The following is a 115,343-nucleotide window of genomic DNA, read 5'->3' as shown; positions in this document are numbered from 1 at the left end:
AAATTAATGGCGTGATTCGTACCCTGGGTAACTCGATGAGCCCGTTTAATGCCTGGGTCTTCCTTAAAGGTCTGGAAACCCTGAACCTGCGGATGAAAGCCCACTGTGCCAGTGCGCAGAAGCTGGCAGAATGGCTGGATGCCCATCCAAAAGTGGAAACCGTGTATTACGCCGGTTTGCCGCAGCATCCGGGGCATGAGTTAGCGAAAAAACAACAAAGCGGTTTTGGTGGTGTTGTATCGTTCGTGGTGAAAGGTGAGCGTGAAGGCGCATGGACCGTCATTGATAACACGCGTTTCTTATCCATTACCAGTAACCTGGGCGATGTAAAATCTACGATTACCCATCCTGCCACCACCTCACATGGCCGTATGTCTGCCGAAGCCAAACAGCAAGCCGGTATTTCAGAAGGTTTAATTCGTGTTTCTGTGGGTCTGGAAGATATTGATGATATTATTCGCGACCTTAGCCGTGGTTTAGACCTGATTTAATTTATAAATTCTGACATCTTTTTGCTGAATTTTCGTGTAGAGTGCTTAGCCAAAGATGTCAGTTTTGTTCGGAGATTTTTATGAACATTAATATGTTAATGCAGCAAGCGCAGCGCATGCAGAAAGAAGTAGAAAACAATATCAAGAAAGCCAAAGAAGAACTGGCACAAACTGAAGTGCATGCCGAAGCGGGCGGTGGTCTGGTCAAAGTAACCATGACCTGCCGTAACGTGGTAAAGCGTATTGAAATCAATCCTGAACTGTTACAAGACGATCCAGACATGATTGAAGACCTGATTGCTGCGGCCATGAATGATGCAGCGCGTCAGGCAGAAACCATTTCTGAAGAACGTATGAAAGCAGCGAATTCTGGTATGGGCTTACCACCAGGTTTGGCAGGCATGTTCTAAGGTAGCGCATCTGTGTTCAGCGATCGTTTTGATCAACTGGTACAAGCCTTGCGTATTTTGCCAAGTGTTGGGCCAAAATCGGCCCAGCGCATGGCCTTGCACCTGATCATGAAAAACCGTGAAGGCGCGCTGGGTCTGGCTTATGCCTTAAATGAGGCGACCACGCATATTCACGAATGTTCCATCTGCCATTCTTTAACCGAAGATGAAGTGTGCAATATCTGCGCATCTTCGGAACGTGATGAAGAATTACTCTGCGTGGTGGAATCACCAGCCGATGTCATGGCAATTGAACAAAGTGGCAGCTTCCGCGGTAAATATCATGTCTTGGGCGGGCATTTATCGCCGCTTGACGGGATTGGCCCGGAAGAAATCGGGATTCCAGCTTTAATTCACCGTTTAAGCTCGGGTCAGGTCAAAGAAGTGATTCTGGCGACCAATGCCACGGTAGAAGGTCAGGCGACGGCGCATTATCTGGTCGAAGCGACCAAGCATTTACCGGTGCAGATGACCCGGATTGCCCAGGGCGTGCCGCAAGGTGGTGAACTGGAATATATCGACAGTCACACTTTAAGTCAGGCTGTCCATAACCGTATGCGCATGAAATAAGTACTCCGGTGCTTATTTCATCAGATTTCAACTTTTTAAATTGGGTCTTAATCAAATATTGAAACTTTAACTAAGATATAAAAAATATAAACTTTTGTTTATCTTGAGCTTAAACTTTAAAAAAAATCAGCAAAATATACCGTAAGTTTTATTTTTTTATAGCTAAATTATATTTATTGGTTAAAATACCCCTTGAGAAACTTTAACGACTCTCTCTGCTATGTTCCAATTTATTCAACAGCAACAAGACTTTGAAAATGTTTTAACATTAATGAGTCAAAACTCTACCTATGGACTGGATACCGAATTCATCAAGGTTGATACCTTATGGCCCAAATTGGGGGTGTTCCAGATTAATGTCGCAGGAAAAGTTTATTTGTTGGATGGAACAACGCTGAATCTTTCGGCGTTCTGGGAAAAAATCTTCCAGGCGCAGCAGAATATTTTCCATGCTTGCGGCGAAGATATCGACCTGATCTATCATTATGCCCAGCAAAAATCACTGAAAAATGTATTTGATACCCAGGTTGGCATGTCCTTTTTGGGCTATGGTCTGCAGGTCAGCTATCAGAATGCTCTAAAGCAGGTGCTAGAGGTCGATATTGACAAAGACCAGACCCGTTCGGACTGGCTGGCGCGACCATTATCACCGGAACAGTTGCAATATGCAGCCAATGATGTGCTGTATTTAATGCAACTGGCAGAAAAAGTACAGCAGGACTTGCAGCAAAAATCGTTACTGAATCTGGTGGTAGAAGACTGCCGTCATTTAACCCAGGAAATTGGGGAAGATACACCGCTAGAGCGTCTGTATCAGGATGTCGGTAATTACCGCCATTCACGCCGTCAGCTTATGCAGTTACAGCAACTGGTGGTCTGGCGTGAACAGATGGTTAAGGCTTTAAACCAGCCACGCAGCTTTATTCTGAAAAATACCACCTTGCTGGATCTGGTTGAGAAAAATCCGAAAAACAATTTCCAGCTGTCACACGTGAAGGAAATCCGTCCAAATATTTTACGTGAACATGGCAAAACCATTTTAGACCTGTTGAAATTCCTGCCCGATCCAGAGCACTGGCCGCTGCGCATGGCGCGTCCAATTCGCCATTCTTCCAAAGAGGTGGGACAGCACATTGAGCAGGTGATTCAGCGCGGCGTCAATGAAACCGGTATCCCCAAAGAAGTACTGATGCGGAAAAAATGGCTGAATGCCCTGTATCAGCATGTGGTATTTAAAAATGATGAGCAGGATTTACCAAGCTATTTATTGGGCTGGCGTTATGATCTGCTGACCAAGCCGCTGATTAAAGTGCTGCATCAAGATCAGCAGTATTTATCCAATCATATGAAAGTGATGGATTAAAAAAACAGCAAACTGCTGCCAGAATTATGATTTGTACACAATCACGACTGATGCGTTAATAATCACTAATGTATCCGTCTTTTTTTTGATGTATGCTTTGGCCTGAGTTAAACGAGTATTGTGCTGAATATGTTCTGTTCAATTTATAAATCGAGCAAAAAAGATGAAATGTATCTTTATGTCGCTCGTATTGAAAGCCAAGATGATCAAGCAGAAGCGGCAGATCCGCTTGAAGTGGTACCGGAAGTACTGCGTACTGCATTTGGTCGTGCAACGTTTGTTATGGATTTAGAATTGCATGAAAACCGTAAACTGGCGCGGGCCAATATTCTGCATGTCATGGATTCGATTCAAACCAAAGGCTTCTTTATTCAAATGCCGCCAGAAGGTTTAATCAATCCGAATGCGGTTGAGCCAGAAGGCTTACGCGGTGCCTAAGTTAAATTCAGGAGTTGAGTGATGGAAAATTTAATGACTTTTTTAGAATCAATTCCTGAAAATACCATTGCCGTTACGGTCTATCTATTGGGTAGCCTGATTATTTTATGGTGCTGGTATGAAATTGCCAAACGTCTGCCTCATCCACTTGGCGGCGTAAGCTGGATTGTGGTCTTTGCTATCTTGCTGACGCCTACCATTTCCGAAGGGCATAATGCAGGTATTGCACCGGCCACCTTTGGTTTGCTGTTTGGTGTATTAACCAAGGAAATGCCGCTGGTCTGGTCCAATTTATCTGCCATTCTGGTGGTGATTGGTTTAGGACTGGTGGTTGGTTATTTCTGGTCTAAATATAGCCAGCGTAAGGCAGGTCTTGCTGCCAAGAACAACAGCACAGCGCTTTAATTACAAAAATAAGTTTAAATTGAAATAAGGTTATCTCATGTCTGTAGATACACAACACTTCACTGGTACTGATCAATACATCGCCACTGACAGCTTAAAGCTGGCGGTGCAGGCGGCACGTCGTTTACAAAAGCCCCTGTTAATTAAAGGTGAACCGGGTACCGGTAAAACCTTACTGGCCGAGCAGGTCGCGCAAAGCCTGGGACTGAAACTGATTACCTGGCATATCAAATCGACCACCAAAGCCCAGCAAGGCCTGTATGAATATGATGCCGTGTCGCGTTTACGTGATAGCCAGCTGGGGGATGACCGGGTTTATGATATTAAAAACTATATTAAGCCGGGCAAACTGTGGGAAGCGTTTAGCAGTGAAGAGCGCTGTGTACTGCTGATTGACGAGATTGACAAGGCCGATATCGAGTTTCCAAACGACTTGCTGCATGAGCTGGATAAAATGTCCTTTTTCGTTTATGAAACTGGCGAAACCATTAGCGCAACGCAGCGTCCGATTGTGATCATCACTTCCAATAATGAAAAAGAACTGCCCGATGCTTTCTTGCGTCGCTGTTTCTTCCATTATATTGATTTCCCTGATGAAGCCACCATGCGCGACATCATCAATGTGCATTTCCCGAATATCTCCACGACTTTGGTGTCAGAAGCCTTACAGGTATTCTTTAAACTACGCCAGATTCCGGGCCTGAAAAAACCACCTTCAACCTCTGAATTGATTGACTGGCTGAGCCTGTTAATGGCGGATGACATGCCGGACGATATTCTGCGTAATGCTGACAAAACCAAAGCCATTCCACCATTGTATGGTGCGCTGATTAAAAACGAGCAGGATGTTCAGTTACTGGAACGCTTAGCCTTTATGGCCCGTCGTTAAGGGAGTAATCGCCACATGTTTGTGCGATTGTTTTATACCTTAAGAAAATACGGCATCCCGGTCACCACCCGCGAACTGATTGACCTGAACCGTGCAGTGGCAGAAGGTCTGGTCTTTGCCAATCAGGATGAGTTTTATCATCTGGCCAAAACCATTATGGTCAAGGATGAGCGCTTTTTTGACAAGTTCGACCGGGCCATGAAAGATTACTTTGATGGTATCTCGACCTTTGATCTGGATGAATTGCTGAATCAGGTCCATAAGCTGCCGAAAGACTGGTTTGATCTGGAGCTGCTGGAAAAGCATTTAACCCCGGAGCAGCGCGAAGAACTGAAAAAAGCCGGTTCATTGGAAGAGCTGATGAAAATGCTGGAAGAGCGTTTACGCGAACAGCATAAAAAGCATCAGGGCGGTAACCGCATGATTGGGACCGGTGGAACCTCGCCGTTTGGTGCCTATGGTGATCATCCTGAAGGGGTGCGTATAGGCGGGCCGGGCCGTAAACGTTCAGCGGTTAAAGTCTGGGAACAGCGTCAATACCGTAATCTGGATGATGACCAGCTGCTCGGTTCACGGCAAATGCAAATGGCGCTGCGCCGTCTGCGCAAGTTTGCCCGTCAGGGCGCGGCTGAAGAATTAGATGTCGATGGCACCATTCGTGAAACCGCCAAACAGGGTATTCTGGATGTGCAACTGGTACCCGAACGGCGTAACCGGGTTAAAGTGTTAATGCTGTTTGATGTCGGCGGCTCCATGGATGCGCACATCGCCCAGTGTGAAAAGCTGTTTAGTGCGGCCAAAACCGAATTTAAAACGTTGGAATATTTTTATTTTCATAACTGCCTGTACGACTATGTCTGGAAAGACAATGTGCGCCGTTCACACACCCGTATGAACACCTGGGATTTATTCAACACCTACGGACGCGACTATCGTGTCATTGTGGTCGGGGATGCCAGTATGGCACCTTATGAGCTGAATGCCGTTGGGGGTTCAGTGGAATATATGAATGATGAGGCCGGGCAAGTGTGGTTACGCCGTTTACGCCAGCATTTTGATAAAACCGCCTGGCTGAACCCGGAACAAGAGCAATATTGGCACTACACCCAGACCATCGGTTTAATTCAGCAAATTTTTGAAAATCATATGTATCCCATGACGTTAAAGGGGATTGAAGATTTAACCCGTTATTTGGCGCGTTAAGCTTCATAAAATAGAAGGAATACTGCATGAACTCTCAGATGAATGGCGTTGCCTTACCCAATGAAGATGGCTTTTTTGGTGAATATGGCGGGCAGTTTATTCCACCGCATCTGAAAGCGGCGATGGATGATATTAAAGTGGCCTACGAAGAAATTCGTCAGACTCCGGAATTTCAGCAGGAACTGGCTGAGCTATTCGCACATTATGTAGGTCGTCCAAGTCCGCTATTTCATGCCAAGCGTTTATCTGAGCAGTTGGGCGGGGCACAAATCTATTTAAAACGTGAAGATTTAAACCACACTGGTGCACATAAAATTAACCATTGTTTAGGTGAAGCCTTGCTGGCCAAATATATGGGCAAAACCAAAGTCATTGCCGAAACTGGCGCTGGTCAGCATGGCGTGGCATTGGCAACCGCCTGTGCCCTGGTCGGTATTCCATGCGAAATTCACATGGGTCAGGTCGATATTGAGAAAGAACATCCCAATGTCGTAAAAATGAAAATTCTGGGCGCCAAGCTGATTTCCGTGACCCGCGGCACTGCAACCTTAAAAGATGCGGTAGACAGCGCCTTCGAAGAATACTTAAAAGATCCGAAAAACTATATTTATGCGATTGGTTCGGTGGTGGGACCGCATCCATTCCCGATGATGGTACGTGATTTCCAGGCCATTATTGGTGATGAAATTAAAGTTCAGGCGCAGGAACGTTTTGGTGCACAGCCGGATTATATTGTGGCTTGTGTCGGTGGTGGTTCTAATGCTGTGGGCGCTTTTACCGCGTTTCTGAATGATCCGGAAGTAAAACTGGTTGGTGTTGAGCCAGCCGGTCATGGCCTGAATACCGATATGCACTCTGCAACCCTCACTTTAGGCAAACCGGGTCAGTTACACGGTATGGCCTGTTATGTGCTGGAAGATGAGCAGGGTGAGCCACTCCCGGTACACTCGATTGCATCTGGGCTGGATTATCCGGGTGTAGGGCCACAGCACAGCTTCCTGAAAGATGCTGGTCGTGTCGAATATACCACTGCTACTGATCAGGAATGTCTGGATGCCTTTATTCAGCTGTCTCGGGTTGAAGGGATTGTGCCGGCACTGGAAAGCTCGCATGCGGTCGCATGGGCAATGCGTGAAGCACCAAAAATGTCCAAAGACACCAATATTGTGGTGAACCTGTCTGGTCGCGGTGACAAAGATGCGGACTATGTGGCACACAAGCTGGGCTTGAATTAATCCTGTTTAGTCTCTTTTAAACGAGCAGTTTTAAAAAAGATCGTTTTTTAAAAGGCTAGCCATAAAAAAACTCTCTTGAAGGAGAGTTTTTTATATTGTCTGTTTAGCTGGCAATATATTGTTGTAGCTGGTCGATCAGTTTACGTTGATCATCCATTACTGCTTTTACCAAGTCGCCAATCGACACTAGTCCAACCAGTTTGCCATCTTCTACTACCGGTAAATGACGTAAATGACGATCGGTCATCAGGCTCAAACAGTCTTCTACACTGGTGCTTTGGGTCACGGTCAGTACCTTTGCGGTCATAATCTCATTGACGGTGGTGTCATAAGAAGAGCGTTCCATCAACGCAATTTTACGGGTGTAGTCACGCTCGGATAAAATCCCGACCACTTGGCCTTCATGGGTCACTACAAGCGCCCCGATGCCTTTATCGGCCATAATTGAAATTGCTTCGAGTACAGTTGCTTCTGGACTAACGGTGTATATTTCCTGGCTATGCTTATCTTTTAATACGTGTGTTACATTGGTCATTCTGTCTGGTCCTTGCCATTTTTGTTCTTGGTATGGGTTCTAACTTAACCTCAATTTTGAAAAATGCCAATAGTTTTATCATTAGAGGCCATAATCAGCAGTCATATTGTTTTCATTGAGGTTTAATGGTGCATGAATCTCTACGTTAAGCGGTCTTTAACTGGGCGTCATTAAAGAAAAAGTGTTTCATTTGCTGTGTGGTCAGCTTGAATTGCTGGCTGGAACAATGACACAGCGCCGGTGTAACTTTTAAACGGGTTAAGGTCGGTAGCAGGGAATTCTGAAAATCCTGCGGGCTAATCTGGCGCGGAGTGTAGTTTGGCCAGTGTTTCTTGGCATATTTATAGGCTTGGACACCGTTTAACCAAAAGGGAAAAATAAAATCATCCTGATCGGAGGTCATGGCCCAACCCTGATGATATAGCCCCCAAAGTACCCCGCAATACATCATTGATTTTAGAATACTGATTTTCATGTGAATATCTTGGGCAGCGGGTTTTAAAGACTTAATCTGGTTCATGTCATATAAACACTAATGTGGTGCCTGTATTGTAGGAAATTCAGATGAATAAAGCGTTTAAGCTTTGCGTTAAATCGTAAACAAATATAAAAAACAAATTTCAGGCATTAAAAAACGCCACCTAGGTGACGTCTATTTATGCTTGCATGGTGGCCATATTCTGCCAGTACTGTGCTTTGAGTGAATCGCGTTCTACGCGGAAGCCTTGATAGTACAGTTCAGCTAAGAACATAGCGGCTTTGCCATGACCCGCGCGGGCAACCTGTTCAAGTTCAGCCACAGCATCTTGGAAGTTCATCTGTGATTGAATGGTGTTAACCGCATTTGCATATGCAATTTCAAGATCATGGTGAGAGATACTCTGAATCATATAAAACTCCTTTATTTTAATTATGATCGCAATAAAGACTGTATAGCCAGTCTAAATAATAGTTTATCGAGGTTGTGTTAAACTAATATTACACATTCGTGGAAATGTCAACTAAGAGATGGGGCAGATCCGTGATATTTCAAGTTTACATGATTAAACATTGAACACTCTATAATTTTATTATGATATGCATATAAGAAAGGTAACATAAAAAGGAGAGCCACATGACAAATACAATAGACGGTTTTAACTTTGATCTGCCTTTACGTGCGGAGCAGATTATCGAGCTGGCCCATCATCACCGTAAAAAACTCGATGAGGCGGTGTTCCATCAGGAAATTCATTTAGGTGAGTATTGTCTGGCGCAGCGTAAACGTGTGCATGACTTTACCAGTACACTCGATCCACAGCAGCGTGAAGAATTCTACCGTATTTATAATGGTGAGCTAATCAGCATTGCCGATGATGATGAACTGCATCCGGCTGATGCCGAAAAAGGGGTCAGTATCTTTGCCATCTTCATTGTGCTGGCCATTGTCGCGGGTATTATCCTGTATACCGTATTCCGCGCGTTGATGACTTAAACAGCAATGGCTCACTTTTACTCACCAGTTCGGGTAAAATTGAGCCATCTATCTTGTGCAAATACCGCTAGCATCCTACACTACGGCTATTCGAGGTAGGCTATGCATGACGCAATACAAAAAATTTCTCAATTATTCATTCAATTAAAATCACGACTCACGTTAGAGCAAATTTATAATGGGGTAGTGGTCAGCATTATTGTCATTATTCTCCTGTTATCTTCCATTGCACTTTATCGCCCGGTCGGGTCCGTACAATTTCAGAATATTGAGTATCTGTCACAGCAGTCGATGTATCCTGAAACTCAGGAGATGGCTGTGCGCTTAATGCAGCAGCCACAGGTGCGTTATGGGCAATATCTTAAATTGATGCAGGCCCATCAGATGGAACTGGGTCAGGCAAAACAACTTCCTCCTCTGGATGTGGAGGCATATTAATCGCCGGAATATCTTCAACCTGAGGAAGCGATTGACTGCCGGTGGTCTGTAAATTGTGTTGTAAAACTTGTTCTAAAGCCGCCTTATCTAAACTTTCACTGACCACAATCACAGTCAGATGTTCCGGATGCAGATGCCGGCGTACCACAGCTTGCACATCTTCGGCGCTAATTTTACTGAGCTGCACTGAATATTCACTCAGGCTCTGTGCCGATTGTCCATAAAATCCCAAACTGCCGAGCTGGGCATTAATACTGGCATTGCTGCTGTAATGGTTGGGATAGGCTCTTAACAAGCCGTTTTTGGTTTCTTCCAGCTGTTTCGGATCAATCGGTTCACGAACAAAATCGACCAGTGCCTTATGCGCGACACGAATACTGTCCATCAGCTGATCTTGCCGGGTTGAGTAGCTGATGCGAAATACACCCGGTGCCTGACTAAAGCTCATGCTGCTAGATGCGCCATAGGTATAGCCACGTTTTACCCGCAGTTCTTTCATCAAAACAGAATGAAAACCACTACCGCCGAGCATACGATTGGCCACTTCTAGAGCCAGCCGGTCTGGATCATGACGCGTGGTACCAATATGACCGAGCACAATATGCGCCTGACTGGACTGATAGGGCATGTGTACAATCTGAAAGCCATTTGCTGTGATAGGTGTGGGGAGTGGTGCAGCCGCCTGACCTTGCGCTAAGTTGCCGGCAATGCGTTCTGCCAGATTTAAAGCTGCTTTGGCCTGCATTTTTCCGGTAATAGCAATATTCATATTCTGCGCCACCAGAAACTGCTCACGGAACTGTTGCAGATGTTTGGGCTGAATCCGCTGAATACTGCCATTGGTGCCGTTAATTGGCTGGGCATAAGGATGTTGCCCATATAAGCTGCGATACAGCTGAATCTCCATCATCCGGCTGGGATTTTCTTTCAGCTGTTTTTGCCCCAGCTGGTTATTGCTGACCACCATGCCAATACTCTGTTTTTCAAAGGTGGCATGTTTGAGCAGTTCCATCATCATGGCTAAAGCCGGTTCCAGTTTTTCCGGGTCAGACAGCACCCGTAATTTGACAATAAACATATCTCGATAGGCTCGCGCACTAAACTGCGCACCGACCTGTTCAAACACGGCAGCCACTTGTTGTGCGTTATATTTGGGCGTGCCTTCATCTAAGAGCTGGGCGGCCATATTGGCCACGCCGTATAAGCCGCTTTCAATTTCCCGATCACGCGCGGCACCGGCATTAAAGGTCAGCTGTATATCCAGAATTGGCAAATCCTGTGTTTCCACAAATAGGGTTCTGACCTGATAACGGTTATTCAGGTCATGCACATAAGGCGCGCGATAATCCAATTTCTGCTGATTAATATTTCTGAGACTTTGCAGCAGCGGCAGAGATTGTAAGGTATTTGGATTTTCATCCACTTCGGTGGTGGTATTGACATTGGCCTGCGCAGAACTGATCGCAAATAAGCTGGCCACCAGAACGCAGGAACGGAAATAGGGCATGTCGGTATCCTTTAGGGTGACTTGCTGTGTGGACGCAAATATAAGGTGGTCAAATTGTCACGCACAAAATAGACATTGGCGACGCGTTGAATGTCTTGCGGGCGTACGGTTTCAAAATGCTGAGGTAATTCATCCATCAGGCGATAACTCAATCCATTCACCTCCAGATTACCCATCATCTTGGCCTGTCCAGCCAGATCATCCTGACTATAAAGCAAATTCGACACAAACTTGGCTGTCACGCGTTTTACTTCCGGTTCATGCACCAGCTCGGTTTTCAGGCGTTCAATTTCAGCCTGAATCGCCTGTTCGGCTTGGGCCAGATCCACGCCATCCACCGGTAAAGCTGAAATGGTAAACAGGCTGTCGCCACGATTATATGGATCATAGCTGACGCTTAAGGCGCTTAAGAGTTTTTGCTCACGAATCAGACGCTGTTGCAGGCGCGAAGAAATACCGCTGTCTAATAAATGCTGAATGATGGTCAGTGCATAGGCATCTTGCGGATTGGTCGCAGTCGTTAGTGAACGGACATTCCAGGCCATATACAAATTCGGCACCTGAACCGGAAAATTCAGTTCCATGTGCCGATAGCCCAGATGTTCAAATTCGCGGACATCATTGCGGGCCGGCAGGCTGCGCGCTGGAATATCGGCAAAGTATTTTTGCGCCTGCAGCAAGGCCGCTTCAGCATTAACATCGCCGACAATAATTAAAATGGCATTATTCGGGCTATACCACTGCTTGTACCACTGACGTAAATCCTCCAGCTGGATATTTTGCAGATCTTTCATATGCCCAATAATTGGCTGGCGATAATGACTGGTCGGGTAGGCAATCCATTTAAACCGTTCAAAAGCCAAAGCACGCGGATTGTCATCGGTACGCTGGCGCCGTTCTTCCATCACCACTTTGATTTCGGTGGCAAAATCCTGCTGGCGCAGCAATAAATTACGCATCCGGTCGGCTTCAAGCTCCAGCGCCATCGGAAAATAGGTTTTTGGATACAGCTGATAATAATTGGTGTAATTGGTAAAGGTCGAGGCATTGACCCGGCCGCCGTAAATCCGGCTGAGGCGGGTAAATTCATCATTCGGTACTTTATGCGTACCCTTGAACATCATATGTTCCAGTGCATGAGAAATACCGAGTAGATTTCCAGACTCATCACTGCTACCAACTTTGTACCAGATTTGAGTCATCACCATTGGCGAACGATGATCTTCACGAATAATCACTTTTAAACCGTTTTTTAACGTGGTTTCAACGGTACTGCGTGCCAGCTCGCTTTGAGTATTGGCCGCCAAAGCATTCGATGAGAAACCGATCAGAAGTAGGGTAAGGGCGAAACGTTGTTGTTTTAAATGATGAACCACAGCAGGCAAAATTTTATTGTTCAGTATCACAAAGATGATCCGCAATGCATCTGTATTTGCTTTCATTCTTCAGAAACGGGGCAGTGAAAGCAAGGGAATCCTGTAACTTTTTGCAGCCTGCGACACATGATTGGCAATGACAAGTCAAAGCGGGCAGTTTATGTTAGAATCCAACTTTTTAACGCACTGCTTTTCAAGGATTCGGCATGCAACAGCAATCTAATGGGCAAAATAAATTTTTGATTGATGCTGATATCGGGGATGACGATGTCACTTTACCAAGTTTACCTGCGGTAAATGTACCTATCGTTGAAACACCTAAAGTAGAACAAGCACCTGTTTCTGCGCCTGTAGCCACAGAAGCAGCTGAAGAGAAATCAAAAGGCGGTTTCTTTAGCCGTATGAAAGAAGGGTTAACAAAAACCCGTAAAAACTTTGCCGATGGGATGGTCAACATCTTAATTGGTGGCAAAGAAATTGATGATGAACTTTTAGAAGAAGTTGAAGAGCAATTGCTGGTGGCCGATATTGGTGTCGATGCCACCAAAACCATTATTGCCAACCTGACTGAACGTACCGCGCGTGGTGATCTGATTTATTCACACTCGTTGTATAAAGCCTTGCAGGAAGAGCTGGTGGCTTTACTGGCGCCGCGTGTTAAACCGTTGCATATTGATTCGAATAAAAATCCGTATGTCATTCTGGTGGTGGGCGTGAATGGTGTGGGTAAAACCACCACCATTGGTAAGCTGGCCAAACGTTTACAAGGTGAAGGCAAGAAAGTCATGCTGGCCGCTGGTGATACCTTCCGTGCAGCAGCGACTGAACAGTTACAAATCTGGGGCGAGCGTAATGATGTTGCTGTGGTCGCGCAAGGTCATGGTGCAGACAGTGCCTCGGTCATTTTTGATGCCTTTGAAAGTGCGCGTGCCAAAGGTATGGATGTCTTGATTGCCGATACTGCAGGGCGTTTGCATAACAAAGGTCATTTGATGCAGGAACTGACCAAAGTCAAACGCGTGATGCAAAAAATTGATACCACTGCACCGCATGAAGTGATGCTGGTGGTAGATGCCGGTACCGGTCAGAATGCGATTAACCAGGTTGAAATGTTTGATGAAGCGGTCGGCTTGACCGGTCTAACTATTACCAAACTGGATGGTACCGCCAAAGGTGGTGTGCTGTTTAATATTGCCAGCCGTACCCATGTGCCTATCCGCTTTATTGGGGTGGGTGAAAAAATTGATGACCTGCGTCCATTTTCAGCCAAGTCCTTTGTGGCAGCGCTGTTTGAAACAGACAAATAAGCAGCTCAAAAACTCCGCGATTTGCGGAGTTTTTTTATATATCCTTTAAACTGGAAGAAAACCTAATAATTGATCTAAACCTAGAGCAGGAATGATGCTCCATCCGCTTTGACGTGCTTTAAAATTTAACTTGTTTTCATAAAATCTGCGATAAGCGCGGTTATTGTTCCATAAATGCAACACATTGTTATAAAACTGGGGCTATTTTCCAGCCCAGGCAGCCGTTAAGATAAATCCATCTGTTATAAACACAAGACCATACCAAGGAAAAAGATATGTCATTTAAAGATCATTTACTTAAACGCCGTACCATTTACTCAATTGGTAAAAATGTGGCGCTAGACGAAGCGAAAATTGAAGAAATTATTAAAGAAGCCGTTCGTTTAAGCCCATCTTCGTTTAACTCGCAAACTTCACGTGTGGTGATTCTGTTTGGTGAGTCACATGCCAAATTCTGGGAAATTGTACGTGAAACCTTGCGTAAAATGGTGCCGGCTGAAAACTTTGCATCAACTGACAGCAAAATCAGCAGCTTTGCCGCAGGTTTTGGTACTGCGTTATTCTATGAAGACCAAGATGTCGTGAAAGCACTGCAAGAACAATTTGCACTATATGCAGATAACTTCCCGGTATGGTCAGAGCATTCAACAGGGATTGCCCAGTTTGCAACCTGGATTGCGCTGGCAGAAAACAACATTGGTGCATCGCTACAGCATTACAACCCGATTATTGATGAAGAAGTTGCGGCGACCTTTGATGTACCAGCCAACTGGAAATTAAGAGCGCAACTGGTGTTCGGTTCAATTGAAGCACCAGCGGGTGATAAAGAGTTTATGAATGATGCAGATCGTTTTAAAACTTTTCACTAAGTTGCATAGCTAAACCAAAGAAAGGGCGCATTCAGCGCTCTTTTTTATGGCAAAACGACACTAAAAAGAGAGAAATTGGGCTTTCCCCTTTTTTGTCATAAAACTGTCATTTCAGCGCTGCATAGTGCAACTAAAATTGAACAATTGACTAGAGTGAACAGCATGGCTTTACGTTTATCCTTCGCAGCACTGGCTTTAAGTTTAAGTAGTACAGCTTTTTCCGCAGTGACCATTACGGCACCGGAAGAAATTAAGGTTGAAGGTTTAAATGGTCAGGAAGTGAAAAGCCGTCTGTTTAGCAGTAATCATAACTATAGCGTGCAGCCTGGCGAGAATGTGCTGAGCGTACGTTATGTACAGTTTTTTGAAGAGCATCCGGGCATTGGTTCACACGATATTGTACGTTCGGGCATCGTGCATATTAAAACTCCGGTTTTACAAGATAAAGCCACATACCGTTTAGGGCTGGTGAATCCACCAAAAACGCATGATGATGCCAAGGAGTTTGCCAAGCAGCCGGTATTCGGTTTATTTGATGCGAAAAATCAGCTGCTGGTGCAGCAGGCTGGAGCCAAAAATTTAAACCGTGGCATTTTACAAAACTTATTTAGTACTTCTTCAACAGAATCTGCGCAGGCCGCACCTGTATCGGTGACACAACCAGCAGCAGTGTATAGTCCGCAAGCAGTCGTGACAACCAAACCCGTTGCAACTGTTAGCAATGTTGCCGGTGCAGATCAGCAACTGATTCAGCTGTGGCAACAAGCGTCTAAAACAGAACGACAAAAATTTATGTCGTGGCTGGCAGAACAGGCCAATTAAAAACCGCAATAAAATGAAAAGATTATAATACCAGCTTCGGCTGGTTTTTTATTTATAGATTTAAAGTCTAAGTGGACTACTTTATTTTTATAATTACTTAGCTAAACTTAGTAATGCAGATGAAATATGCAGCAATCTGGTTTAAAAATAACCAGACAGGTACTTTTTTCTTAAAACTTTATAAAATGTGCTTGCAAAGCTTTTAAATTTCTCTAGAATGCACCCCATACCGACGAGATAAACGAAAACGAACGAAGCACGAAGTGCTGAGTTGTTAAGTTTATTAAGTCCAGCTTCTGGCACTGACGAGGTGTTGGAAAGATCATTAAGAGATTATGAAGAACAACTTGTGTGGATTTTTACTGGTTGATTAATCGAATATATTTTCATTAATTGATTGGTTTAAATTACTCGAAGTTTATTTGAGCGAAATTTAAGTCAGAAATTGATGAGCCAAGTTTAAGAACTTTACTTATAAAGTTCGAAATGATTTTAACTGAAGAGTTTGATCATGGCTCAGATTGAACGCTGGCGGCAGGCTTAACACATGCAAGTCGAGCGGGGATAGGGTGCTTGCACCTTAGCTTAGCGGCGGACGGGTGAGTAATGCTTAGGAATCTGCCTATTAGTGGGGGACAACATTCCGAAAGGGATGCTAATACCGCATACGCCCTACGGGGGAAAGCAGGGGATCTTCGGACCTTGCGCTAATAGATGAGCCTAAGTCGGATTAGCTAGTTGGTGGGGTAAAGGCCTACCAAGGCGACGATCTGTAGCGGGTCTGAGAGGATGATCCGCCACACTGGGACTGAGACACGGCCCAGACTCCTACGGGAGGCAGCAGTGGGGAATATTGGACAATGGGGGGAACCCTGATCCAGCCATGCCGCGTGTGTGAAGAAGGCCTTTTGGTTGTAAAGCACTTTAAGCGAGGAGGAGGCGCTCTAGGCTAATACCCTAGATGCGTGGACGTTACTCGCAGAATAAGCACCGGCTAACTCTGTGCCAGCAGCCGCGGTAATACAGAGGGTGCGAGCGTTAATCGGATTTACTGGGCGTAAAGCGCGCGTAGGTGGCTAATTAAGTCAAATGTGAAATCCCCGAGCTTAACTTGGGAATTGCATTCGATACTGGTTAGCTAGAGTATGGGAGAGGATGGTAGAATTCCAGGTGTAGCGGTGAAATGCGTAGAGATCTGGAGGAATACCGATGGCGAAGGCAGCCATCTGGCCTAATACTGACACTGAGGTGCGAAAGCATGGGGAGCAAACAGGATTAGATACCCTGGTAGTCCATGCCGTAAACGATGTCTACTAGCCGTTGGGGCCTTTGAGGCTTTAGTGGCGCAGCTAACGCGATAAGTAGACCGCCTGGGGAGTACGGTCGCAAGACTAAAACTCAAATGAATTGACGGGGGCCCGCACAAGCGGTGGAGCATGTGGTTTAATTCGATGCAACGCGAAGAACCTTACCTGGCCTTGACATACAGAGAACTTTCCAGAGATGGATTGGTGCCTTCGGGAACTCTGATACAGGTGCTGCATGGCTGTCGTCAGCTCGTGTCGTGAGATGTTGGGTTAAGTCCCGCAACGAGCGCAACCCTTTTCCTTACTTGCCAGCATTTCGGATGGGAACTTTAAGGATACTGCCAGTGACAAACTGGAGGAAGGCGGGGACGACGTCAAGTCATCATGGCCCTTACGGCCAGGGCTACACACGTGCTACAATGGTCGGTACAAAGGGTTGCTACACAGCGATGTGATGCTAATCTCAAAAAGCCGATCGTAGTCCGGATTGGAGTCTGCAACTCGACTCCATGAAGTCGGAATCGCTAGTAATCGCGGATCAGAATGCCGCGGTGAATACGTTCCCGGGCCTTGTACACACCGCCCGTCACACCATGGGAGTTTGTTGCACCAGAAGTAGGTAGTCTAACCTTAGGGAGGACGCTTACCACGGTGTGGCCGATGACTGGGGTGAAGTCGTAACAAGGTAGCCGTAGGGGAACCTGCGGCTGGATCACCTCCTTAACGAAAGATTGACGATTAGTAAGAATCCACAACAAGTTGTTCTTCATGACGATGTATCTGAGGGTCTGTAGCTCAGTTGGTTAGAGCACACGCTTGATAAGCGTGGGGTCACAAGTTCAAGTCTTGTCAGACCCACCACTAACGACAAGCAAGCAATTGCAGAGCGAATAGAAATCAGAACATTGACTTAAATGATAAGCTGGGGACTTAGCTTAGTTGGTAGAGCGCCTGCTTTGCACGCAGGAGGTCAGGAGTTCGACTCTCCTAGTCTCCACCAAATTTCAAGATCAGAAAAACAACGTTTTTCCTTGGAATTTAAGCAAAAAGCTATGCTTTGCGCAGGCTTTAATCGAACGAAGTCTTAGATTATAGAAATTAATAAGAAGTTAGCGTAATATGCGCGTCTTGTTAACTTCTGTGATTTATCACAGTTGACTGCAGTCCGACGAGGATGCAGTGAATCATTAACAGATTGGCAAAATTGAGTCTGAAATAAATTGTTCACTCAATCAATATACGTTAACGCGTTGTTATGACGGGTTGATGAACGTAGATTGAATTGAGAACTAGCAAATTAACTGAATCAAGCGTTTTGGTATATGAATTTAGATTGAAGCTGTACGGTGCTTAAGTGCACGTGACTTCGAACTGTAGATTAAATAGATAATTGATTATTTATTTAATTGTCTTAATCCTACTTGTAGGGATTAACGACTGTTTGGGGTTGTATAGTCAAGTAATTAAGTGCATGTGGTGGATGCCTTGGCAGTCAGAGGCGAAGAAAGACGTGATAGCCTGCGAAAAGCTCCGGGGAGGCGGCAAATATCCTTTGATCCGGAGATTTCTGAATGGGGAAACCCACTTACCATAAGGTAGGTATCAATACATGAATACATAGTGTATTGAGGCGAACGAGGGGAAGTGAAACATCTCAGTACCCTTAGGAAAAGAAATCAATTGAGATTCCCTCAGTAGCGGCGAGCGAAAGGGGAACAGCCCATTAAGTTATGTGTGTTTTAGTGGAATGCTCTGGGAAGTGCAACCATAGTGGGTGATAGTCCTGTACACGAAAGGGCACACATAATGATGACGAGTAGGGCGAGGCACGTGAAACCTTGTCTGAATATGGGGGGACCATCCTCCAAGGCTAAATACTCCTGACTGACCGATAGTGAACCAGTACCGTGAGGGAAAGGCGAAAAGAACCCCTGTGAGGGGAGTGAAATAGATCCTGAAACCGCATGCATACAAGCAGTGGGAGCCGACTTGTTCGGTGACTGCGTACCTTTTGTATAATGGGTCAGCGACTTACATTCAGTAGCAAGGTTAACCGCATAGGGGAGCCGTAGGGAAACCGAGTCTTAATAGGGCGTATAGTTGCTGGGTGTAGACCCGAAACCAGGCGATCTATCCATGAGCAGGTTGAAGGTTGGGTAACACTAACTGGAGGACCGAACCCACTGTCGTTGAAAAGCCAGGGGATGACTTGTGGATAGGGGTGAAAGGCTAATCAAGCCTGGTGATAGCTGGTTCTCCCCGAAAGCTATTTAGGTAGCGCCTCGGACGAATACCATTGGGGGTAGAGCACTGTTTCGGCTAGGGGGTCATCCCGACTTACCAAACCGATGCAAACTCCGAATACCGATGAGTACTATCCGGGAGACAGACTGCGGGTGCTAACGTCCGTAGTCAAGAGGAAAACAATCCAGACCGCCAGCTAAGGCCCCAAAATCATAGTTAAGTGGGAAACGATGTGGGAAGGCATAGACAGCTAGGAGGTTGGCTTAGAAGCAGCCACCCTTTAAAGAAAGCGTAATAGCTCACTAGTCGAGTCGGCCTGCGCGGAAGATGTAACGGGGCTAAAACTATGTGCCGAAGCTGCGGATGTATACATTGTATACGTGGTAGGGGAGCGTTCTGTAAGCCGATGAAGGTGGATTGAGAAGTCTGCTGGAGGTATCAGAAGTGCGAATGCTGACGTGAGTAACGACAAAACGGGTGAAAAACCCGTTCGCTGAAAGACCAAGGGTTCCAGTCCAACGTTAATCGGGGCTGGGTGAGTCGACCCCTAAGGCGAGGCCGAGAGGCGTAGTCGATGGGAAATTGGTTAATATTCCAATACTTCAGTGTAATGCGATGAGAGGACGGAGAAGGTTAAGTCAGCCTGGCGTTGGTTGTCCAGGTGGAAGGCTGTAGGCATGCATCTTAGGCAAATCCGGGGTGCTCTATGCTGAGAGCTGATAGCAAGCTAGTTTACTAGCGAAGTGGCTGATACCATGCTTCCAGGAAAAGTCTCTAAGCTTCAGTTACACTGGAATCGTACCCGAAACCGACACAGGTGGTCAGGTCGAGTAGACCAAAGCGCTTGAGAGAACTCTGCTGAAGGAACTAGGCAAAATGGTACCGTAACTTCGGGAGAAGGTACGCTGTTGACGGTGATGGGACTTGCTCCCTGAGCGGTTGACAGCCGCAGAAACCAGGCCGCTGCAACTGTTTATTAAAAACATAGCACTCTGCAAACACGAAAGTGGACGTATAGGGTGTGATGCCTGCCCGGTGCTGGAAGGTTAATTGATGGGGTTAGCGTAAGCGAAGCTCTTGATCGAAGCCCCAGTAAACGGCGGCCGTAACTATAACGGTCCTAAGGTAGCGAAATTCCTTGTCGGGTAAGTTCCGACCTGCACGAATGGCATAATGATGGCGGCGCTGTCTCCAGCAGAGGCTCAGTGAAATCGAAATCGCTGTGAAGATGCAGTGTACCCGCGGCTAGACGGAAAGACCCCGTGAACCTTTACTGCAGCTTGACATTGAACTTTGACCTTACTTGTGTAGGATAGGTGGGAGGCTTTGAAGTTGGAACGCCAGTTCCAATGGAGCCGTCCTTGAAATACCACCCTGGTAATGTTGAGGTTCTAACTCTGTCCCGTGATCCGGGACGAGGACCATGTCTGGTGGGTAGTTTGACTGGGGCGGTCTCCTCCTAAAGAGTAACGGAGGAGTACGAAGGTGCGCTCAGCGTGGTCGGAAATCACGCGTAGAGTATAAAGGCAAAAGCGCGCTTAACTGCGAGACCCACAAGTCGAGCAGGTACGAAAGTAGGTCTTAGTGATCCGGTGGTTCTGTATGGAAGGGCCATCGCTCAACGGATAAAAGGTACTCTGGGGATAACAGGCTGATACCGCCCAAGAGTTCATATCGACGGCGGTGTTTGGCACCTCGATGTCGGCTCATCTCATCCTGGGGCTGAAGCAGGTCCCAAGGGTATGGCTGTTCGCCATTTAAAGAGGTACGCGAGCTGGGTTTAGAACGTCGTGAGACAGTTCGGTCCCTATCTACCGTGGGCGCTGGAAATTTGAGAGGATCTGCTCCTAGTACGAGAGGACCAGAGTGGACGAACCTCTGGTGTACCGGTTGTGACGCCAGTCGCATCGCCGGGTAGCTATGTTCGGAAGGGATAACCGCTGAAAGCATCTAAGCGGGAAGCCTACCTCAAGATAAGATTTCCCCAGGAATTTATTCCTCTAAAGAGCCGTTCGAGACTAGGACGTTGATAGGTTGGGTGTGGAAGCATAGCGATATGTGAAGCTGACCAATACTAATTGCTCGTGAGGCTTGACTATACAACACCCAAACAGTTGTTGCATCAAGCTGAATTCTAAACTAATCCTTGATTTAGTTAATGCGACACAATAAAATTCAGACCCAATAGCCAATCCGTTAATAACTTATTTGGAACAAAGTAAGGCATTACATGCAAAAGCATCAAGCTTAAGCAAAGTAACTAAGACCCGAACAAGTCCATAACAGTTGTGCTGGCGACAATAGCAAGAGTGAACCACCTGATCCCTTCCCGAACTCAGAAGTGAAACCTCTTAGCGCTGATGGTAGTGTGGGGTTACCCATGTGAGAGTAAGTCATCGCCAGCTCATTAATTCAAAATCCCCCGAGCAAAAGCTAGGGGGATTTTTTTATGGGTAAAATTTATCTGGGCTTCCTCATCTTGTTTAAGGTCGCTTTTGATTTTTTGCTGTTCCTTCCTGCTTCTATTTAAATAAATGCCTCATCAGCCAGCGCATAGAACCCAATTTTTATCTAAAAATTAAAGCTAACAATTTAAATCCATATACCTCCCTAGATTCAGCTAAAATCTTAAGATCAATATGATCAAATTACGATTCTAAGAGCACTTTATGAAACTGAATTCATTCTCTCCGATCCCTGAAGATGATGATGAGCTACATCTTCCTGAAATTGTATATTGGGCGTCACTCGGTGAGCTAGAGCAGGTACAGCAAGCCTTACAGCAAGGTGCAGATGCCAATGGTAGTGATGAGGAAGGCTATAGTGCCTTGCAGGCTGCGGCAGAAAATGATCATCTGGACGTGGTGAAACTGCTGATGAGCAAAGGGGCGGATATGGAGCATCGTAGTCCACATACGGCACTGGAACTTGCTGAAATGGCAGGTAATGAGGAAGTGGTGGCCTATTTAAAGCAGCTCAAAGGGCTTGCTTAATTTCCCGATTCTGATAAAAGAAACCTCATCCGAAGATGAGGTTTCTTTTATGGAGGCGATTAAAAATCTTTAGGTTTCAGCTTCCAATTCTTGCACAATCGCCTGGTTAAATGCAGGAATATCATCCGGATTACGTGAGCTAATCAGTACCCATCCACCGGTATTGCAGCGATGGACTTCTTCATCGACCCATTTCGCGCCGGCATTTTCCAGATCCAGCTTGATGGTTTTATAAGACGTCAGGTTTTTATCGCGAATCCGTTCGGCATTAATTAAAACCCACGGACCATGACAGATTGCGGCAATCAGTTTACCTTGATCGGTAAAGTGCTGGATGATTTTATGCGCTTCGGGATTAATTCGAAGCGTATCGGCATTGACCGTTCCACCGGGAATGACCAGTGCATCATAATCTTCCGGATTGACCTTATCTAGCGTTGTTTCCGGTTCGGTGCTTAAGCCCGGTTCTTTATCGGCCTTGACCGTTTGAACTTCTTTTTGTTCTTCTGCTGCATGTATGGCTTCAATGCCTTTAGATTTCAAATATTCAAAGGGTTTGATCAGCTCATCTTGCTCCACACCCTGATTGGACGTAACGAATAATACTTTCTTTGGCATTTTCCCATCCTCGTTTCGTGAATTCTTTTGCTACGTTAACAACTGAGGCTCAAGGCACTGTACTGGTTTTGACGGGAATATGTAATTGCTTGGCAATGATGTAAAAAGCCCCATCAGGAGCTTTTAAAAAATCACAGGATAAAAAGGTTTATAGTGCGCCTTTTAAATCATTTTGATGCTGTTTAACCTGTTTGGCATAACGTTTGCCTTGGCGTTTCATCTTCCAGCTGGAATGATAACCGGTAGGGCCAACATTATAATAGGCTAGGGCTTTGGGCCAGCTGCCGGCTTTCGTGTTATAGCGATTTAAAATGTAAGAGCCGCATTGAATATTGGAAGATTCATCAAACAAATTACTGCCACAGCTTTGCTGCCAGTAACGCGGAATGACTTGGGTTAAGCCCACCGCACCAGCCGGTGATACCACATGACTGCGATAGCTGGATTCCTGGCGAATCAGCGCGGCCAGTAACAGTGGATCAATTTCATAACGTTCTGCATGTTGCACAATCATCGGCGCAACACGGTTAGCGGTGTCAGGTGCAACCGAATAGGCTTTTTGGATCCCGACTGAAAGTTTAGCGGAACGTTTGGCAACGGAGCCGCCCCCTAAAGGTGAGCAGGCAATCAGGCTAAGAGCACTGAGGCCAATAAAAGAGGTTTTCAATAATAATGGGATGGTCAGTTTCATTTTAAAATCAGAAAAAAGCAGTGATGCTGCACCAGATTAGCCTGTGCTCGCGAATATGTTTTAAGGATGTTAGTGAGCTGGGCGATATCCGTCAAGCCAACGGCGGCCTGGAACCGCCGCTGTTTTGTTAAGTTTTCGCTCCAATACTACGTGTTTGAAATATCTTTAGAGTGCATTGGAAGATCATGTTTCTATTTATTGTGCTGTTCATGTTGATGTCACTATGCAACTTTTAGGGTATAAAGCGGCTTTCATTGCATAATCTCTTATATACTTAGATGGTTGAAAATAAAAATATTTATTGGGTAGTTGCATGTTAGAAGTGATTGCACAGTTGTGTGGCGGGATCGGTTTGTTCCTGATTGGAATGACCTTAATGACAGACAGTCTGAAAGAGATGGCTGGGGAGTCATTGCGTTTATGGCTGTCTAAATTTACAGGTTCACCGATTAAAGCCATTTTTTCTGGCATCGGCCTGACTTTGGCTGTGCAATCCTCAACGGCAACCACATTGGCCACCATTGGCTTTGTGAGTGCTGGTATTCTGACTTTTAGTCAGGCCATTGGTGTGATTATTGGCGCCAATGTTGGCACCACCAGCACCGGTTGGATGGTGGCTTTTTTGGGGGTTAAATTTTCCATTGCCCATATTGCCTTGCCACTCATTGGGTTGGGGGCGATCTTTAAATTATTCAGCCGTGGGCGACTGTCTTTATTCGGTTTAACTATTGCCGGTTTTGGCCTGATTTTCTTTGGGATTGACTTGCTGCAGGTGGCAATGTCCGGTTTTGCCGAGCGGGTTGATTTATCGGTTTTTTCCAATAACTCTTTCACCACACAGTTGATTTTAGTGCTGGTTGGGCTGGTGATGACCGTGCTGCTGCAATCTTCCAGTGCAGCCATTACTGCGACCTTGGCCGCTTTAGCCAGTGGTGCGATTGATTTGTCCCAAGCCTTAGGTCTGGTGATTGGACAAAATATTGGTACGGTGGCGACCGCGATTCTGGCAGCCCTGGGCTCGACTGCCAATGCCAAACGCACCGCAGCCGTGCATGTGGTGTTTAACGTGATTTCGGCCGTGTTGGCTTTTATCTTGTTGAAACCGGCTTTTTTGTGGCTGGCGGAACATTCACAGGTCGGCACTTGGGATGATGTGATTATTGTCGCTGCGTTTCATACCGCCTTTAGTGTGCTGGGAACCTTATTTTTATTGCCCTTTTTAAAACAGTTTGAACAGTTGATTGTCGGTTTAATTCCAGACCGCACCCCTTCAATTTTATGTTATCTGGATCAGGCCAGTTTTTCGGTGCCGGCTTTAGCGATTAATGCCGCTTCTAAAGTGATTTATTGGTCGATTGGGCATATCCTGATTTTGCTGAAACGCGCGATTCAGGAAGGTCGTTTGCCCTCCAATAGCGAATTACAGCAACTGGATGAAATCTTAAAACGGGTGCAGCAGTATCTGGAAGATTTATCGGTTAGTGAAAATGAGCTGGATCAGCAGCGTTTAATGGCGATGCTGCGCCTGATGGTGTATTTACGTGTGCTGCGCAGCGATCTGGAAGCGGTGGAACATGCCGAGCATATCCGCACCCAGCCGACTATTTATCAGATGGGGCTGGATTATATTCATGTGCTGGACAATCACTTTCAGTATGTCGATGAGTTTAACCGTCTGACCGAAGTGGCATCTTTAAATCGTGAGCTGTTAAACCTGAAACAATGGGTGGAAGAGCAGCGTGCCGAAGCGCGTGAAAAAGTGATTGAATATGCCACGGTGCAGCATCTGAGTGCGGCACGCAGTCTGGAATTGCTGGCCGCACAGCGCTGGCTGGACCGTTTGATTGCGCATACCCAGCGTTTGGCCAATGTCTTGCAGGAAACCGAGAGCATGCTGGATGATGTGGAAAAGCTGAAATATCATACTGCCACTCAATAGCCTAAGCTATACAGTGATTAACTTCTGCAGCAGAAGCTTTTATACTGCGAGGATGTTTATCACTGGGCAACTAAAATGACACCGGCCTGTAAAATTTTAAAATCCAATAAAATTGACTATAGTATTCATGAATATGAGCATGATCCGAACGCCAAAAGTTTTGGGCTGGAAGCAGCGGAAAAGCTGGGTTTAGCCCTGGCCGAAGTATTTAAAACCTTATTGGTAACTGATGATAAACAGTATTATGTGGCGATTTTGCCGGTGCATGTGCAGCTAAATTTAAAGAAAGTTGCTACTGCGGTGGGCTGTAAAAAACTGCATATGGCAGAGCCTAAAGATGCCGAACGTTTAACCGGTTATCTGGTTGGCGGAATTAGCCCGATTGGGCAGAAGAAACGTTTAAAAACCGTGATTGATCAGAGTGCGCAAAGTCTGGCAAAAATCTATGTCAGCGGTGGCAAACGTGGACTGGACATTGGTTTAAAGCCGGATGATCTGGCCCGGGTGTTAAATGCCCAGTTTGCCGATGTGGTGGATGAGCCTTAATCTGCACTGATTTTATTTTAGCAGCGGATTCAGTTATAAAAACCGGACCACGCCATGAATCAGGGCAGGTCCAAAAATCACCATAAATATGCCAGCCAGTACCATACTTAAGCAGGCGGCCACACCTTCTTCACGATGGCGCATAAAGGCTTTAGAAGTACCAAAACCATGCGCGGCATTACCTAAGGCTGCACCCTGAGCAAAATGTGAATTCAGTTTGAGTGCGAGTAAGACGGCATCTGCTATAAAACCGCCGGCAAAGCCGGTCATCATGGTGAACAGGATTACCAGTTCAACCGAGCCGCCCACCTGTGTGCTTAATTCCATAGCAAAGGGTGTAGAGATAGAGCGCGCCATCAGGCTATACGTGGTTTCCTGATTTAGCTGAAACAGCTGCGCCAGATAAAAAGCACTGATAACGCCGACACACATACCGATCACAATACCCATGCTGATGGCCAGCAGATGGCGCTGAATCAGCGCACGATATTCATAAATCGGAATGGCAAAAGCCACCGTGGCTGGCCCGAGCATCCAGACAATCCAGTGGTTGTACTGCATATAGCTGTTATAGGAAATCCCGAAATAGAGCAGCACGCAGATTAATCCAGCCGGAACTAGAATGGAGGGTAAAAACAGCAGCACCGGATAACGACGATACAGCTGTTTGGCTGCGATATAGCCCAGCAGGGTGAAGATGAAGCACAGGCTTGCGATCAGGTTCATCTTAATCTCCTGACACATATGCGGTGTTGTTGGTATTTTTCCTGAGCCGCTGTTCCAGTTTAAAACCCCAGCACACACTATAGGCTGTGGCGACCATTACCGCACAGGTGCCGAGCGTAATCGAGAGTAGCAGTTGCCAGCCTTGGCTCAGCAGTAAGTCGAGATCATTGATAATACCGACCACACAGGGAATAAACAGCAGCATCAGCTCGGCCAGCATAAAATCGGCGCCTTGCTTGATCCATTGCAGTTGAAATATGCCACTTAACAGCGCCAGCAGTAACAGGATCAGGCCAATCACACCCGCTGAAACCGGCAGCTGGAATATCTGTTGGATCAGCGCACCGAGCCACCAGATCAGGATCAGCAGCGCAATTTGTATGCTGAGGACGGCAACACGGGAAAGAGACCACATCGCTGAATTGCCCTAAAGGTTAAACACGACTGTATTTTAGATTTGACCTGTCTGGATGATTATGAATAATAAAAAAATAATTATGCCTATTGGGAATGATGGTGGATTTAAAAAGTCTGAAAATACTGGTCAAACTGGTGCAATTGCAAAGTTTTACCCGCACAGCAGATGCTTTGTGTCTGACCCAGCCTACAATTAGCAAGGCCATTCGGGGGCTGGAAGATGAGTTGGGCACTGCGCTGTTTCATAAAGGTGAAGCTGGGCGTAAACGTGAAGTGCAATTGACTTACCTGGGCGAGCAGATTTATCAGCATGCGCTACAAATGCTGCAACTGGAGCAGGCGATTTATGATTCGGTGGCGGAAGTTCGTGCACTGGAACGCGGTAAATTGACGCTGGGTTTGCCGCCCTTGGGTTCGGTGCTATTAAGCCGGTTAATTGCCAAGTTTCATCAGCAGTACCCGGCTATTGAACTGAGCTTTTTAGAGGTAGGTGCCAGCGGGATTGAAGCCGCTATTCTGGATAAACAGATTGATGTCGGGATTGTACTCGGTCATTTAAAACCGGCATTGGGCGGAATTCCAATTATGGATTCGCCACTGTGTTTGTTATCTGCCCGAAATTCTGCATGGCAGGGACGCGAAACGGTGTCGTTGCTGGAACTGAAAGATGAGTCTTTTTTACTGTTTGCCGACAGCTTTACTTTAAACCAGATGATTCTACAGGCCGCACAGCAGCTGGGTTTTGAACCGAAAATTGTCTGTAAAAGCAGCCAGTGGGATTTTATTGCCAAAATGGTGGATTCCGGCATGGGGATTGCGCTGTTGCCTCAGGTTTATTGTGAGCAGTTGCCTGCCGAGCGTTATCAGATCAGCCGTTTGTGCCAGCCTGAGCTGAACTGGACCTTGCGAATGGCCTGGAATACGACAGTCGCCATGAGTCCAGCCACCCGGGCCTGGTTAAGAATTATTGAAACGCATCCTGATGAGATTCATTTCTAAAGTAAGAATTAAAGGATTATCGTGTGAAATCAGATTCATCTACAGCGCTAAACCTCTGAACAGATGAATCTTCCTCCAATTACAGGCAATTCGCCGGTTTGGGAATACCGGCCAGACGGCTTAAATGCCGCGCCACCAGTCCGGTGTTAAAACGCTCTTGCAAGAGGGCATTATTAATCTCAGGGCTGACCGTTTTCATCAGAAACTTGATTAACGGGCGAGTCGCCGGAGAATGACCAAACTGCTGATAAAACTGGCGCACAGCCTGCAAAATTTCAAAATGCCAATCTTCCAGTTCCAGCTCCAGGCTTTTGGCCAGCTCTTGCGCTACAGTTTCATTCCAGATGGTGTAATCGACCAAATGACCATCTTGGTCCAGTTCAAGATTCATAACACACTCAAAGCTTGTTTATTTTAAAGAGATACAACGGCTATAAGCCAGACACAGCTCGGCAAAGGTAGCATAGTTTAAACTGTGCAGATGGGCAGGCAATGGCTGGACCAGCAGCTCTAGATCATGCTCCAGTGCAAACAGGGTGCCGCATTGCTGACAAAATGGGTGATCAATGGCCAATACTGCATCACCCATCAGCACCACTGCATCGCCTTCACTATACAGACGTGAAACTTTGTCCAGCATGGCCGGGGTAGTATGGAAGCCGGATTGCAGCAGATATAAAGTATTTTGTGACATAACAGATTCCTTCCGGCTTACCAGTACAGCACGTGGTCAAAACGCTGGATAAAGTCCGCATTCAGTTCAATAAACTCGATTTCCTGCTGCGACTGGCTGACATAAGCTGAATGTTGATGCTGGTGTTCTACCAGAATCGGGCTTAAATCATAAAACTCAAAACTTTCGACCATATTCGAGGCCAGCTTGAAGGCGTGTTTGAGCTGGTCAAAAGCCAAATCGCTTTTGAGCAGACTTAGGGCAGCATTCTGTAATAACACTTTGACTTCACAGCCAAAAGTGGCCAGTACCATAGTCGCAGACAGGCTTTCATGTACCTGCTGGCTGCTTAAATTGGCCTGGCTTAAAATGACGAGTACAGTTTTCACACAATTTACCTTTTAAATGCAACAAATTCTCAAATAGAACCACTTAGAATTGAAGAAGGCGATCTGCAGATTGCACTGCATCGGCAAGTTCGCCCAGACCAACCAATTCAAAGCCCGCGGCTAAATTGTGTTGATGAAGTTGATGACGTTTGGCATTGTCCTGATCGGTAATCCCGCGTAACAGTGCCGCACTGACACAAACCGGCAAACGAATCGACAGTTTTTGCCATTCCGATTTTAACTGTCGCTGATCATCGGGTAGCCATTGTAAATCGTTAGCGACCATAACAGCGTCCTGATAGAAGAACACCCGGAAATCTTCATTCTTGCTCTGCAAGGCTTGAGCCAGACCCAACGCATGCCAGGCATGAATTGAGGTTGGCGCGGAGGTAATTAGTAATAAGGTACTCATCAAAATTCACTAATGAAATGTTCCCGCAACACAGGGGGCATTCAGACTTCATAAGAAAAAGGTAGTATACAATGATTTTAGTGACTGGTGGTTTAGGCTTTATAGGCTCGCATATTGCATTAAGTCTGATGGCTCAAGGGCAAGAAGTCATTATTGTCGACAATTTATCCAATGCCAATTTACAAACCTTAGAACGACTTGAATATATTTCGGGCATGTATGTGCCTTTTGCCAAAATTGATATTCGTAACACCCCGGCCCTAAATAAAGTCTTTGAACAGTATTCGGTTGATGCAGTGGTGCATACGGCCAGCTTTAAATCGCTGGAAGAATCGGTCCTGAAACCGCTTGAATATTATAATGATAATGTCAGCTGTATTATGAGTCTGCTGCGTGCCATGCAGCGTACCGGGGTACGTGTGCTGGTGCATTTATCCAGCTTAACCGTGTATGGCCAATCTAGCCTGCAACTGAAAGAAGATCTGCCATTTCAGTATGCCTATCCGAATCCGTATATCAAATCTCAGCAGATGGCTGAGGAAATTATTCAGGATACCTTTAAAACTGACAATGAATGGAAAATTGCCTTATTGCGTTTGGGTAATATTGCCGGTGCCTTTGAACATGGGGTACTGGGTGAAATGGTACCGCCACTGCCAAAAAATATTGTACCCCTGGCGATGCAGGTCGGGGCGCGGCAACGCGAATTTATCGAGCTGCGTAAACAGGCCCAAACTGAAGACAAGACTGTTGAACGTAGTTTCCTGCATGTACTGGATTGTTGTGAAGCGGTGTCTTTAACCCTGCAATGGCTATTCCAGCAACAGCATGTTTGTGAAGCCTTTAATATTGCCGGCGAGGCGATTTCCATCCAGCAGCTGTTAAATGAAATTTCGAGCGTCACCGGTACCGAAATTAAAACGGTCGATGCTGATGTATATCCCTATGCTGAACTGGATCAGGTCGCGGCCGATATTAGTAAAGCCAAAGAGGTACTAGGCTGGCAACCGAAACGCTCGATTCAGCAGATGCTAGAAGATGAATGGCGCTTTTATCAGCATACCTTACGCGGGCAATGATATATCTAAATATGATAATAATTATCATTTATAATTTTATCCGCCTGACCTAAGATGACTATATTCGCCATAGCCGCTGCCTCAGGGCAGCGTTATAACAGCATTGAGAACAGCAAGAATAGATAGAGGTTGAGTATGCAAACACGTATCGAACACGACACCATGGGCGAAGTTGAAGTCCCGAGTGAGGCCATGTGGGGTGCACAGACTCAGCGCAGCTTACAGAATTTTAAAATCGGGCAGGAACGTTTACCTCGTCCCATGATTCGCGCCATGGGCTTAGTGAAAAAAGCCGCGGCCATGACCAATGCAGAACTGAACCAGATTCCTCAAGAACTGTCGCACTATATTGTTGATGCAGCTGAAGAAGTGATTGAAGGCAAATGGGATAGCCAGTTTCCGCTGGTGGTATGGCAGACTGGTTCGGGCACGCAAAGCAATATGAACTGTAATGAAGTGATTGCCAATATTGCTAACCAGAAACTCGGCAATCCGCTGGGCGCGCAAAAGCCGGTTCATCCGAATGACCATGTGAACCGCGCACAATCAACCAACGATTCTTTTCCAACCGCGATTCATGTCGCTGCCAGTTTACAGATTAATGAACTGCTGATTCCGGCACTGACCCGTTTAAGAGATACCTTGCAGGCCAAAAGCGATGCCTTTGCCGATATTGTGAAAATTGGCCGTACCCATTTACAGGACGCAACGCCTTTAACCCTAGGGCAGGAATTTAGCGGCTATGTCTCGCAGCTCGATCATGGTTTGAAACGTTTGCATCAGGCCCTGGACGGTTTATATGAACTGCCGTTGGGCGGTACCGCTGTCGGTACCGGTTTAAATGCCCATCCGGACTATGCGGAAAAAGCCGCACAGCAACTGGCCAGCCTGACCGGTTTGGCTTTCGTTACTGCGCCGAACAAGTTTGAAGCTCTGGCTGGACGTGATGCTGCAGTATTTGCTTCCGGTGCCTTAAAAACTCTGGCCGTGAGCTTAAATAAAATTGCCAATGACATACGCTGGCTGGCCAGTGGGCCGCGCTGTGGTTTTGGTGAAATCCGCATTCCGGAAAATGAACCGGGTTCAAGCATTATGCCGGGCAAGGTCAATCCGACCCAGAGTGAAGCCATGACCATGGTGGTGGCGCAAGTGCTGGGTAATGATACGACAATTAATGTGGCTGGGGCTTCAGGGAATTTCGAGCTAAACGTATTTATGCCAGTGATTGCCTATAACCTGTTACAGTCGATTCAGTTATTGGGAGATGCCTGCAACAGCTTTAACGATCACTGCGCTGTCGGAATTGAGCCGAACCGTGACAAGATTGATCATTTCCTGCATAACTCGTTGATGTTGGTGACGGCACTGAATCCGGTAATTGGTTATGAAAATGCCGCCAAAGTCGCGAAAACGGCCTATAAAGAAGGGAAAACCTTAAAACAGGTGGCGGTGGAGCTGAATCTGGTCACTGCTGAACAGTTTGATGACGTGGTACGACCAGAAAATATGGTTTCACCGAATGCGAAATAAGTGTTGCATCTACCGGGATGGAATATGAGCAGCCATCCCGGTGGGCTAAAAAATCTTGCTTCATTACAACTATTTCTCCATCAGAACCTGTGCATGAAAGTGCAAAGTACCTATAAAAGAAAACCCAACATATGGATTGCTATATGCTGGGTTAGTTTGCGCTACTTAGTTATTACAGGCCATCTTCTCGTTTTTAATGACCTTGACTGCATCATAAGCCCTGAATGTGACAATAAAAAGAAGTGGTAAAATTCTGGAAAAGAAATGTGAAGTATCTAGCAAAACTTGGCTCTAAATACCACATAGATATTTAAAATTTATGAAATTATTATGATTTAATTTAGGAAAATGAATATAATGCAGGCCGCTGGGAAGCGTATCTCATTTCTTTATTGACTCTTTTGAAACTCTTTTTGCTTATGAATTTTAGATTGTTGGGGGCTGCGGCTCTATTGGCGGGTTTAACCAAAACTGTAGTGGCAATGCCGTTTGATCCTTTAATCGGGACATGGAAAGTGATTGATGATCGAACCGGGTATTATGTGTCGGAAATCGTGATTCGTAAAAACTCCAAAACACAGCAGTATAGCGCCGTGGTGAGCAAAAATTATCCGACAGCGGGAGCGGTGAATCCGGACGTTTGTGGCAAATGTGAAGGGGCTTTAAAGAACCAGCCGATTTTTGGCATGGAAGTGCTGAAAGGCATGACCGGCAACTATAAGCAGTTTAAGAAAGGTCAATGGCTGAATACCCAGGATGGCCGTACCTATACCATTGAAGCGCAATTGAATGATGGCAAAGACCAGATGAAAGTATTTGGTAAAGCGCAACAGAGCAATACAACCAGTGCCATGACCTGGAAAAAGCTCTAATGAGCTTTGGCTGTTGAGCTGATTCTAAAAACCATTTAACTTCGTGTTAGATGGTTTTTTCTTTTTTTAAGAATCTAAGAATTCAAAATATTTCAATTCCCCCATCTTTCTTCCTCTCAATTGAGTTGCTGCATTTTCTCGATCTGCCAGAAAAACCAGAATAATTTTTTAAATAGACATAAAGTTATGTTATAACATAACACTTTTTAAAAAGGGGCTCGCATGAAATACAGCACACTCATGACTTTAATTTTATTGGCGATGCAACAGGCACAGGCTGAAGAGCCGATTACAATTCTGGAACCACTTATTTTTCAGGGGGATGATACTGACAAGAATCTGAATATTGCACTTAAAGAACGCATTGAAACAGCCAATACCTTGGGCGATGCTGTTAAACATATGTCTGGCGTGCAAAGTAGCGCATTCGGTCCCAATTCGGGGGCACCAGTGATACGCAGTTTGAGCGGTCATCGGGTCGGGATTCTGGAGAATGGTCAGGCGATCAATGGAATGAATGCTATCAGCGGTGATATTAATATTCCATTTGATCCACTATTTACTAAAAGCGTGACCGTACATAAAGGGACCAATACTGTGCGTTATGGCGGACAGGCGATTGGTGGTTATGTGGATATAGATTCGGGCATCATCTCAAAAACGCTGGAAGAGAAAAGTGCCAATGTCGATGTAGTATATAAAAAGGGCTTTAACGATTTTAGCGGGCATGGTATTCGCATTAATGTCAATAATCAGGAAAACCTGAGCACCAATATCCAGTTTTCTACCCAACAGATTTCATCTTATAAAATTCCCGGAAAGAGCAAAGCAGCTGTCTGTGATACAGCGATTTTCTCTGAGCGAGGCGGGATTGATTCTGCCTTGGCAAGCGCCTGCCAGCGCGATGCCAGAATTGAACAGGTCTTTAATAAGGCACATCATCAATATTTAAATAAGCATGTTTTAGAAGATATCGCCCAGAATCCTCAGCATTTTTATGATTATTATGATGGCTTGGAGTCGGCCAAATATACTGATCAAGCGGTTTTAACCCGCTATGTGAATGGCGCCTACCGGGAATTTATCAATGATCCCAACCCGGATTATGTGCCCAATACGCCAAAATATGTGGAAAGCCGAACCAATCAGGATGTTACGCCCAATTATCAGAAAAAACTGGGCAATAGCTATGCCAGAAATGAAAATATGGCAATCGGGAGTACCTACTTTTTAGACAATGGCTATATCGGAATTAGTGCCGATTATAAAACCAGTGATTATGGTGTGCCGGGTTTCTCAATGGAAAATAAATCTTTCCAGAGCGCTTATGAAGATGGCTTGCCGGTTACGGTGCAGATTAAACAGAACCGTTTTGCGGTTGATGCGTTACTCAGAGACTCACTGCCTGTACTTGATCATCTCCAAATTCAGGCATCAAAATTATCCAATCGCTCGGGTGAATATATTGGTGCAAGCAAAGCCAATGAATATCAGTTTGATAGCCATGCTGCCGAACTGGTACTAAAGCAGATGCCTTATAAAAATTTGAGCGGTGAAATTGGCACTGCTTTGAATGTACGTGATGTTAAGGGTTCAGGAACACAGCGCTATCTCCCTAATGTCAAAACCACAACCCAGGCAGTATTTATCCAGGAAAAATTGGATTGGGAGCGGTTTTCAGTGGATGCCGGTTATCGTCATGAGAACGTTCAGCATGAGATTCAGGATCAGAGTTTTAAACTGGCGCGTAATGCGGCCAATAGCACCCTAAAAAAATAAATCTTTTGCTCTAAATAGTTTTTATGTCGGTTCGAATTTTAAAGCGACTGATTATCTGGACTTTAGGCTGCAATATTCCAAGTCAGAATGGGCTCCTGAAATTAATGAGCTGTATGCCAGCAATCCGCATTATTCGGTTATGACGCAGGAGGAAGGCAATCAGGCATTGAACAAAGAAAAAATGCAGGGGCTGGAATTAATCACGCATGTGAACTGGGATGCTGCGAATATCGCTGTAGCTTTATATCAAATGGATTTTGAAGATTATTTTTATTTGTCGCATTCCGGTTCATCCATGAGAAACCGTTTACCGCTGAAGTACTGGAAGCAAACCGATACTAAAGTGAATGGTTTTGAGGTGGATATGAACTACACTTTTGATTTAGACCATTTTGGTGAAGTACAGGTCGGTGGTTTTGCTGATCTGGTTAAAAATAAGGCCACTAATCCGGAAAGTTTGCGTTTAAGTAATGATGGCGTGTATTTGCCGAATATGCCGACCAAGCGTTATGGTGCCCACATTGAATGGACACGCGCCGATTGGTCAGCGCGTCTGGCAAGCATTTATTATGATCAACCGCGATATTTAGGAAAAAATGTGTCAGAGGAAGTGCCACTGCCGGCATACAACCTGATGGATCTGGATATTCGTAAAAAAGTGACTTTAAAAAATGCCAGTTTTGATGTGTTTATGAATGGATCAAACCTGCTGGATGAAGAGGCACGTCCACATAATTCGCCCCTGAAATATATTGCACCGTTACCGGGCCGCGCTTTTCAGCTGGGTGTGACCATGCATCTTTAAGGGTGGGATAATCTGAATATTTTCTTCGGATCCATCGGTAGGTGGGCTGCTTGATGTATTGAGATGGATGCATCAGATATTCAGGTTGAGCATTCGCTGTTCGACATCGGTAGGCTCATCTGGAAACAGGTGAGCCTTTTTATGGCTGGTATAAAACCGGCTCCAATAGTGAATCTAGGCAAAAAGGGCAGTCATTTACTTACGTTAATTAAGGGATTCTAGATATTCTGCTGATCACCGAATAAGAAGTCCTCTTAACTTTGAAATTCAACTTAAAATTATAATAATTTTCTATTAATAATTCATTCAAAGTAGACTGGGTTGGCTAATTTTTGGCATAAAATATGTAATATTATGCAAATATATAAATTATAAATTTATATATAATTTCCAGCAGAATCTATCGCTGTAGTTTCTTTCTTTTTTTACTGCCTCCTCCTCTAGGGAGGCATTTTTTTTGAGGAGAAAATTATGCTCCATCTTCTATTCACTTTATTTGGCCTGCATGAGGTGACTGAAATCGACTACCTGCTCGATGAAGAAGAGAATGAAACGTGTAGCAATGGTTTAGATCAAGAGTATTAACAGCGCTCATCCCTATTGCTTCTTTCTCTTGGTCAAGACCTAAAAAGCTCACCCACTGGTTAATGCCAGTCAGTTAAGAGATTGACTGGCTTTTTCTTGGGTATTTTTGAGGTTTTCCTTTTACAACTCTTGGGTAACTCCTCATCCTTCTCTCAGGTATAACATACCGATTAGATTTCTCCATTAAACTTTCCAGATGTTTGGGTAGATTACCTGCAGAAGCCAAAGAGTCGAATCTGAGTAAATTAAGAAGGGCAATAGATGCAATATGAAAACTGATCCTCAACGGGCTTACTTTGGCACGTTGAGCCATATATTTCATTTGTCTTCTTAGAACATTATAAGCAATCAAGACACCCCATAATTCTTGATAAATTAAGTCTGGCTGTTTGCTCCTTAAGTGCTTACCTTCCTGTAAATTGCTTTTAATTTCTCGGTAACACATTTCAATTTCCCAACGTTGAACATATAACTTTGCTAAAGTTCGAGCTGGATATGTCTTTGAATCTAATAATGAAGTGATATAACGGCGGATTTTTCCTGCCTGCTCAACTTCAATTAAACGTGCTTCCCAGTAATCTCCTAATGCTGGATTAAGTTTTTTGGCTCTTGCTGATATTGGCATCCTGATATGAAAATCATGTGGGGAATTCCGTTTAATTATGTCATAACGTAAATTATCTTTAGCTCGCATAAGCCAATGGCTTGATTCTCCACGTGTTTGCCAGCCTATTAAAAAATCAGCAGAGAAATAAGCTCGATCAAACAAAGTAATACTTTGTGCTGGAGGAGATAATTGATTTGCTAATGTGAGTTCACCTTGATCCATACTGCCTATTTGGGCATCTATGATTTCATGAGTATTGGTATTCACTAGACTCGTGGCTCTAACTTGTGGGTAAGGTGCTACAGCAGTTTTACCTTTAGATGAGCCAAAATGATTAAAATTCTCCTTGGTCAGTGGCATAGACCAAACCACCCCGTCAACAGCACATACACTAAGACCTTGAAAGGTTGAATATTGTTGTTGTGATTCATCAAACCATGCTTGGCTGATTAAGGAGAATAAGGCAGCTAAGGGTTCTCGACCTAAACGTTGTCGAGCTTGGACAGCTGCACTAGGAACACAATAATCCTGTTGTACCAAACACGAGTTTTAATTGTTCTACCACATAGCTGATGGGTTGATTGCGAAACAAGGCAAGCCCAAGAACAAGCCAAACCACGTGCTCAGCAGGTAATTTTCTCCTTCTGATCGATGCCTTACCTGTTTGATGCAGAGATGTTTCAATCCAATTTAAGTCAATAAGTTCACAAAAATGGCTAAGTGATGGGAGAGCATGTTCAAGAGTGGATTCTAAATGTTCAGATAAAGACATAAAAAAATGAGCGTATTTACATACACTCATTTTTACTACATTTTTCTAATATTTGCTTAACTGACTGGCATTAACCCACTGGTGGGCTTTTTTATGGCTTTATACATTGCTCCGGAAATTACAATCTGTACAAAAAAATGATCAAAATTGAATGTGAAAGCTACAAATTTGAATGATAGTTTAAATCCAGATCTTCCAATAGGTGAGGTGAGCAATGAAACTATTAGCTTTGATTGGCGTAGGACTTGCAGCAAGTTATTGTTATATCAATATGAAGAACAAAAACTTAAGTCTGTCTAATCTGGATTTCGATGAAAGCATCCACAAAGTCGTTATTCAGGACTTCTGGGTTTAGTGGGTAATTTTTTATTTAGATTATCGAAATGAGATAATTTAAATGAATGTTAATTTTTATGAATGTCATATTATGACAACTTGTAAAATTTCTATTTATATAAAATTTGTATCAGGGCTAACTTTTGATTTTCTCCCAACGCCGTCCTCCAGAACAGGAGGCAGATTATTAAGAGCAGAATATTATGATCCAGTTCCTTCTTTGTCTGTTTAGCTTTCATGGCGCAACTGAAGTCGAATACACGGGTGATGATGAAGAAATTCGGCGCTGTCAGGATTGTCTAAAAGAGCGTGAATAGGCGCTATACCCGCATCCATAGAGCATAGAAAAATTGCCGGCTTGGCTTAGAACGGATCTTTTTTGACTTTTTTAATTTCAAGGGCAATCAAGATTGATGCAAAAATGAGCAGTCCGCCAATGATCAATAATAATGAATCATCTGCCTTGAATCCAACCCAGAAACTCAGGCCACTGCTGACTACACAGCTTAACAGTAGAACAATTAAAATTCCGTATTTCACGATACATCTCACATTAATTTTTTTAATCCCGTGATGATATACCTGTACTATGAACCGCTTGTGAAAGGAAAAAATATAGGTATAACTAGAGGGTCACGCTATACGCAGTGTTGTGATCGCTGGGAGATGAGAAGGTTTTTTTGATGCTTACTCGATGCTTAAGTCAACACACGCCAGGCGTTCACGATGCAGAGGATGATTAATGAAAGGCAAAGGTAGAATACAAACTCGCTGCTCATCGAGCTGGCCTGATCAAGCCTGTAGTAATAGAGAATAAAAACTAAAAATAGGATCGCAATAAGAAAAAGCATCGTTATTTTTTAAGTCTGAGATATCTCAGCATAATAGATGAGAGTGCATTGAAGGCAAACAGTGTGTCATTTTAATATGGAGTGTTCGTGCTTATTGAACTACTAACTACTAACTAGATGTTGATTAATATAAGATTCAAACTCAAGAACCCAATAAAGAAAAGAACCATCTACTAGCCCCGAATCAAAGTTTTTAAAAAGTTAAAAGCCTTCGAACCGTTTAAAGTCATCTTTCCAGATTGAAGAATTTTAGAGCTAAAGCCGTCCTCATGTAGACGCATGGCTTAAATAACATTGAATAAGATGTCATAATTGCTAAAATGCGATTCGTTTTTTATTACAGTTTTACAAGCTAAGAAATAAAGCTTTGTAAAACAGCAATCTATCTAGGAAAATTTTCAATGCTTGATATCTATTTAACGGATGTTCAGAAAAAGGTGCAATTTACCGATTATCCGGGTGAGCATCCTGTTAAATTTATTTTAAATTTTAAGAAAATTTTCCCAAGTGTGATGGAGTTGCTGCTGCCGGTGCTGCCTGAAAATGAAAACCTGGAAGACATGACCTGGGAATCAACCACGGCAGATCTGGAATTGTTTAAATTGCTGCTCAGTGGTTGGGGCCTGATTGAGCTGCGTTTAAATGCTATTGCGAAATATAAAGATCGCGCTTTTGCAGACCGTTTGGTGAAGCAAGCACAGCAAAAACGTCAGGACTATAAAAAATCACAAAGCCAATTGGCGACGGTAGAGCTGGACTATCTGTTTATGCATGAAGTTCATGCGCAAATTGATGCAGAACTGGTCGAGCTGGGTGAAAAATTCTATTTACCGACCCTACGTGAATTGTGGCAGGGTAAAGTGGCGGCCAATGTCTTGAATGCACAATTCTAAACGGCATCTGCATTCTAGAAGTATATAAAAAATCCCCATGTAATAAACTACATGGGGATTTTCTTTAGAAGGTAGATATTTAAAACCTGCTTTCCATCATCCGGTTTTAAAACCAGTCACTGTGCATCGACAGGCAGGTATCATCAAATTCACTCAGTAATTTGGCCTGATGTTCAATTTCCGGTAATTCCCAGCGAATGAAATAGCGCGCCGCTTGCAACTTGCCTGCTAAAAATTGCTGATCTTCTGCCAACTCAGACTGGCCAAACTGCTGTTGCGCCTTGTTGGCCATATCCAGCCATAACCAGGAAATAATCACTTTAGCCATCATATCTAAATACAGGGCAGAATTGGCCAAAGCCTCATTGGTTTGACCTTGCATAAGCGCCTGTCCCAGTTTTTGTGTGGTGCTTTGTACCGTAGCCAGATGTTTGCAGAATTTGCTAGACAGATCCAGAATGGCCGGATGCTGAATCTGTTCCAGCGTGGTGTTGATGCGTTGCATCAGCAGATTTAAGCCTTTGCCATTGTGCTGCCATAATTTACGCCCGAGTAAATCCAGTGACTGAATACCAAAAGTGCCTTCATGAATCGGATTTAAGCGATTATCCCGATAATACTGTTCTACCGGATAATCACGGGTATAGCCGGCACCGCCAAGTACCTGAATTGCCAGATCATTGGCTTTCGGACCATAGGCAGACGGGAAGGATTTGACCACAGGCGTGATCAGGTCGAGCAGAATGGCGCTATCTTCCGAGCCACCGGCCTGATGTTCATCAATCAGTCGCGCGGCAAACAGGCACAATGCCAAAGCTCCTTCTACATAGGCCTTTTGCGCTAACAACATCCGTTTCACATCGCTATGTTCAATAATATTGACCGGTTTGCTGTCGCTATTTTTTTCACTGGCCAGTCGGCCTTGCGGACGGTTTCTGGCATATTCCAGCGATTCCAAATAACCGCGATAACCGATCATCGCGGCACCCAGCCCAACACCGACACGCGCCTCGTTCATCATTTTGAACATATATTTCAGGCCCTGACCAGCTTCACCAATCAAATAGCCTAAGCATTGGTTATTTTCACCAAAATTCAGCACAGTCGATGTTGTCCCGCGATAGCCCATTTTATGTAACAGGCCAGCCAGTTTGACATCATTGCGTTCACCCAGCGTGCCATCTTCATTGGTCAGGAATTTCGGCACAATAAACAGGGAAATGCCTTTGACACCTTGTGGCGCATCCTGAATCCGCGCCAGCACCAGATGCACAATATTTTCAGTAATGTCCTGATCACCCCCAGAAATAAACATTTTCTGGCCTTTAATTTTGTAGCTGCCATCAGCTTGTGGAATGGCTTTGGTGGTCAGATCACCCAGAGAGGAACCGACATTCGGCTCGGTCATGGCCATGGTGCCGGAAAAGCGGCCATTGAACATCGACGGGACAAAGGTCTGTTTCTGCTGCTCGGTACCGAAGGCCTGAATCAGATTCGCTGCGGCGGCGGTTAAAAACGAATAAGCCACGGTGGCAGGATTGGCCGACATAAAATAGGCATTGGCAGCCATATTAATCAGTGTGGGAAGCTGCATACCGCCCTGATCATAATCATGCTGGGCACATAACAGACCGGCCTGGGCAAACTGTTGCCAGGCCTGTTTCACTTCGGCAATGGTATGTACCTGTGTACCATCAAAATGCGGTTCTTGCGCATCACCTTTGGCATTGTGTGGAGCAAAATAGTCTGCTGCAATGCCGCACGCCGTATCTAAAATGCTGTCGAAGGTGGCTTTGTCATGTTCCTGATAACGTTCCAGCTGGGTCAGCTGTTCGGCTGAAAATACCTGATAGAGTAAAAAATCCAGATCTTTTTGATTAATGAGTGCGGTCATGGGATGCCGTTACCTGTTTTTATTGATTGTTCTTAGCTTAACAAGACTTGTATTGGCAGATAAATTGTCAATAATGACACTCAAGGAGCTAAAAACGACATTTGGGAAGAAAGCATGAAGCGGGTTTTTATTCTGGCCTATGATGGTGCACTGGCTTCGGCCATAACCGGTGTGGCCGATTTATTCAGTCTGGCCGGCATTAGCTGGAACCGGATTCAGAAACAGGACATCCAGCGTTTGTTTCAGGTGCAGATTGCCTCGCCACAGGGAAAAACGGTGCAATGCAGTAATGGTTTACGCATTGAGGCGCATCTGGCCTATAGTGAAATCCAGCAGGCCGATTTGCTGGTGATTCCGACTTTGGCCGGTTCCATCGAGCAGATTCTGGAAAAAAATCAGTCTCTCATGAATGTTCTGCAACAGGCCGATCAAGCCCAATGCCTGATTGCCGGAAACTGTACCGGGAATTTTTTTCTGGCAGAAGCCGGAATTTTAAAGGGCCGCAGCGCCACCACGCATTGGGGTTTTAAAGATCTGTTCCAGCAGCGCTATCCAGAAGTCCATTTACAGGCGGATCGCCTGATTACCCAGTCCGATCATGTCTATTGTGCCGGTGGCGGGTTGGCTTGGTTCGATTTGGGCCTGCATTTAATTGAACGCTTTTATGGCTTTGAAATTGCCATTCAGACGGCCAAATCCTTTGTGCTGGATTTTCGCCGTGACAACCAGTTGTCCTATTCCTTGATGCGTATGAGCAAGCCACATCAGGATGGTTTGGTAAAAGAAATCCAGCATTGGCTGGAGCAGCATTTTAGTGAAAACTTGAATATGGAAGATGTGGCGGCGCGCTTTAATATCAGCCCGCGCACGCTCATTCGCCGTTTTAAAGCAGTGTTAGATGTGGCGCCGAATCAGTATGTGCAGGCTATTCGTATTGAAGCTGCGCAAAAACGGCTGGAAGAAACCGAGCAGCCGATTGACCGGATTATGCAAATGGTGGGCTATGAAGATCCGAGTTCATTCCGGCGTTTATTTCGCAAGAAAACCGGCCTAACCCCAATGGAATACCGCCAGCGCTTTGGCCGGCGGTTTTAAGCGTGTTGCTTTCGTTAGCGTGATAACTGTGGCTGCACCTGCTGAGCATGACAACCATGCAGCAGATAATACAGGCCTAAACACAGCAGCGCGGCGATGGCACTATAGAAATACATCTGCGCATAACTAACCGATTTCAGCGCGATTCCGATCAAATACGGCCCGAAGCCCAGCCCGGCATCCAGACAGATAAAATAGGTCGAAGTCGCCAGTCCCATACGTTCCAGTGAGGTACTTTTGACCGCAATAGTCTGACAGACCGATTGAATATTGCCATAGCCCAGACCAAGCAAGCCAGCACAAAGCAGCAGCATACTGGAGTTATGCGCCTGACTCAGCAGAAACAGGGCAATCGCCATTACAATAAAGGCGGGATACATAATGATATTTTCACCTTTACGATCCATAAGCCGCCCGGTAAACGGACGCGAAAACAAAATGGCGATGGCATACATCAAAAAGAATAAGGACGCGGCTTCGACCAGATCAATTTCTTTGGCGTAAAAGTTAATAAACGACAGCACGCCGGAATAACAGATGGAAGCAAACAGCATAATCAGGGAAATCGGCAGTGCATTCTTTTCCAGATATTGGGTCCAGAAGCCAAAACCTTTGCCTGCTGTCGCGGTGGCTGCAGGTTTAGGCTGTGCCAGGTTCGGCATCCGGATAAAACAGGCCACCACCAGACAGCCCAGCGCTAAGGCACTGGATAAGCTAAAAATTGTCTGATAACTGGTGTGCAGCATCATCCAGATCGCAACAAAAGGACCAATCGCCGTACCCAGGGTGCTGCTCATGCTGTAATAGCCAATACCTTCACCACGGCGGGTGGGCGGCAGAGTTTGTGCGATGACTGTGCCGAGTACGGTAGAGGCGACTCCCATCATAAAGCCATGAATAAAACGGATGCCGAGCAGGGCAGTCACCCCCATCTCTATAAAATAGCCTAAGGAAAGCAGCAAGAAACCGGTCAGCCCAAAAAGCAGGGTGCTACGATAACCGAAACGCTGTAGGCATTTGCCTATCAGCAGACGACCAAATAAGGTGCCGACAATAAACAGTCCTGAAATTAAACCGGCTTCGGCAATGCTGGCATTTAATTCCGCCACGGCATAACCGACAATCACAATCACCAATAGATAAAAAATCAGTACCAGTTGAAAATTGATCAGGCCGACCAGGATAAAGTTTCTGGTCCATAGCGGTGCTTGTGCTGAACTCATTTGTCTTCACCTTGTAGGGTCGGTTGTAACTGTTCACTCAGCTGATTAAGGATCTCGCGGGTATGGGCGATGTCCGCAACTGCAAAAGACTGCAGCAGCTGCTGTTCAAACTGATAAATCTGGCTTGAACAATGCTTGAAAAGTTCCTGCCCGTGAGAGCTAAAAGTCAGGCATTTCTGCCGTTTATCGCTACTTTCAAGCTGATGGATTAAACCCAAGTCCAGCAACACCCGAATACGTTTGGTGATGCTCGGTTTGGACACCTTTAAATAGGCGGCAATATCAACCTGGGTACATTGCTGTTTTAAATGAATGACATATAACACCTGCCACAAGGAATAATTAAGCTGATGCGGCAATAACAGAGTATTAACTTCATCGCTGAACAGACGTGCGCAGCGTAATAAGGCGGTACGAAATTTTAAGGGAGAGCTTGGCATAAAAAAAATAGTTAACCAGGGTAACTAAAACAAAGTCAATGTACGCCTGTTCGGAATTTTTTCAAGTAGGGAAGCCAGCGAAGGATTCAAAAAAACAGATGATAAAAGATGAGGGGGCAACGTGTATTGCTATAGATTTGTTAAGCAGCGTTAAGGTCAATCAACTGAACTACAAAAATTCCTCTCATCCAGTCCTGTCTATCCAGCTGATAAACCTCAAGAATAAAAAATCAGCGCTTCTATCTTCCAAAAAAACTCATCAGTTGCAGAAATTACTCGCTTAAAGATTCTTGATCAAAAGCCTACACAAGGCCTATACAACTTCGTCCTATGCTGAAGCGCGATGAGAAAAATTCAAAACGCTATATTTAAAACTCTACACCCTGAGCGCAGCTCGACCTTTTGAAAGGTGGCATGATGACCCTCGGTTTTACCGCGCTGGAACTGGCCCGGATTCAGTTTGCTTTTACAGTTTCATTTCATATCATTTTTCCGGCCATTTCCATTGGTCTGGCCAGTTTTCTGGCGATTCTGGAATGGCGCTGGTTACGCAGTCGTAATCCGATTTATCAGGACCTGTTTAAATTCTGGGTCAAGATTTTTGCGGTCGCCTTTGCCATGGGGGTGGTTTCTGGCATTGTCATGAGCTATCAGTTTGGCACCAACTGGAGTGAATTTTCCCGTATCGCCGGCAGTGTCACCGGACCATTATTGGCCTATGAAGTGCTCACCGCTTTCTTTTTGGAAGCGGGTTTTCTCGGCATCATGCTGTTTGGTTGGGGACGGGTGGGACCTAAAGCACATTTTTTCTCGACTTTAATGGTCGCAATTGGCGCCTGTATTTCCATGTTCTGGATTTTATCAGCCAATAGCTGGATGCAAACTCCGCAAGGTTTCAGCATCGAAAATGGCATTCTGGTGCCACAGGACTGGTGGGCCATTGTCTTTAATCCGTCATTCCTGTATCGGCTGGCGCATATGGCTATTGCCGCCTTTTTGGTCTCTGCTTTGCTGGTGGCTGCCACGGCTGCCTGGCATTTACTTAAAGGCCGTCGGGATGCACTGGTAAAAACCTCGTTTTCGATGGCCCTGTGGCTGATGCTGATCTTAACTCCCTTACAGGTGCTGGTGGGCGATTTACATGGCTTGAATACCCTGCAACATCAACCAGCCAAACTGGCAGCGATGGAAGGGCATTGGAATACCAATCATGAGAAAGGCATGCCGCTGTATCTGTTTGGTATTCCAGATATGCAGGCCGAAGAAACCAAATATGTGCTGGCGATTCCCAACTTGGGCAGCGTAATTCTGACCCATTCGCTAGATGGCACCGTGACCGGTTTAAAAGAATTTGCCCCGGAAGATCGGCCCAATTCGACCATTGTGTTCTGGAGTTTCCGGATTATGGTCGGCTTAGGCGTGCTGATGCTGATTCTGGCGCTATGGGGACTGTGGCTACGTAAACGACAGCGTTTATATGAACATCGTCGTTTTCAGCGTTTTGCCCTGTGGATGGGGCCCTCTGGTTTTATTGCCTTATTGGCCGGCTGGTTTACCACAGAAGTCGGCCGCCAGCCGTGGGTGGTCTATGGGGTGTTACGTACCGAAGATGCCTTATCGCCAGTATCTGCAGAGCAGGTTGGCCTGAGTTTGATGATTTTTGTACTGGTGTATTTTGTGGTGTTTGGGATGGGCATTTATTACATGCTCAGACTGATGCACAAAGGGCCGGAACTGATTCATTCAGCGCCATCATCAGCCTCTGATGCTGAGCTTACTCAAGCCTCCAGACGGCCATTAAGCAGTGTCACCAAGCAGATCAACCCGCCCGTCGAGCGTCCCAAACAGGAGCAGGAGCCATGATGGATTTATCTTTGCTGTGGATTGGAATTATTGCCTTCGCGGTGCTGATGTATGTGGTGTTAGATGGCTTTGATTTGGGCATCGGGGTTTTATTTCCATTTTTTCCCGAGCAGGCAGAGCGGGATGTGATGATGAATACCGTCGCGCCAATTTGGGATGGCAATGAAACCTGGATGGTACTGGGAGGCGCCAGCCTGTTTGCTGCTTTTCCCTTGGCCTATGCCACGGTGCTTTCGGCCCTGTATTTACCGGTTGTTTTAATGGTGATTGCCTTAATTTTTCGCGGTGTTGCCTTTGAGTTTCGTTTTAAGGCCAACAGCAGCAAACATTGGTGGGATAAAGCCTTTATTGGCGGCTCTGTTTTTAGCAGCTTTTTGCAAGGCGTAATTCTAGGCGCTTATATTCAGGGTATTCGTACCGATCAGGGCATATATACGGGCCATGGTCTGGACTGGTTAACGCCGTTTAGCCTGTTTACCGGTGCTGGCGTGGTAATGCTGTACGCCACTTTAGGCTGTGGCTGGCTCATTTTTAAAACTGATCAGGCGCTACAGCAGCGCATGTACCATTTAATGCCGAAGATGCTGATCGGCCTATTGATTGTTTTAGCGGCAGTCAGTATTTATACCCCGATAACTCAGCCGCACATTGCCGAGCGCTGGTTTAATCTGCCGCAGTTACTGTATTTCTCTCCGGTGCCAATACTGGTACTGACCTTTACTTATCTAGCTTTAAAAGCCTGCCGGCAGCGGCAACAGTTTCGGCCGTTTTTGTATACGCTGGCCTTGGTATTTCTGGCCTATAGCGGCTTTTTAATCAGTTTATGGCCTTATATTATTCCGCCCTCGGTCAGCTTCTGGCAGGCTGCTGCACCGGAAAGCAGTCAGCGTTTTACTCTCATTGGCGCGCTGATTTTAATTCCGATTATTCTAGGTTATAGCGCGATGTCCTATTGGATTTTTCGCCATAAAGTCCGGGTGGGGGATGATGGCTATCATTAAAGAAAATCGACATGAAGCACATCATTATAGGTCAGTTATTCCCTTAGTCATCACGGAGCCGCAATGAAACGTACACAGCTGCTGTGGTTTATTGGTCTCTGGCTGGCCGGCTTTGTGGCTTTGGCGCTGATTGCCGGGGCTTTTCGTTTGCTGGTGCAATGGGCTTATTAAGCTGAATCATCTTCGGACTTTAAAAATCCACCTGAGCATTTTATTTACGGTTCTGTTTGCGATAGACACTTGGCCGCACCGGGCGGCTACTTTTCCAGAGGCCTTTTTTCCGTGCTCTGGCCTGAGTCTGTAAGGCACGCATATGCGCCAGCTGCTTGCGATCACGAATATAATCTTCATAGACCCAGGCGGCGCCACGTTTGACCAGTTCTTCATTGACATTTTTACGGTAGCGATAAATCACCCCGACATGGCGGCCATAGCGATCAATATCGGTAATTTTGACTCGCACCACCTTCTGGTGCAGCATAGTTTTGACCAGACGCCGGGTTTCCGGACCATAACTTTGGCTCGATTCTGGCGCATCAATATAGGCAAAGCGGATGCGGGTTTCTGAACGTCTTAAATTAAAACGGTATAGGGTGAGGGTATCGCCATCGCTGACCGCAGTGACCCGCGCCCAATAGGTTTTGCCTTTTTTAAAAGGTCGAAACAGTTGCTGCACAAAGCGGGAAATCTTACCCAACAGCATAAACGCAACAAGACAGCATCCAGCGGCCAATGCCAGCAGCCAGAAAGGGGAGAGTTCAGTCAACATAGACGCTTTCAATTCAGCTGAACAGACCAGCCAGCTGTAAACCGTGAAAAATAAAAGTGCTAGTGTAAAAGAAATGGCGCAATTCGCCGGTCGATTAAATCGCCAATTAGCTAGTTTTTAACAAATCAGCTACGCTGCAACGCCTGATCTGGCAAGGGCTTGAGCGATGTTTGAAATTTAATGAAGATAAAGCGCCTTGAATTTGAGTGATCTAAATAGCCTAAGTAAATTTTCTGACCTCATTTAAAATAGCCTAAGCATAATTAAGATTAATCTACTGAAATAGCCTAAGCAAAAATTTTAGAAATTTCCGCTCTTAAAAATGCATGACGTGCATTCTCTTGCATCTCCTTATACCAGAACATCCCCAAATCAATTTGCGGCAGGTCTACAGGCGATTCAAAAATATGTAGCTTCGGGTCAATATGTAAATGCCGCAAAATACTTTCCGGAATGGTCAGCATCGCCGTGTCATGCTGCGCCAGAATTTGCAGGGCAGTGGAATAATGCTGACAGCGTAATAACAGGGTTCGCGACAGCTGATTGCGCTTTAAATAAATATCTTCCAGCAGCAAGCCACTACGGCGTGAAGAAACACCAATATGCGGCGCAGACAAATATAATTCTTTATCTATGGATGAACGCTGGCTACAAACCACGAAGCGGTCTTGTACCAGCGCCTGAAACTGGATTTTATCGCCCAGCTTGTGTTCCAGATCAATCACAAAATCAATTTGCTGGGTCGCCAGATCATTGATCATGGTTTTACGGTCCAGCTTGCTGCTTAAAAACTGAATCTCCAGATTCAGCTGCTGAAAATGCTGCACCAGTTTGGGAAAAATAATCGGTTCAATTTCATCATGTATGGCAATTTTCAGGGTATGTACCATCGCCGGTTCAAACTGCTGTTTTTGCCGGGCAATATGCTGAATAGACAGCAGCGCAGTTTTAATAGTCGGATAAATCTGCTCGGCAAACGGCGTTGGTAACATCTGATGGCCGGTGCGAATAAACAGATCATCCTGTAACTGTAACCTAAGCCGTTGTAAAGCGTGACTGGTCGCCGACTGGCTGATACATAAGAGCTGCGCCGCTTTGGAAATATTTTTTTGTTCAAAAATCGCAATAAACAGCGGGTATAAATTAATATCAATACGATGAAAAGCACCCAGATCCATTGGGCTATTATTATGAATATTGTGCATAGTATTTAATTCAATAAAATCATTTCATGCATAATAATTTTTAGGTTAAGGTGTTGTAAAGCCAATATAACAACAGATTGAGGAAGCTACAGTCATGTTTGAATTGTCAGCACGCGCACAGGATTATCTCGAAAGAACCCAACAGTTTATTCAAACAGAAATTGAACCAATTGAGGCCGACTTTTGGCAGCAGGTGCATGAACTGAATCAGGGCGGTGACTGGACGCAATGGCAGTGGCCGGCGCAATTAGAAAGTTTAAAAGCCAAGGCCAGAGCCGCCGGACTGTGGAATATGTTTTTACCTTGTCCTGAATTAGGACAGGGCCTGTCAGTGCAGGAATATGCACATATTGCCGAACTGTCTGGCCGTAGCCTGATTGCCCCGACCGTATTTAACTGTAACGCGCCAGATAGCGGCAACATGGAAGTGTTATGGCGTTATGGTTCAGAACAGCAAAAACAGCAATGGCTGATGCCGCTGCTTGAAGGCAAAATCCGCTCGGTGTTTTGTATGACTGAACCGGCAGTCGCCTCTTCTGATGCGACCAATATGCAGGCCACGGCGGTGGTAGATGGTAATGAGATTGTCCTGAACGGGCGTAAATGGTGGTCATCGGGTCTGGGCGATCCGAATGCCAAAATCATTATTTTTATGGCGCATACCCCGGACGAAAGCAAAGACCGTCATCATCAACATTCAATGGTGCTGGTCCCGGTCGATACTGCAGGGGTGAAAATTGAACGTATGTTACCGGTGTTCGGCGATTACGATGCGCCGCATGGGCATGGTGAAGTCAGCTTTGACAATGTCCGCGTGCCAGTGGCCAATTTTATTGGCGGTGCCGGCCAAGGTTTTGAAATTGCCCAGGGCCGTTTAGGACCCGGCCGGATTCATCACTGTATGCGCTGTATCGGTGCGGCAGAAAAATCACTGGAACTGATGATTGACCGCGGCATGAACCGGACTGCCTTTGGTAAGGAAATCCTGAAACTGGGTGGCAACCTGGAGCGTGTGGCTGAAGCGCGTGTAGCAATTGATCAGGCACGCCTGTTAACACTCTATGCCGCCTATAAAATGGATACTTTAGGCAATATGGCCGCCTTAACAGAAATTTCTGCCATTAAAGTAGTGGCGCCAAGCGTGCTGGAAAAAGTGGTGGATATGGCCATGCAAATCCACGGCGGTGCTGGGCTGTCCCGCGATACGCCATTGACCGGTTTCTTTGCCCAGGCACGTGCCTTACGTTTGGCCGATGGCCCGGATGAAGTGCATAAAGGCATGATTGCCAAACTGGAACTGGCCAAACGTGGCTACAGTACCCGTCGTAAAAAATAAGTGGCAAAACACCAGAAACAGTGTGGGTCTTTACAGCTGAAAATGCTCTAATAGAGCAAGACCTAAAAAAGTGAAAAATCAGGAAAATAACATGTCAGTGATTGATGTTGGCGGTCAGGTTCGTGAAGGCGAGGAACTGGATATTCAGGCGGTAAGCCAATGGTTAAAGGCACAAGGGGTTGATGTTCAGGAACCCGTGGAAGTGACCCAATATTCAGGTGGTGCCTCTAACTGGACCTATCGTCTGAACTATCGTAATGCCGATTTAATTTTACGTCGCCCACCCAAAGGCACCAAAGCCAAATCTGCGCATGACATGGCGCGTGAATATCATGTACAAAAAAATCTGGCACCGTATTATCCGGTATTACCGCAGATGGTGGCGCTGTGTCAGGATGAATCTGTGATTGGCTGTGATTTTTATATCATGCAGCGCGTGGAAGGCATTATCCCGCGGGCCAAACTGTCGCCAGAACTGAACTTTGATGAAAACCAGGTTCAGGAACTGTGCATTAATGTGATTGATAAATTAATCGAGCTGCATCAGGTGCCGTATCAGGGCACTGAACTGGAAAAACTCGGTAAAGGTGAGGGCTATTGCCGTCGTCAGGTGGAAGGCTGGGACAGCCGTTATGAAAAAGCCAAAACCCTGAATGTGCCGTCATTTAAATATGTACGTAAATGGCTGCACGAGAATATTCCGGCAGATTCCACCACCTGCATTATTCACAATGACTGGCGTTTTGATAATGTGATTTTAAATCCGCAGCATCCAACCGAAGTGATTGGCGTGCTGGACTGGGAAATGGCAACTCTGGGCGATCCGCTGATGGATCTTGGTTCCGCTTTGGCCTACTGGGTAGAAGAAACCGATAACCAGATTTTTAAAGCCACCCGCCGTCAGCCGACCCATTTAAAAGGCATGTTCACCCGTAAACAGGTGGTCGATTACTATCTGGAAAAAACCGGCCTGCAACCGGAAAACTGGACCTTCTATGAAGTGTTCGGGATTTTCCGTCTGGCAGTGATCGCCCAGCAGATTTACTACCGTTATTATCATAAACAGACCAATAATCCGGCCTTTAAAGATTTCTGGATTGTGATTCATGCCTTGCATATCCGCGCCTTAAAACTGATTGGGCTGCAAAAAATTGAAGCCAATGAGCTGGCACAAAAATATATGGCCAAATTTAAGGAGCTGCTGCCGAAATGACGACCATTTATTTAATCCGTCATGGCCAGGCTTCTTTTGGTGCAGAAAGCTATGACCAGCTTTCGCCGAATGGGGAATTGCAGGCCAAACTGCTGGGGCAGTATTTTGACAACATCTTAAAAGAAGAACCCTATGTGGTGGCTGGTTCCATGCAGCGCCATCAGCAGACTGCACAGATCGCTCTGGCCGAATGTTTCCCTGAAGCTCATCTGGTCACCAATCCGGACTGGAACGAGTTTAACCATCAGCAGGTGTTTGCCCAATACGAACCGCGTTTTAATGAACCGCATTTATTAAAGGCCGATGTAGCCAAAGAGCTTAATCCGCGGGCGTATCTGGCAAAAATTTTTGAAGGTGCCATTGAACGCTGGACTGGCGGTGAATATCACCATGAATATGAAGAATCCTGGCCGCATTTCAAGGCTCGAGTCGAAACCGCCTTGCAAAACCTGTGTGATGAACTGGCCCAAACCAAACCGCGTTACGCGATTGTGTTTACTTCGGGCGGCGTCATTTCGGTTGCTGCTGGAAAAATTCTGGAACTGAATCCTAACCGGACTTTTGCACTGAACTGGGCCATCGCCAATACCAGCATGACCACTTTGCGTCTGGTTGGTAATGAGCCACAACTGTTAAGTCTGAATGAACATCATTTTATAAAAGCACAACATCCAGAATTATTAACCTGGATTTAATCAAGGAATAGACAGATGACCAAAACAATTTTAATTACCGGCGCAAGTTCCGGCATTGGTGCCGGTATGGCCCGCGAATTTGCACAAAAAGGCTATAACCTGGCCATTTGTGCGCGTCGTATGGAACGTCTGGAAAGCTTAAAACAGGAACTGGAAAGCAAGTACGGCGTGAGCGTGGCCGCAAAAACCTTAGATGTGACCAATTATGATCAGGTATTTGAGGTGTTTCGTGCCTTTAAAAAAGAGCTCGGCACAATTGACCGGATTATTGTCAATGCCGGGGTTGGTGAAGGCCGCCGGATCGGCAAAGGCAACTTTGCGATTAACCGCGCTACAGTTGAAACCAACTTTATTTCAGCGCTGGCGCAATGTGAAGCTGCGGTAGAAATTTTCCGTGCCCAAAACTCTGGCCATCTGGTGATGATTTCTTCCATGAGTGCAATGCGTGGTATGCCAAAACATCTGACGGCGTATGGTGCCAGTAAAGCCGGCGTTGCGCATCTGGCCGAAGGCATCCGTGCCGAGCTGATTGATACGCCAATTAAAGTCACCACCATTTTCCCGGGCTATATCCGTACCGAAATTAACGAAGGCGCGAAAAAATTACCATTTGAAGTGGATGAGCAAACCGGTTCACGTTTACTGGCCGCAGAAATTGAAAAAGCACCGGTAAAAGCCTATGTGCCGAAATGGCCATGGTTACCGCTGGGCTTGGCCATGAAAGTCTTGCCGTTAAAACTGGTCAATAAACTCGGTTAATTCATATTAATATCAAGTGAAAAGTTCCATTTGGCGCTTTTCACTTTTTATTTTAAATGTTTGTTTTAAATATTTGAAAATTTAAAAATATTTCATAGAAAGATAAAAATAGAGGGCTTATTTTGGTTAAAATAGGCCCGATTTTTTTGAAGATGATCGACAACGCGATGTTTCTGAAGCTTGCAACCTTGGGTTTAATTCCCGCCCTGATTATTCAAGGCCGCCGGGTCAAGAAAAATACCTTAAGACTGGCAGAGCCAGAAGGGGAACGTGAAGGCTCGAGGGGTCAGGGACAGGCCTTATCCATTTTGATTCTGGGTGATTCAGCCGCTGCCGGCGTTGGCGTTAGCCATCAGGAAGATGCCTTGCTCGGCGCGATTCTGGCCGGACTCACTTCCGAATTTCAGGTCAGCTGGAAACTGCATGCCAAAACAGGCAATACCACGGGGCAGGTCATTCAAAGCGTTCAGCAGCTGGACACTGAAAAATTTGATGTAGTGGTCACCTCGGTCGGGGTGAATGATATCACCAAATTGATACCAGCCGATATCTGGATTCAAAAACAGGCGCAGTTGTATCAGCTGATTGCAGCTAAATTCCAGCCACAGCTCATCCTTGCAGCAGGTGTACCACCGATGCAGCTTTTCCCGGCTTTACCGAATCCGCTGGCATGGCTGTTTGGCCAATATGCCAAGCAGATGAACCGTGAACTGCATAAATTTATTCAAAAACAGCCAAACATGGACTGGATTGAATATGACATTGCGCAATATCAGCAGATGCAACTGGAAATGGCCGAAGATGGCTTTCATCCGAGTAAAGAAATTTATCAAATATGGGGCAAAGAAGTAACACTCAAAATTAAACAACGGCTTAAGATGAATAAAGTGAATTGAGTTTGTCGCCTTATGATTGATGATCTTGAAATTGAAACCCATCCCTTTGAGCCTTTTTTACCCTCCAATGCCAAATTACTGATGATGGGCAGTTTTCCACCGCCCAAAAACCGCTGGAAAATGGAATTTTATTATCCGAATTATCAGAATGATATGTGGCGGATTTTTGGTATCTGCTTTTTTCAGGATAAAAACTATTTTTTAGACCTGCCGAATAAAAACTTTCAGCTCGAACTGATTCAAAACTTTTTAAAAGATACCGGTATTGCGCTGTTTGATACCGCCTACCGGATCAGCCGTTTAAAGGGCAATGCTTCAGATAAATTTCTGCATATTCACACCCCGACCGATTTAAATCGGCTGCTCCAGCAAATGCCGCTGTGCCAGTACATTATGACCACGGGTGATAAAGCCACTGATACCTTGATGGAATCAATGCCGGAAGGCACGCCGAAACCGGTAATTGGCCAATCTTCACAGGCGATCTTTGCTGGTCGAGAGCTGCATTTATACCGTATGCCATCTTCATCTCGCGCCTATCCCTTAGCGGTGGAGAAAAAGGCTGAACTTTATTGCGGTCTGTTTAAGGATGTCGGCCTGCTTTAAAAAAGAGAGGATGTCTTTGGCATCATTGATGGATATTCTACCCATCTAAATGCATGAATATGCACCTCCCGGACCTGGGTGAAATCCGACCAGATCAGCTTGCTGCCGCGTGTCCATTTTAACGGCGCAATTCTACGGCGCACCTGATGCATTTCCTCGGCAGTGGCCGGGCGTAACTCACCAATTTCAGCATATAAACGCACACCCGGATAAGTACGAAATTGACCTGACATCATTGATTTTAGCCAGAACGCGCGGCTACTGTTTACGGCCTGAATACAGGCCTGCGCATTATGTTTGAGATGCTGTTGCAGCGTGGCAGAGTAGGTATCAAAAAAGAAACCGGTGGGAGAGCTGTCGTTTAAAAATAAGGTTCCAATCGGGGTGATATTCGGGAGACCTTCTGGACTCACACTGGCGATGGAGCAGTGCATACTGGCGCGCTGCGCCTGCGCAACCACTTGTCGTATTTGCCCCCAGGTTTGAGCATCCATATTCTTGTTCATTTTTATACTCATTTTATAGTTAAAACCAGCATAATAAAGACCAGAACTATTGTTATGCGTGAAAGCGCAACTGCATATTCATCATAAATTGGATTTAAAAATAGAACGAGAGGAAATCTGACGAGCACAGCTCAGAAAAGAGCGAAAAACTTCGCTCTTTTTTCATGTTTCAGCAGTAAAAGCAGAATAAAAGGACTTAAGCTCCGTATTCCACATAATCCCATAAATTCAGGCGGGCTTTAATTTCCTTGCGGATTTGCGGCAACATCGGTAATAAAGTGCCATCAATCCATAAGCTGAGGGCTTGGGCTGAGAGCGGTTGCTGTGCATCATCCACCAGTTGTGCACCTTTGACCATCACCAAGGTTTCCTGTTCAGCCGCAGTTTCTACACCCTTAAACAACACCTGCAATTCAAAACCGGTGTCCTGAATCAGCCATTCCAGTTCCAGCTGAATATTCTCATTCGATTGCAACACTACCTGACCTTCAAGCTGCTCCGAGTCGGACAGGCAATCATGTTCGACCCGCACTTTGGCCAGAAACCACTCTTGCTGGCCCAATTCATTCAGGGTTTTAGTCGGGCTGAGAATATCACTTAATTTAAATTGACGGCTTAAATCAAAAAATTGCATGGGGAGAGATCTAAAAAGAAGAAAAATAAAGCGTGAATTTTAAAGTAATGTAGCAGGAGAGTAAAACCTTCTGGCGATAAATACGAAGTGAGAGATCACACAATCTCTCCGGGTATCGGGTTTGCTGCAAACCCATAGAGCAACTCGTATTCAATTATCTTGGTCAATGTATATTTACTGTAATGTGGATGTCATTACATCATCCACTCGATTGGGACATGGGTCATTAAATTCATCACAAAACGCTGGAAACTGGTGGTTTCCGGATCAACCTTGTGCTGAATCACTGAACCATCTTTTTGATAATCCAGCCAGATAATCTGTCCTTTCTCATCTAACCTTAGTTCATAGGCAATTTGCGGCAGGTACTGATTCAATGAATCTGAAATTTCATCCTGGAGTTCATCAGATTCCAGCACCAGCCCGACTTCGGTATTTAAAAAAGCCGAGCGCGGATCAAAATTAAAAGAGCCAATAAATACCTTGCCATCAATATCAAAGAATTTGGCATGCAGGCTGGAAGCACTGCGGCCTTTGGCTGGAATCACGTTACCGGTAATAATTTCATACCAGGTGCGTTCTTCGCGCTGAATATAACGCTTGAATTCATACAGTCGAATGCCACTGGCCAACAGCTGCGGCCGGTATTGCTGATAGAAGGCATGCACAATCGGTACATCATTGGCCATATACGAGTTGGTCAAAACCCGGATATCAATACCGTTTTCTGCCAGACGGCTCATATAATCGGTACCACGTTGAGTCGGAATAAAATAGGCAGACACCAGTTCCAGATGCTGATCGGGCGTGCCCATAATTTGGATCATCTGATGGTAAATCATCTCTTCATCTTTGGCTTTGCCCTGGATTTTTTCTGGCGGGTCGGCCACAAAATGCGCTTTGGCCCAATGATAGGAACGCTGTTTTAAATACTGCGCCACCTGCTGTTCGGCAAAACTGATCCGGCGTTGCACTTCCTGTTCATCCAGCTGCTGGCTGGCATATTTTTCCCGCAGCAAGGTCAAGCTATTACGATGGTATTTATTGCTGTTCTGGTCCATCAGCTGGACCAGATTAAAACTCAGTTCATGGTTCCAGAAGGCACGGAAATTATCGTTGGCTTTTTTGACTGCATTACCGGCAAAGAGAATATCTACATCGGTAAACTGAAAGTCATCACTGGCATCAAAATATTCCCGGCTGATATTGCGGCCACCGGTCACGGCAATCGCGCCATCGGCAATAATCAGTTTGTTGTGCATGCGGTGATTCACTGCCTGCATCCGGAAGGCATAATCCAGTGCCCGAAAATGACGGAATTTATAAGGATTAAACAGGCGAATTTTAAAGTTCGGATGATGGCTGAGTGCCAGCAAGGTATCGTCCAGTTGGGTGCCATTCTGGTCATCAATCAGTAACCGGACCTGTACCCCGCGGTCGGCGGCTTTGAGTAATTCGGCCAGCACTAAATGACCAATTTCGTCATCGGTCCAGATGTAATATTGCAGGTCTAAATGATGTTTGGCGTTATGAATTAAATGTAAACGTGAAGCAATACTGATAAATCCGTCATACAGCGGTAAATAGGCGGTTTGTCCGCGTTGTAGTTGTGCCTGTGCCTCTGGTTGCGGCATCCAGTGTTCAAAATCTGGTTCAATTGGCGCATCCTGCGCAGCATAGTTCTGTTCAAGCGAATTACAACCGGTACATGCCAGAATCAGACAGCACAACCAGATCATGTTGTAATATTTTAATGGCATCATTTTTATGAAGTAAATTTTTACTGATTCATATAGATTATCATGATGTTATAGGTTGAATCTGTTGATAAAAAGCGGTTACTGTAAGACATCTGTTAAAGACGTATCAAAAGGATGATCAATTTCATGAAATCAAGAGCTGCGGTCGCATTTGGTCCGGGTCAACCCCTTGAAATTGTAGAAATAGACGTGGCTCCGCCAAAAGCTGGAGAAGTCTTGGTTAAAATTAGTCATACCGGTGTATGTCATACGGATGCCTTTACCTTGTCAGGTGATGATCCTGAAGGGGTGTTTCCAGCCGTGTTGGGTCATGAAGGCGCGGGTGTGGTGGTGGAAGTCGGTGAAGGTGTGACCAGTCTTAAACCGGGTGATCATGTGATTCCACTGTATACCGCGGAATGTGGTGAATGTCTGTTCTGTCAATCGGGTAAAACCAACCTGTGCGTGGCGGTGCGTGCTACCCAGGGTAAAGGTTTGATGCCAGATGGCACCACCCGTTTTTCATATAATGGTCAGCCCATTTATCATTACATGGGCTGCTCAACTTTCAGTGAATATACTGTGGTGGCCGAAGTGTCACTGGCCAAAATTAACCCGGAAGCCAACCATGAACAGGTGTGCTTGTTGGGCTGTGGTGTAACCACCGGTATTGGCGCGGTGCATAACACTGCCAAAGTGCAGGAAGGTGACAGCGTTGCCGTGTTTGGTTTAGGCGGGATTGGTCTGGCCGTGGTGCAAGGTGCGCGTCAGGCCAAAGCCGGCCGTATTATTGCAATTGATACCAACCCGGAAAAATTTGAACTGGCCAAACAGTTTGGTGCGACTGACTGCATTAACCCGAATGATTATGAGCGCCCAATTCAGGAAGTAATTGTTGAAATGACCGGTTGGGGTGTTGATCATTCCTTTGAATGTATCGGCAATGTCAACGTGATGCGTTCCGCGCTGGAATGTGCCCATCGTGGCTGGGGCCAATCGGTGATTATTGGTGTGGCTGGTGCCGGTAAAGAAATCTCGACCCGCCCATTCCAATTGGTGACGGGCCGTAAATGGATGGGCACTGCATTTGGTGGCGTTAAAGGCCGTTCACAATTACCAGGCATGGTCGAGCAGGCCATGAAAGGTGATATTCAGCTGGAGCCTTTTGTTACCCATACCATGCCGTTAGAACAGATTAATGAAGCATTTGACTTAATGCATGAAGGTAAATCAATTCGTAGTGTAATTCATTTCGAGTCGTAATGACCTTATCTAAAAAACACCGGGCTTAGACCCGGTGTTTTTTTGTATCTGCACTCACAGAAACCATCACAACTGATATCTTTTTTCTATCAAAACTGCCCAGTCTCGCTACAAAGTAGAACTAGGCTGCATGCTTAAAGTCAGGAATATGCACAGAAAATTGTATATTCTTAAGCCATTTTAATTACAAAAAGAATATACAAAAACTGGGTATTTTTATTTACCGTGGGTTAAAAATAATTTTTATAGCTCTTATAATACATATTTGTATAGAAGTGTGATCTTATTTGCACTATAACCTGGAAAATGCGATATGAGTCATATTAATCTGCTTGAGGTATTAAAAGACAAGTCCAAACAGGTCACGCCTAAACTTGAGAAATCTCCTTTTCAGAAAGACTTTATTCGCGCCATTGAAATGATGCCACAACTGATTTGGGTTAGTTCAGCCGGACATCATCTATATAATTCTAATTTTAAACAGTATCTTGCTTCAGATGAGCAAAGCCTGACTGCTCAAAGCTGGCTGAATGCCATTCACCCGGAAGATGCCGAGCATCTGTGTTTTTTATGGGAAAGTGCGCAAAAAAGTGGTCAGAGTTTTGAAAAAGAATGCCGGATTCGGGATCGCCAGCAGCGCTATCACTGGTTTTTGTTAATTGCCCGAAATTCGCAGCAGCTCGAGGGCTGTGACCAGTGGATGATCAGTTGTACCAATATTCATGACAGTGCGGTGAAATATCGGGAAACCAAAGATACCTTACGTGCCCACACCCATATGCTGGATGTCAGTGTTGACTGTATCAAGATTGTCAAACCGGATGGCTCACTGTCGCATATGAACCGTTCAGGTTGCCAGGCTTTGCTAGGCAAAGAGCGGGAAAAGAATTTCGGCATGAAATGGCTTGATCTATTACCACCCGAAGCTCGTGAAAAAGGTCAGCAGGCCATTCGTGAGGCGATTAAAGGCAAAAATTCCCGTTTCCCGGGTATGAGTATTCACCAAGATGAAGTGAAATACTGGGACAATATGCTGACCCCAGTGCTAAACGAACACGGCGAAACCACCAGTATTTTATGTGTATCGCGTGATGTGACCTTGCAAAAAATTGCCGAAGATAAATTAAGACTCAGCAGTGAAGTCGATGATCTGACCAAGCTGATTAACCGCCGAACTTTCCGGAAAAAAACCAAACAGGCAATTCAGGTCGCCAAAGAAACCCGCACATTGGTCGGGGTCATGCTGATTGACCTGGATCATTTTAAAAATATTAACGATACCCTGGGCCATCAGGCCGGCGATCATTTATTAAAAGTATTGTCCAAACGCTTTCAAAAATATATTTCAGAACAGGTCAGTATTGCGCGCCTGGGTGGTGATGAGTTTGCCGTGGTGGTGCATTCGGTTGAAAATGAACAGCAGCTGATTGAACTGGCCAAGAAGTTTGCCAAACTGCTGGATGCACCCATTACCTATAGCGGCCGGATCATTAACTGCGGCATGAGCATTGGCTGTTCGATGTATCCCAAAGATGCCAGAGAAATTCCCGAACTGATGAAATGTGCCGATACCGCGCTGAATGACCTGAAAGCCGGTGGCCGCGGTGGCATCCGCATGTTTGATCATTCCATGCTGGCGGCGGTCCAAAGCAAGGCAGAGCAGCTGCAGACGGCACGCATGATTATTCGTGAACAGCGGATTGTGCCGTTTTATCAGCCGAAAGTGTGTATTGAAACCGGTGAGCTGATTGGCTTTGAGGCTTTATTGCGCTGGCAGGATGAACAGCAGCGTTATCGTTATCCGAAAGAGCTGTTAGAAGCCTTTAGCGATTATGAGCTGACCACAAAAATCAGCGAATTGATGCAGCAGGCGATTTTTAGCGATGTACAAAGCTGGATCAAACAGGGTCTACAGACGGTGCCGGTGTCAATTAATGCCTCGCCGGTGGAATTGATGCGCGATAACTACGCAGAAGTGCTGTTAAAACGGATGCAGTATTATCAGATTCCGGCGCAATTAATTGAAATTGAAATTACCGAGCAGTCACTGGCCGAGCGTGGCTCTGAATGTGTAATTCGTACCATCCATAAACTGAAACAGGCCGGTATTCGCATTTCGCTGGATGATTTTGGCACCGGATATTCCTCCTTAACCCATTTACGTGATTATCCGGTAGATAGCCTGAAAATTGACTGTGATTTCGTCAACCGCATCAATAGTGATAAATCAATTCAGGCCATTGTCGAAGCGATTATCAAGTTAGGGCCGGTTTTGTCCTTGGATATTATTGCCGAAGGCATTGAAACCAAGGAGCAGTTTGAAACCCTGAAACAGTTTGGCTGCCATTTTGGTCAGGGCTATTTATTTAGCAATGCTGTCAATCAGCTTGAAGCCAAGCAGATGTTAAAAGCCGCTTCATAATCTTCAAATTTCTACGATATAAAAATATAAAAACGGGCACATGGCCCGTTTTTATTTGCGAGGGAACAGAGGTTTAAGCAGTGAGAGCAGTATCACTATGCTGTAATACCTGTGCCATGGCATGTGCCACTGCATCGACATTGTTCTGGTTTAGTCCTGCCACACACATCCGGCCACTACGCACCAGATAAATACCAAACTCCTGCTTGAGCTGATCGACTTGGGCTGCACTCAAGCCAGTATAGCTGAACATGCCGCGCTGCCGGGTCAGATAGTCAAAAGATTGCCCCGGTAAGGCAAGTTCGAGCTGCTGTTTTAAACGCTCACGCATCTGTTGAATGCGCTCACGCATTTCGGTCAGTTCGTCCTGCCAGCTTTGGTACAGCGCCGGCGTGTGCAACACATGCTGAATCAGCATCGCGCCGGTAGTCGGCGGGCTGGAATAAATCCGGCGTACAGTGGCTTTCAGCTGGCCTAACACACTTTGGGCGGTGGTGGCATCATCACAAACTGCACTTAAGCTGCCAACCCGTTCGCCATATAAAGAGAAAATTTTGGAAAATGAATGGCTGACCAGAAAATTCAGGCCGGCCCTGTCCATCGCCCGGATGGCATAAGCATCTGCGTGAAAATCTTCGGCGAAGCCCTGATAGGCCATATCCAAGAGCGGAATTAGCTGCTTCTGCGCCAGTAGCTCAATCAGCTGATCCCACTGCGCTGGCAACAAGTCGGCACCGGTCGGGTTATGACAGCAGGGATGTAGCAGAACAATACTTTGTGCCGGCAGTTGTTGCAGGCAATCCAGCATGGCAGCAAAGTCCACCTGACCGTTATGCGGATCAAAATACGGATATTCATGACAGCGAATGCCGGCGCCCTGGAAAATCGCAATATGGTTATCCCAGGTCGGGCGGCTGACCCATAATTCAGAGGCCGGGAAATAGCGTTTTAAGAAATCTGCCGCCACTTTTAGTGCGCCCGAACCGCCCAGCGTTTGTAAGGTCACTACACGGCCGGCCTGACAGGCCGGACTATCTTCGCCAAAAATTAGTGCTTGGACGGCGCTGTTATAAGCCGGCATACCTTGCATCGGCAGGTACAGTTTGACCTTCTGCTGCTCGGCATTTAGGTCCTGATAAGCCTGCTGGATGGCACGCAACTGCGGAACCTGCTGGGCCTCGTTATAATACAGCCCGATGCTAAGATTAACTTTATGCGGACGCAGATCATGCTGGAATTCTTCCATCAGGGACAGAATCGGATCGCCGGCATAGGTATCGACATGTTGAAACATACAATCTTCCTGAATTAATAGCTTTTGGCTTTGATGAGCGCAGGATCGCGCGCCAGTTTTTTCTGTTTAAGGTAATAGGCCAGCGATAACAGGCCAATCCATACCGGCAGCAGACCGACTGCAATACGCATTGATGGGGTCTGGCTCATAATCACCAAGATACCGAGCATAAAGGCAATACACAGGTAATTGGTAAACGGATAGGCAATACTTGGGAACAGGGTTTGCTGTTGCTGCGCCAGCATCTGACGTTTAAATTTCAGATGGGTATAGGAAATCACCACCCAGTTAATCACAATGGCTGCCACCACCAGCATCATCAACAGGCTGAACGCCGTTTCCGGGAACAGGTAATTCAGCAGCACACAGAGCAGGGTGAAAAAGGCCGAAACCATCACCGCATTTACTGGAATACCGCGTGAATTGATTTTGCTTAAAAACTTCGGCGCATTGCCTTGTTCCGCAAGACCTAAAAGCATACGGCTGGTACAGTAGTTGGTGCTGTTATAGACCGACACCGCAGCAGTCAAGATCACGAAATTCAATACTGTGGCAACGCCTTGACTGCCTAAGGAGTCAAACATCATCACGAACGGGCTGCCGCCTTGTGCCATCTGGTTCCATGGATATAAGGCCAGAATAATCAGCAGGGTTAAAATGTAGAATAATAAAACCCGGTATACGATCTGATTGACCGCTTTCGGTAAGGTCTTTTTCGGGTTGTCAGTTTCTGCTGCGGCAATACCGACCAGCTCAATACCGCCAAAGGCAAACATGATCATGGCCATTGCCATCACCAGGCCCATCACACCATTGGGGAAAAAGCCGCCAAGTTCCCATAAATTGCTTAAATGCGCCTGCGGACCGCCGTTACCGGACGCCAGCAGATAGCTACCAAACACAATCATGGCCACAATCGCCAGCACTTTAATAATCGCCAGCCAGAATTCCATTTCACCAAACAGTTTGACATGCAGCAGGTTAATCACATTAATAAAAATAAAGAAGCCCAGCGCCGAGACCCAGGTCGGGATTTCCGGCCACCAGTAATGGATATACAGGCCAATGGCACTCAGTTCGGCCATGCAGACCAGCACATTCAGTACCCAGTAATTCCAGCCCGACATAAAGCCGGCAAACTTGCCCCAGTATTTATAGGCAAAATGACTAAAAGAACCACTGACCGGTTCTTCGACTATCATTTCACCCAGTTGACGCATCATTAAAAATGCAATCAGGCCAGCAATGGCATAACCCAGAATGACCGACGGGCCGGCCAGTTTAATGGTCTGGGAGATGCCGAGGAATAATCCGGTGCCAATTGAGCCACCGAGGGCAATGAGCTGGATATGCCGGTTGCTCAAGCCCTTATGTAGTTTGCCATCATGTTGTTGCATCTTTTATCATCCATGTAAAATCGACATCACTGTGTTGTTATTGTTTTGGCGCAGGTGATGTGATTGCTGAAATTTAAACATGCGTCGCCCCTGACACATGCCAAATCGCATGTGCAAGAGCGGCGTTGTCGGGATTTAGAACACCTGAAAATCAGGCAGAGACGTCAAGCACGCCACGTTTAATCTGGTCGCGCTCAATCGATTCGAACAGGGCTTTGAAGTTTCCTTCGCCAAAGCCATCATCTGCTTTACGTTGAATAAATTCGAAGAACACCGGGCCAATCATATTTTCCGAGAAAATCTGTAGCAGCAGGCGTTTTTCACCATCTTTGGTATTGCCATCCAGCAAAATGCCACGCTGTTGCAGCTCTACAGTCGGTTCGCCATGTTCCGGTAAACGTTCTGCCAGCATTTCATAATAGGTTGCCGGTGGTGGAGTCATAAACTTGGCGCCCAAGGCCTTGAGCTTGTCCCAGGTCGCTAGCAGGTCATCGGTTGAGAAGGCAATATGCTGAATGCCTTCGCCGTTAAATTCCGACAGGAACTCGGCAATTTGTCCGTTACCTTTGTCCGAGTCTTCATTCAGTGGAATACGGATTTTGCCATCTGGTGCAGTCAGCGCTTTTGAGGTCAGGCCGGTGTATTCACCTTTAATATCAAAGTAGCGGATTTCCTGAAAATTAAAGATTTTTTCATAGAAATTGGCCCAGTACTGCATCCGGCCTTTGTAGACATTATGGGTTAAATGGTCAATTTCTTTTAAACCGGTACCCACCGGGCGCGGATCAACGCCTTCAAAGAACTCGAAATCCTGCTGATAGATATCGCAGTCGACCAGAAAGATCGGTGAGCCACCAATGCCTTTAATCGCTGGAATATTCAGTTCCATAGGACCAATCACGTTTTTGATTGGTTCGGCACCGAGTTCGAGCGCTTTCTGATAGGCACGGGTTGCATTTTTGGTCTTAAAGCCCATGGCACAGGCCGATGGACCATGTTCATTAAAGAAATACGATGCATAGGATTCTGGCTGATAGTTCAGAATGATATTGATGTCGCCCTGACGCCATAAGTAGACATTTTTGGATTTGTGCTTAGCCACTTGGGTAAAACCGAGCGTTTGAAAAACTGAATCCAGAGCGCCATTTTCCGAGACAAACTCAATAAATTCAAATCCGCATAGCTCTAAAGGGTTAGCTAAGTTGTGCATGTTCCATCCTCATGTATGGTGAGCAATCCAATTGCTTCACTTGTTGTTTTTGCAGGAATTTCCTGAAATCAGGGAGTTCCAGATGAAAATATCTTAGCAAGAGTTAATCTTTATTCAATACATAATATGATTATGCATTTAGTAACTTATAACTCAAATCAGGCTTAATGATAAATTAAAGTAATGATATTTATAAAATATTGTTTTGTGTTTTATTGGTGAATAGGAAGAAATATAATTGTAACTTTTTGTAAATGATGGTGGGTGGGCTATGATTTTTAATGAACTAGTTAATGATTTTAAAAGGTTTTTAATGGTGGTGTTTTGACTGTAAATATCCAATAGAAGGTAATTTTAATGCGGATAATTTTTTATCCAAAAGTAATTTGAGTCTTTCGACGTGATTTAACCCGGAAGATAGGAGATCAATTGGAGGAAAGCTGTGTTTTGCTAAATGTGAAAGGAAATCCGGAAGAATGCTAAAAAACATCCAGAAAACTATTGTCAAAGCTGGAAATAGCGCGTATTTTATTTTTCAGACACATACTTTTTTGAAGAAATAAAGATGTTAAAGCAACCTGTAATCTCAAACGCATACTATTACTTCTGGCAGTTTAGATAATTGCCTGAACGCGTTCGGGCAAAATAAGGTTGCCCACCAGTTGATACCTGATCGGCAACCCTGATCAGGTTTTTTTATATCTTGAATTTAATCAATCTTTTGGAGATTCTCATGCGTACATTTAACTATTCATACTTTAGCAACTTTTATTGGTTTTACTTTAGTCAAGCTATGACCAACCTGACCTGTATTAGACCCATATCGCTCAAATAAAAGTTCGGACTGTCAAACCACAGTCCAAAGGAAGAATCAATGAACGCTTTAAATACTGCATTACAACAATCTTCAGCCAAAGAAACAATTTTAAGCTTACCTTATCAGCTCAAGGCGCAATTGCCGCTTTCTGGCGCGTTGGCACAGCAAATTGCCGAGCAGCGTCAAACCATTCAGAATATTCTTAACGGTACCGATTCACGTTTGCTGGTGATTACCGGCCCATGCTCCATCCATGATCCTGCGGCAGCACTGGAATACGCACAAAAATTACAACAACTGCAAAGCCAGGTGGCAGACCAGATTTTCCTGGTAATGCGCGCCTATATCGAAAAACCGCGCACCACGGTTGGCTGGAAAGGCTTCTTATACGATCCAGAATTAAACGGTTCATCCAATATGCAATTGGGACTGGAAAAGTCACGTGAACTGTACTTACAAATTATTGAAATGGGGCTGCCTATTGCCTCGGAAATTCTAAGCCCGATGGCAACGGCCTACTTTGACGATTTACTGGCCTGGGGTGCGATTGGCGCGCGTACCAGTGAATCTCAGATTCACCGTGAAATTTCTAGCCACATGCCGTACAGCATTGGCTTCAAAAATGGTACCGATGGTTCGGTACAAATTGCTTTAGACGCAATTCAATCGGCTTCACATCCGCATCAGTTCTTAGGCATGAGCCAGCAAGGTTTACCGTGTATTTTAGAATCACAGGGCAACCCGAAAGCACATCTGATTTTACGTGGCGCCAATATTGGCCCGAACTACCAGCTGGCTGAAATTGAAAAAATCAAAGCCAAAGTCAAAGGCGAGATGCCAGCGCTGGTGATTGATTGCAGTCATGGCAACAGCAGTAAAAATCCGTTATTACAACCAGAGGTGTTAAAAACCATTGTGGCAGAGCGTGCACAGACTCAGGTTCGCGGTGTCATGCTGGAAAGTCATCTGGTCGATGGACAACAGAAAATCTCGGATCAGATGACCTATGGCCAGTCCGTGACCGATGGCTGTTTAGGCTGGAACAAGACTGAACAGTTACTGTTTCAGGTCGCACAAGAACTGGTCTTACGACCGTTAAAACGTAGTGCTTAAACTGCAATTGTATTGAATGAATAGCCCCTGAACCTCAGGGGCTTATTTTTTATCAGCACCTTAAAATTAAAATAGAAAAGTTTGATGAAATTGGCAGATTATCTTGAATTTTTTGAATAAGTTGAAATTTTTATTGATTGTGAAATCAGGATGATTGATGCAATATCGACAACATGCTCAGCGCTGCCAATCGGTTGAATACCGGCGCGTTGGGGCCAAAAATGATGACAGAACAGATAGTGAATAATTGATGATGTACAGTGCAGAATTACTCGAAGATGCGCGTAAGTTTATGTTTCATATGCTCAGCAAAGTGGTTGAATTTGGGGGATCAGATTTATTTATTACCGCGGATTTTCCACCGAGCATTAAACATCAGGGCATGATGAAAGCGCTGGGACAACAGGCGCTGACCGCAGAAAAAACCAAGCTGTTTGCCTACAGCCTCATGAATGAAAAACAGCGTAGCGAGTTTGAAACTGATCTGGAATGCAACTTTGCCATTAGTGTGCCGGAGGTATCGCGTTTTCGGGTCAATGTGTTTCAACAGCAGCTGCATGTCGGGATGGTGATTCGAACCATTAGCGCGGAAATTCCAAACTTTAGCCAGCTGAAACTGCCGGAATCACTGAAGCATATTATTATGGAAAAGCGCGGTCTGGTGCTGGTGGTGGGGGGAACCGGTTCAGGTAAATCGACCTCTTTGGCGGCGATGATTGATCATCGTAATGAAAATTCAGCCGGGCATATTATTACCGTGGAAGACCCGGTGGAATATGTGCACAAGCATAAAAAGTCGATGATTACCCATCGTGAAGTCGGGGTCGACAGCCATTCCTGGCACAATGCGCTGAAAAATACCTTACGTCAGGCACCGGATGTGATTTTAATTGGCGAGATCCGCGACACCGAAACCATGGAACATGCGATTGCCTTTGCTGAAACCGGGCATTTATGTTTGGGCACCTTGCATGCCAATAACGCCAACCAGACGCTGGACCGGATTATCAACTTTTTCCCGGAAGAGCGCCGTAACCAGTTGCTGATGGATCTGTCGTCCAATATGAAGGCCATTATTTCCCAGCGTCTGGTGCGTACCGAAGATGGTAAAGGCCGCCGTGCGGCAGTCGAGATTATGCTGAATACGCCGCTGATTTCTGAACTGATTTTAAAAGGCCAGTTCCATGAGTTAAAGTCGATTATGGGCAAATCGCGTGAACTGGGCATGCAGACGTTTGATCAGGCCCTATTTGATTTGTATAACGAAGGTGCAATTTCCTATGAAGAAGCAATTCGTAATGCCGATTCGATGAATGAATTGCGCTTACAGATTAAATTGAAAAGTAACCGGCCAAGCGAAGCTTCGGCAGCTATGAGCTTTAGCATGCTGGAAGAGCCAAAACCGGAAGATGAAGATACGGAATCTGCTCCTCAACAGAGTGCTTAAGCTGCAATTTATCTAGCATCACTTAAAAAATAAAACGCCCAATTTGGGCGTTTTTTATTTAGGTCGTGGCTGGGTGATTAACCACAAACTTATAAAAGAGCAGACTCGACAACACCACCCCGGCACAGACCAGATAGGTGATACTATAGCCTTGCCAGCTAATCAGTAACCCGACCAGTAGCGAACCGAGGGCAATGCCAATATCGTAGCAGGTGAAGAAAGTTGAGGTGGCATGGCCAATCCGCGATTTAGGCGCGCGCTGAATCGCCAAGGTTTGTAAACATGGTTGCAAGGTGCCGAATCCCATCCCAATAAAGATCGCAGAGACCATAAAACTGACCACACCCTGCATCTGGCTGAGCAATGCCAGACCTGCGGCAAACATTAAGATTGAAGGATAAATCACATAGCGCGGACCATAACGGTCATAAATTTTCCCGGTAATCGGGCGCAGGCTCATCATGGAAATAGCAAACACAATAAAGAACATGCTGGCATAACTGAGCAGGTCTTTTTCTTCGGCATAGGTGGAAATAAAAGACATGATGCTGGCATAGGAAAAGGCCACCAGCATCGCCATCACTGAAACCGTTAAGGCTTTTTTTTCCATAAAGTCATGCAGCGACAGCTTACGGCGAACAGTTTCAGCAGTCGCATTTTTTTCTGGCTCACGTAGCGGAATCATAAAACAGAAGGCAAAGCCCAGGCTGATAATCACCGCCAGCACAGTCGCGATAATGCTATAGGACCAAGTCTGGATTAAGGAAATGCCCAGCAAAGGTCCGAGGACAATCCCTAAATTCACCGACATGACAAAATAGCCCATGCCTTCGCCTTTACGTTGCTCCGGAATAAAGTCATTGGCAATTGGCACAGTAACGGTGGTTAAAATACTGAACCAGATACCATGAATAAAACGGATGATCAGCAGCAGGGTCAGGTTGTCAGCAAAAATATAGGCAAAAGACAGCAGGCAGAACATGCTTTCGGACAGGAACAAGGTCTTTTTACGGCCCAGCTTTTCAATAATCAACCCGCTAAATGGCCGCACCAGAATAGAGGACACCATAAACAGGGTCATGGCCAGACCGGCCTGCGCCAGTGAACCGTTCAGCTCATTCAGGATGTAAATTGGCAGAATGGTGGTCTGGGCAAAATAGAAAATAAACAGAAACAGGTTATTGGAAAAACACAGAAGAAAAGGTTTGTTCCATAAAGGCTGTGACGCGGTGTTTGACATATTAAACCTTTGTGCTGGGATCAATAGGGCGTTTGTTGTTGTGCTGATCTGCCGCTATTGATATATGGGAGAGACAAGGCCTATCTTAAATTATTTTATGGTAAAAATATAGTATTGCTATAATTTATGTAAATTTTAATGTTATTTAATAAATTTAATTAATATAATTATCTTATTGTGATAATTATATTCATTTAATAGGGTTTTGAGCTAAAAAAATCAGCCCGTAGGCTGATCTTCTTGTAAGATTATTTTTTATAAGCCGGCTTCATATTCGCTGCTTGAAAGCAGTTTTTCGACATCGGCCAGGTTGTCTGGCTTGATTTTATAAATCCAGCCTTTGCCATACGGCTCATCATTCACAAAATCCGGGTCATCTTCCAGCGCCGGGTTAATTTCAACCACTGTGCCGGATACTGGCGCGTGAATGTCAGACGCAGTTTTTACGGATTCCACCACGCCGGCCTGTTCACCCGCGGTTACTTGCTGGCCCACTTCAGGTGCTTCGACATAGACCAGATCGCCCAGTGCATCTTGAGCATGATCAGAAATACCTGTAACAACAAGATCACCTTCAATGCGTACCCATTCGTGTGTACGTGCATATTTCAGTTCTGAAGGGTGATTCATGATGACTCCTTAACTATTTAAATCATTTTTGGCATGTTTATACATGCTTTTGCAGAAAAACAAAAGTTTTATAAATACGGATCTTTACGCCAGTTGCTTGGACTGCGGCCACTCCAGCGCTTAAAGGCGCGGCTAAAATTGGCGACATCGCTATAACCCAGTTCATCGGCAATCTGTTCCAGGGTGTAATCGGTACGTGACAGCAGCGAGGTGGCATGCCGGTAACGGACTTCATCAACCAGGGTAGAAAAAGAGGTGCCTTCGGCTGCCAGCTGGCGTTTCAGGGTGCGATCTGACATATGCAGCTGGTCGGCGACATGCTCGATACTTAAATAATGCTGTTCGGAATTGGTCAGAATATCGCGCACGCGCATCGACAGGCGGCGCCGTTCACCCAAGGCAGAAAGTTCGGCTTCGCACTGGTTAATGGCAATCTGGCTGGCAATAGGATCGGCATGAATCATTTTCAGCCCCAAATACTGCTTGTCAAAACTCAAGATCAGATAGGGCTGGTCAAAACGGAAACTGTGATTCGGGAATTTGGCTGCATATTTTTCAAAGCCCAGCGGTTCCGGGAAATCAAAATCGACTTCACCAGAAAGATGCTCCATGCCGGTAATGGCTTTGGCCATGGTGATCATGCCAATAATCAGTGCAATCGCAATTTCGGTTCTGAGCGGTTCCAGATCAATTTCACCTTGCAGCTGCAGGGTGGCTTTTTCACCAAAGGTAGAGAAAAACAGCTGTAAAAAGGGCATCCGCAGCTGAATAAAGCGGTTGGCCAGCATTAAAGCATCACTAATATCATTGGCAGTCATAATCGCATAGCCGATAAAGCCATGAATCGAGATGCGCATTTGCGTGCCTAAATGATAGCCCAGCGTCGATTCACCGGTGAGATACAGCGCATGTTTGACCATGTCATTGGCCATGCTGGTCGGAATCCGAAAGTCAGGATCGGCCAGTTGTTCAGTGGTCAGATGGAAGGGAGCAAAAAAGGTTTCAGCGTTATATCCCCAACGGGAAACAACATCCAGAATAAGTAAGCCATAAACACCAGGAACACCCTGATCCTGACGCGGTAAAAGTGTTTTCATGCACGGTCCATTGCACTAATGAGTATTATTTTTTAAATTTGCTTGCCTATATTGGCATGAAAAAAACCGGAAAACTAGAAAAATTGTTTGACAAAATGACTGCTTAGGCCACCTGTGCATCCCGCCGGAACACCACAATTTTGGTGGTCGAAATCAGTAAAACTTCACCATGCTGGTTTAAGGCCTGTGTCACATAACTGACCAGACCACGGTCCAGCTTGGTTTTTGATGGACTGATGGCGGTAATTTCAACATCAACATGAATCAGGTCACCCGGACGGGTCGGACGCGGCCAGCGCAGACTGGATTCTGAACCAATCAGGCCATGTGCCACCGGAAAACATTCGGTCCATAAACGCATGGTTACCGCGGCAGTATGCCAGCCACTGGCGGCAATGCCTTGAAATACCGGATGCTGCGCGGCTTGCTGCACATCGGTATGGAAAATTTGTGGGTCATACAGGTGGGCAAACTGCTGAATTTCTTCTAAAGTCATTTCGTAGTCACGACTGACAAAGTGATCACCCACCTTCAAATCTTCCAGATACAACATATCAGGTTCCTTGTTTTTGCTTTAATTGTTGTTGCTCAATCAGAAAGCCACCAGTTTGGCGTTGCCACAGCTGAGCGTAAATTCCGTTCAGTGCCACCAGTTCATCATGCGTGCCTTGTTCGGCAATCTGACCCTGATCCAGCACAATCAGGCGATCCATCTGCGCAATGGTCGATAAACGGTGAGCTATCGCAATAACGGTTTTACCTTGCATCAGTTCATCCAGACTGGACTGAATTGCGGCTTCAACTTCAGAATCCAGCGCACTGGTGGCTTCATCCAGAATTAAAATGGGCGCATCTTTTAAGAATACCCGGGCAATCGCAATCCGCTGACGTTGTCCGCCCGACAGTTTCACGCCGCGTTCACCCACATAGGCTTCATAACCGCGTTTGCCACGTAAATCGGTCAGCTGCGGAATAAATTCTTCAGCCTTGGCTTTGGCCACTGCAGCATACATCTCTTCATCGCTGGCATCAGGGCGGCCATATTTAATATTTTCAGCCACGGTACGATGCAGCAGCGACGTGTCCTGTGTTACCAGCGCGATATTCTTACGCAGGCTGTCCTGGGTGACATCGACAATATCCTGACCATCAATCAGAATCCGGCCCTGATTAATCTGATAAAAATGCAGTAACAGCTGGATGAGGGTCGATTTCCCGGCACCGGAACGTCCGACAATCCCGATTTTTTCACCCGGACGGATGGTCAGGTTAAACTGCTCAATTACGTTTTTGTCATTATAGGCAAAGCTGACATTTTCAAATTTGATTTCACCTTGCGCGACATTCAAGGTTTTGGCATCCGGTTTATCTTCAATTGTGATCGGGCGGCCGAGGGTTTTCATCCCGTCTTGAATGGTACCGACATTTTCAAACAGCGCCGAGGTTTGCCACATCATAAATTCAGCAATGCTGTTCAGCTTGAGAATCATGGCGGTGGTGGCGGCAATAATGCCGAGTTCTGCCTGGCCATTCATCCATAACCACAGCGCCGTACCCAGCACACCGACATACAGCACAACCGTCAGCAGGTTAATGCTGATTTCATACTGTGCGCCCAAACGCATCTGCTTATAGACCGTGACCATAAATTCCTGCATGGATTCTTTGGCATACTGGCTTTCGCGGCCGGCATGGGCAAACAGTTTCACGGTCTGGATGTTGGTATAGGCATCGGTCACGCGGCCGGTCATGACGGCGCGGGCATCAGCCTGGCTATTGGAGATTCTGCTTAAACGTGGAATAAAATAACTGGCTGCGGCAATAAACAGGCCCAGCCATACCAGCAACGGGATAATCAGCATAGGTGAAATGGCGCCTAACACCACGCTGATGGTAATAAAGTAAATCACCACATAGGCCAGCATATCGCCCAGAATAATCCAGAATTCTCGTACCGCCAGCGCTGTTTGCATGACTTTGGCCGATAGCCGCCCGGCAAAATCATTATGGAAAAAATCCAGACTTTGACGCAGCAGTAAGTTGTGAAAACGCCAGCGCAGGCGCATCGGGAAATTACTATATAAAATCTGATGTTTGATAATGGATTGCAAACTAGCAAAGAAAATATTGGCCAGCAGGATAAAAGTCAGAATAGTCAGATTGGTTTGATGTTCGGCCAGAAAGGTATCTGGCTGACTTTGACTGAGCCAGTTCACCAGCTCGCCAATTTTGGCATAGAGCAGGGCTTCAAAACTTGCCGCACCTGCGGTACACAGCACCAATAGCAATAAGTACGGACGAACACCGCGCGCGGCCTGCCAGACAAAAGGAAAAAAACGGGTAGGTAGTGGTTTATTTAAACCTTTAGTGGGGTATGGATTAACCAGGCTCTCGAACCACTTAAACATACACAATGTCCTTTTGAGCAAGCAGATTGATGATCATCATTGGTATCGGCCATGCGGCTTGTACAGACGAAGAGCATGTTCTATTCAATGCGCTACTGATCACGATTACCGCTTGCGAGATAAACAACAGATTTATTGCCAAGAATACCCAGTTTAAAAGAAAAGTAAAACTTTTCAGGGCGGTGCTGCTTTAAAATCAGGCAGATAAATAAGGCTTTGCAGTTGAAAGAAACCTCATATTTTTTGCGAGCTTCGATCAGAAAATATCTGCCTGAAACTTACAGAATTTCAATCTCGACTACATCAATATCGGTTGGTTTATAACGGTGTGTATCCACTTCACCGACCACCCGGACTTTTTTACCCGGATTCAGCAATTGCGCCGGTGTCGCCAGATCATGATCAATTTCGACATGGATGATGCCGGTCTGATCCTGAAGCTGGTACATTTCATCTTTAATATGTTTATGAATAGTGCCATACACCGTAACTGGTGTTTCATCTGCGGCTTTCAGTGCCTGCGCAGTGGTCATAATATTTTTTGCTGCTTGCGCAATAATTTTCTGGTCATCATCCGCAAAGGCAGGAGCTGAAAGTGCAAGCAGAACACTGGCGAAGATTAACGGCATTTTAATTTTCATGCAGGATGTACCTCTTTCTTTTATAAGCTTAATTTCAGTATACGTAAAAACAGCGTGCTGCAATGCTGTGTCATTGTAAACATCAGCGGGCAGTGTTTAGGTAAGAAAGAACAGGGAAATGAGTCTGATACATTCGAAAGGGAAGATGAAAAAGAAAACCCACCAAGCGGTGGGTTCTCATGTGTTTAGTTTCAGTCTAAAAACTTAAGATGCTTTAAACGACTCTTTAAAATCGGTTCCAGATGGCGCCTGATACACCTGTAAACCAAACTCCGGAATAATTGCCAGTAAATGATCCATAATATCTGACTGGATATTTTCATACTCTTTCCAGACCGTGGTATTGGTAAAAGCATAAATCTCCAGTGGTAAGCCTTCGCTGGTCGGTTGTAGCTGACGCACCATCAGGGACTGGTTTTTGCTAATCCCCGGATGCTGCTGAAGATAAAACTCGACATAAGCACGGAACGTTCCCAGATTGGTCAGACGACGATGGTTGTACTGGGCATGGTTGTTCAGTTGCTGGTTAAATTTCTCCAGTTCTTCCGCTTTGGTATTTAAATACTGATCCAGCAAAATAAACTCTTTCAGCTTGGCCTGTTCTTCAGCGCTCATGAAATGCACGCTGCTCTGATCAATATGAATCGAGCGTTTAATTCGGCGTGCACCGGCTTCCTGCATACCGCGCCAGTTTTTAAAGGTGTCGGTAATTAATTTATTGGTCGGAATGGTGGTAATGGTTTTGTCAAAGTTCTGTACTGTGACGGTATGTAATGACATATCAATGACATCACCATCGGCATTTAAAGATGGCATTTCAATCCAGTCCCCTAAACGCACCATGTCATAAGAGGCAATCTGTACTGAAGCCACCAGCGATAAAATCGTATTCTGGAACACCAGCATCAGCACCGCGGCCATGGCACCAAAACCGGCCAGCAAGGTGAATACATCTTTTTTCAGGAAGGTGCCCAGAATCATCAGACCGCAGACAATAAAGATAATCAGCTTGACCAGCTGCAAATAGCCTTTGATTGGTTTATTGCGTGACTTGGGATTGCGCTGGTAAATCAGGTTAAAGATATTCAGCAATTCGCCAATGGCCAGGGCAATGGTCAGGAAGATAAAGGCCTGCGCACCCATCTGTACAAAGGTGATGGCTTTATCGGACAAATGCGGAACGGTGGTAATCCCGTTCATGATTACAATCGCCGGCACAATATTGGCAATACGGCGGATGACGCTGTGTTCGGCAATAATTTCGTTGTGGGCAAAAGGAAGTTTGGAAATAAGCTTGCGAATGCCGCGTACCACCACCTGCTTGGCAATAAAATTGGCAATAATCGCCAATAAAATCACAATACTGAGAGATGACAGCATTTCTAGCCATGGGTATTGATCTATCCAGTCTTGCAGATTCTGGATGACGTCAAACTGTTCCAAGTGATCCTCGCTTAATTCATTTTAAAAATGTGATAGAGTTTAAAGGTTTATGTTTAAATTTATAACCTCTAATAAAATTTTTATACATATCCTGTGCATCTGCTTACGTTTAATCGGCTCTGAATCACATGAAACGGCCCATAAAAAAACCGGCCCAAGCCGGTTTTCTTTGTAGTGCTTACCACATCAGGTCATCAGGAATGACATAAGCAGCATACGGATCCTCTTCATCGGTGGTATCCGCGTTGCTTTGTGAATTATTCACCAGAATAAAGCCTTCCATTTTCTGGTTAATACGCTCTGCCAACGCTTTTGGCAAGAAGGCATAACCGTCATTTTCCTTGGCAATCACCAGACTGCCGGCCACCAGTGCATTATAAATCTGCTGGTTGATGTAGACTTTTTTAATGGTGCCATCAATAAACTGATACACGCTGTCGCCATCGGTGTCGCGGATTTTATGCTGGTTGATCATTTGCATGATGGCGGCTTTCAGCTCTTTTTCCTGCAAGGCGGCTTTTTTCTCTTGTTCCAGCGCCTGATCACGGGCCATTTTCTGCTGTTTGTCCTGCTCGATTTTGGCTTTTACTTCAGCATCTTTACTCACACCTGTGCGCTGCTCATGTACTGCCTGTTTAGACAGTTTTTTAGCCTTTTTATTATCGACTAAACCTGCTTTGAGTAACTGTGCCTGTAATGCATTTTTGACCATGAGAAAATGTCCGAACTATTTCTGAAAATGTCGATAACGAAAATAAATCACCCAGTACACCAGACTTAAGCTAAAACTTAAAGCCACCGGCACCAGGAAAGAGTTTAATTGTAATAAAGGATAAACCGCTGTCGCAACCAGACCGCCAATAAAGAAGCCAATTAAAATCAGCAGGTGCAGAATCACCCGGCGTTTGCCAACATGCAGGCCACGCACGCGATAGCCCAAAGCCAGACCCAAATCGGTCAATACCCCGGATAAATGCGTGGTCCGGATGATGGTGCCTTTGTAATAGCTGATCATGGCATTTTGAACGCCCATCGCTACACAGGCCCAGAGCAGTGCATAACGCGGGAAATACGGCAGTAAAATCCAGCACAGCAGAATAAAAATAGCCACTAAACTCAGCGGCAGCCCATAACGGCGTCCGAGGAGAAAGTGGCTATTTCCCAAGATAAGTCCACTATAAAATGAACCAATCACATAACAGACAACGACCAGAAACAGATAAATTACCTGTGACCATTGCCAGTCTAAAAGTGCCATTGCCAGCATGCTGACATTACCGGTCATGTGGGAAACAGACTGGTGCAACACAGTCACCAGTCCTAGAACATTAATGATTCCTGCATTCACAGAAAGAAAAAATGCACCCAGCTGAACCCAGAGCGGTAATTTTTGAAATGGCATAATTCATTGATTAATCAACAGACGTAGTGCATATATTAACGCAAACTACGATCAACTGCGGCAGTAAATAATACATCGGTAGATGAGTTCAGTGCAGTTTCAGTTGAATCCTGCAACACGCTAATCACCATACCAATGGCCACCACTTGCATGGCGATGTCCGATGAAATTCCGAACAGACCACACGCCACCGGAATCAGCAGCAATGAACCGCCGGCCACACCTGATGCACCACAAGCCGAAACTGTTGCGACCACGGATAAAATCAGCATGGTGCTAAAGTCAACCTGAATGCCTAAAGTATTCACCGCCGCCAGTGACAGCACAGTAATGGTTACAGAAGCACCAGCCATGTTAATCGCAGCACCCAATGGAATGGCGACACTGGCAGTCGATTCCTGTACCCCTAAACGCTTGGCCAAATCCAGGTTTACCGGAATGTTAGCGGCAGAGCTGCGGGTAAAGAAGGCGGTAATGCCACTTTCACGTAAACATTTGAATACCAGTGGATATGGATTGGAACGAGTGACAAAGCCCACCATCATCGGGTTAATCACCAGCGCCACGAAAATCATGGTACCAATCAGCACAGTTAATAATTGCGCATAGCTAACCAGTGTACTCATACCCGATTCGGCAAAAGTCACCGCCACCAGACCGAAAATACCAAACGGCGCAAAGTTAATCACCAGACGGATTACTTTATTCACAGCATCTGCAGCATCGGTCAGGAAGGCTTTGGTATTGTCTGTTGCATGACGGAAGGCCACACCTAAAGCCACAGCCCAGGCCAGAATACCAATAAAGTTGGCTTCACTAATTGCTGTTACCGGGTTAGCCACAAAACTTAATAGCAGATTCTTTAAAATCTCAGCCAGACTGCCCGGTGGTTGCATGTCGGTATTGGCCGGAATATCCAGGAACAGCGTGCTTGGGAACAGGCTGCTGGCAATTACTGCAGCCAGCGCAGCCAGGAACATACCTGCGGCATACATCAGCATAATCGGGCGGATATGCGCACTATGGCCAACCTTGAAATTGGCAATAGAGGATAACACCAGGACAAACACCAGAATTGGTGCCACGGATTTAAGCGCTTTAATGAATAAATCGCCGAGCAGGCTTAAGTGGGGCGCAAATTGTGGAAAAGCCACCGCAACTATCACACCTAAAATGATAGCGATCAGAATTCGAGTGACTAAGCTCAAGCGCAGAAATGCTGAGAACATAGGAAGGCCTTGTCTGAATTACGGACAATATAGGGAAAAATTAGCGATGTATTTTATACCGAAAATTTAAATAGCTTACAAAAAAATTCATATAAAAATCAAATGGCTGTTTTTAAATAGAATATTCGAAAAATTAAGCTATGCAAAAGTCATGATTTTTTCATATTTTTATGCTTATGCCTGCTTTTTAGGGCGAATAATTGCCTGAAAAGCAGGCAGTGCCGGCATTTTAGGTGATGTCCGGACTCAGCTCGCGAATGGCCTGATAATGGGTCAGGAAAATTTTACCGCTTAAATGATTCAGTAATTTAGAGCGTTGCAGTTTGTCCATGACCGGGCCTTTAACTTCGGAAAAATGCAGCTGGATATTCAGTTTTCTCAGTTCATTGTCCAGATCTTCCAGCATTTCCAGCGCACTTAAATCAATGGCACTAATACTGGAACCGTTAATTACCACATGCTCCAGTTCCGGTTTCTGGCTGACTGCATTAATCAGGAAACCTTTTAAGGTATTGGAGTTTAAAAAGGTCAGGTCTTCATCAATCCGGATCGACAGCACTTTGGCCGAGGTGATGACCTGATGACGCTGGATATTACGGAAATGCTGGGTGCCTTCGACCAGTCCAATTTCGGCAATATGCGGCCGGCTAATACGCCACAGCAGCAGAATAAAGGTTGAAACAATCCCGATAATCAGCCCGGTAGAAATATCAATAAATAACACGCCGAAGAAGGTAATCCACATCGCCAAACCATCAGCCTTGGAATAACGCCAAGTGTCGATAAACGGTTTTAGCTCGACCAGTTTCCAGATTGACACAATAATGGTTGCCGCCAGTACAGTCAGTGGCAGATCACGGAAAAAACCGGTGAAATACAGACTGACCAGCACAATAAACAAAGATGACAGCACGCCAGCCATAGAGGTTTTGGCGCCAGCATCGGCATTGACCACGGTACGTGATAGGCTGCCGGTCACCGGAAAGGCTGAACTGAGGCCGGCCCCAATATTGGCTGCACCCAAGGCAATGAGTTCCTGATTGCTATTCAGCTGGCTACGTTGCTGCAAGGCGGTGGCCTGGGCAATGGATAATGACTCCACAAAGCTGATCATGGCAATCATCGCGGCGCCGGGTAACAGTTGCAGTACCAGCTCCAGATTCCAGAACGGCATCGACAGCGCCGGGAAACCGGAAGGAATTTCACCGACAGTTTTAATGCCGACCTGTTGCAGATTGAAGAAATAGACCAGGGCAATGGAGACCACCACCAGTACCAGCGGTAAAGATTTAATGATAAATCCGCTGGCCCCGAGGCGCTGTTTGACTGCTTCCAGATTAAAAAACTTCGGCATGAAGACCAAAAACAGAATGGATGCGATACCAAAGATCAGGCTTTCCCAATGCATCAGGCCGATATATTCAAAGACACTCAGCACAAATTCTGGAATATTGTTGGCTTGTAGCGGCACATTAAACAGAAACTTTAACTGGCCCAGTGCAATCAGCAGTGCCGAAGCAATAATAAAGCTTTTAATAACCGGATGGCTGATCAGCTGGATCAGGAAGCCAAAGCGCAGCATACCGAGCAATAGGGAAATGACCCCAACCATCAGCGCCAGCAGACAGGCGGCTTGAATATACACCGGAGAGCCGACTTCAAATAAGGGATTTAAAGTGGCAAAGGTCATCATGGAGATGATGGCCACCGGGCCAATCGAAAGCGTAGGACTGCTGCCGAAAAAGGCATAGATGATCATCGGCAGTACACTGGCATACAGTCCCATTACCGGTGGAAGACCGGCCAGCATGGCATAGGCCATACCTTGCGGCACCAGCATCGCAATGACAATTAGCGAGGCCAGCAGGTCAGATTTCAGGGTCACGGTATTATAATGTTTTAACCATTGCCAGGCGGGTAAGCGATTGAGCAGGCGTGACTTAAAATCTGACATATAAAAATCTAAATCATAAATTTAGATATATTATGCATAAAAAATGCTAAGAAATCTGCCTATGCAAAATTTATTAAAGTGGGGTAGCCGGGCAATACAGTCGATAGAGCGTGCTGAGAACTTCAACCAGTTTCGGATCTTTAATGGTGTAATAAATCTGTTTACCGTCTCGGCGGGTGTTCACCACATCACTTTTACGCAACATCATCAGCTGTTGCGACAGGGTCGGCTGGCGAATTTGAGTAATTTCCTCAATTTGCGATACATTCAACTCTTGTTGGGAAAGATGGCAAAGAATCAATAGACGGTCGGTATTGGCAAGCGATTTTAAAATCGTTACGACAGTTTCAGCAGAATCACGCATTACGTCTATTTCAAGACCATCACTCATAGTTAATTTCTCTAAAACACGTTGCTGCTAGTATAGAGCGAGTCGGGGCAAAGCGCTGAATAAAAGCGCCAAAACCCCATTGTTTTTTGTGAAAAAATATATCAAATTAACTGATAAGATCGTGTGATTAGTATCACAATAATATCTGAGAATCTGATACTTTATTTTTTACTATACTCTTTAAACTGTTTGATTTCTTTCTCAGAGAACAGCAGCTTATCTGCAATCTGCTGTTGCAGCTCAGGGGCATACCAGCCCAGATAATCTGATATTTCTGTATCAAATTGTGGTTTCAGTTGTAACTGCTGACCTTGCATCTCCAGCAGTCCAAGCTGTTGTAAACTGCCCATAAAGCTCTTTAACGTGGCACTGTCGAAGTAATAACCGCTGTTTAAATTGCCTGACTCTGCCAGCCGTTTAAATACGGTTTTGGCCATTTTTTCCAGCGCTTTTAAATCTAACTGATAGGGCTCGGCATATTCCTGCAATAACTGGCTAATCAGCACAAAGTTGTTCAGGCTGCTGCGTGCCAGCGTTGCCAGACTATGCATTGGATGTGTTGCTTGGAGTTCAAGCAGCTGAATGTTCTCCGACACGTCAATCCAGCCCAGTTGCTGCATGCTGCCAAGAATACGGTCAATCTGCGCAGGAAGTTCTGTGGCTGACCATTTTAAAAACAGTTCCGATTTCAGGAATGGATATAAGCGGCTGACATGCTGCTTAAGCTGCGCTGTGGTGATCGCCGGCATATCCTGCACGAGCAGGGCAATCAGCGCCGGTAAGCTTAAGCAGTGCAGAATATTATTACTAAAGTAGCTGAGTAAAATACGCTGACTTTCGGCCACACGAATCCAGGTCTGGTTATCCTGCTGATAATGCTCGACCTGTTTCAGCTTCAGCGCATATTCAATAATTTCTGGTGCCGACAGCTGGGTGATAATCATCCGATCATCATAATGGGTGGCTTTAAGCAGCTCACGATACTGTTCAATTTGGCGCAGTAAATCATCCTGGCTTAAGGCATGTTGCGGTGCATTCAGCAAGATGGTGGAAATCAGCGAAATCGGGTTAATCACCACCGCTTTATTGATATTTTCCAGAATTTCCCGTGCTGCCTGATCAACCGTGTTGATGACTGGACGTGGCAATTCATCATGAATTGAAAGCTGGATCTGATTGGCCTGATTCTGTTGCAGAATATTGTCCAGAAACACCGGTTCGCCGAAGTTGACATAGACCTGGCCAAATACTTTTTCAATTTTTCGCGCCGAGTTCAAAATGCCCCATAACGATTCGGCTTCTTTGGGCTTGCCATTCAGCTCATTTAAATAAGAGGTGCCTTCCATCAGCTTTTCATAGCCGAAATAGGTTGGAATAAAGGCAATCGGTTTGGTGGCACCGCGTAAATGGCTTTGTACCGTCATCGACAGCATGCCTTTTTTCGGCGGCAGCAATAAGCCGGTACGGGAACGGCCGCCTTCAATAAAATATTCCAGCGGGGTATTGCGTGACAGCAGGCTGTGCAGATATTCCTTAAATACCGAGGTATACAGCGCATTACCGCTAAAGGTACGGCGAATAAAATAGGCACCGCCACCACGTAAAATCTGCCCGACCACCGGTAAATTCAGGTTAATGCCGGCTGCAATATGCGGCACCATCAGGCCACGGTTAAAAATTACATAGGACAGCAGCAGATAGTCAATATGACTGCGATGACACGGCGTATAGACAATTTCATAGTCTTTGGCCAGTTCACGCACGGTATCGAAATGATGCACTTCAATCCCGTCATAGAGCTGGGTCCAGAGTTTGGTCAGTGCCAGCTCGGCAAAGCGTAAAGTCGAATAGGAAAAGTCCGATACAATTTCGGTCAGATAGCTTTTGGCACGGTTTTCTGCCTCAAACATGCTGACTTTTTTATCAATGCTTTCTTTACGAATCGCCTGTTGCACCGCCTCGGTTTTCATTAGTTTATTGATCAGGTTGCGGCGGTCGGACAGGTCAGGGCCTAAAATGGCTTCTTTATATTGGTTAAAGTTTTGGTCCAGGGTTTGCACCACAAAATGCGCCGGAGAAAAGTTCGGGCGCTCGGTCTGCGCGGTTTCCAGCAAAGCTCTTAACGATACCGGCTTGTGAAATTCAATATAGTTTTCACGGCCATATAAGGAAATATTCAGGGTTTGTTTCAGCTTGTTCGGTTTGGCCCAGGCATCGGCAAACAGGGCTTTAAACCAGGAATCTTCATATTCCGGCGCACGACCCCAGAGCACAGTTACCGGTACTAGCTGCACATCCTGATCCGGATGCTGCTGCAAGGCCTCAATTAGACGAATCAGGCGGGCTGAATAATGATAGCTGTCATGCGGATGATCCTGCTCATTCAGTGCCAGCATCGAGTTATCTTCATTGTACTGGCCTAAAATCAGTGGTGAAAACACCGAAGGCAGACCACGCGCTTGCGCTTCTTTATCAATCAGTACAGTATTACTTAAAGAGGCATCTTGCAGTACATAGCAGATACGGGTATGTAGCTGATTCTGCGCCAGATTCTGTTCCAGTTCGCTGGTGCTGCCCAGGACTTGCGGGGTCACAATCTTATCTAGAATTTTTTGCGTCAGGTTACGATAAAGTCGGCTGTAACTCTTGTTAGACATTGCATTCCCTAAATATTTTCATGGGCCGGATGGGCTGTTTTTACAGTAGAACCTGAGGCCGGTGGGCTGACACGGTCGTCAGTCAAGATCAAAATTGAACTAAGTTTACAGCGATTTATAGGCTGGACTGAATAGATTTCATGGGGTGATCACCTAATTTAACGAAAAACTGGCCGTATTTGTGTGAAACTTATTCAGTTTTTATTGTAACCAATCTTAGAGAAATCGAATTTTAAAATTTAAAGAAGCCTGTATGATAGAAGGTGAGGTAAATGAAAAAAGACTTAAGGAAAACATGATGACAACAGATACAGCTTTTACCGCCCCGGACAATTTGGGGATTGCGGTTTATGCCAACAATGCCGAAGCCATTGGCAATACGCCACTGGTGCGCATTAATCGTGTCATTGGCGGGGGAGCCAATGTATTTGCCAAAGTGGAAAGCCGTAATCCGGCATTTTCCGTCAAGTGCCGGATTGGTGCGGCAATGGTGGCCGATGCAGAACAGCGTGGCGCGCTTAAAGCTGGCATGCATATTGTTGAGCCAACCAGCGGCAACACCGGTATTGCGCTGGCTTTTGTAGCAGCAGCCAAAGGTTATCCGATTACTTTAACCATGCCGGCCAGCATGAGTATTGAACGCCGTAAAGTATTAAAAGCGCTGGGGGCCAATCTGGTATTGACCGAACCAGCCAAAGGCATGAAAGGCGCGATTGAAGAAGCCGAGCGTTTGGTGGCGGAGCAACCGGATGTCTATTTTATGCCGCAGCAGTTTGAAAACCCGGCCAACCCGGACATTCATGAAAAAACCACTGGGGTTGAAATCTGGCAGGCGACTGGCGGTCAGGTCGATATTCTGGTTGCCGGCGTGGGCACAGGCGGTACGCTTACCGGTATTTCGCGTTATTTCGAAAAAGTGCAGAACCAGCCGTTGTATTCGGTGGCGGTTGAGCCGGAAGAATCAGCCATTATTGGTCAGGCCAAACGTGGTGAAGCGATTAGCCCGGCACCACACAAAATTCAGGGTATTGGCGCCAACTTTATTCCTAAAAACCTCGATTTAGACCTGGTTGATGAAGTCATTGCCATTCCAAGCCAGGAAGCAATTGATTTTGCGCGTAAGACGGCAACCCAGGAAGGCATTCTGGTTGGAATTTCCAGTGGTGCCGCAATGGCGGCTGCGGCACAGCTGGCTGCACGTCCAGAAAATGCCGGTAAAAATATTGTGGTGATTTTGCCAGATGGTGGCGAGCGCTATTTATCTTCAGTGCTGTTTGAAGATATTTCTGCCGACTAAGTCTGTCGACTGTAAAAATAGCTAAAAAAGCCCGCCATCGTTGCGGGCTTTTTGATTAGGCGTGACCTGAGGGTAGCGGATAAATACAGCGTTGACTGACCGCAGCACTCTCCACCTCGGGCACATCCAGCGCATCCCATTTCAACATTTGTTCGGTGAGCCAGACAAAATCCTGCGCTTGCGGCTGGGCTGACGATTCATCCACCAAACTGCGAATAATATTCTGAATAAAATAATAGCGTTCGACATGGACCTGTGCGGAACAAGGAAACTGGATGATGCCGGCCTCATTTAGCATTTGCCAGACTGCTTGTACATCTTCCAGCTGGTGCAATTCGGCTTGCGCGCGCTGAATGGCAGAGGTCATGGCATTTAAGGTATTCGGATGCTGGGCGGCCCATTCTGCGGTTACCGCTAGCACTTTATCGGCCACTTGCGGAATAACCTGCTGACCCGAGAGCAATATTTTAGAATAGCCCTGTAATTCGGCCTGGGTATTCCAGGGTTCGCCAACACAAAAGCCATCAATCTGCTGCTGGGAAATCGCTTCGACCATATATGGCGGTGGCAGCGTACTGAGCTGAATATTTTTCGCCAGGATCGGGTCGGCCAAGGCCAGCCATTCTCTTAAACAGTAATGATGAATCGAGGTGTGAAACACATGCGCCAGTTGTATCGGGCGTTGCTGATGGGCATTTATCAGTTTTGTGGCGATGTGTGCGGCATCATCTTCCGACTGGATGCCTAGGTCAAAACACAGCGATTGACTCAGGCTGATGTAAGCCTGATTGGTACTTAGCACCAGCGGCGTTTGCAGCGGAATCCCCAGTTGGTCGGTGCCGAGCGCCGCCGCCGGTAACATGGCCGACAGGCAATGCGCAGCATCCATAAAACCAAAGGCCAGCCGGTCTCTTAAACTGGCCCAGGACGGTTCTTTTAGCAGTTCGACATTGAGGCCGGCATCGGCAAAAAAGCCACGCTGTTTGGCCCATAAAATGGCGACGCAGTCGAGCAAAGGAATATAGCCAATCTGAAGTTCGGTTTTTTCTAAGTTATGCATGGCTAATCCTTAAATTGTTTTTGCAGGAGTTGCTGGGCATCGAGCAGGCGCCGTGCCATTTCACCAATGGTCATCCGGTGGCTCATGGCATTTTTGCGTAGCAGGCCAAAGGCATCTTCTTCGCTTAAGGCATGCATTCGCATCAGCAAGACCTTGGCTTTTTCGACATCTTTACGGTCGGCCAGTTTGCCTTTGGTTTCTTCCAGATCGTGCAGCAGCTTTTTGTGTTTTTTAAACTGCTCGATGGAAATTTCCAGAATGCTGTCCAGCTTGGCCGGATCAATCCCATCGACAATATAGGCAGTAACACCGGCATCAATGGCATTTTTGATGGTGTCTTTGTGGCTGTTTTTGGTGAACAGCACGGTCGGTAAATCAAACTGGCTGACGCAGCTTTCAATAATGTCCCGATGCGGATGGTCCATATCCAGCAGAATTACATCGGCATGCAATTGCTGTAAATGGAACATATTGGAATGATTGATAATTAAACAGGCAACCACCTCAAATTCATGCTGAATTAAGGAGGTTTTGATGAACTCTGCGCGCTCGAGATCATCATCAATTAACGCGATTTTCAGTTTTGGCATGCAACTCTCAATAGAGTCTGTACAACGAGTACTTTTAATAATGCAAAGATGGTGCCAAACCCGAATTTATTAAAATAAAACCTTTAAAATCAAAAATTAAATCTGAACTTAACAGGAAGATGCACTTGCATGAAACAAAACGCACCAAGATAAGGCAGGGGACTTCAAAAAATAAAACAGGAGGCTGCCAGAACCGTGAAATCGGGAGGTAGACAGCATCTGAATACATTCACCCAGAATAAATAACTTTCAAAACCCAATAAAAAACAGCAAGCTAATGGGCTTTTCTAAAAAGTTGGCACACTATCTGCATTATTCCAGCTGAGTCAAAGAAGACTCCCAAAATTTGAAAGACGGCCAACGACGTCCGCTCTGTTCGAATCTGTTATGCAGCTATCCGTATAGCAGGTTAACCCACACGTTCAGTTCAGGTAGGAGATGGTTATGTCTTCAAATTTGCAAGCGAATAAAGCGACAAAAATAAGTCTATTTAACTTTAAAACTTCAGCGATGAGAGCCTTCCATATGAGTTGGCTCGCATTTTTTATCTGTTTCTTTGCCTGGTTTGCCTGCGCACCGTTAATGCCAGTCATTGCCGGCGAGTTCAACCTAACCAAAGATCAGATTGCCAATATCAATATTGCTGCGGTGGCCATCACCATTCTGGTCCGTTTAATTGTCGGGCCGCTGTGTGATAAATACGGCCCGCGCAAAACCTATACTGCTTTGTTAATTATCGGCAGTATTCCGGTGTTTGGGGTGGCGGCTTCCAACAGTTATGAATCTTTCCTGTTTTTCCGTTTGCTGATTGGCGCCATTGGTGCCAGCTTCGTGATTACCCAATATCACACCAGCATCATGTTTGCACCGAATGTGGTGGGAACAGCCAATGCCACTACGGCAGGCTGGGGCAATGCCGGCGGCGGCGCTACCCAGGCGCTGATGCCTTTGCTGTTATCTGCCTTGGTGATGTTTGGGGTCGAGCAGGCCATGGGCTGGCGTATTGCCTTGCTGGTACCGGGCATCATGATGATTATTGTCGGCATCCTGTACTGGAAACTGACCCAGGACTGTACCCAAGGCAACTTTAAAGAATTACGCGAACAGGGCATTCAGGTCGGCAGCGACAAAAAAGGCGGTATGGCGATTCTGCTGCATGCTGCACGTAACTACCGCGTCTGGATTTTATTTGGTGCCTATGCTGCCTGTTTCGGGATTGAAATCTTTATTCACAACATTGTGGCGATGTATTACGTCGAACACTTCAGCTTTGGCCTGAAAGAAGCCGGCATGGCAGCGGGCATCTTCGGTTTGCTGGCCCTGTTTGCCCGTGCATTGGGCGGCATTGTCTCTGACAAGGTAGCACTAAAAAGCGGTCTGGATGGGCGTACCAAAGTGCTGTTTGCCATGATTTTAATGGAAGGCTTGTTCCTGATTCTGTTCTCGCAAATGAACAGCGCCATGCTGGCCATTTTAGTCATGACCATTTTTGCCCTGTTTACCCACATGGCCTGCGGCGCGACCTATGCACTGGTGCCATTTATTGACCGCGATGCACTGGGCGGCGTGGCCGGCATTATTGGTGCCGGTGGGAACGTCGGCGCAGTCGCCGCAGGCTTCCTGTTAAAAGGCGTACTGGATATTCAGACCTGCCTGATGGTTCTGGGCGGACTGGTGGTAATTGCCGCAAGTTTTGTCCTGATGATTCGCTTCTCGGTGGAGCACAAAGAAAAAGAACAACGCCTGTTCGAACAGGCCATTGTTGAACGCAATAACGCAGCCTAAGCCAACACAGAATATTATTGAGGAGAACTGTATGAAACTTGTCATGATTGGCCACGGTATGGTCGGCCACAAATTTATTGAATCGGTTTTGGAAACTGCGGGCGATGAGGTTGAAATCACCATTTTGGCAGAAGAACCGCGTTTGGCTTATGACCGCGTACATTTAACCGAATACTTCACCGGCAAGTCTGCCAAAGACTTAAGCTTATGCCGCAGTGACTTCGCCGATGCCTATGGCATTGATCTGCGCCTCAATACCAAAGCCACGGCTATTGACCCGGTACATAAACTGGTCACCACCAATCAGGGTGATGTGATTGCCTATGACAAACTGGTACTGGCGACGGGCTCTTATGCCTTTGTGCCACCTATTCCGGGCAATGACCGTGAAAACTGCTTTGTTTACCGCACTATTGAAGATCTGGATGCAATTAAAGCCGCTAGTCTGAATGCCAAATCTGGTGTCGTGATTGGTGGCGGTTTACTTGGTCTGGAAGCAGCCAAAGCCTTAAAAGACCTAAATCTGGAAACCCATGTAGTCGAGTTTGCGCCGCGTCTGATGGCAGTGCAGGTTGATGACCTGGGCGGTAAGGTGCTGCGCAGCAAAATTGAAGATCTGGGCGTGAAAGTCCATACCCAGAAAGCCACCTCCTCAATTGAAGATGGCGCGTCGGCCAAGCATGTGATGAAGTTTGGTGATGGCGCTGAACTGGAAACCGATATCATCCTGTTTTCTGCCGGGATTCGTCCACGTGATGAACTGGCGCGCCAAAGCGGACTCAGCATTGGCGAGCGCGGCGGGATTGTGATTAATGATTACTGTCAGACTTCCAATCCGGATATTTATGCGATTGGGGAATGTGCGCTGTGGCAAAACAAGATTTACGGTCTGGTCGCACCGGGCTATGACATGGCTCGAATTGCCGCCAAGCATGTGATGCAGCAAAACCCGAACTGCTTTGCTGGCGCCGACATGAGCACTAAATTAAAGCTGATGGGTGTGGATGTGGCATCTATTGGTGATGCACATGCCATGACTCCAAATTCACTCAGCTATTTTTATGCCGATGAAGATGCGCTGATCTACAAGAAAATTGTGGTTAATGCGGAAAAAAACCGATTGCTGGGTGCGGTGCTGGTTGGCTGTGCCAAAGAATATAACGATCTACTGCAAATGATGCTGAATGGTCTGGCAGTTCCAGAACAGCCAGAAAGCCTGATCATGCCGGGCTTTGCCGAGTCAGGTGCCAAAGCCGGTGGCAGCGGTGTCGATTTGCTGCCAGACAGCGCCACCATCTGTTCCTGTAATAACGTGTCTAAAGCCGATATCTGCCAGGCGATTGAAGCCGGTTCAACTTCACTCGGTGCACTGAAGAAATGTACCCAGGCCGCAACTGCTTGTGGGGGCTGTGCACCTTTAGTGACTCAGGTATTAAAAGCCGAATTGCAGCGTCAAGGGGTGACGGTCAATAACCATCTTTGTGAACACTTTGCCTATTCGCGTCAGGAACTGTATCACCTGGTGCGTGTGAACGAGATCAAGACTTTTGAAGATTTAATCCAGCAACATGGTCACGGTCTGGGCTGTGATATCTGTAAACCAACTGTGGCCAATATTCTGGCCTCCTGCTGGAATGACTTTGTGCTAAAACCAAGTCATGCCGGCCTGCAAGATAGCAATGACTACTATCTGGGCAATATCCAGAAAGATGGTTCTTATTCGGTGGTCCCACGAATGGCCGGTGGTGAAGTGACTCCAGATGGCCTGATTGCCATTGGCCAGATTGCCAAGGAATACGGCCTGTACACCAAACTGACCGGTGGTCAGCGCGTGGATATGTTTGGGGCGCAGGTACATCAGTTACCGGAAATCTGGCAAAAACTGATTGATGCCGGTTTTGAATCGGGTCATGCCTACGGCAAGTCACTGCGTACCGTGAAATCTTGCGTGGGTAGCACCTGGTGCCGTTATGGCGTGGATGATTCAGTTGGCTTGGCGATTTTCCTGGAAAACCGTTACAAAGGCCTGCGTTCTCCGCACAAACTGAAAATGGCGGTATCTGGCTGTACCCGTGAATGTGCCGAAGCACAAAGTAAAGACGTGGGCGTGATTGCCACTGAAAAAGGCTGGAACCTCTATGTTTGCGGTAACGGTGGCATGAAACCGCGTCATGCCGAGCTGCTGGCTTCCGATCTGGATACCAGTACCTTAATCAAATACATCGACCGCTTCTTTATGTTCTACATTCAAACCGCAGACCGTTTACAACGTACTTCGGTTTGGCGCGACAACCTGGAGGGCGGGCTGGATTATCTGAAAGATGTGATTGTGCACGATTCCTTAGGTCTGGCCGCAGAACTGGAACGTCGCATGCAGCATGTGGTGGGTACTTATCAGGATGAATGGTGTACTGCGATTGAAGATCCAGAAGTACGCAAACGCTTTAAAACCTTTATCAATGCCAAAGCCGAGCAGCAGCACGATCCGCACATCCAGTTTGCCACCGAGCGTGGGCAGATTCGCCCGAAAACGGCAGCCGAGCGTGATGAAAGCCGGATTCCGGTGATGCAGGCATAACCTTCAAGATCAAGACGCATCTTCTAAAGCAAATCCGCCAGAAAAACCAAATGGGATATGCAGCAGAAGATGCCAAAGCACAGGATAACGATGATGACAATTTTAAAAGATATGAATGAACTGGATTGGGTAGAGGTCTGTCATCTGGAGGAGATTACCCCACATACCGGCGTGGCAGCCTTGGTGGAAGGCCAGCAGATTGCAATTTTCCGTGTGGGGCAGGAACAGCGTGTTTATGCCCTGAGTAATCAGGACCCGTTTAGCGGCGCCAATGTGATGTCGCGCGGCATTCTTGGCGATTTGCAAGGTGAGCGTGTGGTGGCATCACCAATCTATAAACAGCATTTCAGTCTGGCCACCGGCCGCTGTCTGGAAGATAAAGACCAGAAATTACTGGTGTTTCCAAGCAAAATTGAACAGGGCCGAGTTTTTGTCAGTCCGACCGCACAAAAAACCTATATCACCAATAATGGCGTGCAACAGGAAAAAATGAAGCTGGTGCTGGTGGGTAATGGTCTGGCGGGCATGCGCTGTCTGGAAGATTTGCTGGATATGGCACCTGATCGTTACGAGATTACCGTGATTGGCGAAGAACCGTGGGGCAACTACAACCGGATTATGCTGTCCCCGGTCTTGGCCGGTGATAAAACGGTGGACGATATCATGCTGCATCCGCATGCCTGGTATGCCGAAAAAGGTATTCAGCTGATTGCCGGTGATGCTGCGGTGAAAATTGATCGTCCACGCAAGCAAGTCTTCACCCAGTCGGGGCAGGTGGTGAATTATGACCGGCTGATTTTAGCCACTGGCTCGCAGCCGTTTATTCCCCCAATTCCGGGCACAGAGCTGGACGGTGTGCTTAGCTTCCGCGATATCTATGATGTGAACCGGATGCTGGAATATTGCGAACAGAAACGAAATGCTGTGGTTATTGGTGGTGGTTTACTTGGACTTGAAGCGGCCTATGGTTTGAAACAGCGTGGCATGAACGTTACCGTACTGCATCTAATGGACCGGATTATGGACCGCCAGCTGGATAGCAAAGCCAGCTTAATGTTGAAAAACAGTATTGAAGAAAAAGGTATTCGTATCCTGACCGAAGCCAATACCGAAATGCTGCTTGGTGAAAATGGCCATGTCACACAAGTCCGGCTAAACGATGGCACGCTGCTCGATGCCGATCTGGTGGTGTTTGCGGTGGGAATCCGTCCGAATATTGCCCTGGCGCAAAGTGCCGGCCTGCGCTGTCAGCGTGGGGTGCTGGTCAATGACACCATGCAAAGTTATGACCCGAGTATTTATGCAGTCGGTGAGTGTATCGAACATCGTGGTCAAACTTTTGGTCTGGTGGAACCGCTGTGGGGCCAAGCCTTTATTTGTGCCTCGCATCTGGCAGAACACGGTAGCTTGACCTTTAAGGCACCTACTGTTCCGACCCAGCTCAAAGTCAGTGGTTGTGATGTGTTCTCGGCCGGTAATTTTGAACCGGAAGATGATTTTGAAGACATTGTCCTGAAGGATGAAAAACGTCAGATTTATAAACGCATCATCATCCAGAAAGACAAAGTCATTGGTGCAGTACTGTTTGGCGATACCGAAGATGGCGCCTGGTATGCCGAGCTGATTGCAGATCAGACCCCGATTCATCAAATCCGCAACAAACTGCTGTTTGGTAAAGATTTTGCATTAAAGAAAGCGGGTTAAGAACAAACTATTCTGTCCTGTACTTAAGCGGATACACGGAAACGTCATCCGCAACTGTTTGAGCCAGGACAAAATATGAAAATGAATGTTTTTGCAACCTTTTTGATAAATGCCCGATGAAGGCGAGTTTTGCGGTTCTTACGCCACAGTGTGGCTCAGGTTTTGCCTACTTTTCCCGAAAGAAAAGTAGGTCGAACCGAAGCTTAATCCAGATAAATGAGTTGCATTGAAAAGACAGCGTTGGAATGAATCTTTTTGAAAAGAATTAAATTGTGTTTCAACACCTAAGGGGCATCCATGAACAGTATTCCCGTTGTGGAACTAGAAAGCTCCACAGAACTAAAAACGATGACTACACAAACCACCTGTCCTTATTGTGGTGTGGGTTGTGGGGTTAAGGCCCATGTCAGCCATTCACCACAGGGCGTGCAGGTGAAAGTCGAAGGCGATGTGCAGCATCCGGCCAACTTTGGCAAACTGTGTATTAAAGGCAGCAATCTGGCCGATACCTTGGGGCTAGAGACACGGGTATTAACCCCAATGCTGGGCCGTAAGGACAACCGTCAGCCAACAGACTGGCAGACTGCCACCACCGAAATTGCGCAAAAATTCCAGCATTGTATTGAGCAATATGGCCCGGAAAGTATTGCTTTTTATGTTTCGGGGCAATTGCTGACCGAAGACTATTATGTGGTCAATAAATTTGTCAAAGGTTATTTGGGCACGGCTAATATTGATACCAACTCGCGGCTGTGTATGTCCTCTGCGGTGGCGGCGCATAAACGGGCCTTTGGTGAAGATCTGGTGCCTGCCAGCTATACAGATTTTGAACAGACCGAGATGGTGGTGCTGGTCGGTTCCAATACCGCCTGGTGCCATCCGGTTCTGTATCAGCGCATGATGCAGGCCAAAGAACAGCGCAATCTGTTTGTGGTGGTGGTCGACCCACGCTTTACCGCGACCTGTGAAGCGGCCGATTTACATTTGCCGATTATGCTCGGGCAAGATGTTGCATTATTTAACGGCTTGCTGCAGTACTTACAGCAAAATGGTCATCAGGACCACAATTTTACCGCTGCCTATACCGAAGGCTTGCAGCAGGCGTTAGAAGCCAGCGCCGCGGAGCAGCAGCTGGAAAATGTGGCAGCGCGTACCGGGATTTCTGCCGAGAAATTACAGCTATTTTTTGAAAAATTTGCCCAGACTGACAAAGTCATGACCCTGTTTTCGATGGGGGTGAACCAGTCTTCACAAGGGGTCAATAAAGCCAACAGTATTATCAATTGTCATCTGTTGACCGGCAAAATTGGCAAGCCGGGCGCAGCACCGTTTTCCATGACCGGACAACCGAATGCCATGGGCGGGCGTGAAGTGGGTGGACTGGCCAATATGCTGGCGGCGCATCTGGATCTGGATCAGCGGGCCCATCAGCAGCTGGTGCAGCAGTTCTGGGATAGCCCGAAAATTGCCACTCAAGCGGGGTTAAAAGCGGTCGATCTGTTTGAAGCGGTAGAAGCCGGGAAAATCAAGGCACTGTGGATTATGGCCACCAATCCGGTGGTGAGTTTACCCAATGCCGATCAGGTCAAACGCGCCTTGGCGCAGTGTGATTTTGTGGTGGTGTCGGATATCTGTCAGGATACCGATAGCACTGCCTATGCCGATGTTTTATTACCGGCTTTGGGTTGGGGCGAAAAAGAAGGCAGTGTTACCAATTCCGAACGGCGCATTTCCAGACAGCGTGCCTTTTTGCCCGCACCGGGCCAGGCCAAGGCCGACTGGTGGGCGATCAGTCAGGTGGCCAAGGCCATGGGCTTTCGCGGTTTCGATTATCAGCATGTGCATGAGATTTTTCTGGAACATGCGGCTTTATCGGCCTGTGAAAATGGTCCGGTGACACAGCGTCAGGACTATCCGCTATTTCGCTACTTTAATTTAAGCGGTCTGAGCCAGCTAAGCCTGCAACAGTATGAACAGCTACAGCCGCTGCAATGGCCAGTATTAACGCCTCAGCAGAATTCACCGGTGGAACAGTTGTTTACCCAGGGACAGTTTAGCTTTCCGAATGGCAAAGCCCGTTTTATTGCCACTCAGGCCATCGACCCGGTACATGGCGCTTGTGAAGATTATCCTCTCATTCTGAATACTGGCCGGATTCGTGACCAGTGGCACACCATGAGCCGTACCGGTTTATCGGCCAATTTAAGCACTCACAAAGCCGAGCCCTATTGTGAAATTCACCCCAATGATGCACTGAAATATGGCCTGAAAGATGGGGAACTGGTGGAGCTGAAATCCCGCTGGGGCAGCTGTGTATTGCGGGTTGAAGTTTCGACTGGTATTCGCCGTGGTCAGCTGTTTGCGCCCATTCACTGGAATGATCAGGTCGCTTCCGATGCGCGAATTGGAAAAGTGGTCAATCCGGTGGTGGATGCCATTTCCGGCGAACCCGAATTTAAACATACCCCGGTTAGCATCCAGCCATTTTATACCGACTGGCAGGGCGTGCTGTATATTCGCCACGGTCATGAAGCGGCAGTTCAGGCCACTTTGGCGCAGGTAGCGTGGTGGAGCAAGATTCAGACCGCCAAAGCGGTGCGTTATGAACTGGCCGACCGGAAAAAATTTAAACATACCGCCGCACAGATTAAACAGCTGCTGCAGCTGGAAGATAGCCGCTTTGAATGGCTGCAGCTGGAAGATCCATCGGCATTCATCAGCCATAGTGTGGTGTTACAGGACGGGATTTTAATTGCCAGCCTGTATATTGCGCCCAACGCTTTATTGCCCGATCGGGACTGGGTTGCCAGCCTGTTTAAACGTGAGCGTTTAAGTGCCACGCATCGCAAAGCCTTGCTGGCCGGACAGGCGATGTCGGTACAGAACAATGAAGGACCGCTGGTATGTAGCTGCTTTAAAGTTGGCAAAAACCGCATTATCCAGACCATTCGGGAGCAGCAGTTAAGCCATGAAAAACAGATCACGGCCTGTTTAAAAGCTGGCGGCAATTGTGGCTCATGTTTACCGGAAATCCGTGGGCTGATTAAAGCCTGTCAGATGGAGGAAATGCCATGAATCGCAACTCCGCCATCATGCAGGCCGATTATCCTGTGACCGATCTGGTCATTCTGGCGGGCGGACAAGCCCGCCGCATGAATGGCATGAACAAGCTGCTGCAAAAGTTTGATGATGACATCCAGCTGCTTAAAATCCAGCGACGCTTCAAGGCTGAAATTCAGCAATTGTGGATCAATAGCCATCGCGATCGTTCTATTTACGCCAGATTGCTGCCGCATCTGCATTGTTATCATGATGATGAAGGCGGTTTTCTAGGCCCGTTGATGGGCATGAAAAGCGCCTGGGGCCATGTGCAGGCCGACTATGTGCTGTTTGTTCCCTGTGATGTGACCTATATTCCGCCCGATGTGCTGCCACGGTTGCATCAGCGTCTGGCCAGACAGCCGCAGGCCGACGTGGCCTATGTGATGATGAACGGACAGGCGCTGTATCCATTTTGTCTGATGAAACGCAGCAGTTTGCCCACACTTCGCGCGCATCTTGCACAACATCAGCGCAGTTTAAAGCACTGTTTCGCAGAAATGCATGCTCAGGTGGCAAAATTTAAAAATCGTGCGCTATTTTTTCACAGTATTAACTCGCTGGATGAACTGCAACAGTATCGTCAGCTGAAATTTCTTTAAAAATCATCTCATTTCTTCGCTTCTAGCGTGTGCTGGGCAGAATTTAAACACTCTCTTTATCAAAAGCCCAAAGTTGGAACATTAATTGCAAATTCAAGCCTAAAGCGCGGCATGTGATCCGTGCAAACCTATTGCCTATTGCACAGCCATGAAGCAATTGCCCAGAGGATAACAGGCGTGATCAATCCCCAGATTCCCGTGAGACCCGCATATTTTCAGGATCAGTTTGGCCGGAGCAAACGCAAGCTGCGGATTTCTGTGACCGATCGTTGCAATTTTAAATGTGTCTACTGCATGCCTGAACATCCTGAATGGATGAAGAAACATCAGCTGCTGAGTTTTGAGGCCTTGCTGCAGTTTTGCCAGTTGATGGTTGAGCAGGGGATTCAGCATATCCGCATTACCGGCGGCGAACCGCTGATGCGCCAGGGTGTGGTGCATTTTATCCGGGATTTACAGCCCTTACGCCAATTGGGCTTGGCGCGAATTTCCATGACCACAAATGGCCATTATCTGAGCCGCTATGCGCAGGAATTAAAACAGGCCGGTCTGGATGATTTAAATATCAGTCTGGACAGTTTAGATCCGCAGCAGTTTTTTACGCTAACCCAAAAACAGTTACAGCCGGTACTCGACGGGATTCAGGCCGCGCAGCAGGCGCATTTGCCCATCAAACTGAATAGCGTGCTAATCAAAGGCATTAATGACGACCAGATGGTGCCACTTTTGCAGTGGAGCAAAGCCCGGCAGATTGCGCTACGTTTTATTGAATTTATGCCGCTGGATGGTGATGGTCACTGGAGCGCCGCGCATGTAGTCACCGAGCAGGAAATTTTGCAGCGTTTAAGCCAGCATTTTCCGGTCGAAGCCATCCACAGCCAAGGCGCGAATCCAGCACGGGAATATCGGGTCGATGGCCACCCGGTAGGGATTATTTCCACCATCAGCCATGCCTTTTGCGGCCAGTGTGACCGGTTGCGTTTAAGTGCCCAGGGCGAATTGTATAACTGTCTGTTTGCCGAACAGCCTGTGCCGTTAAAAGCGCTGATTGAACAGCTGCAGACTCATACGGCGCCCGTGGCACGTGAGCAGTTATTGCAGCAATTACAAAGCTATATCTGGCAGAAAAAAGCCGGCTTTCATGCCATTCATTCTCAAGCCACAACCACTGCCGGGAGCGCCCGGAAAATCAGCATGTATATGATTGGAGGTTAAGTATGCACGATATCCTGATTCAGATTGAAGCCTTTGGCGCTGTAAAACAGGCGTTGCCAGAAACCGTGCAGATGCAGTGTCTGCCCGGTACGGCCATTGCGGACTTGTTGCTGCAGTTAAACCACAGTTATCCGGCGGCGGCAGCTCTGGTCGAGCGGTGTGCCTGCGCGATTGGTGAAGATATTGTGCCGCGCCAGCAGACCTTGCAGCACAGTACCACGCTGGTGTTGCTGTCACCGGTGGCAGGAGGTTAAACGATGCAGCATATAAAACAGTTTGCCCGGATTCAGGATATGCCACTCAGCCAGTCCAGCTTCGATGAGATTCAGCAGTTTCCTGAATGTGGTGGCATTGGCATTTTTGTGGGCACAGTCCGCAATCATCATGAAGGTAAAGCGGTGCAGTCGCTGAAATATACCGCCTATGCACCGGTGGCAGAAAAAATGATCCGGCAGATTGAGCAGGAAATTCAGCAGCAATATGGCGTGTCGTATGTGCGGGTCATCCACCGGATTGGGGATTTAGCCATTGGTGAAACCGCAATTATTGCCATGGCGTATGCGCCGCATCGCCGTGAAGCCTTTCAGGCCTGCGAGGTGGCGGTAGAGCGGGTCAAACATGAAGTCCCGGTCTGGAAAGAAGAATTTTATTGCGATGGCAGCAGCCAGTATGTCGAAGGCTGCTGTATTCGTAAAGATCATCCGCCAGTGGAAGCGAATACGCATACCGAGTGCTGCAATCACCCCCATGCAGGCGAAAACGCCTATCAATGGCCGCTTTAAATTTGATGTTAAGCCTAATTTTTAAATCAATAATTCCGGAATAAAGTCATGAAAAATGTAGGCATGAAAGCCGAAACCTATCGTACTGCGGTGGCCAGTGCCATTTTATATGCGCCGCCGCACTGTATCGAGCTGCTGCGTCAGGGCAATACCGAAAAAGGCGATGCGCTGAAAACTGCGCGTATTGCCGGTATTCTGGCAGCCAAACGTACCGATGAGCTGATTCCGCTGTGCCATCCTTTACCCATTTACCGGGCCGATGTGGATTATGAACTGCATGAACAGCATGTCGAGATTATTGCCACGGTAGAAACTATTGGTCCAACCGGTGTCGAGATGGAAGCCTTAACCGCAGCCAGTCTGGCCGGACTGACCTTATACGACATGCTGAAACCGCACTGTGAACCGGAAGATTTGTGTCTGGATCAATGCAAATTACAGCAGAAAAAAGGCGGTAAATCCCATTTTAGCCGGGTCTTGGCGCAGCCGATGCCGGCTTCGGTGATTGTGCTGTCCGATACCGTCGCCGCGGGTAAAAAACCGGATACCGCCGGCCAGAATATTCTGGAAATATTGGCAGAGGCCAATTTCCAGCAGGTTCAGTATCAGGTGATTCCGGATAGCCCGGAACAGTTGCTGGCCTTAATTGAACAGCAGAAAAATCAGTATCCGCTGATTTTAACCGTTGGCGGCACTGGTCTTGGCCCGAAAGATTTAACCGTAGAAACCCTGGCTCCGCTATTAGAACGGGAAATTCCAGGGCTGATGGAAGCCTCGCGCAGTTTTGGCCAGAAACGCACGCCGTATGCGGCTTTAAGCCGTGGAGTCGCCGGCTATATCGAAAATAGTCTGGTGATGACTTTACCGGGCAGTCGTCAGGGGGCGAAGGAATCCTTGCTGGCGGTATTACCGGCCTTGGTGCATGTCTTTGATGTGCAGAAAAATATTCCACATGCAGGAGGCTATCAATAATGTCAGGCTGTGGTGTAGAAAGCGGGTTGATCAGTCTGGATCAAGCACTAGATAAGATGATTGCGGCAACACCCTGTCTGGAGGTGGAAACCCTGCAACTACAACAGGGCCTGCATCGCTATTTAGCTGAAGATATTTATGCGGGGATTGATCTGCCTTTATTTTCCCAAAGTGCAGTCGATGGTTATGCCCTGTGTAGCGATGGAGAGATAGCGCCAGGCGCGCAGTTCCAGCTGGTCGGTGAAATCCGGGCAGGTCAATCAGCCGATGTGACGCTGCAGCGTGGACAGGCGATGCGTATTTTTACCGGCGCGCCCATTCCTGCCGGCACCACCACGGTGGCACGTCAGGAAATTGTACAGCGGATGTCTAGCCATCTGATTCAGCTGGAGGCTGCGCTCAAACTGCATGCCGATATCCGGGATGTAGGCGAAGAAATTACCCAAGGTCAGTTACTGGCGTCAGCCGGACAATATTTAAATATCGGCGCAATTGCGGCTTTAAGCATGGCCGGTATTGATCAAGTTCAGGTCTATCAGCAGCCTAAAGTTGCCGTACTCATTACCGGTGATGAAGTCGCGCAGTCGGCTGCAGATTTGCAAGCAGGAAAAATTTTTGATGCCAATGCACCTTTAATTGCAGCCTGGTGTCAGGCACGGCATCAACCTGTGCATATTGTGCATGTGGAAGATAATGAAATTGCCTTAATCCGATACTTTCAGCAACTTCAGGAGGAGTATGATGTCATCATCAGCACTGGCGGAATTTCGGTTGGTGATTATGATTTTATCCGTCCGGTGGCTTTAAATGTAGGCTTTGAGCAGGTGTTCTGGAAAGTGAAACAGAAGCCGGGGAAACCGGTTTTTTTCGCCAGATACCGAAAATCGGCTAACAAATTTTGTCACTTATTGGCATTGCCGGGCAATCCTGCGGCGGTATATGTTGGAATCTCGATCTATACGCAAACTTTATTAGAAGTATTACAAGGGCAAAGTCAGCCGCCCGCGTGGTGGACAGGGCAAATACAACATGACTTAAAGCCCGATGCGAGAGAAAGGATTTTAAGAATGGCCGCCTGTTTTGAAGATGGGGTGTTGAAACTGCACAGTTTAGCCAAGCAGCAGTCGCATATGCTCAGTAATCTGATGTATGCCAACTGTCTGGTGCGTGTGCCGGCTCATCAGCCGATTCAAAAAGGCCAATGCTTAAAGGGAATATTCATACAGCATTGAGGGAGTGCGTTTTGAAGACCATCCAACTGGGTTTAATCTGTGTCGCCTTGTGCTTAAGCACATTCAGTCGAGCCAATTCCGTTCAGGTGTATGCAGCTGCAAGTCTGGGCCCGGCATTGACGGATGTGATTCGGCATTATCAGCTGCAACATCCAGAAGCCAAGATTGTACCGGTTTTTGGCACTTCATCGACCTTGGCCAAACATATTGTCCGCGGTGCAAAAGTCGATCTTTATTTTCCGGCCGATCAGGACTGGATGACCTATCTGGTGAAACGCAACAAGGTCAAAGCCAGTCAGGTCAAACCAATTATTTATAACCAGCTGGTGGCAATTGCCCTGAAAGATGCGCGGATTCCGTTTCGGGCGCATCCTACCTTTAATTTTCCTCAGGCCTTTACGGGCCGGCTGTGTACCGGACAGGTCGATTCGGTGGCGGTTGGAAAATATGCCAAACATAGTCTGACCAAGCTGGGCTGGTATAAACGGCTGGAAAAACGCATTATTGGCGCGTCGGATGCCCGGGCTGCTTTGGCCTTTGTCGAGCGCGGTGCCTGTCAGGTCGGCATTGTTTATCGCAGCGATGCCGTCAGTAGCGATAAAGTAAAAGTGCTGGGTGCGTTTCCGGTACAGACCCATCCGGACATTGTCTATACCGCGGCTTTAACCAAACAGGGTGAAAAGAATCGTCAGGCGGTCAAGTTCCGGCGCTATCTGGGTAGCGTCGCGGCTCACAAGATTTTTGTTCAACATGGTTTTCGTCCCTAGGTTGCTGCTTTGATGCTCAGTCCCGAAGAACTAAGTGGTTTATATCTGTCTGCTAAAGTGGCCAGTGTCGCGACCTTGTTTTGCCTGCCATTTGCAATTTGTCTGGGCTGGATGCTGGCACGCTATGAATTTCGCAGCAAGTTTTTGCTTGAAGCCATGTTACAACTGCCGATGGTTTTACCACCGGTAGTGCTGGGCTATGTATTGCTGGTGCTGTTTAGCCCGCAAGGCTGGATTGGACAGGTTTTGGCCCACTGGGGCATTGAGCTGGCGTTTAACTGGAAAGGCGCAGTACTGGCTGCCATGCTGGTGGCGTTTCCCTTGCTGGATGAACTACTCGGAGCTAAAGCAACCGAGTTTCCGTAGTGCAACCTAAGTTGCACACATCTCTTTTGACGCTTCATTGGTACTGCGAAAAAGGGCTTTAACACCCTTAGTCGTCTTACGAATACCTCTGCGCCCACTAGATGACAAATGATTGTCATCCAACAGCGTTCCACTGTCTAAAATTAAATTAATCGCCCTGTTCTTAATAACAACTGATGCATTGTGATCTGCATTGTCAATGTGTCCACAACTCACGCATTTAAACTTGTCTTGGCTTTTGCGATTGTCGGGGTGAGTGTGACCGCATAAAGCGCACTCTTGACTTGTATAAGAAGCATTGATGGTAAATACCGCTTTACCTAGCTTAACTGCTTTGTAAGCTAGGAATGAGGCAATTCTATGCCAACCCACGTTCAGGATAGATTTGTTTAAGCCTGCTTTGGCTTTAGCCTTATTAGGAATAAATCGACCTGATTCATCGATCTTTGGTAAAGGCTTTTTAGTCATGCTCTTGGTATTTAATTTTTCAAAGATAAATACCTTAGCTAAACCATTAACTAGGCTATGACTTGTCTTATGAGCAAAGTCCTTGCGAATATTGGCTTTCTTAGAGTGATGCACCGCAATTCGATGTTTAGTCTTAGCTCTTCGGTTTGAGCCTTTTACTTGTCGAGCGAGTTTTCTTTGCAGTCGCTTAATGTAGCGATCTGCTTTTGTTAAATGATTCTTTTGTTCTTTAGAGAAATCAAATTCTTCATAGCCTGCATGAACAGGAATGGTGACACCACGATCTATACCAACCACTATTTTTTGTAGTTGTTCTTCGTCCATGCCCTGCAAATGATCTAACTGTCTTTTGGCGTATTTTTTAGCATCGAATTTCTTACCGTCAAACTCTTGAATCTCAACACCATCTTCATAGCAGAAAGAAACGAAATATTGACCACGCTCTTTGCGAATATAAAGGGATTTCGGTTCTTTAAAGTTAGCATGAGCCTTAAAACTTAATGAGCCTATATTAAATTTTTTACCACCGATATATAGCTTGCGCTTATTTCTTTCCGTGCGAAACTCGAATAAATCAGAGGTTAAATGAATCGAACCTTTATCTGTCTTCTTTTTACGTTTTGGTCGCCCACATAAACCTTTAATAGATTTTTTGAGTGTGTTGTACCAATTAACGGTTGAGTTCTTTTGTATTGTACTAGGGCAGTTTGCAAGCCATGAACTAATCTCATCTGATTTAAAGTGAGCGTATTTTTGATCTTGGGTTTTATAATAGTGATCAAAAGTTGCAAACTTACGGGCAAATCCTCGAAAGTATTTATCCTCATCGCATTTGGCATTCCAAACGAAACGAGCACAACCCATCCACTGACTTAAAATCAGCTTTTGATGTTGTGTTGGGTATGCTCTTAATTGGATGCCTGTTAGCAATTGAAAAACCTCTAGGTGTTGAGGTTATTTTAGCTTAAAATAAGGTTAAAGTAAATCTAGTATGAGGATAAGATGTACGAGTGGAGAACAGGTAGATCATGCATTTATAAAAACATTGTTCATTTAGTATTTGTTACGAAATACAGAAGAGATGTATTAACAAAAGACATGCTTTCCTCCCTAAAAGAGATTATGGAAGAAACCTGTTTGCAAATGGATTGTGAGCTTATTGAGTTTAATGGTGAAGATGATCACATCCACCTGCTTGTAAGTGTTCATCCAAAGCACTCAGTTTCCAACCTAGTTGGAAAACTGAAAGGGAAAAGTTCTTATGTTTTAAGGCGTTCATTTTGGGATGAAGTTAAGGAAAAACTATGGGGCAATCACTTTTGGTCGCCTAGTTACTGCGCTGTATCCTGTGGTGGCGCAAGTTTGGATGTAGTGAAAAAATACATTGAAGAACAAAGAACACCAACGTCAGAAAAAAATGCTAAAAAGTCCATGTCATTAAAAAAGAGCTAACTCGCCCTTAAAAGAGCGAGAATGCGCTCTTAGTTTTGTTCAAATGTTAAATCCACAGCTGGAACAGGTGGCAGCCTCACTTGGGGCTGCGCCGCTGAAAGTCTTTTTCAGTATTAGCTTACCGCTGGTGCTGCCCGGGATTCTTATGGGCAGTATTCTGGGCTTTAGCCGCAGTCTGGGTGAATTTGGCGCCACCATTACCTTTGTTGGCAATATCCCGGATGAAACCCGCACCATTCCCATCGCTATTTATACGCTCATTCAACAGCCTGATGGCGAAGCTGCTGCCATGCGTCTGGTGCTGTTATCCACCGGCTTGGCTTTTGCCGCCTTACTGGCCAATTATTTTATTCTGCACAGATATCAACGTAAATTGGGGCAAAACTGATGCTGGATTGTTAGATCGATTATCAGAATGCGCAGTTCAAATTACAGCTGCAGCTGACCTGTGCAGAGCAGATTGTCGGGATTCTGGGGCCCTCCGGTTCCGGGAAAACCAGCTTTCTGCATCTGCTGGCCGGACTGTTACGGCCGCAACAGGGCCGGATTGTGCTGAATCACCGTTTATTGCTCGATACCCAGCAGCAGGTATTTGTGCCTGTGCATTAACGTAAAATTGCCCTGATTTTTCAGAAAGCCCTGTTATTTCCGCATTTGAATGTTGAGCAGAATTTAAGATATGCAGAAGGTTTACAGCCGCTGGCACAGCGTAAATTTGAGTTTGAGCAGATTGTTGAGCTGTTAGAACTGTCCAGGCTGATTCGACGCAAAGCGCATCAATTATCTGGCGGGGAAGCACAGCGCGTTTCGATTGGCCGGGCTTTATTGTCTGCACCGCAGTTATTGCTGCTGGATGAACCTTTAAGCGGACTGGATCAGCAGTTAAAACAGCAGATACTGCCATTTTTAAAACGCATTCAGCACGAATTGCAGCTGGGTATGATTTATGTGACCCATCATCCGGAAGAACTGCTGGAACTTCAGGCCACGGTGTATCAAATGCAAAAAGTGCAGGGCATCAGCAGTTTGCAACGGGACAAGGTAGTACCTTTGATTCAGCCGGTTTGTTAAAGCTCGGCAATTTGCTGTTGTAGCTGCTCCATCTGCTCGGTTAACTGTTTCATCATGATTTGCGCAATCCGGGAAAGCTGTCGTTTCGGTGCCACACACAGGGCCAGCGTCAGTGGATATAAACCTTTGTCCTGAACCGGTTTAAAGATGGCTGTTTGATGTTCCAGGAGCGGCAGTGCATCTAAATAACTCATTAGCCCCAGCCCCAAATTCTGCTTTAACAATGACATTAACATGCGAATGTCATTACATTCGATGCGGCTACGCGGACTAAACTGATGGTGCTTATACAGCGCGCTGACATATTCATGAATAATCAGCGGTGGTGCTGGCATTAAATGGGCATAAGGCAAGGTATCGGAAAAATACAGCGGTGTTTGTTCTGCCAGAGGATGCTCAACTGGAATCACAAAACCCAGCGGAATTTCCACAAAAGCCACCACTTCTAAATGCGGATGCGCTTGCGGATTCAGCAGCAGACCAAAATCCAGCTCCGCGGCCTGAATCATCTGTGCGACTTTTTCACTGTCCAGCACATGCACGTGAAAATCAATCCAGGGATAATGCTGGCTCATGTGTTGCATCGACTGCAGCACAAAACTTTCGCTGAGCGCTGAAATTAAGCCAAATTCAATGCTGCCACGATGCAGGCCCTGAATTTCATCAAAACGGATGCGGGTCTGCTGAAATTCCTTTTGCCATTTTAACAGATCGGCATACAGTAACTCTCCGGCCAAAGTCAGCCGTAGCCCATGATTCAGACGTTCAAATAGTGCAATCCCAAGTTCCTGCTCGGCCAGTACAATTTGTCGATGCACGGCAGATACCGAAATAAACAGCTGTTCGGCTGCCTTGCGCAAGCTGCCGGTTTGCGCCACCGCAATAAAATATTCTGAAAAACGCGAAAATGGGGTATTCACCATTTAAGACCTGGCCAGCGTGATATTGATAGATTTTAAAAGAGCAAGATCTGCGCCAGTTCAGGCCAATTTTGACTAAAGTGTTCGAATATTTAGAACAGATCATCAAAAACATTCTAATAGACAGAAAAAGCAGAAGCTCTTAATTTAAAATGGCTTTGTTGCACAAAGGTTTCATAACTATATGATTTTAAAGGTTTTGATTATTTTTTGATCCAAAATTAAATTTATTTAAATCAGATGCTTACATATTTATGCAACAAAGCCATTTAAAACAGGAAATTAACAATAAACGACATGAGAAAACCGCGGATTTCCGTTTGTTCTTGACCCTGTATAGCTTAAAAGTGAGCCAGCCTATGAATGCGATTCCTGTAATCAACCTGTTTGCCCAACCCCATGACAGCCGCTTTGATGCCAGTGACTGGCATATTCTGGCGCAGCATTGGTATCCGGTGGCACGAATTCAGGATGTCAGCAGCCAGCCGCAACAGGTGACTTTACTGGATGTGAAAATGGCGCTGTACCGGACAGAAAGCGGTGACATCCAGCTGGTACGGGATATTTGCCCGCATCGCGGTGTGCCTTTAAGCAAAGGCTGGGTAGAGGGCGAGGAAATTGTCTGTCCTTACCATGGGCTGCACTATAACCGTGCCGGTAAATGCACCAAAATTCCGGCCCAGCCCGACCTGACCCAGATTTCGGAGCGTTTTAGCCTGACCACGTTTCCGGTGGTGCTGAAATATGGTCTGGTCTGGACCAGCCTGTTCGGGCGCGATGAACAGGCAGCCAATTTTCCGGTGCTGGATACTTGGGAAGATGCTGAGCATCAATCCATTTTACCACCAAGTGTGGATATTGCCGGTTCCAGCGGCCGTCAGTTAGAAGGCTTTATTGATGTTGCACATTTTGCCTGGGTACATCATCAGGCCTTTGCGGATCGGAACAATCCGGTGGTACCGAAATATCATACCGAACGCACTGACTATGGTCTGAAAAGTATCTATATTTCCAATGTCAGCAATTATCCGCATGGCATGCAGCATTTAGCACCCGAAGGCTTTTTATGGACGCGTGAGTTTGAGGTTTATCCACCCTTTGCAGCGACCTTGACCATTTATTTTCCGAATGATGGCATCTTGAAAATCTTAAATGCCTGCTGTCCGGTATCGGCCAATCAAACCCGGCTATTTGTGCCTTTAACCCGGAATTTTGATACCACCGGTGACCTGCAAGCGGTTTACGATTTTAATGCGCAGATTTTTGCCGAAGATCAGGACATGGTGGAAAGCCAGAAACCGGAAGAGCTGCCGCTGGATTTAAGCATGGAAGCCCATTTTGAGGCAGATCGCTCCTCGGCCTTATACCGCCGGATTCTGGCCGAATGGGGTCTAAGTAAACGCTATATCGTGTAGCAAATCTCATTGAATTGAAGGCGAGTTTAGGCAGGATGACTGGCCTGATTGGATTTAAAAGCTTTATCCAGCACATGCCGGTGAATAAAACGCAGCTTGTCTTTTACTGGCTCGGTCAGCTTAAACGGATAGGCATCATCCAGCCCGATACTACGATTCAGCGCATTCAGATTAAAGGTCAGGGCAATCCAGTTTTCTAAAATGTGTTCAATATCCTTGCCGCCAATCGGGCATTCGGTAAAGTACAGATTGGCCAGGGTACGGCCGTTACCTTGCACCCGGATTCCGGCAAAATAGGCGGTTTCTAAAGTATCCATCATGTGCAGATAATGCGCCCAGGTTTCAGCCCAGTCTTCCCAGGGATGGGTGGTGGCATAGGTGCTGATATAGCTGTCCTGCCAGTCGGAGGGCGGGCCTTGTTCATAATGGCGTTTGAGTGCCATGCCATAATCCTGACGTTCATCACCAAAATAGTAGCGGAATTCATCGACCAGTTCCGGATGGCGGTTTTGCATCACATCAAAATAATAATGGCCGCTTTCATGGCGAAAATGGCCAAGCAGGGTGCGGTAGTTTTCTCCCATGGTTACGCGCGTGGTTTCCCGGTACACCACATCGGCTTCAATGGCATTGAGGGTAATCAGACCATTGGCGTGGCCGGTCAGCACCGGTTGGCCTTCCATGGGCATTAAAAATTCATAGCGCAGGCCATAGCGGTCATCTTCAGAACGTTTTGGCCGCGGCATAATATTCATGCGCTGCGCCAGATATAAAAACCGCCGTTTAGCCTGTTCCAGATAACGCCAGTACTGGATATTTTCCGGTTCATCTAAATTGGGGATGGTGTGGGTAAGCTGGCAGGATTCGCAATAGATATTTTCATCATCGACAGGAATCATCCAGTTGCAGACCTGATAGTGACTATAATTAAAACAGGGCTTAAATTTCTGATTACGATAGCTTTCATTCAGGCTGACCCATTCATTTTCGCTATCCTTACGAAAGGTGCCCATATCTTTTTCGGAGGCAACAAAGCCAATGGGCGCCTTGCAATATTCACAAAATGAGGCACCAAAAAAAATCTGCTGATGGCATACCGCACATTCAAAATACTTCATTCTTGGTCCTCAGCCTGCAGGATACGTCCATTTATCTAAACATAGATTGAGTCAGGAGGGTATTTGAAACCCGCTATAAAATTGTAGCAGATTTACAAAGTTGCCTGATGCGATCAGTCGCTTAGCCTCATTTTGAGTCGAAAAACCAGGTGGATGCAAACCACAAGCATGTGCCTTGCAGTCATCGCATTCCGGATTAAAGGGAACATAAAAGCTGCAAATAGACAGAATTGGAGATTTATTCAGCAAAGCCACGGTAAATGAATGAAAAATGGTCGAATATGCGCCATGAAAGGAGTAGATTAAACCTTATTCCCGATCATATTTTTCATACTCGCATGGCCAGTACCTGGATTCTTTTTACCCTGATGGCTGCATTTATGCAGGCCTGGCGCAATGCCTTTCAAAAACAGCTCAGCATGACGGTCGACGTTTATGGCGTCACGCTTGCACGCTTTATTTTTGCCTTGCCGTTTGCGGTCGGTTATTTGAGTTTTTTATATCTGCAGCAGCCTGCCGCAACGCCGGTTAGCTTTAGCGGGAAATTCTGGCTGTATATTGCTGTGGCGGCTTTTTGCCAGATTCTGGCCACCATTCTCATGGTGCAGCTGTTCAAGCAGAAAAACTATGCCATTGGGGTCGGACTGGCCAAAAGCGAGGCGATTCTGGCGGCTTTAATTGGCGTGGCACTACTGGGCGAATATTTAAGTCTGCTGGGCTGGGTTGGCGTCGTATTAGGCGGCGTGGCAGTCTTTTTACTCAGTAAAGGGCCGGCCAATACCAAGCTTTCTGTCAGCACGTTGGCGATTGGGGTGGGCAGTGGTCTCAGTTTTGCCATTACCTCACTGCTGGTGCGTGAAGCGAGTCTGGAACTGGAGAATTTACCCTTTTTACATCGTGCCGGCTGGGTATTATGTTTTGTGATCGGGCTGCAATGTATCAGCATGTTGTTGTATTTGGGGCTGTTTAGCCGGCATACCTTACAGGCCATGTGGCAGCGACTGGGACTGACCTTTAAGGTGAGTATTTGCAGTTTTCTGGCCTCCCTTGGCTGGTTTAGTGCCATGAGTATGCAGACTGTGGCCTTGGTCAAAACTTTGGGACAGATTGAAATTCTATTTAGCTTGCTGATTTCTGCCTTTTTCTTTAAGGAAAAACTGGCCCGAACCGATCATCTGGGCTTGGTACTGGTGGTGATTGCCGCGATGCTGGTGATCTGGGCTTAAAGTTGAAGTAGATGGGCAGGACATCTCAGTAGAATCATCAATCTTTTTAAAAATTGCCTAAAACAAAAAAAGATAATCCGGAGATTATCTTTTTTAAATGCTTTCAACCGAGCTGGGTTTAACGTTGAATAAACGCCTGTACCGCCTGATTAAAGGCTTCTGGCTGTTCGATATTGGAAATATGCGAAGCATTAATTTCAAACAGTTCAGCATTGGCAATGCGTTGCTGCATAAATTCACCATCGGCTACGGTTGTTACTGGGTCTTGCTGACCAGCAACGATGAGTACCGGTACCTGAATGTCTTTTAACTGTTCACGTACATCCGCTTTAGCCAAAGCTTCGCAGCAGCTTGCATAACCCTCAGGGCTGCCAGCTCCCAGGTCGTTTGAAAGAGTCGTTACAGTTGCTGCGTTACTTTGGATAAAGGGTTCGGTAAACCAACGACCGGCCGCCGTTGATGCAATAGGGGTCAAACCTTGTTCACGGACCAGCGCGGCACGCTCATTCCAGGCCTGTTCCTGACCAATTTTAGCGGCTGTATTACAGACCACAACATGGCTAAAACGTTCAGGCTTGTTAATTGCCAGCCACTGACCGGTCAAACCACCCATCGAAATCCCACAGAAGGCTGCTTTTTCAATATTTAAATGATCGAGCAGATTCACCACGTCTTGGCCGAGCTGGTCAAGCGTATAGGGACCTTGTGGAGCAGAAGATGCGCCGTGACCACGGGTGTCATAGCAAATGACAAAAAAGTCCTGCTGGAAGTGGTCAATTTGCGGTTGCCACATTTTAAAGTTAGTACCTAGCGAGTTAGAAAATACCAGCGCAGGTTTTGTCGCATCACCAAAGGTTTGGTAATTAATTTCAGCATCTTGAGATGTAAATGTTGGCATTGAATCCCTCCCGACCTCCCTTTAAAAAAGGGAGGGGAAATTTAATTTGTTATCGTATCTTTAAACGCGTTCAATAATCAAAGCGATGCCTTGACCGACACCAATACACATTGAGCACAGGCCATATTTGCCGCCAGTGGCTTCCAGCTGGTTCAGGGCCGTGGTGACCAGACGCGCACCTGATGCACCGAGTGGATGACCCAGTGAAATGGCGCCACCATTCGGGTTCACTTTCGCGGCACCATCTTCCAGACCAAGGTCACGGGTACACGCCAGTGCTTGAGCAGCAAAAGCTTCGTTTAGCTCAATCACATCCATCTGCTCTAACGTCAGACCGGTTTGGGCCAACAGTTTTTTAATGGCTGGTGCTGGACCAAAGCCCATAATGCGTGGTTCTACACCGACTACTGTTGCACCAATAATTTTGGCACGTGGTTTTAAACCGTATTCCGCTACCGCTTCATCAGAGGCAATTAATAATGCTGCTGCACCATCGTTAATACCTGAGGCATTACCGGCAGTCACAGTACCATCGGCTTTGACCACAGGTTTTAGCTTGGCCAAACCTTCTAACGTGGTTGATGCACGTGGATGCTCATCGGTATCGACCACAACTGGTTCGCCTTTACGCTGTGGAATCACTACAGGTACGATTTCATTTTTAAAGAAACCTTTGGCTTGTGCGGCAGCGGTACGTTGCTGGCTTTCAAACGCAAACTTGTCCTGATCTTCACGGTTAATGTTGAACTGTTCTGCCACGTTTTCTGCAGTTTGTGGCATGGTTTCAACACCATACATTTCTTTCAGTTTCGGGTTAATGAAGCGCCAGCCCATGGTGGTGTCTTCAATTTTCTGGCTACGGCCATAGGCAGATTCAGATTTACCCATCACAAATGGTGCACGTGACATGCTTTCTACACCACCCGCCACAATCAGATGTGCTTCACCGGCTTTAATGGTACGCGCCGCCATGGCAACCGCATCCAGTGATGAACCACATAAACGGTTTAAAGTTGTTGCAGGCACCTGATGCGGCACACCCGCTAATAGCGCAGACATACGACCCACGTTACGGTTGTCTTCGCCGGCCTGGTTGGCACAGCCGTAGATCACGTCATCTACTTTTTCCCAGTTAACACTTGGGTTACGCTCCATCAGCGCCTGAATGGGAATGGCACCCAGGTCATCTGTACGTACAGGAGCAAGTCCACCTGCGTAGCGACCGAATGGGGTGCGAATAGCATCAATGATATATGCGTTTTTCATTTTTTCTGTTTCCTAAATTCTTTTTTAATCCCCCTAAATCCCCCTTTAAAAAAGGGGGACTTTTCCTCCCTTGCTTGCGCTGAGTTTTTAAAGCCGTGCTTTAAAACTCGCTCAGGGAGGTTGGGAGGGATTACTTAACCCTGTGTCGCATCAATCAGCTTCGCACCGGTCAGGGATTGCAGCTCTTCAAATGACAGACCGTCAACTTTCTCAATCACTTTCATGCCTTCAGCAGTCACATCAATCACGCACAGGTCGGTATAAATACGATCTACACATTTCAGGCCAGTTGCTGGATAGCTCAGCTCCGCTACAATTTTCGGCTCGCCTTTTTTAGTCACGTGATCGGTAGTGATAAAGACTTTCTTGGCACCAACTGCAAGGTCCATTGCACCACCTACTGCAGGAATTGCATCTGGGGCACCAGTATGCCAGTTGGCCAGGTCACCATTTTCTGCAATCTGGAAGGCACCCAATACGGCGATGTCCAAGTGACCGCCACGCATCATCGCGAAAGAATCTCCATGATGGAAGAAACAGCCACCGGTTAGCATGGTTACATATTCTTTACCGGCATTGATCAGTTCCGGATCTTCTTCACCTGGCGCAGGTTTTGGACCAAAGGCCAATAAACCGTTTTCAGAATGCAGGAATACATCTTTATCTGCAGGCAGGTAGTTTGAAATTTTGGTTGGCAGGCCAATCCCGAGGTTGACATAGGCACCATCTGGAATGTCTTGGGCAACGCGTTCAGCAATCTGGTCACGTGTTAATTTGGTATAGCTCATCGTGTTCTCCTTCACGTATTTATGCTGATTGTTCAGGCTGTTTGGCAGCAACTGACACCACATGCTGTACAAAAATACCCGGAGTGATGATGTGCTCAGGATCAAGCTCACCCAGTTCAACCACTTCTGCGACCTGTGCAATGGTGACATCTGCCGCCATGGCCATAATCGGGCCAAAGTTACGAGCAGATTTACGGTACACCAGGTTGCCCCAACGGTCGCCTTTGTAGGCTTTAATTAAAGCAAAATCGGCTTTAATCGGGTTTTCCAGAACGAATTCTTTGCCTTCGTAATTTAAGGTCGGTTTACCTTCAGCCAGTAAAGTACCAAAGCCAGTTGGGGTGTAGATTGGGCCTAAACCCATACCTGCAGCCTGAATACGGCAAGCCAGGTTACCTTGCGGCACCAGTTCCAGCTCGATTTTGCCAGCACGATACAGTTCATCAAAAATATAAGAGTCAGACTGACGAGGGAACGAGCAGATGATTTTACGTACAGCGCCTGCTTTGAGTAATTTGGCCAAACCGTAGTCGCCATTACCGGCATTGTTATTGACGATGACCAAATCCTTGATGCCCAGTTCAATCAGGCCATCAATCAGTTCAGCAGGCTGACCTGCTGTACCGAAACCACCAATCATGATGGTTGAACCATCTTTAATTTGAGAGAGCACATCTTTTAAAGATGCTGAGCTTTTATCAATCATAGTTGTTTCCTAGTCAAACAAACTTCATTGACCCGTGCTTTTGCTTGGGCTTGAAGGTGAGGTCAGTCCTGATAAACCGGTTCTGCTTAAAATGACATGAGCCAGAATACCCAGACAAATTCCCCAAAAAACTGAGCTGAGACCTAAAAACTGCATACCCGATGCAGTTGCCAGGAAGGTAATAAGTGCTGCGTCACGCTGGTTTTCCTGATGCATGGCGGCATTTAAATTGATGCCAATGGCTCCTAGAAGTGCCAGACCGGCCAATGCTGCCACCAATTCTTTCGGGAGCAGGCTAAACAGCATCACAATGCTGCCGGCAAATAAACCGCCTAAAATGTAGAACAGGCCGTTGGCAATCCCGGCGATATAGCGCTTTTCTTTCAGTTCATGCGCGTCTTTGCCCATGCACAGCGCGGCGGTAATTGAGGCCAGGACAATAGTGATCCCGCCAACACACGCCACCGCCAGCGAAGCGATACTGGTGGTGGTAATAATGGGTTTAGCCGGCGTGTCGTAGCCACTGAGCTTTAAAATGGCCATCCCCGGTAGAAACTGACCAGACAGGCTGACTAAAATCAGCGGTAAGGCCAGGTTAAGGGTCGAGTTCCAGGTCCATTCCGGCGCAATAAACTGCGGCACTGCCAGGCTAAAACTCATTTCGACCGGATTCATGGTGCCGAGCAACAGGCTCAGGCCAATTCCGGTCAATAGTACATACAGCATGGCATAGCGCGGACTAAAACGTTTGGCCAGTAAGAACACCAGCAACATGCCAAATACAATAAACGGCATGTTGTTACTGGCGGTAAACAGACCAAAGCCAAACTGGCACAAAATGCCGGCCATCATGCCTGCTGCAACTGCTTGCGGAATTAAGGCCAGCAATTTGTCGAAATAACCGGTAATCCCAATAATGAAAATCACCACGGCTGAGGTGATGTAGGCTGCAACGGCTTCGTTCAGGGAAATATCAGGAAAGAGGGTGACCAGCAAGGCCGTTCCGGGTGCCGACCAGGCGGTGACCACCGGAACTTTGAATTTAATTGAAAGGAAGATACCGGCAACGGCTGCGCCAATAGAAATGCCCCAAATCCATGAAATCATCATGGCATTGGACACTTGAGCCTGTTGGGCTGCCTGGAAGAAGATGATTAAAGGACCGGCATAGGAAATCAGTACAGCTAAAAATCCTGCAACTGTGGCTGATAAGGACCAGTCTTTTCTTAAGGTATCTAACAGGTGACTCATTGTTTGCCTCCGTGCAAGTCTGGCAATGATCCTGTACAAAAAAGATGATCAGGTTAACCCTGATCACCACCACCTACAGGTACAACCGTACCTGTCATGTACGATGATTCATCAGAAGCAAGGAATAAAATCGCATTCACTTGTTCCTGAATGGTGCCGTAGCGCCCCAAGAAAGTACGATCAATTGTTTGATCTACCACTTCTTGCATCCACGCTTGTTCTGATTCAGAAAGCGGGTTGGCATTACGTGGTACTTTGCGTGGTGGTGCTTCAGTGCCGCCTGTGGCAATTGCATTGACACGAATACCGTCTTTGGCGTGTTCAAAGGCAAGGGAAGCGGTTAAGCCATTCACACCACCTTTTGAAGCCGAATACGGCACACGGTTAATACCACGTGTTGCAATAGAAGATACGTTTACAATCGTACCTTTTTGATTCTTAATCATTTCTGGCAACACGGCACGGCAGCACCATAGGGTTGGGAACAATGAACGATTCACTTCCTTGATAATTTCTTCTTCAGAAAATTCTTGGAAAGGTTTCATCCAGATTGCACCACCGACGTTGTTGATGAGTACATCTACACGGCCATAGGTATCGAGTGCTTTTGCAACGACAGATTCTGCACCTGCAAAAGTTTCAAGATTGGCTTTTACAGTAACAGCATCGCCACCAAGCTCTTCAATTTCAGCCAACACTTCTTCTACATAAGGAGAAAGGTCAGCCATGACTACTTGTGCGCCTTCGCTAGCCACTTGTAAAGCCACACCGCGACCAATGCCTTGAGCAGCACCAGTCACGATTACAACTTTGTTTTCAAATCTTTTTGAGCGATTCATTGTATTCTCCGACTATGTTTCTAGACTGTCTAACAAACTTAGTTGGCAGAGAATTTTTCAAATAGGAAGCTTGCAGGTTTAACACCTTCTGCATCTAACCAGCCACGTACCGCTTCTACCATTGGCACTGGACCACATAGGTAGATGTCTACATCACCACCGTTGAGCCATTCGTTTTCGATATGGCCAGTCACGTAACCTTTACGCTCGTGTGCAGATTCTGGATTTGCCACAACAGTGCGGTACTCGAACCAAGAGAATTTTTCTTGTAGTTCGTTTAATTTTTCAATTGCAACCAAGTCAAAGTCATTGGTCACACCAAAGACTAAACGTACAGGGTGCTCAGAACCTTTTTCTTCAAGCACTTGCAGCATAGACATAAATGGTGCAATACCCGTACCACCCGCTAACATCACCACAGGGCGTGCTACATTACGTAAGTAGAAGCTACCAAATGGACCCGTAAAGGTCATTTTGTCGCCAGCTTTAGCGTTTTGGCTTAAGAATTCGCTC

General features: G+C 46.3%; 101 protein-coding genes, 2 tRNA genes, 3 rRNA genes and 5 pseudogenes (2 of these 111 running past the window's edge). 61 read left to right on the top strand and 50 right to left on the bottom strand.

Features of this window, described 5'->3' with window-relative positions:
* From ACVLR6_RS07860 to trpB, 9 genes are all read left to right on the top strand, one after another.
* Window positions 1–491, top strand: partial view of an O-succinylhomoserine sulfhydrylase gene (locus ACVLR6_RS07860; protein WP_455994899.1) — the final stretch only. Its footprint begins 697 nt before the window's first position; 491 of the gene's 1,188 nt are visible here — the last part of the coding sequence; its start codon lies beyond the left edge, outside the window; it ends in the stop codon at window positions 489–491.
* An 80-nt stretch (window positions 492–571) separates the two neighbouring features.
* A complete protein-coding gene (locus tag ACVLR6_RS07855; RefSeq protein WP_005178423.1) occupies window positions 572–901 on the top strand; it encodes a YbaB/EbfC family nucleoid-associated protein in 330 nt (109 codons plus the stop codon).
* A 12-nt stretch (window positions 902–913) separates the two neighbouring features.
* A complete protein-coding gene (gene recR / locus ACVLR6_RS07850) occupies window positions 914–1,510 on the top strand; it encodes a recombination mediator RecR (protein WP_005178420.1) in 597 nt (198 codons plus the stop codon).
* A 220-nt stretch (window positions 1,511–1,730) separates the two neighbouring features.
* Window positions 1,731–2,873 carry a ribonuclease D gene (locus ACVLR6_RS07845; RefSeq protein WP_286423015.1) on the top strand — a complete coding sequence of 381 codons (1,143 nt, stop codon included), beginning with the start codon at window positions 1,731–1,733 and terminating at the stop codon, window positions 2,871–2,873.
* 168 nt (window positions 2,874–3,041) lie between these two features.
* Window positions 3,042–3,311, top strand: coding sequence for a YcgL domain-containing protein (locus tag ACVLR6_RS07840; RefSeq protein WP_374855823.1), 270 nt, complete (start codon window positions 3,042–3,044; stop codon window positions 3,309–3,311).
* 21 nt (window positions 3,312–3,332) lie between these two features.
* Window positions 3,333–3,716: a hypothetical protein gene (locus ACVLR6_RS07835; RefSeq protein ID WP_045795396.1), complete on the top strand. Its 384-nt coding sequence runs from the start codon at window positions 3,333–3,335 to the stop codon at window positions 3,714–3,716.
* A gap of 37 nt (window positions 3,717–3,753) precedes the next feature.
* Window positions 3,754–4,605: an AAA family ATPase gene (locus ACVLR6_RS07830; RefSeq protein WP_045795395.1), complete on the top strand. Its 852-nt coding sequence runs from the start codon at window positions 3,754–3,756 to the stop codon at window positions 4,603–4,605.
* A gap of 15 nt (window positions 4,606–4,620) precedes the next feature.
* A complete protein-coding gene (locus ACVLR6_RS07825; protein ID WP_104505803.1) occupies window positions 4,621–5,808 on the top strand; it encodes a vWA domain-containing protein in 1,188 nt (395 codons plus the stop codon).
* A gap of 26 nt (window positions 5,809–5,834) precedes the next feature.
* A complete protein-coding gene (gene trpB / locus ACVLR6_RS07820) occupies window positions 5,835–7,043 on the top strand; it encodes a tryptophan synthase subunit beta (protein ID WP_016658999.1) in 1,209 nt (402 codons plus the stop codon).
* Between the two features lie 103 nt (window positions 7,044–7,146).
* On the opposite strand, the gene ACVLR6_RS07815 is transcribed toward trpB, so the two are convergent.
* From ACVLR6_RS07815 to ACVLR6_RS07805, 3 genes are all read right to left on the bottom strand, one after another.
* A complete protein-coding gene (locus ACVLR6_RS07815; RefSeq protein WP_005178410.1) occupies window positions 7,147–7,578 on the bottom strand; it encodes a CBS domain-containing protein in 432 nt (143 codons plus the stop codon).
* A gap of 145 nt (window positions 7,579–7,723) precedes the next feature.
* Window positions 7,724–8,098 carry a DUF2750 domain-containing protein gene (locus ACVLR6_RS07810; protein ID WP_005178408.1) on the bottom strand — a complete coding sequence of 125 codons (375 nt, stop codon included), beginning with the start codon at window positions 8,096–8,098 and terminating at the stop codon, window positions 7,724–7,726.
* A 136-nt stretch (window positions 8,099–8,234) separates the two neighbouring features.
* Window positions 8,235–8,468 (bottom strand): SEL1-like repeat protein, encoded by a 234-nt coding sequence (locus ACVLR6_RS07805; protein ID WP_005178404.1) that lies wholly within the window; start codon window positions 8,466–8,468, stop codon window positions 8,235–8,237.
* A gap of 224 nt (window positions 8,469–8,692) precedes the next feature.
* Between ACVLR6_RS07805 and ACVLR6_RS07800 the strand changes: the two genes are divergently transcribed.
* Both ACVLR6_RS07800 and ACVLR6_RS07795 read left to right on the top strand, forming a co-directional pair.
* On the top strand, window positions 8,693–9,052 hold the full coding sequence (locus ACVLR6_RS07800; protein WP_005178401.1) for a hypothetical protein: 360 nt from the start codon (window positions 8,693–8,695) through the stop codon (window positions 9,050–9,052).
* Window positions 9,053–9,154: 102 nt separating this feature from the next.
* On the top strand, window positions 9,155–9,490 hold the full coding sequence (locus ACVLR6_RS07795) for a hypothetical protein (RefSeq protein WP_005178398.1): 336 nt from the start codon (window positions 9,155–9,157) through the stop codon (window positions 9,488–9,490).
* Here ACVLR6_RS07795 and ACVLR6_RS07790 read toward each other — a convergent pair.
* Together ACVLR6_RS07790 and ACVLR6_RS07785 are read right to left on the bottom strand one after the other, a co-directional pair.
* Entirely contained in the window at window positions 9,414–10,997 is a 1,584-nt protein-coding gene (locus ACVLR6_RS07790) for a M16 family metallopeptidase (RefSeq protein ID WP_455994895.1), read from the bottom strand. The genes ACVLR6_RS07795 and ACVLR6_RS07790 overlap by 77 nt on opposite strands.
* 11 nt (window positions 10,998–11,008) lie before the next feature.
* Entirely contained in the window at window positions 11,009–12,403 is a 1,395-nt protein-coding gene (locus ACVLR6_RS07785) for a M16 family metallopeptidase (protein ID WP_455994892.1), read from the bottom strand.
* 176 nt (window positions 12,404–12,579) lie between these two features.
* On the opposite strand from ACVLR6_RS07785, the gene ftsY reads away from it, so the two are divergent.
* The 9 genes from ftsY to ACVLR6_RS07740 all read left to right on the top strand — a co-directional run bounded on the left by ftsY (window position 12,580) and on the right by ACVLR6_RS07740 (window position 21,915).
* Complete coding sequence (gene ftsY / locus ACVLR6_RS07780) at window positions 12,580–13,680, top strand: signal recognition particle-docking protein FtsY (RefSeq protein ID WP_455994889.1); 1,101 nt, start codon at window positions 12,580–12,582, stop codon at window positions 13,678–13,680.
* 275 nt (window positions 13,681–13,955) lie between these two features.
* The gene (locus ACVLR6_RS07775) at window positions 13,956–14,549 is read left to right on the top strand and encodes a nitroreductase family protein (RefSeq protein WP_016658994.1); all 594 of its coding nucleotides are present in this window, start codon (window positions 13,956–13,958) and stop codon (window positions 14,547–14,549) included.
* 162 nt (window positions 14,550–14,711) lie between these two features.
* Window positions 14,712–15,371, top strand: a complete 660-nt coding sequence (locus ACVLR6_RS07770) for a DUF2057 domain-containing protein (protein ID WP_104505805.1) — start codon at window positions 14,712–14,714, stop codon at window positions 15,369–15,371.
* A gap of 493 nt (window positions 15,372–15,864) precedes the next feature.
* Window positions 15,865–17,401: ribosomal RNA gene (locus ACVLR6_RS07765) — 16S ribosomal RNA — on the top strand.
* Window positions 17,402–17,462: 61 nt separating this feature from the next.
* Window positions 17,463–17,539: transfer RNA gene (locus ACVLR6_RS07760), tRNA-Ile, on the top strand.
* A 63-nt stretch (window positions 17,540–17,602) separates the two neighbouring features.
* Window positions 17,603–17,678 (top strand) — tRNA-Ala (locus tag ACVLR6_RS07755).
* A 453-nt stretch (window positions 17,679–18,131) separates the two neighbouring features.
* Window positions 18,132–21,021 (top strand): 23S ribosomal RNA (locus ACVLR6_RS07750).
* A gap of 191 nt (window positions 21,022–21,212) precedes the next feature.
* Window positions 21,213–21,327 (top strand): 5S ribosomal RNA (gene rrf, locus ACVLR6_RS07745).
* Together the 16S, 23S and 5S rRNA genes with 2 tRNA genes alongside form the textbook arrangement of a ribosomal RNA operon.
* Window positions 21,328–21,591: 264 nt before the next feature.
* Window positions 21,592–21,915 (top strand): ankyrin repeat domain-containing protein, encoded by a 324-nt coding sequence (locus tag ACVLR6_RS07740; RefSeq protein ID WP_005178280.1) that lies wholly within the window; start codon window positions 21,592–21,594, stop codon window positions 21,913–21,915.
* Between the two features lie 69 nt (window positions 21,916–21,984).
* Here ACVLR6_RS07740 and ACVLR6_RS07735 read toward each other — a convergent pair whose 3' ends face one another.
* Both ACVLR6_RS07735 and ACVLR6_RS07730 read right to left on the bottom strand, forming a co-directional pair.
* Complete coding sequence (locus tag ACVLR6_RS07735) at window positions 21,985–22,533, bottom strand: type 1 glutamine amidotransferase domain-containing protein (RefSeq protein ID WP_455994885.1); 549 nt, start codon at window positions 22,531–22,533, stop codon at window positions 21,985–21,987.
* Window positions 22,534–22,681: 148 nt separating this feature from the next.
* Window positions 22,682–23,224: a lytic transglycosylase domain-containing protein gene (locus ACVLR6_RS07730; RefSeq protein ID WP_005178276.1), complete on the bottom strand. Its 543-nt coding sequence runs from the start codon at window positions 23,222–23,224 to the stop codon at window positions 22,682–22,684.
* 313 nt (window positions 23,225–23,537) lie between these two features.
* Here ACVLR6_RS07730 and ACVLR6_RS07725 point away from each other — a divergent pair, with 313 nt between their 5' ends.
* Window positions 23,538–25,163 carry a Na/Pi cotransporter family protein gene (locus tag ACVLR6_RS07725; protein ID WP_455994882.1) on the top strand — a complete coding sequence of 542 codons (1,626 nt, stop codon included), beginning with the start codon at window positions 23,538–23,540 and terminating at the stop codon, window positions 25,161–25,163.
* Window positions 25,164–25,238: 75 nt separating this feature from the next.
* Window positions 25,239–25,709 carry a Cys-tRNA(Pro) deacylase gene (gene ybaK, locus ACVLR6_RS07720; protein WP_455994879.1) on the top strand — a complete coding sequence of 157 codons (471 nt, stop codon included), beginning with the start codon at window positions 25,239–25,241 and terminating at the stop codon, window positions 25,707–25,709.
* Between the two features lie 33 nt (window positions 25,710–25,742).
* Here ybaK and ACVLR6_RS07715 read toward each other — a convergent pair whose 3' ends face one another.
* Window positions 25,743–26,435 (bottom strand): LrgB family protein, encoded by a 693-nt coding sequence (locus ACVLR6_RS07715; protein ID WP_455994876.1) that lies wholly within the window; start codon window positions 26,433–26,435, stop codon window positions 25,743–25,745.
* A 1-nt stretch (window position 26,436) separates the two neighbouring features.
* Window positions 26,437–26,850 carry a CidA/LrgA family protein gene (locus ACVLR6_RS07710; RefSeq protein ID WP_005178267.1) on the bottom strand — a complete coding sequence of 138 codons (414 nt, stop codon included), beginning with the start codon at window positions 26,848–26,850 and terminating at the stop codon, window positions 26,437–26,439.
* Window positions 26,851–26,951: 101 nt separating this feature from the next.
* On the opposite strand from ACVLR6_RS07710, the gene ACVLR6_RS07705 reads away from it, so the two are divergent.
* Window positions 26,952–27,851: a LysR substrate-binding domain-containing protein gene (locus ACVLR6_RS07705; RefSeq protein ID WP_035363092.1), complete on the top strand. Its 900-nt coding sequence runs from the start codon at window positions 26,952–26,954 to the stop codon at window positions 27,849–27,851.
* A 79-nt stretch (window positions 27,852–27,930) separates the two neighbouring features.
* On the opposite strand, the gene ACVLR6_RS07700 is transcribed toward ACVLR6_RS07705, so the two are convergent.
* Genes ACVLR6_RS07700 through tusD form a run of 4 tightly spaced genes read right to left on the bottom strand, consistent with a single transcriptional unit; the run spans window position 27,931 to window position 29,325 of the window.
* Entirely contained in the window at window positions 27,931–28,242 is a 312-nt protein-coding gene (locus ACVLR6_RS07700) for a TusE/DsrC/DsvC family sulfur relay protein (RefSeq protein ID WP_005178263.1), read from the bottom strand.
* An 18-nt stretch (window positions 28,243–28,260) separates the two neighbouring features.
* Complete coding sequence (locus ACVLR6_RS07695; RefSeq protein ID WP_016658053.1) at window positions 28,261–28,545, bottom strand: DsrH/TusB family sulfur metabolism protein; 285 nt, start codon at window positions 28,543–28,545, stop codon at window positions 28,261–28,263.
* 17 nt (window positions 28,546–28,562) lie between these two features.
* Window positions 28,563–28,913 (bottom strand): hypothetical protein, encoded by a 351-nt coding sequence (locus ACVLR6_RS07690; RefSeq protein WP_455994871.1) that lies wholly within the window; start codon window positions 28,911–28,913, stop codon window positions 28,563–28,565.
* 43 nt (window positions 28,914–28,956) lie between these two features.
* Window positions 28,957–29,325, bottom strand: a complete 369-nt coding sequence (gene tusD, locus ACVLR6_RS07685) for a sulfurtransferase complex subunit TusD (protein ID WP_005178259.1) — start codon at window positions 29,323–29,325, stop codon at window positions 28,957–28,959.
* A 71-nt stretch (window positions 29,326–29,396) separates the two neighbouring features.
* Here tusD and ACVLR6_RS07680 point away from each other — a divergent pair, with 71 nt between their 5' ends.
* From ACVLR6_RS07680 to ACVLR6_RS07665, 4 genes and pseudogenes are all read left to right on the top strand, one after another.
* Window positions 29,397–30,404 carry an SDR family NAD(P)-dependent oxidoreductase gene (locus ACVLR6_RS07680; RefSeq protein ID WP_104484100.1) on the top strand — a complete coding sequence of 336 codons (1,008 nt, stop codon included), beginning with the start codon at window positions 29,397–29,399 and terminating at the stop codon, window positions 30,402–30,404.
* Between the two features lie 135 nt (window positions 30,405–30,539).
* Window positions 30,540–31,934: a class II fumarate hydratase gene (fumC, locus tag ACVLR6_RS07675; RefSeq protein WP_168414703.1), complete on the top strand. Its 1,395-nt coding sequence runs from the start codon at window positions 30,540–30,542 to the stop codon at window positions 31,932–31,934.
* 419 nt (window positions 31,935–32,353) lie between these two features.
* Entirely contained in the window at window positions 32,354–32,806 is a 453-nt protein-coding gene (locus ACVLR6_RS07670; RefSeq protein WP_455994868.1) for a DUF2147 domain-containing protein, read from the top strand.
* 222 nt (window positions 32,807–33,028) lie between these two features.
* A pseudogene (locus tag ACVLR6_RS07665) lies at window positions 33,029–35,390 on the top strand (TonB-dependent receptor).
* 658 nt (window positions 35,391–36,048) lie between these two features.
* Here the strand turns inward: ACVLR6_RS07665 and ACVLR6_RS07660 are convergent.
* Window positions 36,049–37,354 (bottom strand): annotated as a pseudogene (locus tag ACVLR6_RS07660) (IS4 family transposase).
* A gap of 1,588 nt (window positions 37,355–38,942) precedes the next feature.
* On the opposite strand from ACVLR6_RS07660, the gene ACVLR6_RS07655 reads away from it, so the two are divergent.
* Window positions 38,943–39,434, top strand: a complete 492-nt coding sequence (locus ACVLR6_RS07655) for a hypothetical protein (RefSeq protein WP_104471392.1) — start codon at window positions 38,943–38,945, stop codon at window positions 39,432–39,434.
* Between the two features lie 106 nt (window positions 39,435–39,540).
* Here the strand turns inward: ACVLR6_RS07655 and ACVLR6_RS07650 are convergent, their stop codons facing one another.
* The gene (locus tag ACVLR6_RS07650; RefSeq protein ID WP_104471391.1) at window positions 39,541–41,328 is read right to left on the bottom strand and encodes an acyl-CoA dehydrogenase; all 1,788 of its coding nucleotides are present in this window, start codon (window positions 41,326–41,328) and stop codon (window positions 39,541–39,543) included.
* 114 nt (window positions 41,329–41,442) lie between these two features.
* Between ACVLR6_RS07650 and ACVLR6_RS07645 the strand changes: the two genes are divergently transcribed.
* The gene (locus ACVLR6_RS07645; protein WP_455994865.1) at window positions 41,443–42,423 is read left to right on the top strand and encodes a GlxA family transcriptional regulator; all 981 of its coding nucleotides are present in this window, start codon (window positions 41,443–41,445) and stop codon (window positions 42,421–42,423) included.
* Between the two features lie 14 nt (window positions 42,424–42,437).
* Here the strand turns inward: ACVLR6_RS07645 and ACVLR6_RS07640 are convergent, their stop codons facing one another.
* The gene (locus ACVLR6_RS07640; protein ID WP_455994862.1) at window positions 42,438–43,646 is read right to left on the bottom strand and encodes an MFS transporter; all 1,209 of its coding nucleotides are present in this window, start codon (window positions 43,644–43,646) and stop codon (window positions 42,438–42,440) included.
* Window positions 43,643–44,086 (bottom strand): MarR family winged helix-turn-helix transcriptional regulator, encoded by a 444-nt coding sequence (locus tag ACVLR6_RS07635; protein WP_455994859.1) that lies wholly within the window; start codon window positions 44,084–44,086, stop codon window positions 43,643–43,645. Before ACVLR6_RS07635 ends, ACVLR6_RS07640 begins: the two co-directional genes overlap by 4 nt.
* 417 nt (window positions 44,087–44,503) lie before the next feature.
* Between ACVLR6_RS07635 and ACVLR6_RS07630 the strand changes: the two genes are divergently transcribed.
* The 3 genes from ACVLR6_RS07630 (at window position 44,504) to ACVLR6_RS07620 (ending at window position 47,121) form a co-directional block, all read left to right on the top strand.
* Entirely contained in the window at window positions 44,504–45,949 is a 1,446-nt protein-coding gene (locus ACVLR6_RS07630) for a cytochrome ubiquinol oxidase subunit I (protein ID WP_455996167.1), read from the top strand.
* Complete coding sequence (gene cydB / locus ACVLR6_RS07625; RefSeq protein WP_455994856.1) at window positions 45,946–46,950, top strand: cytochrome d ubiquinol oxidase subunit II; 1,005 nt, start codon at window positions 45,946–45,948, stop codon at window positions 46,948–46,950. The genes ACVLR6_RS07630 and cydB overlap by 4 nt, the downstream gene beginning before the upstream one ends.
* A gap of 63 nt (window positions 46,951–47,013) precedes the next feature.
* Complete coding sequence (locus ACVLR6_RS07620; protein ID WP_005178219.1) at window positions 47,014–47,121, top strand: hypothetical protein; 108 nt, start codon at window positions 47,014–47,016, stop codon at window positions 47,119–47,121.
* Window positions 47,122–47,161: 40 nt separating this feature from the next.
* Here the strand turns inward: ACVLR6_RS07620 and ACVLR6_RS07615 are convergent, their stop codons facing one another.
* Window positions 47,162–47,719 carry a thermonuclease family protein gene (locus ACVLR6_RS07615; RefSeq protein ID WP_005178218.1) on the bottom strand — a complete coding sequence of 186 codons (558 nt, stop codon included), beginning with the start codon at window positions 47,717–47,719 and terminating at the stop codon, window positions 47,162–47,164.
* 287 nt (window positions 47,720–48,006) lie between these two features.
* Window positions 48,007–48,924, bottom strand: a complete 918-nt coding sequence (locus tag ACVLR6_RS07610; RefSeq protein ID WP_075174663.1) for a LysR family transcriptional regulator — start codon at window positions 48,922–48,924, stop codon at window positions 48,007–48,009.
* A gap of 94 nt (window positions 48,925–49,018) precedes the next feature.
* Between ACVLR6_RS07610 and ACVLR6_RS07605 the strand changes: the two genes are divergently transcribed.
* The 6 genes from ACVLR6_RS07605 (at window position 49,019) to ACVLR6_RS07580 (ending at window position 54,429) form a co-directional block, all read left to right on the top strand.
* A complete protein-coding gene (locus tag ACVLR6_RS07605) occupies window positions 49,019–50,260 on the top strand; it encodes an acyl-CoA dehydrogenase family protein (RefSeq protein WP_180006469.1) in 1,242 nt (413 codons plus the stop codon).
* Window positions 50,261–50,351: 91 nt separating this feature from the next.
* Window positions 50,352–51,473 (top strand): phosphotransferase family protein, encoded by a 1,122-nt coding sequence (locus ACVLR6_RS07600; RefSeq protein WP_168397691.1) that lies wholly within the window; start codon window positions 50,352–50,354, stop codon window positions 51,471–51,473.
* The gene (locus tag ACVLR6_RS07595; RefSeq protein ID WP_005178214.1) at window positions 51,470–52,168 is read left to right on the top strand and encodes a histidine phosphatase family protein; all 699 of its coding nucleotides are present in this window, start codon (window positions 51,470–51,472) and stop codon (window positions 52,166–52,168) included. The genes ACVLR6_RS07600 and ACVLR6_RS07595 overlap by 4 nt, the downstream gene beginning before the upstream one ends.
* Before the next feature lie 15 nt (window positions 52,169–52,183).
* Complete coding sequence (locus ACVLR6_RS07590) at window positions 52,184–52,927, top strand: SDR family oxidoreductase (protein ID WP_455994851.1); 744 nt, start codon at window positions 52,184–52,186, stop codon at window positions 52,925–52,927.
* Between the two features lie 167 nt (window positions 52,928–53,094).
* Window positions 53,095–53,823, top strand: coding sequence for an SGNH/GDSL hydrolase family protein (locus tag ACVLR6_RS07585; protein WP_455994848.1), 729 nt, complete (start codon window positions 53,095–53,097; stop codon window positions 53,821–53,823).
* Window positions 53,824–53,838: 15 nt separating this feature from the next.
* Complete coding sequence (locus tag ACVLR6_RS07580; protein ID WP_171065083.1) at window positions 53,839–54,429, top strand: uracil-DNA glycosylase family protein; 591 nt, start codon at window positions 53,839–53,841, stop codon at window positions 54,427–54,429.
* Here the strand turns inward: ACVLR6_RS07580 and ACVLR6_RS07575 are convergent.
* The 3 genes from ACVLR6_RS07575 to ACVLR6_RS07565 form a co-directional block, all read right to left on the bottom strand.
* Complete coding sequence (locus ACVLR6_RS07575) at window positions 54,426–54,935, bottom strand: pyridoxamine 5'-phosphate oxidase family protein (protein WP_455994845.1); 510 nt, start codon at window positions 54,933–54,935, stop codon at window positions 54,426–54,428. The two genes, ACVLR6_RS07580 and ACVLR6_RS07575, sit on opposite strands and share 4 nt — an antisense overlap.
* Window positions 54,936–55,131: 196 nt before the next feature.
* Entirely contained in the window at window positions 55,132–55,569 is a 438-nt protein-coding gene (locus ACVLR6_RS07570; protein WP_005178205.1) for a hypothetical protein, read from the bottom strand.
* Window positions 55,570–55,763: 194 nt separating this feature from the next.
* Window positions 55,764–57,332 carry a phospholipase D-like domain-containing protein gene (locus ACVLR6_RS07565; RefSeq protein ID WP_455994842.1) on the bottom strand — a complete coding sequence of 523 codons (1,569 nt, stop codon included), beginning with the start codon at window positions 57,330–57,332 and terminating at the stop codon, window positions 55,764–55,766.
* A 123-nt stretch (window positions 57,333–57,455) separates the two neighbouring features.
* Here ACVLR6_RS07565 and ACVLR6_RS07560 point away from each other — a divergent pair, with 123 nt between their 5' ends.
* The gene (locus ACVLR6_RS07560; protein WP_016658079.1) at window positions 57,456–58,571 is read left to right on the top strand and encodes an S-(hydroxymethyl)glutathione dehydrogenase/class III alcohol dehydrogenase; all 1,116 of its coding nucleotides are present in this window, start codon (window positions 57,456–57,458) and stop codon (window positions 58,569–58,571) included.
* 313 nt (window positions 58,572–58,884) lie between these two features.
* On the top strand, window positions 58,885–60,993 hold the full coding sequence (locus tag ACVLR6_RS07555) for a sensor domain-containing protein (RefSeq protein ID WP_455994839.1): 2,109 nt from the start codon (window positions 58,885–58,887) through the stop codon (window positions 60,991–60,993).
* Window positions 60,994–61,066: 73 nt separating this feature from the next.
* Here the strand turns inward: ACVLR6_RS07555 and ACVLR6_RS07550 are convergent, their stop codons facing one another.
* The 3 genes from ACVLR6_RS07550 to hppD all read right to left on the bottom strand — a co-directional run bounded on the left by ACVLR6_RS07550 (window position 61,067) and on the right by hppD (window position 64,894).
* Complete coding sequence (locus ACVLR6_RS07550) at window positions 61,067–62,287, bottom strand: amino acid aminotransferase (protein WP_455994836.1); 1,221 nt, start codon at window positions 62,285–62,287, stop codon at window positions 61,067–61,069.
* Between the two features lie 14 nt (window positions 62,288–62,301).
* The gene (locus tag ACVLR6_RS07545) at window positions 62,302–63,684 is read right to left on the bottom strand and encodes an amino acid permease (RefSeq protein ID WP_455994833.1); all 1,383 of its coding nucleotides are present in this window, start codon (window positions 63,682–63,684) and stop codon (window positions 62,302–62,304) included.
* A 151-nt stretch (window positions 63,685–63,835) separates the two neighbouring features.
* Window positions 63,836–64,894: a 4-hydroxyphenylpyruvate dioxygenase gene (hppD, locus tag ACVLR6_RS07540; RefSeq protein ID WP_168370186.1), complete on the bottom strand. Its 1,059-nt coding sequence runs from the start codon at window positions 64,892–64,894 to the stop codon at window positions 63,836–63,838.
* An 874-nt stretch (window positions 64,895–65,768) separates the two neighbouring features.
* On the opposite strand from hppD, the gene ACVLR6_RS07535 reads away from it, so the two are divergent.
* A complete protein-coding gene (locus ACVLR6_RS07535; RefSeq protein ID WP_104471376.1) occupies window positions 65,769–66,824 on the top strand; it encodes a 3-deoxy-7-phosphoheptulonate synthase in 1,056 nt (351 codons plus the stop codon).
* A gap of 253 nt (window positions 66,825–67,077) precedes the next feature.
* A complete protein-coding gene (locus ACVLR6_RS07530) occupies window positions 67,078–68,271 on the top strand; it encodes a PilT/PilU family type 4a pilus ATPase (protein ID WP_045794791.1) in 1,194 nt (397 codons plus the stop codon).
* Window positions 68,272–68,329: 58 nt separating this feature from the next.
* Here the strand turns inward: ACVLR6_RS07530 and ACVLR6_RS07525 are convergent, their stop codons facing one another.
* From ACVLR6_RS07525 to ACVLR6_RS07505, 5 genes are all read right to left on the bottom strand, one after another.
* Complete coding sequence (locus tag ACVLR6_RS07525; RefSeq protein ID WP_455994830.1) at window positions 68,330–69,511, bottom strand: MFS transporter; 1,182 nt, start codon at window positions 69,509–69,511, stop codon at window positions 68,330–68,332.
* Window positions 69,512–69,766: 255 nt separating this feature from the next.
* The gene (gene gcvH / locus ACVLR6_RS07520) at window positions 69,767–70,141 is read right to left on the bottom strand and encodes a glycine cleavage system protein GcvH (RefSeq protein ID WP_005178176.1); all 375 of its coding nucleotides are present in this window, start codon (window positions 70,139–70,141) and stop codon (window positions 69,767–69,769) included.
* 68 nt (window positions 70,142–70,209) lie between these two features.
* On the bottom strand, window positions 70,210–71,238 hold the full coding sequence (locus ACVLR6_RS07515; RefSeq protein WP_005178175.1) for a helix-turn-helix transcriptional regulator: 1,029 nt from the start codon (window positions 71,236–71,238) through the stop codon (window positions 70,210–70,212).
* A gap of 103 nt (window positions 71,239–71,341) precedes the next feature.
* Window positions 71,342–71,791: a MaoC family dehydratase gene (locus ACVLR6_RS07510; RefSeq protein WP_016658087.1), complete on the bottom strand. Its 450-nt coding sequence runs from the start codon at window positions 71,789–71,791 to the stop codon at window positions 71,342–71,344.
* 1 nt (window position 71,792) lies between these two features.
* Window positions 71,793–73,646: an ABC transporter ATP-binding protein gene (locus ACVLR6_RS07505; RefSeq protein ID WP_005178171.1), complete on the bottom strand. Its 1,854-nt coding sequence runs from the start codon at window positions 73,644–73,646 to the stop codon at window positions 71,793–71,795.
* 29 nt (window positions 73,647–73,675) lie between these two features.
* On the opposite strand from ACVLR6_RS07505, the gene ACVLR6_RS07500 reads away from it, so the two are divergent.
* A complete protein-coding gene (locus ACVLR6_RS07500; protein WP_155757083.1) occupies window positions 73,676–73,840 on the top strand; it encodes a hypothetical protein in 165 nt (54 codons plus the stop codon).
* A gap of 84 nt (window positions 73,841–73,924) precedes the next feature.
* Here the strand turns inward: ACVLR6_RS07500 and ACVLR6_RS07495 are convergent, their stop codons facing one another.
* The 8 genes from ACVLR6_RS07495 to plsB all read right to left on the bottom strand — a co-directional run bounded on the left by ACVLR6_RS07495 (window position 73,925) and on the right by plsB (window position 83,363).
* Entirely contained in the window at window positions 73,925–74,287 is a 363-nt protein-coding gene (locus ACVLR6_RS07495; RefSeq protein WP_075166578.1) for a NirD/YgiW/YdeI family stress tolerance protein, read from the bottom strand.
* A 204-nt stretch (window positions 74,288–74,491) separates the two neighbouring features.
* Complete coding sequence (locus tag ACVLR6_RS07490) at window positions 74,492–75,730, bottom strand: mechanosensitive ion channel family protein (protein ID WP_016658089.1); 1,239 nt, start codon at window positions 75,728–75,730, stop codon at window positions 74,492–74,494.
* A gap of 178 nt (window positions 75,731–75,908) precedes the next feature.
* Window positions 75,909–76,442, bottom strand: a complete 534-nt coding sequence (locus ACVLR6_RS07485) for a DUF2058 domain-containing protein (protein ID WP_005178168.1) — start codon at window positions 76,440–76,442, stop codon at window positions 75,909–75,911.
* A 15-nt stretch (window positions 76,443–76,457) separates the two neighbouring features.
* Entirely contained in the window at window positions 76,458–77,132 is a 675-nt protein-coding gene (locus ACVLR6_RS07480) for a YoaK family protein (RefSeq protein WP_005178167.1), read from the bottom strand.
* Between the two features lie 35 nt (window positions 77,133–77,167).
* Window positions 77,168–78,361, bottom strand: a complete 1,194-nt coding sequence (gene sstT / locus ACVLR6_RS07475; protein WP_168397685.1) for a serine/threonine transporter SstT — start codon at window positions 78,359–78,361, stop codon at window positions 77,168–77,170.
* A 229-nt stretch (window positions 78,362–78,590) separates the two neighbouring features.
* Window positions 78,591–80,315: a SulP family inorganic anion transporter gene (locus tag ACVLR6_RS07470; RefSeq protein WP_104494982.1), complete on the bottom strand. Its 1,725-nt coding sequence runs from the start codon at window positions 80,313–80,315 to the stop codon at window positions 78,591–78,593.
* 73 nt (window positions 80,316–80,388) lie between these two features.
* Window positions 80,389–80,706, bottom strand: a complete 318-nt coding sequence (locus ACVLR6_RS07465; RefSeq protein WP_005178157.1) for an ArsR/SmtB family transcription factor — start codon at window positions 80,704–80,706, stop codon at window positions 80,389–80,391.
* 161 nt (window positions 80,707–80,867) lie between these two features.
* Complete coding sequence (gene plsB / locus ACVLR6_RS07460; RefSeq protein ID WP_455994825.1) at window positions 80,868–83,363, bottom strand: glycerol-3-phosphate 1-O-acyltransferase PlsB; 2,496 nt, start codon at window positions 83,361–83,363, stop codon at window positions 80,868–80,870.
* A 298-nt stretch (window positions 83,364–83,661) separates the two neighbouring features.
* Here plsB and cysK point away from each other — a divergent pair, with 298 nt between their 5' ends.
* Window positions 83,662–84,660, top strand: coding sequence for a cysteine synthase A (gene cysK, locus ACVLR6_RS07455; protein WP_455994822.1), 999 nt, complete (start codon window positions 83,662–83,664; stop codon window positions 84,658–84,660).
* Window positions 84,661–84,715: 55 nt separating this feature from the next.
* On the opposite strand, the gene ACVLR6_RS07450 is transcribed toward cysK, so the two are convergent.
* Window positions 84,716–85,720: an ABC transporter substrate-binding protein gene (locus ACVLR6_RS07450; RefSeq protein WP_455994819.1), complete on the bottom strand. Its 1,005-nt coding sequence runs from the start codon at window positions 85,718–85,720 to the stop codon at window positions 84,716–84,718.
* A 2-nt stretch (window positions 85,721–85,722) separates the two neighbouring features.
* On the bottom strand, window positions 85,723–86,310 hold the full coding sequence (locus ACVLR6_RS07445; RefSeq protein WP_160241285.1) for an ANTAR domain-containing response regulator: 588 nt from the start codon (window positions 86,308–86,310) through the stop codon (window positions 85,723–85,725).
* Between the two features lie 444 nt (window positions 86,311–86,754).
* Here ACVLR6_RS07445 and ACVLR6_RS07440 point away from each other — a divergent pair, with 444 nt between their 5' ends.
* The 12 genes and pseudogenes from ACVLR6_RS07440 to modB form a co-directional block, all read left to right on the top strand.
* Window positions 86,755–88,095 carry an MFS transporter gene (locus ACVLR6_RS07440; RefSeq protein ID WP_434058342.1) on the top strand — a complete coding sequence of 447 codons (1,341 nt, stop codon included), beginning with the start codon at window positions 86,755–86,757 and terminating at the stop codon, window positions 88,093–88,095.
* 31 nt (window positions 88,096–88,126) lie between these two features.
* On the top strand, window positions 88,127–90,673 hold the full coding sequence (gene nirB, locus ACVLR6_RS07435; protein WP_455994816.1) for a nitrite reductase large subunit NirB: 2,547 nt from the start codon (window positions 88,127–88,129) through the stop codon (window positions 90,671–90,673).
* A 93-nt stretch (window positions 90,674–90,766) separates the two neighbouring features.
* Window positions 90,767–92,377 (top strand): nitrite reductase small subunit NirD, encoded by a 1,611-nt coding sequence (gene nirD, locus ACVLR6_RS07430; protein ID WP_168389978.1) that lies wholly within the window; start codon window positions 90,767–90,769, stop codon window positions 92,375–92,377.
* Window positions 92,378–92,674: 297 nt separating this feature from the next.
* On the top strand, window positions 92,675–95,452 hold the full coding sequence (locus ACVLR6_RS07425; RefSeq protein ID WP_455994813.1) for a molybdopterin-dependent oxidoreductase: 2,778 nt from the start codon (window positions 92,675–92,677) through the stop codon (window positions 95,450–95,452).
* Window positions 95,449–96,078, top strand: a complete 630-nt coding sequence (mobA, locus tag ACVLR6_RS07420; RefSeq protein WP_168389980.1) for a molybdenum cofactor guanylyltransferase — start codon at window positions 95,449–95,451, stop codon at window positions 96,076–96,078. The genes ACVLR6_RS07425 and mobA overlap by 4 nt, the downstream gene beginning before the upstream one ends.
* 177 nt (window positions 96,079–96,255) lie before the next feature.
* Window positions 96,256–97,293 carry a GTP 3',8-cyclase MoaA gene (gene moaA / locus ACVLR6_RS07415; protein ID WP_168389981.1) on the top strand — a complete coding sequence of 346 codons (1,038 nt, stop codon included), beginning with the start codon at window positions 96,256–96,258 and terminating at the stop codon, window positions 97,291–97,293.
* A gap of 2 nt (window positions 97,294–97,295) precedes the next feature.
* The gene (locus ACVLR6_RS07410) at window positions 97,296–97,547 is read left to right on the top strand and encodes a MoaD/ThiS family protein (protein ID WP_045794773.1); all 252 of its coding nucleotides are present in this window, start codon (window positions 97,296–97,298) and stop codon (window positions 97,545–97,547) included.
* Window positions 97,548–97,550: 3 nt separating this feature from the next.
* A complete protein-coding gene (locus ACVLR6_RS07405) occupies window positions 97,551–98,075 on the top strand; it encodes a molybdenum cofactor biosynthesis protein MoaE (protein ID WP_168389982.1) in 525 nt (174 codons plus the stop codon).
* A gap of 48 nt (window positions 98,076–98,123) precedes the next feature.
* On the top strand, window positions 98,124–99,047 hold the full coding sequence (moaCB, locus tag ACVLR6_RS07400) for a bifunctional molybdenum cofactor biosynthesis protein MoaC/MoaB (protein ID WP_005178124.1): 924 nt from the start codon (window positions 98,124–98,126) through the stop codon (window positions 99,045–99,047).
* Window positions 99,047–100,279, top strand: a complete 1,233-nt coding sequence (locus ACVLR6_RS07395) for a molybdopterin molybdotransferase MoeA (RefSeq protein WP_168389983.1) — start codon at window positions 99,047–99,049, stop codon at window positions 100,277–100,279. Before moaCB ends, ACVLR6_RS07395 begins: the two co-directional genes overlap by 1 nt.
* Before the next feature lie 11 nt (window positions 100,280–100,290).
* A complete protein-coding gene (gene modA / locus ACVLR6_RS07390) occupies window positions 100,291–101,046 on the top strand; it encodes a molybdate ABC transporter substrate-binding protein (protein WP_160243147.1) in 756 nt (251 codons plus the stop codon).
* Between the two features lie 12 nt (window positions 101,047–101,058).
* A pseudogene (modB, locus tag ACVLR6_RS07385) lies at window positions 101,059–101,373 on the top strand (molybdate ABC transporter permease subunit); the annotation flags it as partial.
* Window positions 101,374–101,418: 45 nt separating this feature from the next.
* Here the strand turns inward: modB and ACVLR6_RS07380 are convergent.
* Window positions 101,419–102,810: an RNA-guided endonuclease InsQ/TnpB family protein gene (locus tag ACVLR6_RS07380; protein WP_419867752.1), complete on the bottom strand. Its 1,392-nt coding sequence runs from the start codon at window positions 102,808–102,810 to the stop codon at window positions 101,419–101,421.
* Between the two features lie 72 nt (window positions 102,811–102,882).
* Between ACVLR6_RS07380 and tnpA the strand changes: the two genes are divergently transcribed.
* From tnpA to ACVLR6_RS07365, 3 genes and pseudogenes are all read left to right on the top strand, one after another.
* The gene (gene tnpA / locus ACVLR6_RS07375) at window positions 102,883–103,332 is read left to right on the top strand and encodes an IS200/IS605 family transposase (protein ID WP_023274418.1); all 450 of its coding nucleotides are present in this window, start codon (window positions 102,883–102,885) and stop codon (window positions 103,330–103,332) included.
* A gap of 25 nt (window positions 103,333–103,357) precedes the next feature.
* Window positions 103,358–103,720: pseudogene (locus tag ACVLR6_RS07370) on the top strand (ABC transporter permease subunit); the annotation flags it as partial.
* A 14-nt stretch (window positions 103,721–103,734) separates the two neighbouring features.
* Window positions 103,735–104,403, top strand: a pseudogene (locus tag ACVLR6_RS07365) (ATP-binding cassette domain-containing protein).
* Here the strand turns inward: ACVLR6_RS07365 and ACVLR6_RS07360 are convergent.
* Window positions 104,400–105,323: a LysR family transcriptional regulator gene (locus tag ACVLR6_RS07360; RefSeq protein ID WP_168390091.1), complete on the bottom strand. Its 924-nt coding sequence runs from the start codon at window positions 105,321–105,323 to the stop codon at window positions 104,400–104,402. The pseudogene ACVLR6_RS07365 and the gene ACVLR6_RS07360 overlap by 4 nt on opposite strands.
* 359 nt (window positions 105,324–105,682) lie before the next feature.
* On the opposite strand from ACVLR6_RS07360, the gene ACVLR6_RS07355 reads away from it, so the two are divergent.
* Complete coding sequence (locus tag ACVLR6_RS07355; RefSeq protein ID WP_168390100.1) at window positions 105,683–106,738, top strand: aromatic ring-hydroxylating oxygenase subunit alpha; 1,056 nt, start codon at window positions 105,683–105,685, stop codon at window positions 106,736–106,738.
* A gap of 26 nt (window positions 106,739–106,764) precedes the next feature.
* On the opposite strand, the gene ACVLR6_RS07350 is transcribed toward ACVLR6_RS07355, so the two are convergent.
* Window positions 106,765–107,856, bottom strand: a complete 1,092-nt coding sequence (locus tag ACVLR6_RS07350) for a zinc-binding metallopeptidase family protein (protein WP_045794766.1) — start codon at window positions 107,854–107,856, stop codon at window positions 106,765–106,767.
* A gap of 338 nt (window positions 107,857–108,194) precedes the next feature.
* Here ACVLR6_RS07350 and ACVLR6_RS07345 point away from each other — a divergent pair, with 338 nt between their 5' ends.
* Window positions 108,195–109,082, top strand: a complete 888-nt coding sequence (locus ACVLR6_RS07345; protein ID WP_005178106.1) for a DMT family transporter — start codon at window positions 108,195–108,197, stop codon at window positions 109,080–109,082.
* 118 nt (window positions 109,083–109,200) lie between these two features.
* On the opposite strand, the gene pcaD is transcribed toward ACVLR6_RS07345, so the two are convergent.
* The 7 genes from pcaD to benC form a co-directional block, all read right to left on the bottom strand.
* Window positions 109,201–109,980, bottom strand: a complete 780-nt coding sequence (gene pcaD, locus ACVLR6_RS07340; protein WP_168390092.1) for a 3-oxoadipate enol-lactonase — start codon at window positions 109,978–109,980, stop codon at window positions 109,201–109,203.
* A gap of 60 nt (window positions 109,981–110,040) precedes the next feature.
* A complete protein-coding gene (gene pcaF, locus ACVLR6_RS07335; RefSeq protein WP_163145792.1) occupies window positions 110,041–111,246 on the bottom strand; it encodes a 3-oxoadipyl-CoA thiolase in 1,206 nt (401 codons plus the stop codon).
* Between the two features lie 134 nt (window positions 111,247–111,380).
* Window positions 111,381–112,034, bottom strand: a complete 654-nt coding sequence (locus tag ACVLR6_RS07330) for a 3-oxoacid CoA-transferase subunit B (protein ID WP_016658115.1) — start codon at window positions 112,032–112,034, stop codon at window positions 111,381–111,383.
* Window positions 112,035–112,053: 19 nt separating this feature from the next.
* Entirely contained in the window at window positions 112,054–112,740 is a 687-nt protein-coding gene (locus tag ACVLR6_RS07325; RefSeq protein WP_016658116.1) for a 3-oxoacid CoA-transferase subunit A, read from the bottom strand.
* Between the two features lie 24 nt (window positions 112,741–112,764).
* Window positions 112,765–113,991 carry a benzoate/H(+) symporter BenE gene (gene benE / locus ACVLR6_RS07320; RefSeq protein ID WP_087662389.1) on the bottom strand — a complete coding sequence of 409 codons (1,227 nt, stop codon included), beginning with the start codon at window positions 113,989–113,991 and terminating at the stop codon, window positions 112,765–112,767.
* Window positions 113,992–114,044: 53 nt separating this feature from the next.
* A complete protein-coding gene (gene benD / locus ACVLR6_RS07315; RefSeq protein WP_160241299.1) occupies window positions 114,045–114,830 on the bottom strand; it encodes a benzoate diol dehydrogenase BenD in 786 nt (261 codons plus the stop codon).
* Between the two features lie 38 nt (window positions 114,831–114,868).
* Window positions 114,869–115,343, bottom strand: the 3' portion of a protein-coding gene (gene benC / locus ACVLR6_RS07310) for a benzoate 1,2-dioxygenase electron transfer component BenC (RefSeq protein WP_019837573.1). Its footprint extends 542 nt past the window's final position; 475 of the gene's 1,017 nt are visible here — the last part of the coding sequence; its start codon lies beyond the right edge, outside the window; it ends in the stop codon at window positions 114,869–114,871.

Source organism: Acinetobacter sp. T63, from assembly GCF_053852345.1.
The sequence above is the reverse complement of the archived record's forward strand: the minus strand, read 5'-3'. Positions and strand labels throughout refer to the sequence as shown.

Bases quoted from the DNA above. Each gene is read 5' to 3' on its own strand.
- ACVLR6_RS07855 (WP_005178423.1), top strand. From the start codon at position 572: ATGAACATTAATATGTTAATGCAGCAAGCGCAGCGCATGCAGAAAGAA.
- ACVLR6_RS07845 (WP_286423015.1), top strand. From the start codon at position 1,731: ATGTTCCAATTTATTCAACAGCAACAAGACTTTGAAAATGTTTTAACA.
- ACVLR6_RS07840 (WP_374855823.1), top strand. From the start codon at position 3,042: ATGTATCTTTATGTCGCTCGTATTGAAAGCCAAGATGATCAAGCAGAA.
- ACVLR6_RS07835 (WP_045795396.1), top strand. From the start codon at position 3,333: ATGGAAAATTTAATGACTTTTTTAGAATCAATTCCTGAAAATACCATT.
- ACVLR6_RS07830 (WP_045795395.1), top strand. From the start codon at position 3,754: ATGTCTGTAGATACACAACACTTCACTGGTACTGATCAATACATCGCC.
- ACVLR6_RS07825 (WP_104505803.1), top strand. From the start codon at position 4,621: ATGTTTGTGCGATTGTTTTATACCTTAAGAAAATACGGCATCCCGGTC.
- trpB (WP_016658999.1), top strand. From the start codon at position 5,835: ATGAACTCTCAGATGAATGGCGTTGCCTTACCCAATGAAGATGGCTTT.
- ACVLR6_RS07815 (WP_005178410.1), bottom strand. From the start codon at position 7,578: ATGACCAATGTAACACACGTATTAAAAGATAAGCATAGCCAGGAAATA.
- ACVLR6_RS07810 (WP_005178408.1), bottom strand. From the start codon at position 8,098: ATGAACCAGATTAAGTCTTTAAAACCCGCTGCCCAAGATATTCACATG.
- ACVLR6_RS07805 (WP_005178404.1), bottom strand. From the start codon at position 8,468: ATGATTCAGAGTATCTCTCACCATGATCTTGAAATTGCATATGCAAAT.
- ACVLR6_RS07800 (WP_005178401.1), top strand. From the start codon at position 8,693: ATGACAAATACAATAGACGGTTTTAACTTTGATCTGCCTTTACGTGCG.
- ACVLR6_RS07795 (WP_005178398.1), top strand. From the start codon at position 9,155: ATGCATGACGCAATACAAAAAATTTCTCAATTATTCATTCAATTAAAA.
- ACVLR6_RS07790 (WP_455994895.1), bottom strand. From the start codon at position 10,997: ATGCCCTATTTCCGTTCCTGCGTTCTGGTGGCCAGCTTATTTGCGATC.
- ftsY (WP_455994889.1), top strand. From the start codon at position 12,580: ATGCAACAGCAATCTAATGGGCAAAATAAATTTTTGATTGATGCTGAT.
- ACVLR6_RS07775 (WP_016658994.1), top strand. From the start codon at position 13,956: ATGTCATTTAAAGATCATTTACTTAAACGCCGTACCATTTACTCAATT.
- ACVLR6_RS07770 (WP_104505805.1), top strand. From the start codon at position 14,712: ATGGCTTTACGTTTATCCTTCGCAGCACTGGCTTTAAGTTTAAGTAGT.
- ACVLR6_RS07740 (WP_005178280.1), top strand. From the start codon at position 21,592: ATGAAACTGAATTCATTCTCTCCGATCCCTGAAGATGATGATGAGCTA.
- ACVLR6_RS07735 (WP_455994885.1), bottom strand. From the start codon at position 22,533: ATGCCAAAGAAAGTATTATTCGTTACGTCCAATCAGGGTGTGGAGCAA.
- ACVLR6_RS07730 (WP_005178276.1), bottom strand. From the start codon at position 23,224: ATGAAACTGACCATCCCATTATTATTGAAAACCTCTTTTATTGGCCTC.
- ACVLR6_RS07725 (WP_455994882.1), top strand. From the start codon at position 23,538: ATGTTAGAAGTGATTGCACAGTTGTGTGGCGGGATCGGTTTGTTCCTG.
- ybaK (WP_455994879.1), top strand. From the start codon at position 25,239: ATGACACCGGCCTGTAAAATTTTAAAATCCAATAAAATTGACTATAGT.
- ACVLR6_RS07715 (WP_455994876.1), bottom strand. From the start codon at position 26,435: ATGAACCTGATCGCAAGCCTGTGCTTCATCTTCACCCTGCTGGGCTAT.
- ACVLR6_RS07710 (WP_005178267.1), bottom strand. From the start codon at position 26,850: ATGTGGTCTCTTTCCCGTGTTGCCGTCCTCAGCATACAAATTGCGCTG.
- ACVLR6_RS07700 (WP_005178263.1), bottom strand. From the start codon at position 28,242: ATGAATCTTGAACTGGACCAAGATGGTCATTTGGTCGATTACACCATC.
- ACVLR6_RS07695 (WP_016658053.1), bottom strand. From the start codon at position 28,545: ATGTCACAAAATACTTTATATCTGCTGCAATCCGGCTTCCATACTACC.
- tusD (WP_005178259.1), bottom strand. From the start codon at position 29,325: ATGAGTACCTTATTACTAATTACCTCCGCGCCAACCTCAATTCATGCC.
- ACVLR6_RS07680 (WP_104484100.1), top strand. From the start codon at position 29,397: ATGATTTTAGTGACTGGTGGTTTAGGCTTTATAGGCTCGCATATTGCA.
- fumC (WP_168414703.1), top strand. From the start codon at position 30,540: ATGCAAACACGTATCGAACACGACACCATGGGCGAAGTTGAAGTCCCG.
- ACVLR6_RS07670 (WP_455994868.1), top strand. From the start codon at position 32,354: ATGAATTTTAGATTGTTGGGGGCTGCGGCTCTATTGGCGGGTTTAACC.
- ACVLR6_RS07655 (WP_104471392.1), top strand. From the start codon at position 38,943: ATGCTTGATATCTATTTAACGGATGTTCAGAAAAAGGTGCAATTTACC.
- ACVLR6_RS07650 (WP_104471391.1), bottom strand. From the start codon at position 41,328: ATGACCGCACTCATTAATCAAAAAGATCTGGATTTTTTACTCTATCAG.
- ACVLR6_RS07645 (WP_455994865.1), top strand. From the start codon at position 41,443: ATGAAGCGGGTTTTTATTCTGGCCTATGATGGTGCACTGGCTTCGGCC.
- ACVLR6_RS07640 (WP_455994862.1), bottom strand. From the start codon at position 43,646: ATGAGTTCAGCACAAGCACCGCTATGGACCAGAAACTTTATCCTGGTC.
- ACVLR6_RS07635 (WP_455994859.1), bottom strand. From the start codon at position 44,086: ATGCCAAGCTCTCCCTTAAAATTTCGTACCGCCTTATTACGCTGCGCA.
- ACVLR6_RS07630 (WP_455996167.1), top strand. From the start codon at position 44,504: ATGACCCTCGGTTTTACCGCGCTGGAACTGGCCCGGATTCAGTTTGCT.
- cydB (WP_455994856.1), top strand. From the start codon at position 45,946: ATGATGGATTTATCTTTGCTGTGGATTGGAATTATTGCCTTCGCGGTG.
- ACVLR6_RS07620 (WP_005178219.1), top strand. From the start codon at position 47,014: ATGAAACGTACACAGCTGCTGTGGTTTATTGGTCTCTGGCTGGCCGGC.
- ACVLR6_RS07615 (WP_005178218.1), bottom strand. From the start codon at position 47,719: ATGTTGACTGAACTCTCCCCTTTCTGGCTGCTGGCATTGGCCGCTGGA.
- ACVLR6_RS07610 (WP_075174663.1), bottom strand. From the start codon at position 48,924: ATGCACAATATTCATAATAATAGCCCAATGGATCTGGGTGCTTTTCAT.
- ACVLR6_RS07605 (WP_180006469.1), top strand. From the start codon at position 49,019: ATGTTTGAATTGTCAGCACGCGCACAGGATTATCTCGAAAGAACCCAA.
- ACVLR6_RS07600 (WP_168397691.1), top strand. From the start codon at position 50,352: ATGTCAGTGATTGATGTTGGCGGTCAGGTTCGTGAAGGCGAGGAACTG.
- ACVLR6_RS07595 (WP_005178214.1), top strand. From the start codon at position 51,470: ATGACGACCATTTATTTAATCCGTCATGGCCAGGCTTCTTTTGGTGCA.
- ACVLR6_RS07590 (WP_455994851.1), top strand. From the start codon at position 52,184: ATGACCAAAACAATTTTAATTACCGGCGCAAGTTCCGGCATTGGTGCC.
- ACVLR6_RS07585 (WP_455994848.1), top strand. From the start codon at position 53,095: ATGTTTCTGAAGCTTGCAACCTTGGGTTTAATTCCCGCCCTGATTATT.
- ACVLR6_RS07575 (WP_455994845.1), bottom strand. From the start codon at position 54,935: ATGAACAAGAATATGGATGCTCAAACCTGGGGGCAAATACGACAAGTG.
- ACVLR6_RS07570 (WP_005178205.1), bottom strand. From the start codon at position 55,569: ATGCAATTTTTTGATTTAAGCCGTCAATTTAAATTAAGTGATATTCTC.
- ACVLR6_RS07565 (WP_455994842.1), bottom strand. From the start codon at position 57,332: ATGATGCCATTAAAATATTACAACATGATCTGGTTGTGCTGTCTGATT.
- ACVLR6_RS07560 (WP_016658079.1), top strand. From the start codon at position 57,456: ATGAAATCAAGAGCTGCGGTCGCATTTGGTCCGGGTCAACCCCTTGAA.
- ACVLR6_RS07555 (WP_455994839.1), top strand. From the start codon at position 58,885: ATGAGTCATATTAATCTGCTTGAGGTATTAAAAGACAAGTCCAAACAG.
- ACVLR6_RS07550 (WP_455994836.1), bottom strand. From the start codon at position 62,287: ATGTTTCAACATGTCGATACCTATGCCGGCGATCCGATTCTGTCCCTG.
- ACVLR6_RS07545 (WP_455994833.1), bottom strand. From the start codon at position 63,684: ATGCAACAACATGATGGCAAACTACATAAGGGCTTGAGCAACCGGCAT.
- hppD (WP_168370186.1), bottom strand. From the start codon at position 64,894: ATGCACAACTTAGCTAACCCTTTAGAGCTATGCGGATTTGAATTTATT.
- ACVLR6_RS07535 (WP_104471376.1), top strand. From the start codon at position 65,769: ATGAACGCTTTAAATACTGCATTACAACAATCTTCAGCCAAAGAAACA.
- ACVLR6_RS07530 (WP_045794791.1), top strand. From the start codon at position 67,078: ATGTACAGTGCAGAATTACTCGAAGATGCGCGTAAGTTTATGTTTCAT.
- ACVLR6_RS07525 (WP_455994830.1), bottom strand. From the start codon at position 69,511: ATGTCAAACACCGCGTCACAGCCTTTATGGAACAAACCTTTTCTTCTG.
- gcvH (WP_005178176.1), bottom strand. From the start codon at position 70,141: ATGAATCACCCTTCAGAACTGAAATATGCACGTACACACGAATGGGTA.
- ACVLR6_RS07515 (WP_005178175.1), bottom strand. From the start codon at position 71,238: ATGAAAACACTTTTACCGCGTCAGGATCAGGGTGTTCCTGGTGTTTAT.
- ACVLR6_RS07510 (WP_016658087.1), bottom strand. From the start codon at position 71,791: ATGTTGTATCTGGAAGATTTGAAGGTGGGTGATCACTTTGTCAGTCGT.
- ACVLR6_RS07505 (WP_005178171.1), bottom strand. From the start codon at position 73,646: ATGTTTAAGTGGTTCGAGAGCCTGGTTAATCCATACCCCACTAAAGGT.
- ACVLR6_RS07500 (WP_155757083.1), top strand. From the start codon at position 73,676: ATGATCATCATTGGTATCGGCCATGCGGCTTGTACAGACGAAGAGCAT.
- ACVLR6_RS07495 (WP_075166578.1), bottom strand. From the start codon at position 74,287: ATGAAAATTAAAATGCCGTTAATCTTCGCCAGTGTTCTGCTTGCACTT.
- ACVLR6_RS07485 (WP_005178168.1), bottom strand. From the start codon at position 76,442: ATGGTCAAAAATGCATTACAGGCACAGTTACTCAAAGCAGGTTTAGTC.
- ACVLR6_RS07480 (WP_005178167.1), bottom strand. From the start codon at position 77,132: ATGCCATTTCAAAAATTACCGCTCTGGGTTCAGCTGGGTGCATTTTTT.
- sstT (WP_168397685.1), bottom strand. From the start codon at position 78,361: ATGTTCTCAGCATTTCTGCGCTTGAGCTTAGTCACTCGAATTCTGATC.
- ACVLR6_RS07470 (WP_104494982.1), bottom strand. From the start codon at position 80,315: ATGTCAGATTTTAAGTCACGCCTGCTCAATCGCTTACCCGCCTGGCAA.
- ACVLR6_RS07465 (WP_005178157.1), bottom strand. From the start codon at position 80,706: ATGAGTGATGGTCTTGAAATAGACGTAATGCGTGATTCTGCTGAAACT.
- plsB (WP_455994825.1), bottom strand. From the start codon at position 83,363: ATGTCTAACAAGAGTTACAGCCGACTTTATCGTAACCTGACGCAAAAA.
- cysK (WP_455994822.1), top strand. From the start codon at position 83,662: ATGACAACAGATACAGCTTTTACCGCCCCGGACAATTTGGGGATTGCG.
- ACVLR6_RS07450 (WP_455994819.1), bottom strand. From the start codon at position 85,720: ATGCATAACTTAGAAAAAACCGAACTTCAGATTGGCTATATTCCTTTG.
- ACVLR6_RS07445 (WP_160241285.1), bottom strand. From the start codon at position 86,310: ATGCCAAAACTGAAAATCGCGTTAATTGATGATGATCTCGAGCGCGCA.
- ACVLR6_RS07440 (WP_434058342.1), top strand. From the start codon at position 86,755: ATGTCTTCAAATTTGCAAGCGAATAAAGCGACAAAAATAAGTCTATTT.
- nirB (WP_455994816.1), top strand. From the start codon at position 88,127: ATGAAACTTGTCATGATTGGCCACGGTATGGTCGGCCACAAATTTATT.
- nirD (WP_168389978.1), top strand. From the start codon at position 90,767: ATGACAATTTTAAAAGATATGAATGAACTGGATTGGGTAGAGGTCTGT.
- ACVLR6_RS07425 (WP_455994813.1), top strand. From the start codon at position 92,675: ATGAACAGTATTCCCGTTGTGGAACTAGAAAGCTCCACAGAACTAAAA.
- mobA (WP_168389980.1), top strand. From the start codon at position 95,449: ATGAATCGCAACTCCGCCATCATGCAGGCCGATTATCCTGTGACCGAT.
- ACVLR6_RS07410 (WP_045794773.1), top strand. From the start codon at position 97,296: ATGCACGATATCCTGATTCAGATTGAAGCCTTTGGCGCTGTAAAACAG.
- ACVLR6_RS07405 (WP_168389982.1), top strand. From the start codon at position 97,551: ATGCAGCATATAAAACAGTTTGCCCGGATTCAGGATATGCCACTCAGC.
- moaCB (WP_005178124.1), top strand. From the start codon at position 98,124: ATGAAAAATGTAGGCATGAAAGCCGAAACCTATCGTACTGCGGTGGCC.
- ACVLR6_RS07395 (WP_168389983.1), top strand. From the start codon at position 99,047: ATGTCAGGCTGTGGTGTAGAAAGCGGGTTGATCAGTCTGGATCAAGCA.
- tnpA (WP_023274418.1), top strand. From the start codon at position 102,883: ATGTACGAGTGGAGAACAGGTAGATCATGCATTTATAAAAACATTGTT.
- ACVLR6_RS07355 (WP_168390100.1), top strand. From the start codon at position 105,683: ATGAATGCGATTCCTGTAATCAACCTGTTTGCCCAACCCCATGACAGC.
- ACVLR6_RS07350 (WP_045794766.1), bottom strand. From the start codon at position 107,856: ATGAAGTATTTTGAATGTGCGGTATGCCATCAGCAGATTTTTTTTGGT.
- ACVLR6_RS07345 (WP_005178106.1), top strand. From the start codon at position 108,195: ATGGCCAGTACCTGGATTCTTTTTACCCTGATGGCTGCATTTATGCAG.
- pcaD (WP_168390092.1), bottom strand. From the start codon at position 109,980: ATGCCAACATTTACATCTCAAGATGCTGAAATTAATTACCAAACCTTT.
- pcaF (WP_163145792.1), bottom strand. From the start codon at position 111,246: ATGAAAAACGCATATATCATTGATGCTATTCGCACCCCATTCGGTCGC.
- ACVLR6_RS07330 (WP_016658115.1), bottom strand. From the start codon at position 112,034: ATGAGCTATACCAAATTAACACGTGACCAGATTGCTGAACGCGTTGCC.
- ACVLR6_RS07325 (WP_016658116.1), bottom strand. From the start codon at position 112,740: ATGATTGATAAAAGCTCAGCATCTTTAAAAGATGTGCTCTCTCAAATT.
- benE (WP_087662389.1), bottom strand. From the start codon at position 113,991: ATGAGTCACCTGTTAGATACCTTAAGAAAAGACTGGTCCTTATCAGCC.
- benD (WP_160241299.1), bottom strand. From the start codon at position 114,830: ATGAATCGCTCAAAAAGATTTGAAAACAAAGTTGTAATCGTGACTGGT.